The 115,343-nt window shown below is 41.8% G+C and carries 81 protein-coding genes, 16 tRNA genes and 3 rRNA genes (2 of these 100 only partly in view); 82 read left to right on the top strand and 18 right to left on the bottom strand.

The window, feature by feature from the left end:
• Window positions 1-2,806, top strand: partial view of a glycoside hydrolase family 2 TIM barrel-domain containing protein gene (locus I7804_RS02830; protein WP_248404820.1) — the 3' portion only. Its footprint begins 641 nt before the window's first position; the window shows 2,806 of its 3,447 coding nt (coding positions 642-3,447); its start codon lies beyond the left edge, outside the window; it ends in the stop codon at window positions 2,804-2,806.
• Between the two features lie 218 nt (window positions 2,807-3,024).
• On the opposite strand, the gene fba is transcribed toward I7804_RS02830, so the two are convergent.
• Entirely contained in the window at window positions 3,025-3,894 is an 870-nt protein-coding gene (fba, locus tag I7804_RS02825; RefSeq protein ID WP_027218983.1) for a class II fructose-1,6-bisphosphate aldolase, read from the bottom strand.
• A 359-nt stretch (window positions 3,895-4,253) separates the two neighbouring features.
• Here fba and I7804_RS02820 point away from each other — a divergent pair, with 359 nt between their 5' ends.
• The 3 genes from I7804_RS02820 to I7804_RS02810 all read left to right on the top strand — a co-directional run bounded on the left by I7804_RS02820 (window position 4,254) and on the right by I7804_RS02810 (window position 6,786).
• Complete coding sequence (locus I7804_RS02820) at window positions 4,254-4,949, top strand: hypothetical protein (protein ID WP_022754676.1); 696 nt, start codon at window positions 4,254-4,256, stop codon at window positions 4,947-4,949.
• 302 nt (window positions 4,950-5,251) lie between these two features.
• Entirely contained in the window at window positions 5,252-5,500 is a 249-nt protein-coding gene (locus I7804_RS02815) for a TIGR03905 family TSCPD domain-containing protein (RefSeq protein ID WP_022754675.1), read from the top strand.
• A gap of 218 nt (window positions 5,501-5,718) precedes the next feature.
• On the top strand, window positions 5,719-6,786 hold the full coding sequence (locus I7804_RS02810; protein WP_242994387.1) for an undecaprenyldiphospho-muramoylpentapeptide beta-N-acetylglucosaminyltransferase: 1,068 nt from the start codon (window positions 5,719-5,721) through the stop codon (window positions 6,784-6,786).
• A gap of 114 nt (window positions 6,787-6,900) precedes the next feature.
• Here the strand turns inward: I7804_RS02810 and I7804_RS02805 are convergent, their stop codons facing one another.
• The 6 genes from I7804_RS02805 to I7804_RS02780 all read right to left on the bottom strand — a co-directional run bounded on the left by I7804_RS02805 (window position 6,901) and on the right by I7804_RS02780 (window position 16,545).
• A complete protein-coding gene (locus tag I7804_RS02805) occupies window positions 6,901-7,590 on the bottom strand; it encodes a response regulator transcription factor (RefSeq protein WP_027207415.1) in 690 nt (229 codons plus the stop codon).
• Window positions 7,568-9,055 carry a sensor histidine kinase gene (locus I7804_RS02800; protein WP_022754672.1) on the bottom strand — a complete coding sequence of 496 codons (1,488 nt, stop codon included), beginning with the start codon at window positions 9,053-9,055 and terminating at the stop codon, window positions 7,568-7,570. Before I7804_RS02800 ends, I7804_RS02805 begins: the two co-directional genes overlap by 23 nt.
• Window positions 9,056-9,962: 907 nt before the next feature.
• The gene (locus tag I7804_RS02795; RefSeq protein WP_051213013.1) at window positions 9,963-10,457 is read right to left on the bottom strand and encodes a flavodoxin family protein; all 495 of its coding nucleotides are present in this window, start codon (window positions 10,455-10,457) and stop codon (window positions 9,963-9,965) included.
• A gap of 350 nt (window positions 10,458-10,807) precedes the next feature.
• Window positions 10,808-13,051, bottom strand: coding sequence for a helicase-related protein (locus I7804_RS02790; RefSeq protein ID WP_248404818.1), 2,244 nt, complete (start codon window positions 13,049-13,051; stop codon window positions 10,808-10,810).
• Window positions 13,052-13,102: 51 nt separating this feature from the next.
• Window positions 13,103-14,137 carry a CPBP family intramembrane glutamic endopeptidase gene (locus I7804_RS02785; protein WP_248404816.1) on the bottom strand — a complete coding sequence of 345 codons (1,035 nt, stop codon included), beginning with the start codon at window positions 14,135-14,137 and terminating at the stop codon, window positions 13,103-13,105.
• 158 nt (window positions 14,138-14,295) lie between these two features.
• The gene (locus tag I7804_RS02780; protein ID WP_248405930.1) at window positions 14,296-16,545 is read right to left on the bottom strand and encodes a TaqI-like C-terminal specificity domain-containing protein; all 2,250 of its coding nucleotides are present in this window, start codon (window positions 16,543-16,545) and stop codon (window positions 14,296-14,298) included.
• Window positions 16,546-16,997: 452 nt separating this feature from the next.
• On the opposite strand from I7804_RS02780, the gene I7804_RS02775 reads away from it, so the two are divergent.
• Both I7804_RS02775 and I7804_RS02770 read left to right on the top strand, forming a co-directional pair.
• The gene (locus I7804_RS02775; protein WP_022754667.1) at window positions 16,998-17,477 is read left to right on the top strand and encodes an S-ribosylhomocysteine lyase; all 480 of its coding nucleotides are present in this window, start codon (window positions 16,998-17,000) and stop codon (window positions 17,475-17,477) included.
• A gap of 146 nt (window positions 17,478-17,623) precedes the next feature.
• The gene (locus I7804_RS02770; protein WP_034488135.1) at window positions 17,624-18,325 is read left to right on the top strand and encodes a 5'-methylthioadenosine/adenosylhomocysteine nucleosidase; all 702 of its coding nucleotides are present in this window, start codon (window positions 17,624-17,626) and stop codon (window positions 18,323-18,325) included.
• 63 nt (window positions 18,326-18,388) lie between these two features.
• Here the strand turns inward: I7804_RS02770 and fliB are convergent, their stop codons facing one another.
• Entirely contained in the window at window positions 18,389-19,600 is a 1,212-nt protein-coding gene (fliB, locus tag I7804_RS02765) for a flagellin lysine-N-methylase (protein ID WP_248404815.1), read from the bottom strand.
• Window positions 19,601-19,799: 199 nt separating this feature from the next.
• Between fliB and I7804_RS02760 the strand changes: the two genes are divergently transcribed.
• Window positions 19,800-20,606, top strand: a complete 807-nt coding sequence (locus I7804_RS02760; protein ID WP_248404814.1) for an RluA family pseudouridine synthase — start codon at window positions 19,800-19,802, stop codon at window positions 20,604-20,606.
• A 303-nt stretch (window positions 20,607-20,909) separates the two neighbouring features.
• On the opposite strand, the gene I7804_RS02755 is transcribed toward I7804_RS02760, so the two are convergent.
• Entirely contained in the window at window positions 20,910-22,160 is a 1,251-nt protein-coding gene (locus I7804_RS02755) for a serine hydrolase domain-containing protein (protein ID WP_248404813.1), read from the bottom strand.
• 235 nt (window positions 22,161-22,395) lie between these two features.
• Between I7804_RS02755 and I7804_RS02750 the strand changes: the two genes are divergently transcribed.
• From I7804_RS02750 to I7804_RS02730, 5 genes are all read left to right on the top strand, one after another.
• Window positions 22,396-23,076, top strand: a complete 681-nt coding sequence (locus I7804_RS02750; RefSeq protein WP_022755497.1) for a response regulator transcription factor — start codon at window positions 22,396-22,398, stop codon at window positions 23,074-23,076.
• Between the two features lie 109 nt (window positions 23,077-23,185).
• Window positions 23,186-24,544, top strand: a complete 1,359-nt coding sequence (locus I7804_RS02745) for a sensor histidine kinase (protein WP_248404812.1) — start codon at window positions 23,186-23,188, stop codon at window positions 24,542-24,544.
• Window positions 24,545-24,735: 191 nt separating this feature from the next.
• Window positions 24,736-25,740: an energy-coupling factor ABC transporter permease gene (locus I7804_RS02740; RefSeq protein WP_248404811.1), complete on the top strand. Its 1,005-nt coding sequence runs from the start codon at window positions 24,736-24,738 to the stop codon at window positions 25,738-25,740.
• Window positions 25,741-25,802: 62 nt separating this feature from the next.
• On the top strand, window positions 25,803-26,576 hold the full coding sequence (cbiQ, locus tag I7804_RS02735; RefSeq protein ID WP_331477845.1) for a cobalt ECF transporter T component CbiQ: 774 nt from the start codon (window positions 25,803-25,805) through the stop codon (window positions 26,574-26,576).
• 98 nt (window positions 26,577-26,674) lie between these two features.
• Window positions 26,675-27,421, top strand: a complete 747-nt coding sequence (locus tag I7804_RS02730) for an energy-coupling factor ABC transporter ATP-binding protein (RefSeq protein WP_027205029.1) — start codon at window positions 26,675-26,677, stop codon at window positions 27,419-27,421.
• A gap of 84 nt (window positions 27,422-27,505) precedes the next feature.
• Here the strand turns inward: I7804_RS02730 and I7804_RS02725 are convergent, their stop codons facing one another.
• Window positions 27,506-27,955: a Fur family transcriptional regulator gene (locus I7804_RS02725; RefSeq protein ID WP_022755502.1), complete on the bottom strand. Its 450-nt coding sequence runs from the start codon at window positions 27,953-27,955 to the stop codon at window positions 27,506-27,508.
• A 129-nt stretch (window positions 27,956-28,084) separates the two neighbouring features.
• A complete protein-coding gene (locus I7804_RS02720) occupies window positions 28,085-28,972 on the bottom strand; it encodes a putative manganese transporter (RefSeq protein WP_248404810.1) in 888 nt (295 codons plus the stop codon).
• A 505-nt stretch (window positions 28,973-29,477) separates the two neighbouring features.
• Here I7804_RS02720 and I7804_RS02715 point away from each other — a divergent pair.
• On the top strand, window positions 29,478-29,957 hold the full coding sequence (locus tag I7804_RS02715) for a hypothetical protein (RefSeq protein WP_248404809.1): 480 nt from the start codon (window positions 29,478-29,480) through the stop codon (window positions 29,955-29,957).
• A 100-nt stretch (window positions 29,958-30,057) separates the two neighbouring features.
• Here the strand turns inward: I7804_RS02715 and I7804_RS02710 are convergent.
• A tRNA-Gly gene (locus I7804_RS02710) sits at window positions 30,058-30,128 on the bottom strand.
• Window positions 30,129-30,762: 634 nt separating this feature from the next.
• Here I7804_RS02710 and I7804_RS02705 point away from each other — a divergent pair.
• From I7804_RS02705 to I7804_RS02670, 8 genes are all read left to right on the top strand, one after another.
• The gene (locus I7804_RS02705) at window positions 30,763-32,232 is read left to right on the top strand and encodes a hypothetical protein (RefSeq protein WP_248404808.1); all 1,470 of its coding nucleotides are present in this window, start codon (window positions 30,763-30,765) and stop codon (window positions 32,230-32,232) included.
• A 541-nt stretch (window positions 32,233-32,773) separates the two neighbouring features.
• Window positions 32,774-33,523, top strand: coding sequence for a Fe-S cluster assembly ATPase SufC (gene sufC, locus I7804_RS02700; RefSeq protein WP_022755506.1), 750 nt, complete (start codon window positions 32,774-32,776; stop codon window positions 33,521-33,523).
• A gap of 138 nt (window positions 33,524-33,661) precedes the next feature.
• Window positions 33,662-35,077 carry a Fe-S cluster assembly protein SufB gene (gene sufB, locus I7804_RS02695; RefSeq protein ID WP_248404806.1) on the top strand — a complete coding sequence of 472 codons (1,416 nt, stop codon included), beginning with the start codon at window positions 33,662-33,664 and terminating at the stop codon, window positions 35,075-35,077.
• 41 nt (window positions 35,078-35,118) lie between these two features.
• Window positions 35,119-36,279 carry a SufB/SufD family protein gene (locus tag I7804_RS02690; protein ID WP_248404804.1) on the top strand — a complete coding sequence of 387 codons (1,161 nt, stop codon included), beginning with the start codon at window positions 35,119-35,121 and terminating at the stop codon, window positions 36,277-36,279.
• Window positions 36,280-36,410: 131 nt separating this feature from the next.
• Entirely contained in the window at window positions 36,411-37,628 is a 1,218-nt protein-coding gene (locus I7804_RS02685; RefSeq protein WP_248404802.1) for an aminotransferase class V-fold PLP-dependent enzyme, read from the top strand.
• The gene (sufU, locus tag I7804_RS02680) at window positions 37,618-38,064 is read left to right on the top strand and encodes a Fe-S cluster assembly sulfur transfer protein SufU (RefSeq protein ID WP_248404800.1); all 447 of its coding nucleotides are present in this window, start codon (window positions 37,618-37,620) and stop codon (window positions 38,062-38,064) included. The genes I7804_RS02685 and sufU overlap by 11 nt, the downstream gene beginning before the upstream one ends.
• Window positions 38,065-38,103: 39 nt before the next feature.
• Window positions 38,104-38,649: a TetR/AcrR family transcriptional regulator C-terminal domain-containing protein gene (locus tag I7804_RS02675; protein WP_248404798.1), complete on the top strand. Its 546-nt coding sequence runs from the start codon at window positions 38,104-38,106 to the stop codon at window positions 38,647-38,649.
• Window positions 38,650-38,770: 121 nt separating this feature from the next.
• Window positions 38,771-40,075, top strand: a complete 1,305-nt coding sequence (locus I7804_RS02670) for a GGDEF domain-containing protein (RefSeq protein ID WP_248404796.1) — start codon at window positions 38,771-38,773, stop codon at window positions 40,073-40,075.
• Window positions 40,076-40,176: 101 nt separating this feature from the next.
• On the opposite strand, the gene I7804_RS02665 is transcribed toward I7804_RS02670, so the two are convergent.
• Window positions 40,177-41,283 (bottom strand): hypothetical protein, encoded by a 1,107-nt coding sequence (locus I7804_RS02665; RefSeq protein WP_248404794.1) that lies wholly within the window; start codon window positions 41,281-41,283, stop codon window positions 40,177-40,179.
• Window positions 41,284-41,516: 233 nt separating this feature from the next.
• On the opposite strand from I7804_RS02665, the gene I7804_RS02660 reads away from it, so the two are divergent.
• The 51 genes from I7804_RS02660 (at window position 41,517) to I7804_RS02410 (ending at window position 89,509) form a co-directional block, all read left to right on the top strand.
• A complete protein-coding gene (locus I7804_RS02660) occupies window positions 41,517-42,983 on the top strand; it encodes a radical SAM protein (RefSeq protein WP_248404793.1) in 1,467 nt (488 codons plus the stop codon).
• A 164-nt stretch (window positions 42,984-43,147) separates the two neighbouring features.
• A tRNA-Lys gene (locus I7804_RS02655) sits at window positions 43,148-43,220 on the top strand.
• Window positions 43,221-43,300: 80 nt separating this feature from the next.
• Window positions 43,301-44,074 carry a TatD family hydrolase gene (locus I7804_RS02650; protein WP_248404791.1) on the top strand — a complete coding sequence of 258 codons (774 nt, stop codon included), beginning with the start codon at window positions 43,301-43,303 and terminating at the stop codon, window positions 44,072-44,074.
• 70 nt (window positions 44,075-44,144) lie between these two features.
• Window positions 44,145-45,014: a 16S rRNA (adenine(1518)-N(6)/adenine(1519)-N(6))-dimethyltransferase RsmA gene (gene rsmA / locus I7804_RS02645; protein ID WP_027205017.1), complete on the top strand. Its 870-nt coding sequence runs from the start codon at window positions 44,145-44,147 to the stop codon at window positions 45,012-45,014.
• Between the two features lie 223 nt (window positions 45,015-45,237).
• Window positions 45,238-49,212 (top strand): hypothetical protein, encoded by a 3,975-nt coding sequence (locus I7804_RS02640; protein ID WP_248404789.1) that lies wholly within the window; start codon window positions 45,238-45,240, stop codon window positions 49,210-49,212.
• A 29-nt stretch (window positions 49,213-49,241) separates the two neighbouring features.
• Entirely contained in the window at window positions 49,242-51,326 is a 2,085-nt protein-coding gene (glgB, locus tag I7804_RS02635; RefSeq protein ID WP_110072434.1) for a 1,4-alpha-glucan branching protein GlgB, read from the top strand.
• A gap of 209 nt (window positions 51,327-51,535) precedes the next feature.
• Window positions 51,536-54,580, top strand: a complete 3,045-nt coding sequence (locus I7804_RS02630; RefSeq protein WP_248404787.1) for a DUF6240 domain-containing protein — start codon at window positions 51,536-51,538, stop codon at window positions 54,578-54,580.
• A gap of 29 nt (window positions 54,581-54,609) precedes the next feature.
• The gene (locus tag I7804_RS02625) at window positions 54,610-55,791 is read left to right on the top strand and encodes a flagellin (RefSeq protein WP_248404786.1); all 1,182 of its coding nucleotides are present in this window, start codon (window positions 54,610-54,612) and stop codon (window positions 55,789-55,791) included.
• A gap of 131 nt (window positions 55,792-55,922) precedes the next feature.
• Entirely contained in the window at window positions 55,923-56,399 is a 477-nt protein-coding gene (locus I7804_RS02620; RefSeq protein ID WP_022755560.1) for a flagellar protein FliS, read from the top strand.
• Between the two features lie 333 nt (window positions 56,400-56,732).
• Window positions 56,733-57,776, top strand: a complete 1,044-nt coding sequence (locus I7804_RS02615; protein ID WP_074758371.1) for a hypothetical protein — start codon at window positions 56,733-56,735, stop codon at window positions 57,774-57,776.
• Window positions 57,766-59,013 (top strand): CpaF family protein, encoded by a 1,248-nt coding sequence (locus I7804_RS02610; RefSeq protein WP_027207230.1) that lies wholly within the window; start codon window positions 57,766-57,768, stop codon window positions 59,011-59,013. Before I7804_RS02615 ends, I7804_RS02610 begins: the two co-directional genes overlap by 11 nt.
• Window positions 58,949-59,743, top strand: a complete 795-nt coding sequence (locus I7804_RS02605; RefSeq protein ID WP_143057280.1) for a type II secretion system F family protein — start codon at window positions 58,949-58,951, stop codon at window positions 59,741-59,743. The genes I7804_RS02610 and I7804_RS02605 overlap by 65 nt, the downstream gene beginning before the upstream one ends.
• Before the next feature lie 13 nt (window positions 59,744-59,756).
• A complete protein-coding gene (locus I7804_RS02600; protein ID WP_248404785.1) occupies window positions 59,757-61,229 on the top strand; it encodes a type II secretion system F family protein in 1,473 nt (490 codons plus the stop codon).
• Window positions 61,230-61,341: 112 nt separating this feature from the next.
• Window positions 61,342-61,593: a Flp1 family type IVb pilin gene (locus I7804_RS02595; RefSeq protein WP_034485434.1), complete on the top strand. Its 252-nt coding sequence runs from the start codon at window positions 61,342-61,344 to the stop codon at window positions 61,591-61,593.
• Window positions 61,593-63,137 carry a DUF5702 domain-containing protein gene (locus I7804_RS02590; protein ID WP_248404784.1) on the top strand — a complete coding sequence of 515 codons (1,545 nt, stop codon included), beginning with the start codon at window positions 61,593-61,595 and terminating at the stop codon, window positions 63,135-63,137. The genes I7804_RS02595 and I7804_RS02590 overlap by 1 nt, the downstream gene beginning before the upstream one ends.
• Before the next feature lie 81 nt (window positions 63,138-63,218).
• On the top strand, window positions 63,219-64,181 hold the full coding sequence (locus tag I7804_RS02585; RefSeq protein WP_248404783.1) for a hypothetical protein: 963 nt from the start codon (window positions 63,219-63,221) through the stop codon (window positions 64,179-64,181).
• 15 nt (window positions 64,182-64,196) lie between these two features.
• Window positions 64,197-64,628 carry a hypothetical protein gene (locus I7804_RS02580; RefSeq protein ID WP_027205026.1) on the top strand — a complete coding sequence of 144 codons (432 nt, stop codon included), beginning with the start codon at window positions 64,197-64,199 and terminating at the stop codon, window positions 64,626-64,628.
• Window positions 64,609-65,226, top strand: a complete 618-nt coding sequence (locus I7804_RS02575) for a TadE/TadG family type IV pilus assembly protein (protein WP_248404782.1) — start codon at window positions 64,609-64,611, stop codon at window positions 65,224-65,226. Before I7804_RS02580 ends, I7804_RS02575 begins: the two co-directional genes overlap by 20 nt.
• A gap of 230 nt (window positions 65,227-65,456) precedes the next feature.
• Entirely contained in the window at window positions 65,457-67,034 is a 1,578-nt protein-coding gene (locus I7804_RS02570) for a DUF6382 domain-containing protein (RefSeq protein WP_248404781.1), read from the top strand.
• Window positions 67,035-67,447: 413 nt separating this feature from the next.
• Window positions 67,448-68,452: an SCP2 sterol-binding domain-containing protein gene (locus I7804_RS02565; RefSeq protein WP_248404780.1), complete on the top strand. Its 1,005-nt coding sequence runs from the start codon at window positions 67,448-67,450 to the stop codon at window positions 68,450-68,452.
• 46 nt (window positions 68,453-68,498) lie between these two features.
• Entirely contained in the window at window positions 68,499-69,146 is a 648-nt protein-coding gene (locus tag I7804_RS02560; RefSeq protein WP_248404778.1) for a rhomboid family intramembrane serine protease, read from the top strand.
• Window positions 69,147-69,215: 69 nt separating this feature from the next.
• Window positions 69,216-69,626, top strand: a complete 411-nt coding sequence (locus I7804_RS02555; protein ID WP_022755225.1) for an HIT family protein — start codon at window positions 69,216-69,218, stop codon at window positions 69,624-69,626.
• Between the two features lie 14 nt (window positions 69,627-69,640).
• Window positions 69,641-70,483, top strand: coding sequence for a fumarate hydratase (locus tag I7804_RS02550; protein WP_027205028.1), 843 nt, complete (start codon window positions 69,641-69,643; stop codon window positions 70,481-70,483).
• A 106-nt stretch (window positions 70,484-70,589) separates the two neighbouring features.
• Window positions 70,590-71,120, top strand: coding sequence for a Fe-S-containing hydro-lyase (locus tag I7804_RS02545; protein ID WP_022756250.1), 531 nt, complete (start codon window positions 70,590-70,592; stop codon window positions 71,118-71,120).
• Between the two features lie 256 nt (window positions 71,121-71,376).
• Window positions 71,377-71,464, top strand: a tRNA-Ser gene (locus tag I7804_RS02540).
• Between the two features lie 534 nt (window positions 71,465-71,998).
• Window positions 71,999-73,543: ribosomal RNA gene (locus I7804_RS02535) — 16S ribosomal RNA — on the top strand.
• Window positions 73,544-73,683: 140 nt separating this feature from the next.
• Window positions 73,684-73,801 (top strand): 5S ribosomal RNA (gene rrf, locus I7804_RS02530).
• A 5-nt stretch (window positions 73,802-73,806) separates the two neighbouring features.
• Window positions 73,807-73,879: transfer RNA gene (locus tag I7804_RS02525), tRNA-Ala, on the top strand.
• 245 nt (window positions 73,880-74,124) lie between these two features.
• Window positions 74,125-77,040, top strand: a 23S ribosomal RNA gene (locus I7804_RS02520).
• Together the 16S, 23S and 5S rRNA genes with 13 tRNA genes alongside form the textbook arrangement of a ribosomal RNA operon.
• Window positions 77,041-77,137: 97 nt before the next feature.
• Window positions 77,138-77,211: transfer RNA gene (locus I7804_RS02515), tRNA-Asp, on the top strand.
• A 40-nt stretch (window positions 77,212-77,251) separates the two neighbouring features.
• A tRNA-Val gene (locus I7804_RS02510) sits at window positions 77,252-77,324 on the top strand.
• Window positions 77,325-77,358: 34 nt separating this feature from the next.
• Window positions 77,359-77,431: transfer RNA gene (locus I7804_RS02505), tRNA-Thr, on the top strand.
• 9 nt (window positions 77,432-77,440) lie between these two features.
• Window positions 77,441-77,522: transfer RNA gene (locus I7804_RS02500), tRNA-Tyr, on the top strand.
• A gap of 51 nt (window positions 77,523-77,573) precedes the next feature.
• Window positions 77,574-77,647: transfer RNA gene (locus tag I7804_RS02495), tRNA-Met, on the top strand.
• Window positions 77,648-77,653: 6 nt separating this feature from the next.
• Window positions 77,654-77,726, top strand: a tRNA-Phe gene (locus tag I7804_RS02490).
• Window positions 77,727-77,771: 45 nt separating this feature from the next.
• Window positions 77,772-77,845: transfer RNA gene (locus I7804_RS02485), tRNA-Asp, on the top strand.
• A gap of 41 nt (window positions 77,846-77,886) precedes the next feature.
• A tRNA-Val gene (locus I7804_RS02480) sits at window positions 77,887-77,959 on the top strand.
• Between the two features lie 35 nt (window positions 77,960-77,994).
• A tRNA-Thr gene (locus I7804_RS02475) sits at window positions 77,995-78,067 on the top strand.
• A 10-nt stretch (window positions 78,068-78,077) separates the two neighbouring features.
• Window positions 78,078-78,159 (top strand) — tRNA-Tyr (locus tag I7804_RS02470).
• 51 nt (window positions 78,160-78,210) lie between these two features.
• Window positions 78,211-78,284, top strand: a tRNA-Met gene (locus I7804_RS02465).
• A gap of 6 nt (window positions 78,285-78,290) precedes the next feature.
• Window positions 78,291-78,363 (top strand) — tRNA-Phe (locus tag I7804_RS02460).
• 245 nt (window positions 78,364-78,608) lie between these two features.
• The gene (locus I7804_RS02455) at window positions 78,609-80,012 is read left to right on the top strand and encodes an aminotransferase class I/II-fold pyridoxal phosphate-dependent enzyme (protein WP_248404776.1); all 1,404 of its coding nucleotides are present in this window, start codon (window positions 78,609-78,611) and stop codon (window positions 80,010-80,012) included.
• 27 nt (window positions 80,013-80,039) lie between these two features.
• Window positions 80,040-80,633, top strand: coding sequence for a guanylate kinase (locus tag I7804_RS02450; RefSeq protein WP_027217306.1), 594 nt, complete (start codon window positions 80,040-80,042; stop codon window positions 80,631-80,633).
• A gap of 117 nt (window positions 80,634-80,750) precedes the next feature.
• Entirely contained in the window at window positions 80,751-81,191 is a 441-nt protein-coding gene (locus tag I7804_RS02445; RefSeq protein WP_248404774.1) for a YaaR family protein, read from the top strand.
• Between the two features lie 98 nt (window positions 81,192-81,289).
• A complete protein-coding gene (locus I7804_RS02440) occupies window positions 81,290-82,333 on the top strand; it encodes an ATP-binding protein (RefSeq protein ID WP_092041399.1) in 1,044 nt (347 codons plus the stop codon).
• 114 nt (window positions 82,334-82,447) lie between these two features.
• Window positions 82,448-83,917: a PSP1 domain-containing protein gene (locus I7804_RS18910; RefSeq protein WP_282570458.1), complete on the top strand. Its 1,470-nt coding sequence runs from the start codon at window positions 82,448-82,450 to the stop codon at window positions 83,915-83,917.
• Window positions 83,918-83,934: 17 nt separating this feature from the next.
• Entirely contained in the window at window positions 83,935-84,708 is a 774-nt protein-coding gene (locus tag I7804_RS02430; RefSeq protein ID WP_110072447.1) for a tRNA1(Val) (adenine(37)-N6)-methyltransferase, read from the top strand.
• Window positions 84,709-84,763: 55 nt separating this feature from the next.
• A complete protein-coding gene (rsmI, locus tag I7804_RS02425) occupies window positions 84,764-85,636 on the top strand; it encodes a 16S rRNA (cytidine(1402)-2'-O)-methyltransferase (protein ID WP_022759234.1) in 873 nt (290 codons plus the stop codon).
• A gap of 37 nt (window positions 85,637-85,673) precedes the next feature.
• Window positions 85,674-86,972: a glycoside hydrolase family 27 protein gene (locus tag I7804_RS02420; protein ID WP_022755666.1), complete on the top strand. Its 1,299-nt coding sequence runs from the start codon at window positions 85,674-85,676 to the stop codon at window positions 86,970-86,972.
• A gap of 355 nt (window positions 86,973-87,327) precedes the next feature.
• Complete coding sequence (gene pckA / locus I7804_RS02415) at window positions 87,328-88,941, top strand: phosphoenolpyruvate carboxykinase (ATP) (RefSeq protein WP_248404772.1); 1,614 nt, start codon at window positions 87,328-87,330, stop codon at window positions 88,939-88,941.
• A 97-nt stretch (window positions 88,942-89,038) separates the two neighbouring features.
• Window positions 89,039-89,509 carry a restriction endonuclease gene (locus I7804_RS02410; protein WP_248404771.1) on the top strand — a complete coding sequence of 157 codons (471 nt, stop codon included), beginning with the start codon at window positions 89,039-89,041 and terminating at the stop codon, window positions 89,507-89,509.
• 234 nt (window positions 89,510-89,743) lie between these two features.
• Here the strand turns inward: I7804_RS02410 and I7804_RS02405 are convergent, their stop codons facing one another.
• The 3 genes from I7804_RS02405 to I7804_RS02395 form a co-directional block, all read right to left on the bottom strand.
• The gene (locus tag I7804_RS02405) at window positions 89,744-90,628 is read right to left on the bottom strand and encodes a hypothetical protein (RefSeq protein WP_248404770.1); all 885 of its coding nucleotides are present in this window, start codon (window positions 90,626-90,628) and stop codon (window positions 89,744-89,746) included.
• Between the two features lie 14 nt (window positions 90,629-90,642).
• Complete coding sequence (locus I7804_RS02400) at window positions 90,643-92,043, bottom strand: hypothetical protein (protein WP_248404769.1); 1,401 nt, start codon at window positions 92,041-92,043, stop codon at window positions 90,643-90,645.
• Window positions 92,044-92,168: 125 nt separating this feature from the next.
• A complete protein-coding gene (locus I7804_RS02395) occupies window positions 92,169-93,662 on the bottom strand; it encodes a hypothetical protein (RefSeq protein ID WP_248404768.1) in 1,494 nt (497 codons plus the stop codon).
• Between the two features lie 303 nt (window positions 93,663-93,965).
• Here I7804_RS02395 and I7804_RS02390 point away from each other — a divergent pair, with 303 nt between their 5' ends.
• The gene (locus I7804_RS02390; protein ID WP_248404766.1) at window positions 93,966-95,375 is read left to right on the top strand and encodes a hypothetical protein; all 1,410 of its coding nucleotides are present in this window, start codon (window positions 93,966-93,968) and stop codon (window positions 95,373-95,375) included.
• Window position 95,376: 1 nt separating this feature from the next.
• On the opposite strand, the gene I7804_RS02385 is transcribed toward I7804_RS02390, so the two are convergent.
• The gene (locus I7804_RS02385) at window positions 95,377-96,768 is read right to left on the bottom strand and encodes an MFS transporter (RefSeq protein WP_248404764.1); all 1,392 of its coding nucleotides are present in this window, start codon (window positions 96,766-96,768) and stop codon (window positions 95,377-95,379) included.
• Between the two features lie 209 nt (window positions 96,769-96,977).
• On the opposite strand from I7804_RS02385, the gene I7804_RS02380 reads away from it, so the two are divergent.
• From I7804_RS02380 to I7804_RS02345, 8 genes are all read left to right on the top strand, one after another.
• The gene (locus I7804_RS02380; protein WP_248404762.1) at window positions 96,978-99,836 is read left to right on the top strand and encodes a GH36-type glycosyl hydrolase domain-containing protein; all 2,859 of its coding nucleotides are present in this window, start codon (window positions 96,978-96,980) and stop codon (window positions 99,834-99,836) included.
• Window positions 99,837-100,244: 408 nt separating this feature from the next.
• On the top strand, window positions 100,245-103,478 hold the full coding sequence (locus I7804_RS02375; RefSeq protein WP_248404760.1) for a hypothetical protein: 3,234 nt from the start codon (window positions 100,245-100,247) through the stop codon (window positions 103,476-103,478).
• Between the two features lie 195 nt (window positions 103,479-103,673).
• Complete coding sequence (locus I7804_RS02370) at window positions 103,674-105,071, top strand: extracellular solute-binding protein (RefSeq protein WP_073388890.1); 1,398 nt, start codon at window positions 103,674-103,676, stop codon at window positions 105,069-105,071.
• A 115-nt stretch (window positions 105,072-105,186) separates the two neighbouring features.
• Window positions 105,187-106,116 (top strand): carbohydrate ABC transporter permease, encoded by a 930-nt coding sequence (locus I7804_RS02365; protein WP_027217291.1) that lies wholly within the window; start codon window positions 105,187-105,189, stop codon window positions 106,114-106,116.
• A 1-nt stretch (window position 106,117) separates the two neighbouring features.
• Complete coding sequence (locus I7804_RS02360) at window positions 106,118-106,945, top strand: carbohydrate ABC transporter permease (RefSeq protein ID WP_248404758.1); 828 nt, start codon at window positions 106,118-106,120, stop codon at window positions 106,943-106,945.
• Window positions 106,946-107,378: 433 nt separating this feature from the next.
• The gene (locus I7804_RS02355; protein WP_248404756.1) at window positions 107,379-108,971 is read left to right on the top strand and encodes an extracellular solute-binding protein; all 1,593 of its coding nucleotides are present in this window, start codon (window positions 107,379-107,381) and stop codon (window positions 108,969-108,971) included.
• Window positions 108,972-108,996: 25 nt separating this feature from the next.
• Window positions 108,997-110,718, top strand: coding sequence for a sensor histidine kinase (locus I7804_RS02350; protein WP_248404755.1), 1,722 nt, complete (start codon window positions 108,997-108,999; stop codon window positions 110,716-110,718).
• 96 nt (window positions 110,719-110,814) lie between these two features.
• Entirely contained in the window at window positions 110,815-112,350 is a 1,536-nt protein-coding gene (locus tag I7804_RS02345; protein WP_248404754.1) for a response regulator, read from the top strand.
• Between the two features lie 66 nt (window positions 112,351-112,416).
• On the opposite strand, the gene I7804_RS02340 is transcribed toward I7804_RS02345, so the two are convergent.
• Window positions 112,417-114,216, bottom strand: coding sequence for a substrate-binding domain-containing protein (locus tag I7804_RS02340; RefSeq protein WP_248404753.1), 1,800 nt, complete (start codon window positions 114,214-114,216; stop codon window positions 112,417-112,419).
• A gap of 243 nt (window positions 114,217-114,459) precedes the next feature.
• On the opposite strand from I7804_RS02340, the gene I7804_RS02335 reads away from it, so the two are divergent.
• A protein-coding gene (locus tag I7804_RS02335) for a glycoside hydrolase family 3 protein (RefSeq protein ID WP_248404752.1) crosses the window boundary here: on the top strand, window positions 114,460-115,343 show its start. 1,531 nt of this gene lie beyond the right edge of the window; 884 of the gene's 2,415 nt are visible here — the first part of the coding sequence; its start codon is at window positions 114,460-114,462; its stop codon lies off the right edge, out of view.

The raw sequence follows: 115,343 nt of genomic DNA, 5'->3' as shown, positions 1-115,343 counted from the left end.
GGATGTGACCCTTTTTACCAGAACGTCAAGTGCATCAGATAAGGGCTGCGGCGTAGTAGGATCAGAGGGAGCAATAACAGCTGCGTCCGCTGGTAAAAACGGCGATTGTGACATTAGCGGCATGGACGTATATGATATTAAGGTCGTAACTGAACTTACAGATGATTATACAAAAGGTAAACTCCATGTAACCCTCAAGGGCTGTGGAAGTGGTCAGATGAGCCTTAGCCTTTTTAAGGAAAAATGGGACAGAGATCTTAATATTCAGGCAGCAGACGGAGATGAGATATGCTCTATAGATACCGAATGGACAGAAGATATCAAAGAAGATTCAAGAAATCTATGCTCCAAAAAGACAGAGGTCACACTTACAGCCGATAATCCAAGTCTTTGGAGTGCAGAGGATCCAAGTCTCTATGCCCTTATCATAACCTTATATGATGAAAACGGTGCAGAATGCGGTACTATCCTTCAGGAAGTGGGCTTTAGAGAATTTGTGATGGGTGATGACCACATCATGTATCTTAATGGTAAGCGCATAGTCTTCAATGGAACTGACCGTCATGAGTTCTCTGCAAGGACAGGACGAGCTCTTAGCCAAAAGGATATGGAGACAGATGTTATCAACATGAAGAGGAATAACATCAACGCCCTTCGTATGAGCCACTATCCTAATAACAGCTATATGTACAAGCTTTGTGACAGATATGGTCTCTATGTTATAGATGAGACCAATCTTGAGACACATGGAACCTGGGATGCGGCAGGTCAGGGCAAAAAGCCCCAAAGCTACATGGTTCCATATGACAACGAGGACTGGCTTGATATGCTCATAGACAGAGGAACATCGATGCTGGAGCGTGACAAGAATCACCCTTCAGTTATCATCTGGTCCTGCGGCAATGAAGCTTTTGGCGGCAAAGTCATATACGAGCTGTCCGAATATTTCAGGCATACAGATCCTACAAGACTTGTCCACTATGAAGGCATATGCCATGACAGAAGATACAATGATACTTCCGACATGGAATCCCGCATGTATCCTCCTGTCGCTGAGATAAAAGATTATCTCAAAGAGCACAGGGACAAGCCCTTCATATGCTGCGAGTACACCCATGCAATGGGCAATTCCTGCGGCGCTATGTACAAGTATACCGATCTTACGGAAGAGGAGCCTTTGTATCAGGGAGGTTTTATCTGGGATTATATAGACCAGTCCATTATAAGGAAGGACCGCTATGGAGTAGAGTTCCAGGGTTATGGCGGAGACTTTGGCGAAAGGCCCAATGACAACGACTTCTGCGGTAATGGTATAGCCTTTGGCGGCGATGAAAGAAAGCCTTCTCCCAAGATGCAGAGCGTCAAGTACAACTACCAGCCCTTTGCAGTGATAGTAGATGAGGACGCAGATACAGTCACAGTCCGCAACAGGACTCTTTTTACCAACACAGACCAGTACATAATGAGGCTGTGCGTAGAAAGGTATGGTAAGACTGAATATCAGAAGGACTACATCGTATCTGTTGAGCCCGGGCAGCAGGAAGTATTCGGATTATCTCTTGAAGAGAAAATAGGTTACGGCGAGATCTGCAACAAAGAAGGCGAATATGTAATAAGAGTATCCTTCCTTCTAAAAGAAGACACAAGATACGCAAAGGCCGGCTATGAAGTAGCCTTCGGCGAAGATGTATTCATGGTTGAGAATGGCCCTGAATACATTGTAGGAAGCGAAGAAGAACTGGATTTGGCTATGAATGATCAGCTTCCGGAATCAGAATCAGAAGCTGTGGATGCTGGATCTGATGATAGTGAAGCTAATGATGAAGCACTGCTTAATAAGATCATCATCCCTGAAGACGAGTTTGGAAACAGCATAGATATAACCTTTGGAGAGAATAAGCCATATACAGTAACTTACGGTCTTTGCAACGTAGGCATCAAGGGTGAGAACTTCGAAGCTCTGTTTACAGAAGGCTCAGCACTTACAAGTTATAAATATATGGGCAAAGAGTTGCTTGAGTCCAAGGTTCTTCCTAACTTCTGGAGAGCACCTACTCAGAACGATTATGGTAACGGAGCACCTGCCCGCTATGCCCAGTGGAAGATTGCCAGCATGTATCTCATGCCAAAATATGATATCTATACCCAGTATGAGCACTTCCTTGGAGGAACTCCATTCGAAGTCAAGGAACATGAAGATCACGTCAGCATCAGCTACAATTATAAGCTCCAGACAAGTCCTGAAGCTGAGTGCTTCGTAACCTATGATGTATACGGAGATGGAAGTATCAGGATCACTCTTTCCTACGATCCTGTCGAGGGTCTTATAGAGATGCCTGAGTTTGGTATGATCTTCAAGATGAATGCCGACTACGACAATCTTAAGTGGTATGGATACGGACCTGAAGAGACATATTCTGACAAGATGGCAGGAGCTAAGCTCTCTATGTATGAAGGAAAGGCTGCTACGCAGCTTGCACCATACCTTCTGCCTCAGGAATCAGGCAACCATGCTGGCGTAAGATTTGCATCTGTAACCGACGAAAGGGGACGAGGACTGCTCCTTGCTACTGAACTTCCTGAAGGAATGAGCTTTTCTGCGCTCCCATGGACGCCTCATGAGATAGAGAATGCAGCCCACCACTTCGAGCTTCCTCCTATCCACCATACGGTTGTAAGAGCATCGATAGGACAGCTTGGAATAGCAGGTGACAATACCTGGGGATCACTTACACATCCCGAATTCAGACTCCCTGTAGAAAAGGGCAAGACCTTTAAGTTCTCATTCATGTTAAGAGGAATCTGATGCAGTAATATATGAAAAAGACGATGGAAGAAAAAGATTTGATTCAATAAGATATGAAAAAGACGATGCAAGAAAAAGATCTGATGCAGTAAGTCATAAAAATAATCTGATACTGCACGTACAGAAAGATATTTAATCTTATAAGAAAAACTGAATAGATTAATCAAAAAACCGGCCGCCAACAAGCGACCGGTTTTAATATAGTCAAATTAAAAGGATTATTCGTCAGCCTTACCAACAGAACCGAACATTTCCATCTTCTCTTTAACTGTAGCCTTGATAGCTTCGAAGCCAGGAGCAAGAAGCTTTCTAGGATCGAATCCCTTACCTTCAAGATCCTTACCTGCCTCAATATACTTTCTTGTAGCTTCAGCAAAAGCAAGCTGGCACTCTGTGTTAACGTTAACCTTAGAAACACCAAGTGTGATAGCCTTCTTAACCATCTCTGCAGGGATACCTGTACCACCGTGAAGAACAAGTGGAAGCTCACCTGTGAGCTGCTGGATAGAATCAAGAGTCTCGAATGAAAGACCTTCCCAGTTATCAGGATACTTGCCGTGGATGTTACCGATACCAGCTGCAAGGAAGTCAACGCCAAGATCAGCGATCTGCTTGCACTCGTTAGGATCAGCGCACTCACCCTTACCGATTACGCCATCTTCTTCTCCGCCGATAGCACCAACTTCAGCCTCGATAGAAAGTCCTCTGTCGTGAGCTGCCTTAACAAGTTCCTTAGTCTTCTCGATGTTCTCAGCGATCGGATAGTGTGATCCGTCGAACATGATTGAAGAGAAACCAGCCTCGATGCACTTGTAGCATCCTTCGTATGAACCGTGGTCAAGGTGAAGAGCTACAGGAACGTCGATGTCGAGATCCTTTAAGAGTCCGTTAACCATGTTTACAACAACATGATAACCACCCATGTACTTGCCTGCGCCTTCAGATACACCAAGGATAACAGGGCTTCTGAGTTCTTTTGCTGTAAGCAGAATAGCCTTAGTCCACTCAAGGTTGTTGATGTTGAAGTGACCTACTGCATAATGTCCGGCTTTAGCTTTTTTAAGCATGTCAGCTGCATTTACTAACATAATGAAATCCTCCTTTTAAAAAACGGTTTCAAAAAAGTGTTTGTGAAAATAATATCACAGTGAAAATTATAGCATACAGTAAGGCAAATGGAAACCATAACATTTATCCACATTTCTTATGAAATAAAGGGATTTTTTATCTGATAAGGGATATGGCATCGGATGCGTACATGTCATTCGTCACGACAAAATGCATTTCGTCGGGTGAAAATGACGTTCTATCTAAAAAGGGTTTACAAACAGTTTTTTTAACTTATAATGAGATCACGGTTTGCGAAATACCGCAATCCAAAAACGCAAAGTCAAAATAGTTTTGACTTAAAAAATAAGAGGGGCGACAGACGCCGGAGGGAATATTTATGTTAAAGAACAAGCTTTTAAAGACATTCACAGCACTTAGTGCAGCAGCAATGATCGTAACAGGAGCAGGAGCAGCTACAACTATCACAACATTTGCAGCAGAATTCGATCCTACTTACTATGCTACAACATATCCTGATGTAGCAGCAGCATGCGGAACAGATGCTCAGGCACTTCTCAACCACTACCTTACATATGGTCAGAAGGAAGGTCGTAAGCCTTCAGCTACAGCAGCAGCTGGTGAAGCAGTTACATCTGTAAAGACAACATCCACAACACCTGCACCTGCAGCAACAACAACATATCATGACTATGCAGCAGGTCAGCTCAGCACACTTCGTGCAGCATCAGGTCTTGGCGCAGTAACACATGACAAGAACCTTGATTCTATGGCTACTAACATCATGAACACATACATGGCTGGTGGAGACGTTAATGCTGTCACAAACACAATGAACGCTCTCTTCGCACAGTATGGTCTTAACTATACAATTGGCGGATTCACATGCTTAAAGCTTCCTGCAGCATATGCTAAGGGACTTACATATGAAGAACTTGCACCTGTTATGATTCAGGTTGCATATCCAAGATCAACAGATGTACTTGGCCACAATAGAGTTACAGCTCTTGGATGCCACATTGCTTCTGATGCAGCTGGTAACGTATACTTCGTATTCGTAGTAGCTGGTAACTAATTTTGGCTTCTTATAGGTGTTGATCGCTTGCGATACCAATAATAAATGATGTAATGAAAACCCCTGCCATCTCCCCGTTTGGCAGGGGTTTTTATTTGGATGATCCATCGGTGATGCAGCACTGCTCAAGTTGAAAGCCAGAATCTGTAAGTACTATTTACGTGATCAACTTACTAATCTTGTTTGTAAATTATGATGGTCGCATCTTAACAGCTAATGTGATACAATTAAAAATTGCAAAATGTAGGATAATTCAAGAACCGGTAATATAAAGTTCTAAATGGCTTAGGAGATAATATACTATGGAAACAGTTTATAAGACCAAGGGCACATGCTCAACACAGATCAAGCTTGATATGGACGGCGATATCATAAAGTCTGTATCATTTACAGGCGGATGCAACGGTAACCTTCAGGGCATATCCAAGCTCGTAGAAGGAATGAAGGCAAGCGATGCCATCGCAAGACTTGAAGGCATTAAGTGCGGCTTCAAGCCAACATCATGCCCTGATCAGCTGGCACAGGCTTTAAAAGCAGCAGTTAACGCATAAATATATCTTTGATATTTAAGAATATTATTTCGGGAATACATATTTATCTGAGTGTCAAAAGAGTCTTTTGACCTGTACATCATAAGAAAACAAAGTTCCTGCAAGGCGGATGAAAAAAGGTGTTATAGCTTATTTATATCTGATCAAATATGGATGAGACAATACACCGGATCATGTTTATAGCGCCACTTTAAATGCGGGATTTTAGAGGTGTTGATTTGGCAAAAAAAATAGTACTCACAGGCGGCGGAACAGCAGGACATGTTACGCCCAACATAGCTCTTATACCATATCTCAAAGAGAAGGGATATGAGATCATCTACATAGGATCTTATGACGGTATTGAGAAAAAACTCATCGCCGATTTTGACATTAAATATTATGGAATATCTACAGGTAAGTTCCGTAGATATTTTGATGCCAAGAATTTTACGGATCCTTTTAGAGTTATTAAGGGATTTGCCCAGGCAAGGAAAATCCTCAAAAAAGAAAAGCCTGATGTTCTTTTTTCCAAAGGAGGATTTGTAAGCGTGCCGGTTGTTAATGCGGCAGCAGGACTTAAGATCCCGTGCATCCTTCATGAATCAGATCTTACTCCCGGACTTGCCAACAAGCTCTGCGTCCGCTCTGCAAGGAAGATATGCTGTAACTTCCCGGAGACCATGAAGTACCTTCCTGCTGACAAGGCAGTTCTTACAGGTACACCTATCCGCGATGAACTTATGACAGGTAAAGCCATGGCCGGCAAGATGCTCTGCGGATTCACAGATTCCAAGCCTGTTCTCATGGTAATAGGAGGAAGCCTTGGTGCGCAGTCTGTCAATGAAGTTGTACGTGAAGCCCTTCCCAGGATCCTTCCTTATTTCAACGTGATACACATCTGCGGCAAGGACAAAATGGACAATATGCGTCTGGATGTACCTGGCTACAAGCAGTTTGAATATGTTAAGGCTGAGCTCAAAGACCTCTTCGCTCTTGCAGATATTGTAGTGTCAAGAGCAGGCGCTAACTCAATCTGCGAGCTATTGGCACTTCATAAGCCCAACCTTCTCATACCTCTTTCCAGCAAGAACTCAAGAGGCGATCAGGAACTTAATGCCAAGTCATTTGAGCAGCAGGGATTCTCTGAAGTTATATTAAGTGAAGACCTTGATGAAGACATACTTATAGAGAAGATACACGAGATCTATGAAAATAGAGACCAGTACATGGCCCGTATGACAGGTTCCGGTCAGCGCAATGCCACCAAGACCATCATACGTATGATAGAGGAAGAGGCTAACTAAAACTGATACGCGCTTATAACATCGGCGGTGCAATATCCTCGAAGGCTTTGTAAGGGACGTTGTCTTGCAAAACCATCGAGGATATTATGTTTTCTATTAACTCAAATATATGGTTTATGCCTTAAATCTGTAGCCTACTCCCCAGATGGTTTCTATATACTGAGGGTTAGAGGTATCAAGTTCGACTTTTTCACGGATTTTCTTGATATGAACGGTTACAGTTGCGATATCACCTACGGAGTCCATATTCCAGATCTTTCTAAAGAGCTCTTCCTTGGTATATACGTGGTTAGGGTTTTCTGCAAGGAAAGTCAGAAGATCGAATTCCTTGGTAGTAAAGCTCTTTTCCTCGCCGTCTATGTATACTCTTCTTGCTGTCTTGTCGATCTTAAGACCTCTTATCTCAATGACATCATTCTTGGTAGTGCCGGAGCCTACAAGGCGGTCATATCTTGAAAGGTGAGCCTTAACACGGGCTACAAGTTCTGATGGAGAGAAAGGCTTTGTAATATAGTCATCAGCTCCAAGTCCAAGACCTCTTATTTTGTCTATATCATCCTTCTTGGCAGAGACCATGAGGACCGGCATATCCTTTTTTTCACGGATGTGTTTGCACACTTCAAAACCATCCATTCCCGGAAGCATCAGATCCAGGATCACAAGATCGAAGTCCTCTGACAGGGCTCTCTGAAGACCTGTGTCTCCTCTGTTCTCAATCTCAACTTCAAAGTCTGAAAGTTCAAGGTAATCTTTTTCAAGGTCAGCAATAGCTTCTTCATCTTCAACTATTAGTATTCTGCTCATCGTATCCTCCTGTAACTGGTTCTGTGTATTTGCGCAGTACGAAATGCATCGTCGTACCTTCACCTTCATGGCTGGTTGCCCATATATAACCGCCATGATCTTCTATTATCTTCTTGACTATAGATAGACCGATACCGCTTCCCTGATGCTTGGAATTGCGGGATGAATCGGTTCTGTAGAAACGCTCGAATATATTGGCAAGGTCCTTCTGGGCTATGCCGCGGCCATTGTCCTCTATCTCGATCCTTATAGAATCCACCTCATCCAGGATCCTTATATCGATCTGTCCATGATCGTCATTCCTGTCCATGTATTTGACGGAATTAGAAACTATATTATTGATAACACGCTTGAGCTGCTCGGGATCAGCTATAACTATTGTATCAGGTGCAGTGAGATTAGAATAGTTGAGCTTGATGCCCCGGCCTTCCATATCCATTCCAACCTCTTCAACGCAGTCACCAAAATAGTCCGCAACATTGAGCTTCCTGAAGTTATAAGGGATCCTGTTATTATCAATTGACGAATACAAAGTCAGCTCATTGATAAGATTGTTCATATCATTGGCTTTGTTATAGATCGTCTTTAAGTATTTCTGCTGTTTCTCAGGAGTTGTTGCAACTCCCTCCATAAGCCCCTCTGCATAACCCCTTATAGTAGTAATAGGAGTCTTAAGGTCATGTGAGATATTGCGGATCAGCTCCTTGTTCTGCTGCTCGTGCTCGAGTTTTTCCTGGGCGGATTCCTTAAGGCGCAGTCTCATGTCTTCGTAGTTACGATACATCTCGCCGATCTCGCCCTTTTCCATAGAATCGTTGAGCCTGTAATCGAAGTTGCCGTCCTTGATTTTCTGCATAGCTACATTGAGTTCACCCAAAGGCTTGAAGATACCGCTTCTGGTCCATGCAGTCAGTATTAGCGACGTAAGGAGCAGTATAGCGCACATAGCCACGAACATATATCCGAAGAACTCAGGAGCTATCAGAGTTTGCAATGAGAACACAATAAAAAGGGATCCGTTAGTTCCGTCAGACAAAGTGAAATCGAACTGCCGTATGAGTTTTTTTTCATCATTATAGAAAAAACCACTCAGATGATCCGGACCACTCCCGTATTCAGGTAAAATTAAGGTTAGATCGTTATCATCATTACTAGAACCATTGTAACTGATGATATCACCTGACTGCCTTACGATCACATAGCCACCTTCCATAAGAACTTCTTCATTGATCTTATCAAGGTATGCGCTATCAGTCAGAATATCCGGGTTAGAAGCTATATCCTGACCTATCTTCTCGAAGATATCATCGGCAATCCTCATGTACCTGGTGTTGTCATATATGAGATTTTTGGTATTGCCTTCATTCATGATACCGCCAATCAGTATGAATGCCATAGTGATAAGAAAAAGAGGCAGGAGTACCATAGTCACTGCGGTTATTGTAAGTTTTGTTTTTAGACGCATAATAAGCCATCCTTTCGCTTCTTACATTAATATAAGTATACCATTTTAATGCAGCTGTTGGTAACATGCGACTCTGAACAATCTGTGAAGGCTTGATAAAATAGTTATAAATTTACAGATTCTATTACCGTTATCGGGATGTAAAACCAAATTGGAGTTAGATGTTAAGTAATAGTAAACCGGTAGTTGCTCATTTTATATACGATATAAGATCAAAATGATCATTTATAATCAATAAGATACTCATAGAATCATTTTGATATATTAAGAAAAAGATCCTTATTTGATTGTTTTTATATTTTTGATAAAAAAGGCTTAAAACAAGCTGATTTTCGAAAATCATAAAGTGCAGTAATACAGCGCGTTTGAGCGACGCGGAAAAATAAATGTAACAATTTTGAAATATTTACTAGACAAACTGTTTCAAATAATGTAATATAGTTTTCGAAGGAAATAAGCGAAGACACAAAATATTGTAAAATACTACATTTTGTAAAATCTAATTTTTGATTTTATAATTCTTGATTTTTTAAAAAAGTTGTAATAGTATACTATTAGTATACAAGAACCCATTAAGGGTATATATTCGGATTTTACCCGATCCGGATTTTACCATATATCATCCCTATGTAACTTATGACAAGACATCAAGTTAAGACAGCTTGGGAGAAGACGTGACTTCTTATGCATCGCATACTTTGGTCTTCTTACGACATCTATAGGACTTACATTTTGTAGTGTCATAGTTACAACACCAATCACTTAACCCCTAACGAAGAACGGCATCGATGTTACCCCATCGATGCCGTTCGCTATGTGTCTTAATATTAGTGTACTGACTCATTCATATTTGATCAGATCACTTGTCTATGAATTTATCTACTGCGTCATAAAATCTTGCCAATTATCAGTTGCTGATCCTGTGACAGAAGTTCTGGATCTGTGAATCGGTATCAGCTGTATTCTTTAAAGGATTCTGAAGTGATAGAGTCTCAACAACATTGTTGCCAATAAGAGCATCTTCAAGCTTTAGAAGCATCTTCTCAGCATTGCCGCTGGCAGATGAAGCGATGAGATATATACGCTTGCCCTGTATCTTGTTGTCACGAAGAAAGGCTCCTATAGAAGGTGCATAAGTGCCTGCCCATACAGGCGAAGCTATAATGAGCTGATCGTAGTCACTTACATTATATTTGAGACTTTCAAGATTTGGAAGTTTATTAAAAAGAGCAGAATGCCCCCCTGCAAGGAACTTGCCAAGGCCCTTTCTGGGCGGCTCGGTATCAGGAATAAGGCGTTCTATATCAGCGCCTAGATACTCCTTAACCTTAGTAGCAACATATTCGATATTCCCCTCAAACGAATAATAGACCATTAAAGTCCTAACAGAATTTTCTCCCATAAAAACCTCACTTGCTACATGTTAGCCATCAGGAATTTAATAATGAAATCCCTGATACTACATACTTGTGCAATGTTTACATACCCTCAATAATTCATACAGCGTTAAATACGAAACTGCGCGATTCTAAATAATATAGTCAAAAACCTTAGGAATAAGTAATATCAAACACAAACTCCCAGTGCTTCGCAAGATTCAGTATCAGTAATTAATTTAAGATAATAACAGAAATAATAACGCGTAAAAATATAATAAACGATAACGAAAATATATACAACGCCAGTTTATGTAACAATATTTAATCATTTATAAATATTTTTATGATATAAAAGAATACAATCATATGCCCCTCAATATCCCCCGTAGAAGGGTGAGCGCATATGCTTTTCGTAGCATTCGGAGCAGATGTTATAGGGGGAGTTCCACTTGATCTGCTTGCCGCAGCTTCGGCACTTCCTCTTTACAAGCTCCTGCTTGGACAGAACCTCCATGATCTTCACCGCAATATCAGACCGTGCCTCGCTCACCTCTTCATACTCTTCAGGCAGACCGAAACGCGTCAGATAGTAGCACAGAAGATCGCATACCTGATAGTTCTCTTCAAGGAAAGATAAGTCTTCTGCATTGTAGGAAGTATTCAAAACCTCCGGAATGAACCTCCTGTAATCGAAGATATCATGCTCTATCTCGCAGTCAGCCATCTCTTCCCATATCATAAAAAGGTTGACGTTGTCTTCATCAAAAGGCATAGTGATGAACTTATATATAAGCTCCTTGTCATCAGTTTTCTGCTCAAGGAAGCGGCAAAGCTTGATCTCCACAGACAAGTCTGTCTGATTGAAAGCATCGTTTTTTTGCTGTATAGCTCCCCATCTTGTGAAGATATCCGACAGACTTCCATCAAGGCCAAGGAGTGATTCAGGGAAGGGGAGAGCCACCTTCTCTATAGGCTCAGGAGCTGATTTGAAAGCGTTTCTTATGAGATTTTTACGAAACTCTGCATTGACGTAGCCTATATCATATAGACCTCGTCTTCCGGCTCTACCGCCTATCTGCAGGATCTCCTCGGTTCTAAGCGGGCGTTTGGTCATACCATCGAATTTCTCGGATTCAAGGAATACAACTCTTCTTATAGGCAGGTTCATGCCCATTCCGATAGCATCTGTAGCTACAACCACGCTTGTCTCACCATCTGTGAACTTCCTGACTTCTTCTTTTCTTACATCATATGGAAGAGCGCCATAGATGATACTGCATGATATCCCTATACCCTGAAGTTCAGCAGCGCATGCAAGCACATTCCTTTTGGAAAAAACGATAAGAGCATCCTTGTTCTGAACATCATCCGGGAAGGAGAAGTGATCCTTTTCAACAACCAGCTGAGTAGCCCTTTCGTGGGTTATGACTTCATAGGAATCTCCGCAGTCTTCAATAAGCTTGATGGCGATATCTCTGCCTTCAGGGGCGCCGCACAGGTGTACCTCATCTGCACATACACCTAGTATTGCAGCTGTCCACATGCGGCCGCGCTGCCTGTCAGCTATCATCTGTATCTCGTCTATGACAGCTACGTTGTAGTGTTTGGCGGTGTCCAGCATCTCGATGGTAGATGCCTGATGATCCCGTATATCAGGACATATATCCTCTTCACCTGTCTTCATACGGCATGGTACCCCATCTGCTGTGAGCTTTTCGTATACTTCATGAGCCAGAAGGCGCAAAGGCCCCAGGTATATGCCGACAGCAGCTCTTTCAAGAGCCTGTATGGAATCATAGGTCTTACCGGAGTTTGTAGGACCTATATGCAGGATGAAGTGCCTTTTCATCCTCCTTGCAGCAGGATATAGATCCGGATAGTGGTCAGGTATTTCTTTTAGTATATTTGCAGTCAGAAGCTCTGCAGCAGATTCCTCTTGCCTTTTGGCTTCTTCAAAGTCGTGATATCTTGGATTGTACCACAGCATATCCCTTATATCTTTGATACTGTAAGGAGCACTTATCATGTTATAGCAAGGATCCATGACCCTGTTGTAAACGCGGGATTTTATAAGCTTTCTGATACGCAGAGACTGCTTTGGCGTAGTGCAGGAATCTATATAATCGCTGACCTCTTTGGAGGATGCTATGATCTTATCCTCCATTTTGCCGTAGAGAGCATTTCTAAGTTGTCTGCTTAGAAGGATGCTCATGCTCTTTTTCTCAAGCTGATCTAGAAATACTGAGTAGTTGTCTGCTGTAATTGGAGCTTCAGACTTGAAATACGTAACCTTCTGAGTTTTAAAGAAATTAACAAGTTCTTTTGACAGATCATCTATAAGCTCTTCATCCTGCATTATTATCTGCGAAGGATCCATTCTCTCTATATAAGCGACAGCCTTGCCAAAACGCTCCTTCTCCAGCTTTTGCTCAGGAGTGCCGGCTTTGTTCTTTTTCTTATGACGTTTTTTCTTAGAAGTAGTGCCCTTGGTATCCGGCGAAGGACCGTTTTGCGATTGTGTATCCACTGGTGCACTGCTATTACTATTATTATCAGAAGCATCCACCAATAGTCTATCAATGGCAGAGCTGTCTGCATTACCACGTATATTTTTCATAGGTAAACCTCTTAATACTTTATCACTACCCTAGCTGGAGGCTTGAATTATTTACGCCAAAAAGGTTGTGATCGTTCCGTACAGACATAGTGCCAGGAAGAATCCAAATCCGATAGTAACAAAGGCTGTCTTGAACCTTCTTCCTTTTGGAAGCTCCATGGAAGCTTGTTCTATGCGGAATTCTTTTTTGGCAAAAGATTTGATCCATAGAATGATGCCGGCGATAAATAAGATAAGCTCAGCCAGTATATACATTCCATATATAGTGATCCCTGATATCTGCTCAGGTGATAATGTCTGTATAACAGTAGCAGCGTCACTTGACTGCAAACTACTTAGCACCTCGTCAGAGACAAGGGATCCTATCGTAAGAGGTATCACAGATCCCCAGAAATTAAAAGCCATATGAAGTCCGATAGTATATCTGATGTTGCCGGAGCGGATGTAGATGTATGCCAGCAGAAGTCCAAGTGCAAATGCATAGAAGATCTGGAAGATATTCATATGAAAGAGGCTAAAGCATAGTGCTGAAAAGATAAGAGAGAGCATCTCCCCGTATTGCCTTGTCCTGTCTATCACGAATTTTCTGAATATCATCTCTTCAACGATTGGAGCCAGTACGACTACAGTTCCTATCTGCCAGATATTGACTTCTGTAACCAGGTCATTAAGAGGGTTGGTGGCAGATCCGTCAGAAAGGGCAGAAGCAAGCAGTATACTAAAAATATTCAGAAGTAAAGTTAGAGGTACCATCATCACAAAGTATGATATCAGCTTTGATACAGGTATCTTCTTTTTGTCAAAAGGAGCTTTGGGAGCAATCCTGAAAAAGAGCATAGTAAGCGGAAAAGCGATAACATACATAGGGATCAGAATGAGGACATAATTAGCCCAGTCAGAAGATGCGATCGACGGATCGCCTTTTGAGAGGATTATAAGTGCGATCTGCATTATTATTTGGAAAAAGGTTGAGATTATACCAAATAAAAACAGGCCAAAGGCTGATATATTGTATGCAAAGCGCCCCTTTTTGACCTTGATATCATCGGATATAACACTAGCTTCTAAATTAAAATTATTGTCCATATACACCTCAAATAATCTGGTTAACAAAACTTCCACTTGAACTGACCGACGTCCACAAAATCATTACAGGAGCAGACAGTATATAAATCATTATATGACGTAAGGGTCAAAGGAACTTATGACACCTGCCTCATTATATGAAAGTCTGAATAAAAGAATTATGACTCATACATGATTTTACCATGAATACAGCTATACTGAGAACTGCTAAGGCCATATGCAGATGCGATCAGGCGGTCGAGTTCTTCATATTCAGACATATTAGTAATATCAAAGTGAGCATCAGTACACGATATCGGAGGATCATGCATTTGTAAATCCATGATTCTATCCACAAGCTCTATGATCTTGGTCTGCTCATCTTTGCTTACAACAGGGATCGGTATCTGTTCAAGGTGAGATCTTAGAACTTTGACAGAATTAAAACTCTTCTTATAATAAAAGCCTGCAGGAGATGAGTTGAGAACAGCCAGTATATATTTGATATCAAGCCCCGGCAACTTTGGTATTAGTATATTGCAGCTATTAAGAGATAACATGCCGTCCTTGTCATAGGCAAATATCAGATCCTTGTTGATGAAGCGGTACACAAGCTTCTCTGGCTGCCTGTAGACATCTTCATCTGCAACCTGCTGGAAGCTTTGCGGATCAAACTTTATGAATCTGTCAGGAACTGATATGTGATATCTTGAGATATCGCTTCCTTTAAGGACTACCTCGTAGCCATCCGGTATATTTGCGTATTTATGATCTATATTATTTGAATCATTTATATCGTAAGAAGATAACGGCGTTCTTCTTCCAATACTGTTCCCACGTGCACCGTCAATCCTGTCTATTATGAATCTTTCGTTACTGCCTGTAACTATCCCCAGAGCGAATATCGCATTATCTTTAAGATATACACGATCTGGAGATCGCATGGTTTCTAGAATAGAGTATTCCTCATCATTGCAGTAGAAGCTTAGACTATCAGCAGATACTTTTCTATTAGAATTTATGACAAAAGAAGATGACCCTTTCCAGGAAGCTTTTGTCCCTGAGAGATCTTCCACTATCATACCTTTTGTATTAATAGAATCGCCTGTCTTTAATAGCTGCAGTATTACACAAGGACAAGCTACATTACTAAATACATTACCAAGATATGCAAGGTAAGTAATATTACAGCAGGATATTATAAGTTTTCTAAGAGCCTTATGGATCTTTACTGTAAGAGCTGCTTCAGGGAGTACAAATGAAAGCTTGCCACCTTTTTCCAAAGTCAGAAGCGCCTTCTCTGTAAATATAGCAAATGACTCAACAGATCTGCCGCAGGCGGTTTTGTATGTTTTCTTATAAAGCTTACATTCTGATTCGCCAAAATCATATCCCCATGGCGGATTGCCTATAATATAATCCGGGGCAAAAGACTCATCTTCGAACAGATCACAGGTCTTATCAGAAAGGAAGCTGCCACATCTTATGTTCTTCTTGATAACAGGGATGTACGCAGCACCGTATCTAAGTGCAAGACCTATCCTTGCTATGCAGACACAGATAGGATCTATATCGCAGCCGTATATATTCTGACACTCTATATCATCAGGAAGCTGTATCAGAAAGTTCCCGCTACCACAGCAGGGATCGAGGATCGTAAGATCTTTTGACGCATCTTTAAAGGGCGCATCATTATTAGGATCATTGTCTTCATAGCAGGATCCTATATGCAAGTTGTCAATGGACTTTCTGACAATATCAGTCGGAGTATAGTAGGAGCCTGCATTCTTCCTGCTACCTATATCTCTCAAAGACATGTATAGAAGACCGAGAGTATCAACTCCCGGCTCGTATTTGAAACTTAGTGATACAAGGTATGGATGGCGATCCTTAAGATTTTTTAATATACCTTTGTAAGATGAAGGTTCAGAGGTATCATTTATTGCCTTATCTGTATCGAAAGTAGAATCAGATTTTTTATAAGGTAACGTATCAGAAATCTTATAAGAAAATGCCAGTTCATCTATAAGTTCTTCTACGTATTCATCGAAGACTTCTTCGCCAAAGGCATCATGAAAAAGCTGCACCGCATAATATGCAAGAATGCAGCATATATTAGCCCCTGATAATATGATTTCATTACTTGTCAGATAATCTGAAAGATCCTTGATTTTAGGAAGACAATCGCAGTTTTTTGGAACATAAGAACTATAGAAAAAAGATCCGGATATGAACTTCTTGTTGCGGCGACTATTTAGCGCCTGTATCCTGCCGGAGGCTATATCATTTTTGATTGATGCAACATATTCTTTTGAAAAAGATGGCTCTATAGAGTCAGAAAGATCGGCTTTGACCTTGCCAAGTCTAAGCCAGTTCTTACCCGTTGCTTCTGAAATTGAAAGCTCATTGCACAGCTCTTTTAACGTCATTTTCAAAATTATCCCCTAAAATGTGAAAGAGACAGATCGCGGGTGCTTTAGCCATAAAGCCACTGCGCTGTCTCTTCCCTGCGCCTATCCACGACAAGGCCTTTTAATCCTGCCGCTGCGCTGCGCCAAAAGCGCTACTCCTACCGCAATTAATGTTATTGGAATTCATATGGCGTGTCAACTGAAAAAGTATGAAGTTATTGCTGTAATGCTTCTTAGAATTAAATATGAACGAGTCAGCACACTAGATTATTATAGTGATCAAAAGAAAAGCGCAATCTAAAAAACAGGCTTATTGCAGTTTGCAGTAAGCCTGTTTTGACTCTTCAAAATATATTTAAAATCTGTTAAACTGTATGCTGAAAAGTGGCAAAAAGTTTTTTAATGACCATTAGAGCGGAAAGATAAACCAAACGATCAAATGCGTTTTATATGGAAAATGGAGAGATATAATGGAGAAGATAGCAAGCTTTACAGTTAATCATCTGGACCTTATGCCCGGAGTTTATGTTTCAAGGAAAGATAAAGTCGGAGCAGAGACGATCACAACTTTTGACCTTAGGATGACAGCTCCTAACAGAGAGCCTGTCATGAATACAGCAGAGATACATACCATAGAACATCTTGGAGCTACATTTTTAAGAAATGATCCTGAGTACAAGGACAGAGTTATCTATTTTGGACCTATGGGATGCAGGACAGGCTTTTATCTTGTAATGGCAGGTGATCTTACAAGTAAGGATATCGTATCCCTTGTGACCAGAATGTTTGAATTTGTAAGAGATTTTGAGGGAGACATCCCTGGAGCAGCTGCAAGAGACTGCGGCAACTACCTTGATCAGAATCTTCCTATGGCCAACTTCCTTGCACGCAGATATCTTGAGAATACACTCTACGATATCAAGGATGACAGACTCGTATATCCTGAGTGAGTTAATTCCCACCACCTAAAGGTAATGAGCTTTTTTGCTGAGATATTATAAAGGCTGATCAAGTACCGATATAAAGAAGATATATTGGATGATGTACTGATTCACTGGAGTATTTGACTTTTTTGACATAGTAAAAGGAGAAATTGATGGCTTATAAAATTGGTATTATAGGTGCAATGGATGTTGAAGTTGCAACATTAAAAAAGGACATGACTATAGCAAGGACTCTGTCTCGCGCGTCAATGGACTTTTTTGAAGGTAAGATCGGAGATACTGACGTAGTTGTAGTAAGAAGCGGTATTGCCAAGGTCAATGCCGGTATCTGTGTTCAGATCCTTGTAGATGAGTTCAAGGTTACCCATATCATCAATACAGGTGTTGCAGGATCCATGGATGCAAGGATCAATATAGGAGACATAGTTCTTTCTACAGATGCCTGCTATCACGACGTAGATGCAACGATCTTTGGATACAAGAAGGGTGAAGTTCCGCAGATGGGAAGACTTGAGTTCCCTGCTGATGAGTGGTTAAGGAATAAGGCCAAAGAAGCTATCAAGGCAGCAGATCCTGACCTTGGCATCTTCGAAGGACGCGTTATAAGCGGAGATCAGTTCATAGGTGGAGGCGTTTCCAAAGAGCCTTTGAAGGAGTTTGGAGCTCTGTGTACAGAGATGGAGGGAGCAGCTATCGCTCAGGCATCTTACCTTAATAAAGTTCCATTTGTTATCATCAGAGCCATATCAGACAAGGCTGACGGATCTGCAGAGGTTGAGTATCCTGAGTTTGAGGCCAAGGCTGCCAAGGACTGTGCAAAGCTTGTTGAGTACATGATGCAGCATCTGGACTGATAAGTTATTTAGATGAATCTTCTAAAAAGACTTCCCACGATCATATAGCGAATGGGAAGTCTTTTAACTTTGCTGTGAACCAGATTCTAATGTCTGTGGTGCCGATATCGGCACTGCCATTTTTTGCACTGGAAGATAGTCGCAGACAATTGCATACATATCTTTTTGAAGTCCAAGGTTATGGCAGGCTGCCCGTTCGTAGGCTGATAGAAGAGCTGCCATCTTCTGGGGCGTTAATTTTTTTCTCCTGTTATAATTGACCATCAGGAACAGGAACATATTCACATGCATGATAGCAGATACAGCAAAATGAACAAAACTATAGTTTTCGTATATCTCGCCGTAGCACTGCTGGACATCATATTGAAGATACCGTAAGAGTGCTTCCATCCTTGTAGGATCTTCTCTTATAAAATCTGTGACCATGGATTTCCAGACCTTCTGACCCTCGATCTCTGTTTTTAGGTCAAACTTGTGATGATACCACTCTATAGTTCTGTTGATCATAGAGAATGGCCTGGAATCCTGCATATCAAACTGGGTATTGATAAGTCTGTTAAGAGCCATTATAGGAAGGGGAAAATATGACCTTCCGGCATCAGGCATATCGTCTGTCTTGCATAGTTCATAGAAATATAAAGGCCGCCCATCATCTTTGGTAAGCTTCATATCTTTATGCTCCAGAACAGTATCCTGTGCATACTGGCAATAAGCCAAAAGGCTGTGGAGAATCCTGTCCATAGTAACAGGATCATAGATAAGCTGAGGCTTTACGTTGAGCATCTGTATGAGCTCTTTTTGCGAAGTAAGAACTATCTCTTCAAACTGAGGATCGTCATTGCTGCCGTGCCGTTCGCGTTCTATCTCTTCATCGCATTCTATAAGAGAAGGCCTCTTATCTCTAGACAGGAGCATATCACTAACATGAATGCATGAAAGATCCAGATTCATGGTGGCAAATGTTCCGTAATTTCTGATCTCGCGAGGGTATTTGCGGCAGATTTCGGGCATGTATTCTGCGCCAAGCTTTTTCTGGATGTTGCATAGACCACTCATTCCATGGAATATACAACTGCCGCTGTCATAGTTGAAGTAGTTCTTGTCAGGACCTGACAGACTTAATCTAAGACATTTTCCCCAGATACCGTCCTTTTCAAGAATCCTTTCCTTAGTCTTATCATCAACTATTATGCGCCAGCCATAGCAGCAGGTCTCGGGGCACTCCCCTGCAAGGCATTTGAATTCATCAAAAAGCTCATTCTTTAAGACTTTCACAATGCTGATCCTATTTTAATTAAGAGTTGTTGGATTAGATGAAAAGTGTTACGTATTTATTATATCATGTAAACAAAAAGGGCTCGAACAGGCTTGATAAATTCTGGTGATTCTTTTATAACAAATTTACCGATGTTCATTTGAGTAAAAGCTTTTTGAGTAAAAACATTTCACGAAAAACGTATGAAAGAAGGGTGCTATGGAAGATATATCTAGAGGGAAAAATACAGAGCTAAATATTCCGGATAAAAAAGACCATATAATATACGAAGATGACAATATAATAGTCTGTGTTAAGAGCGCAGGAACCGCGACGCAATCAGCGGATCTTCGCAGTAAAGATTTGGTATCTCTTATAAAGATCCATCTTGTAAGACAGGCAAGAAAGAATAAAGTCAGATTAACCACCGAGCCCTATGTAGGCCTTATTCACAGATTGGATCAGCCTGTTGAAGGCATCCTTGTTATTGCCAAAGACAAGGAATCTGCTGCAAACCTCTCAAAGCAGGTTACAGATAACCGGATAGATAAGCGCTACCTTGCTGTAGTAGAGGGAATTCCTAACGATGACAAGATTCATTTAAAAAAAGAAGTATCTAAAGACGGAACAATCTATATAGAAGATGAGATCATAAAAAAATCCGATGGAAATGCAAGAATCGTAACAGGACTACCCGCAGATGAACTAAAGACATTAGGAAATCCTGAAGATAAAAAAATCTCAAAACTAGAATATAAAATAATAAGCTCGAATAATAATAGATCCCTTATCGAAGTGCACCTCTTAACCGGCCGCTTCCACCAGATAAGGGCCACCATGGCATACCTAGGCTGCCCCATAGCAGGCGATACAAGATACGGCGCTCATCCTCTCCCCTTAGAAAACGCCCCACTATCCCCCAAAGCCATAGCCCTATGCAGCCACAAATTATCATTCAAACACCCGATAACAGGCAAAACTATGTCATTTGAGCTAGAGCCCTCAGAAGCGATATTCACAGAATAACTCGGATCTCACACTATCAAGGTGCAGTATCCTCGGAGGATTTGAAAGGGCTGACAGACTATATATATAATTGCCTAGCTTTTTAATTGTTTTTGTAAATTCATGAGCGTGATAGATGGAGCTTTTTATTCTGTCCGGGGTCCACCTGTCTGAGCGAAGCGAGTTTGGACCCCAGAATAAAAAGTTCCAGATATCATGCCATGAATTAAAAAACAATTAACAGCTAGGCAATTATATATATAGTCTGTCAGCCCTTTCAGATCCTTCGAGGATACTGCACCGACAGCAGCGAGAAATCCACGTTTACAGCATTCCGTATGCGATCTGTCTTAGGAGTCTTGTGGGGCCCATGGAGCCTGCATCCGCAAGCTGGATGTAGTACTGGAACATGAAGTCATTGGACGGATCCAGAGTCATATACGTTCCAAGCCATCCATCCCATCCAAACTCACCCACAGGAGCATTCGTCTGGTAGGCAGCAGGATCAAGAAGAACACGATTGAAGTTACCGTATCCGTAGCCCTGAAGACTATCCCACTGAGTAGTCTTAATCTGCTCAGGAGTCAGCTGATTTGTGCGCATGAAGCGAACAGTTTCTTTTCCAAGGATTCTGGTTCCATCTTGAGAAGTGCCACCATTTAGAAGCATCTGTCCGAAGTTTCTAAAGTCGCCTATAGTTGATACAATACCTGCTCCTCCTGATTCGAAGGCCGGAGCTTTAGTTATAGTATCTTCCATAGCAAGATGGGGCCCTTTTTCTATTACAAGCTTACCTGTCACATCTTTGATCTTAACCTTGCCACTTACAGAATCTACAACAGAAACCGGCTGAGCATTATCACCATCTGCATAAAATCTGTATTTCTGGGCAAGACGATGTACCTTATCCTCAGGTACATAGAAGCCCGTGTCATGCATATGAAGCGGACGGGTTATCTCATCTTCAATGAACTGTCCAAAACGCTTGCCGCTGGCAACCTCTACAACAGCACCCATAACATCAGCACTTGTTCCATATCTCCAGCGTGCTCCCGGCTGGAACTCAAGAGGGAGTCTGCCTATCTTGTTTGCGAATTCGACAGTGCTTATGAGCTTTCCAGCTGCATGAGAAGCGTCCATCTCATTAAACAGAGCTGTAGAACATGCAGTAGGATAGTTGTTTTCTTCAGGATATGTAAGACCGCTTGTCATATTGAGAAGATCCTTAAGGATCATGGGTCTATTTACATCTTCCAGTTCCTGGCCTTTTCCTGTCCAGACTTTCTGGTTTTCAAATCCCGGAAGGTATTTACTGACAGGATCGAAAAGGTCTATCATGCCCCTTTCCATGAGGATCATGGCGCATACTGATGTGATCATCTTGGACATTGAGAACATACGGAAGATAGTATCTTCTTTCATAGGTATGTTATTCTCGATATCTGCAAGACCATAGCTGTTTTGGTACAGTATATTGCCTTTATGAGTGATCATTACATTTGCACCGGATATGTGACCTAGAGAGATTTCTTTGCCGATAATATTATCGATAGCCTTAGTAGATGATGTGTTCATGATAGACTGATGCCTTTCCTTCGCGTGGTAGTTAAGTTGTGACATGAGGTTAAGTTTGAAAGTGTTCAGCTTTCAAATCCAAATTGATGTTAAAAAGAAGATTTTGACACCTACTTCATTATATATTGTTTAAAGTATAATTCAAGAAAACATATACTTGTCCTGCTTGCACAGCTATGCAATGCTCTAATTTTCAAATTTTGTTATAATAGGTAAAAACGAAGGGAGTACCACTATGCGTCTGTTACTTGCAGAAGATGAAGAAGAGCTTTCTAATGCTCTTGTTGCAATACTTAAGCACTCAAGCTATACGGTCGATGCTGTATATGACGGTGAAGAAGCCCTTGACTATGGGCTTTCCGGCGAATATGACGGGATAATACTTGATATCATGATGCCTGGCATGGAAGGAACCCAGGTACTTAAAAGATTAAGAGAAGAAGGTATCACTACCCCTGTCCTTTTTCTTACAGCCAAGAGTGATGTGGATGATAAGATCAAAGGACTTGATCTTGGAGCAGATGATTATCTTACTAAGCCCTTTGATATGGGAGAGCTTCTTGCAAGAATCCGTGCAATGACAAGGCGAAGATCAGACTTCTCACAGCCATCATTATCTTGTGGGAATCTTACACTTGACCGTAATACATACGAACTGTCTACCCCGGAGCATGACAGCATACGCCTTGCAGGACGAGAGTTCCAGATGATGGAGATGCTCATGACATCTCCCGGAAGAGTTGTATCTGTTGACAATTTCATGGACAGGATCTGGTCTGATGGAGAAGCTGATATCAACGTAGTCTGGGTCTATATCTCTAATCTTAGGAAGAAACTGACAGCACTTGGATCTAGCGCTGAGATTAAGGCATCAAGGGGCGTTGGCTATTCAATCCACGAGAAGAAGGATGAGTAAATAGTCTTCGAATCACTTATTAAAAGCCGGCAAGGCTGGACTTATATATTCTGATTTTTGAAAAAAGCGGCATGTAGTGTAGTTTGATCAGTTAAGCGGAAAGGGCTATATGGTTAGTAAACTTCGTAGAAAGTTCGTAATAACAGCGATGAGTGCACTTCTTGTAATACTTCTTGTGCTTATAAGTGTCATCAACGTGGCCAATTTCGTAGAGTTTACAAAAAGTGCTGACGATATTCTTAAGATCCTGGCAGATAACGATGGAACATTTCCTGAGATGGGTCCTGGCCAGGCTATGAACGAGATGAAAGTCGCGGGCATAGAAGCGTCAATCATGGAAAGTGATCCTTCTAATGGTTCATCCCAGACTATGAATTCTACTCAGGAATCGTCTACTCCTCCGGCTCCTAAGAGTGAGGAGCGTAGCAGGGATATCTTTTCCTATAATAGAAATGTTGAAACTCCCTTCTCTACAAGATATTTCTGGGTCAAGATCGACGATAGTGGAAAGGTTAAAGAGATTGATACAGGCCACATAGCATCTATTCTGGAAGAGACAGCCGGAGAGATGGCAGAGAGCATTTATGCTTCATCTAAGACCAAGGGCTACGAATCCACCTACAGATATTATGTGAGAAGACTTGATACCGGAGATACGCTACTGCTGTTCAAAGACTGCAGCTCGGATATGTACAATGCCATCAAACTTCTTCGAAACACATTCCTTCTAATGCTGGCATGTCTTCTTGCCATGTTCATCCTGGTATGGATTATGTCAGGACATGCGGTATCCCCTGTAGTAGAATCTCTTGAAAAGCAGAAAAGATTCATAACCGATGCAGGTCATGAACTAAAGACTCCACTTGCAGTCATATCAGCGAGTGTGGATGTTATAGAGCTTGATAATGGTAAGAGCGAGTGGACCATTAGTATCAAGAATCAGATAAAGAGAATGACAGACCTTATCCAGAAGATGTTGACGCTATCCCGCATGGAAGAGGAGAATGTCAGGCTTGTTTTTACAGATATAGATCTTAGCAGTATATGTCTTGAGACAGCCGGAAGCTTTGAAGCAGTTGCAGAAAGTGCCGGGAAGAAATATACAACTGATATAGAAGATGGCGTTCATATTAAAGGTGATAAAAACTCCATGACCCAGCTATTATCACTTCTTATAGATAATGCCATAAAGTATTCTTCGGAAAAAGGGAGTATTGAAGTTAGGCTTCAAAGAGGCAAGCATATAGAATTAGAAGTTCGTAACACCTGTGACAATATTCCTGAAGGGGATCTGGACAAGCTTTTTGACAGGTTCTACAGAGCAGACACATCAAGGAACAGGAAAAGCGGCGGATATGGCATAGGCCTGTCTGTTGCAAGAGCGATAGTGACATCTCATGGCGGAAGCATAGAAGCTCTTAGAGATGGCGATAATATCATAAGATTTGTTGCCAGGTTTTCCAAATAAGAAGTATATGAGATAGATGATGATATTATGACTAAAAAATGGCGTCTTAGAAAAAGGTGATCAAAATATAACCCCCAGGGGGGCTTGTGGGTATCTTTGGCTACCCCTTATACTTATATGAGATTAAATATTGCACAAGTCATTTGGGCTTGTGCGATTTTAATGTAATAAGAGAATAAGGGGTATAGACTATGCACATGGCAGACGCGCTTGTAGTTCCGGCGGTTGCAGGAACTATGTATGTATTATCAACGACAGTGGCAGGACTTTCTGTCAAGAAAGTAAGAGAAGAAAATGATCCTAAGAAGATCCCGGTGATGGGCGTTATGGGAGCTTTTGTATTTGCTACTCAGATGCTCAACTTCACCATACCAGGGACCGGTTCATCAGGACATCTGTGCGGAGGAATGATGCTTTCAGCTCTCCTTGGGCCGTATGCGGGATTTTTGACTATGATAGGGGTGTTGCTCGTCCAATGCCTGCTATTTGCAGACGGAGGGCTTCTGGCACTTGGCTGCAACATTTGGAATATGGCATTCTACGGATGCTTTGTAGGCGCCCTTCTTATCTGGCGTCCTATTATGAAAAAAGGCGCAACAAGAGGCAGGATAATAGCAGCTTCTATAATAGGCTGTGTTCTTACACTTCAGATGGGAGCCTTCTCTGTTACGATAGAGACCCTTTTATCAGGTGTTACAAAGCTTCCGTTTACAGTATTTCTTGCAACAATGCAGCCTATACATCTTGCGATAGGCTTTGTAGAAGGACTTATCACAGCAGCTGTCCTTGTTTTTGTACATGAAGCAAGACCTGAGCTTTTATGGGGTGCTTCTAATGACGAGACAGTTAAGGGTAGACTTTCTTTTGTTCCTACAATCGCTGTACTTGCAGTAGCTGCAGCTATTTGCGGCGGTGTTGTTTCACTATTTGCTTCATCCTTCCCTGATGGGTTAGAATGGTCCATGGAGAAGGTTGCAGGAACTGCTGAGCTTGAAGCTGTAGGCGGAGCATATGATGCAGCAGCCAAAGTTCAGGAAGCTACATCCCTTCTTCCTGATTATGCCTTTAAAGGCAGTGAATCTGCAATTGGTACAAGCTTTTCGGGTATTGCAGGAGCGCTTGTAGTTGTACTTATTACAGTCGGTGCCTGCTACGCTTTTAAGTTTTTCAAGAAAAAAACAGGCACAAGTAATTAACCTAAGGTGCCTAGGGATTAAATATTCAAAAGTACATGGATGTGCTTAGATTCATATAATAAATGAGCTCAATTGAAAAAAAAATTAAGGAACTAAATAGTATTCAGGATCTGCAGCAGCGTACCCATTGGATGAATGAACTTCATCCTCTGGGGAAGCTGCTAGTTTGCGTTATATACATATTTTTAGTAACCTCTTTTGACAAATACGATATTACGCCTTTGATACTTATGGCTGTATATCTTATTTTTGCCTTCCTTATAGGAGAGTTGTCTGTTTTGAAAGCCCTGTATAGAATGAGGATCATCCTGCCGCTTGTGTTATTTGTAGGTATCTTTAATCCTTTTTTTGACAGGGAGATAGTATTAACTATAGGTAGCATCAATGTATCAGGCGGCTTTTTATCTATGATCACGCTTATAATCAAGGGCTTTTACACTGTTCTTGCGGCGTATATACTAATAGCCACAACATCCATAGATGATATCTGCTATGCCCTTAGATGCATAAAGATTCCCAGGATCATAGTGATTGTCATAATGCTCATATACAGGTACTTCGATGTTATGGCACAGGAAGCGGACAGGATTACAACAGCTTACAAACTGAGAGCTCCCTCGCAGAAAGGGATTCATTATAAAGCTTGGGGGACTCTTGTGGGCCAATGGCTTCTTCGCAGTATAGATAAGGCAGAACTTGTTTATGAGAGCATGCTTCTTAGAGGCTTTAAGGGCGATTTTTCTTTTAAGCATAAAGCTGTAAGACCCTTGGATATCCTATATCCTCTTGTATGGATATTTATTTGGGTGATTATCAAACTTCGGATTTTTGTATAAAAAGAAGTGAAGAGCGTATTGAAGAGAGTATATAACTAAGGGTCTTCATCATAGAATGTTTTTTGTGCATGATCAAAGCCCATTATTTGGAGATTTTAATGAAAACAGGTATACACGGACAGATACTAAAAATAGAAAATCTATCCTTTAGCTATGACAACGAAACTCCCGTCCTTCAAGGCATAAACCTTACAGCTACAGATGGTGAAAGTATAGGAATCATAGGTGCTAACGGTATAGGTAAGTCAACTCTTATGAAGCTCCTTGTAGGACTAAATACCGGATATACAGGTAAGCTTATAGTAGCTGGGCATGAAGTCGTTCCTGCCAATCTTAATCACATAAGAGAGCATGTTGGCTATGTGTTTCAGGATTCTGACAGCCAGCTCTTTTTGTCAACAGTAGAAGATGACATAGCCTTTGGCCCTAGAAACTATGGCCTTTCTGAAGATGAAGTTCAAAAGAGAGTAGATGATGCAATCTCCTTCCTTAACATAGAACACCTAAGGCACAAGCAGACCTATAAGATGTCAGGCGGTGAGAAGAAGCTTGCATCAATAGCCACGATCCTTGCCATGGAGCCCGACATCATAATCATGGACGAACCCTCAATAGCCCTTGATCCCCGCAACAGAAGGAATTTAATCAATATACTAAATGAAATAAAAGCACTAAAGATAATAACATCACATGATCTTGACTTCGTAATGGATACCTGCAAACGTACCATCTTACTTGATGATGGCAGGATTATCGCAGATGGTGATACTGATGTGATATTACGAGACAAAGACCTCCTGACATCACACTCGTTAGAGCTACCACTTAGCCTTTCAAGAATCTGATATACTACGCAACCTTCTCACTTGGACGGGCCGGCATCCCCAAAGTCTTTGCTGGGGCAGGCCCGTCCAAGTGGGAAGTTTTAGTTACTTACATTTTGCGCAGTAGCCGTATATTTCAAGCTGGTGGCCTGTGATCTCGAAATCGTCCATGTTGGCAGGGAGCATTTTGTTTAGATCTCCAAGGAAGCATGTCCTTAGAGGGAAGCGCTCCTTGCACTTAAGACAGATGGCATAATGCCTGTGCTGGGCAAGGCGCAGCTCGTACATGGCATTTTCACTGGTAACGGCAGTTGACTTAGTAAGGATACCTGCATCTTCAAAAGTCTGAAGGCACCTGTATACAGTGGAAAATGCGTAGCTGTTCCCGCCTTCTTTTTTGCTAAGCTCCTCATATATCTCAGTTGCAGTCAGTGGTTTAACAGCATCTGCAAGAATATGATATATATCAAGTCTTTGCTTTGTCTTTTTGATTCCCTCTGGCCAGTTGCGTTCCATCTGACGTTCAACGGTTTCAGCATGTATTTTGCAAGACATATTCAACCTCATTAAAATAAAAAACGCGAAGATTTATAGATCTCTTACGATTAATAACGCCACGAAGATTTATAGACCTCATATGATTAAAATATCAAGAAGACTTGTGAATCCTCTGCGATACAATTATTACAAAATAAGATCAATAAGTATTCCGAAGAATACACCTGTAACATAGAGAATTCCAGTGATATGGAGATTTCTCTTGAATTCAGGATTGACTCTGAACAGGATAAGTAGTCCAATTCCGGCACCTACTAATAATCCTGACATCATGGTTCCCATTGTTATCATTCCGCCAAGGTACAGCTCAGTTATGATTATAGAAGCAGCGCAGTTAGGGATAAGACCTATTATGCCTGCTACGATGTGTCCCAGCAGAGGATTAGCGGTAATTACTGACATAATAGCCTCTTCACCTATAAGCTCAACTATGAAATTGAGTATAAAAGTAAGAACCAGAAGATATAAGAAGATATGAACAGTATGTACAAACGCGGATTTTAAGATGCTACCTTCTTCCTCGTCTTCGCAGTGACAGTGTTCACGCTCGCAGAGCTCTTCTATTCTGAAATCTTCTCTTCCTTGGTGGCGGATCTTCCTAGTCTTATTGGCTGCAAAGTCCACAATGAATCCGGCTATGATTCCAACCAGAGCCTTAAGACCCAGAATGGGAAGGATTGTAGTAACAGGAACCCTTTCAGATATCATAAGAGGTAGCATCTCATCGGATGTAGAAAGGTATATGGCGATCAGGGTTCCAACTGTTATAACACGGCCTGCATATAGGTTAGAGGCAGCAGCTGAGAATCCACACTGAGGCAGTACTCCAAGGACAGCTCCCCATAAGGGACCGGACTTTCCGGCTTTTCTTACAATATCACCAGCCTTGTCCATAGTATGCCTTTCCAGAAGCTCCATGAGAAGATATGTTATAAATAGAAACGGAAGTATCTTAACTCCGTCTATCACTGTATCTAAGATTACATCTACTAATAATTCCATTGTTAACCTCATGTCGCGAGCTAATAAAGTGACTAATGTTACAAATCGGTGGAGCTCGCGGCACCAATTTGAGGAGGTAACTTCTAATTAACTCCCTTGAAAATAAAACATTTTCAAACGTTTCCTTTTAGTCATGATAAAAAAATACTGCTATATTTGCATTTGGTTTTGCGAAATATATTTTGAGCAAAGAGAATATATCACACTTTTGATTTAAATGCAAATGATTTGCAATTAGATTTGCATAATGATTTTTTGATGATTTGTATGATGATTGAATGGTGATTGTATGATGGTTTGTATGATCAGACCGGTGAATTGTTGTAAGTAGATTTTGTAATGTTTATATGATCGATCGGTTATGACATTTGTCTTTTACTATTATGATAGCTGCATTTTGTCCGAGGAAAGTGTCGTTTTATCGGAAAATGGTTGATGAAAATAGAATACGGTTTATAATTACATACGTTGATTAAGTTTATAAAAAATTAATATATTAAGAAAAGAGGAATATGCTATGGGTTTAAAAATCAATGATGAGATCAAGAATATTGCCCTTGGAGCAGCGCTTCGCCCGGGTGACAGTTACAAAGCGGCTGCATTCGGGACACTTAGCAGCAGTTCAGGACTTTGGGCTTTAATATTATTTGGAGGTGCACTCGGAGGTGCAATTGCAGGTTCAGCTAATAAAAATGTTTTTGTGATACCTACTGATAACACCATTAAACTTGTACAGCTGGGAACCTGGAATACAAGTAAAGTCGAGCAGGTATTCGATATACCATATGGTGAACTTACTAAAGTTAAGCATACAAAAGGTTCACTGGGTGCTCATTTCATAAAATTCAGAGTTGGTAAGGTAAGGTATAGGCTTACAATGACTGAAAGAGGTGGTAAAAATCTTCCGGGGCAGAAAGAAAATGTTCAGATCATATCTCAGATATTTGCCGATATCCAAAATGCTCAGAGAGCTCAGAAAGTAAAAAAAGCATCATAAGTAAAGTGACTATCAGATAAGAACAGGTGGGATCGGGCTCAAAGGCCTGATCCCACCTGTTTAACAAAAAAGCCCTCAGGTAAGACCTGAGGGCTTTAGAAGCAGGTGATGGGAATCGAACCCACCTATCCAGCTTGGAAGGCTGGTGTTCTACCAATGAACTACACCTGCGCGGCACAATGATTATTTTAGTAAAGTGTCAGGGTTATGTCAAGCACTAACTTAAATCTTTCTACAATATTATTTTCGAAATTTTTAGATAATGTAAACTTCCCACTTAATTTTCTCGGGCATGCCCCCGACCAAGTGGGAAGTTTGCAAACTAATTCATAAAATAATCTCCAAAAAATCTCCCAGCAAAAACTGTCATTTTATAAACGCATTAACAATAAAATGCCGATGTATTTACGATAATGATTGCTTTTTTGAAAAACGGAAACCAAGTAAAGCATAGCATTCATAAAAACCAGAATAGAAGTTAAATTAAACGGGAACTAAAAAATCAAAAAGAACAAATATACTTCGATTTTGCTCTTTAAAAATGACGTTTCGTCGGAAATTAACACAAACATTTTTTTATATTTTATAATGCTTTTTGTGCTTGCAAGAAACGCACAAAAATATGTTCTTCTAGGTCTGCCTATTCCTAAAAAGATTATTGGGGGAAGCATAGACCTATCTGCACCGCGCCTTTAAAAGGAGGATTTAGAGGCGATAGGGTCTTGGTACCTTCGTTATTGCAAAACTCATATATAAAGGCAATAACGAAGGCGCTGTCATTAATTATTACAAAGAGGTACGAAACATGAATTCTAAAATTGTAACCACACTAACTGCGGCTATTACCTGCCTTTCTATTGTCAGTGGAGGCGCCGCTATCTACTATGATAAGACACATGATAAGGGCAATATAACTATTGATAGTAGAGAAGAGTTCCTGTCAGTCAATCAGGACCTTATGCCGCAGACTGCTGCTAGTATCGTGCAAGGAAGCGGAGATGTTTTTTTAGAAGCTATGTTTACAGGCAGGGAGATTCCTGATACAGATACCGACATCTTAATATGGGCCAAGTCTGATGATCCGGAATTTCAGACCGTGTTAGAGGATACCAGCCTTGATCTTAAGATCCATTACGATAAAAATAATAGCGAAGCGCTAGTCAATGCATTTATTACGGAAAATGGGTCACAGACCCTGAGTCTATATGCTGATATTGAAGGTGATACAGCAGGACTATACAGCCCTTCCATAAGCGAGTATTACTATGATCTTACCAAAGAACAGTTTATAAACGGTTTTGAGACTACCACCGGTATCTCGCTGGCAGCAACTAGTAATGCAGAAGATGCATCCCAAGATTCTGCCAAGGACAATTCTGATTCCCATACGGACAACACAAGTATAGAAGATTCCGAATTCATGAATATCTTAGATGTCATATTAACAGCCGTTACCAAGGACAATGTCACCGCTACATATAGTGATAACCTCCATCTTGAACACGTTGACGAGACAATATCAGGTACCACCTATACCTGCCAGCCATCAGCAGATGATTTTGAGAATATGCTATATGACCTATGTGACTATATGGATACCCACGAAAGTGCCAGAAGCTACATCCATAACATATTAGGAAATATATCTGATAAAAGCGATACTGTACTAGATATAGAGACTCTCCTTGTAAACGAAGACGGATGCCTAAAAAATAAAGCCAAGGAGATTGCTACAAACCTTTCCTGCAGTGCATTTACCTGGTCCGTAATAAGCGACAATACCGGCACAGGAAGAGCCCTTAACCTTTCCTTTATATGTAACGGCACCAACATAGTATTGACCTGTGAAAAAGCATCTAAGGGAGCCATGTACATGTCAGCAACTCTGGACGATTCATATATAAGCATACTAAAAACTCCCTCAGAAACCCCTGAATCCGCCACATCACTCCTAGGTCTATCCTACGGCACAATAGAAATAACCGCCTGCGATAAATCAAACACCACAAAAGCCCTGATAACAACCACAAGATCAGAAGATAATACCAAAGATGAGACAGTCATATCCTTCAATGCAGGAAGCCGCATAGGCAACATAGAGCTCCACATAGAATCAAAAAACTCTTCAACAGCCTCTATGCCACTCACTCCAGCAGAAATGCACATAGACATGACCTCCTCCAGCGATGAAGAAGTCATGACCGTTTTCAAAACCTACCACAACAAGATCACCTCAATCCTCCTAAGCAGCAAAATATTAGGAATGATTCTATGATCTCACATTAAAAAGTTTTCAGTTACCAGGCTCATCATCCTGAGTTTATTTTAAGAATTTACGGTTGAAAGAAGCAGCATCCCCAAAGACTTTACAGGGGCGGCCAGGGAGTATATGAATCATCACAACGCTTTTTAATCGTTTTATAAATTCATGAGCGTGATAGCCTGAGATTTTTATTCTGCCAGGGGTCCACATGTCTGAGCGAAGCGAGTTTGGACCCCAGAATAAAAAGCTCAGGATATCATGCCATGAATTATGAAACGATTAACAGCGTTGTGATGATTCATATACTCCCTGGCCGCCCCTGTAAAGTCTTTGGGGATGCTGCTCCCTTCACTGTAACCTGAAACACCCTAAATTAAGCTTGTTTGCCGTGTATAACAAGTTGCTTTTTTGGTGAAAATTTTATAAAATGTTTCTCTGTGTATTGTCAGGATATTATAGTAGTGTTATAGTTAATTCCTAGTAAGTACCTAGGAAAACACATAAAGGATATTTTGTAATTATTATTTGTTAAATATAGAAAGGACGTGAAACAATGTCTGAACAGAATCTTTTGCAGGTTAGTGATCTTTCAGTCTCTGTTGATGAGATGCAGATCCTGCATAAATTAAACTTAAGTGTTAATCCCGGAGAGACACATGTACTCATGGGACCTAACGGTGCCGGTAAGTCTACACTTGGTAACACCCTTATGGGCAACCCAAGCTATGTAGTAGATGAAGGCAAGATCTTTTTTGACGGACAGGATATTACTAATCTTTCTACAGATAAGAGAGCAGCTGCAGGAATGTTCATGTCATTCCAGAATCCTCTTGAGGTTCCGGGTATCTCACTTTCAGCTTTTATAAGGAATGCCATCCACGCCCAGACAGGCAAGCCTATCAAGCTCCTTGCATACAAGAAGCTTCTCGAGTCAACTATGGAGCTTCTCAATATGGATCCTTCATATGCTGACCGTGATCTTAACGTAGGATTTTCAGGCGGTGAGAAGAAGAAGGCAGAGATCCTTCAGCTCCTTATGCTCAGCCCCCGCCTTGCAATCCTTGATGAGACTGACTCAGGACTTGATGTAGATGCTGTTCGTACAGTATCCAAGGGAATTGAAGAGTATCAGAAGAGAGAGAACGGTGCTCTTATCATCATCACTCACTCAACCAAGATCCTTGAATCACTTCATGTTGATCACACTCACGTCCTTGTAAAGGGTCAGATTGTTGCATCTGGAGACGGATCACTTGTTGATGAGATCAACGCTAACGGATTTGAGCGTTTTATTAAAGAGTGATAGTTGATTAAAAGGTGACAGTTAATATCCAAGGGCCTGGGATCATGGACCTTTTAGATATATGGTTACTATTATCTTTTGATATTAAGATAACACAGAGTCGGCAGATATAAGATCTGCCGTAGAATGAGGACTGATATGTTCGATGATATAAAGAAGTCTGTTGCTGATATCAATCAGTCAATGTACGACTTTAAAGATGTAGAAACAGATAAAGACTTTTACCGCGAAGAGGCCGGATTTACTAAAGAGATAGTTGAGAAGGTCTCTAAGGAAAAAAATGATCCGGAATGGATGAGAGAGTTTCGCTTAAAATGTCTTGATATATACAACAATATGCAGATGCCTAATTGGGGTCCTGATACCAGCGAACTCAATATGGATCTTATCTCTTCATATGTAAAATCGAAGACAGGAATGCAGGGCAACTGGGAAGATGTTCCTGATGATATCAAGAATACATTTGAAAAGCTTGGTATCCCCCAGGCAGAGAGAGAATCTCTTGCAGGTGTTGGAGCCCAGTACGACTCAGAGCTTGTATATCATAATGTCAAGGAAGAGGTTGCTGCTTCAGGCGTTGTATATACAGATTTTGAGAGCGCTCTTCACGGCGAATATGCTGATATGGTAAGAGAGCACTTCATGAAGCTCGTACCTCCTACAGATCACAAGTATGCTGCACTTCATGGCGCAGTATGGTCCGGCGGATCATTTGTATATGTACCCAAGGGAGTCAAAGTCGAGATACCGCTTCAGTCATACTTCCGTCTTAATGCGGCTGGTGCAGGACAGTTTGAGCATACACTTATCATTGTTGATGAAGGTGCTGATCTTCATTTCATAGAGGGATGCTCTGCTCCTAAATATAACGTTGCCAATCTTCATGCAGGATGCGTTGAGCTTTTTGTAGGCAAGAATGCAAGACTTCGCTATTCTACAATTGAGAACTGGTCCAAGAACATGTACAACCTCAACACCAAGCGTGCCCTTGTAGAAGAAGGCGGCGTAATGGAATGGGTATCAGGTTCTTTTGGATCACATACTTCATACCTTTATCCTATGACAATCCTTCAGGGTGATCATTCCAGAATGGAATATACAGGTATCACCTTTGCTGGTAAAGGTCAGAATCTGGATACAGGTGCCAAGGTAGTTCATAACGGTAAGTATACCTCTTCTGTTATAAGCACCAAGTCCATCAGTAAAGACGGCGGTATCGGTACTTACAGAAGTTCAGTAACTATCAATAAAAATGCCAAGCATTCCAAGGCTGTTATCTCCTGTGATTCACTGATGCTTGATTCCAAGTCAAGATCAGATACGATCCCCGGAATGGATATTCGTACCAATGATGCAGATGTAGGACACGAAGCCAAGATTGGTCGTATAAGCGATGATGCGGTATTCTACCTCATGAGCCGCGGTATCAAGGAAGAGGATGCAAGAGCTATGATAGTATCAGGTTTTGCAGATCCTGTATCCAAGGAACTTCCGCTTGAATATGCAGTAGAGATGAACAACCTGATCAAACTTGAGATGTCCGGCAATATGTAACGCTGGTTGCATATATTAGGCATATAGATGTGAGGTAACACATGAATATAGATATGAGAGTTAATGAGCTTCCGGCCAGAACTTACCGGTGGCTTCAGTTAAATGGTGAAGATATAAATGAACAGGATATCTCCTTTTCCTCTTTTGCCATGGATATAGTCAAGACTCCGGAAGGCGTAAGCATAGCCGAAGATGTCGATGGTAAGGAAGCTGAGAAAGTTTTTGCACCTTCATATGAGCAAAGAGTTAAGGCTGATGAGAACCTTGTAGGACCTAACGGCGATACTTCAATCAATCATGCAGGTCAGATAGTAAGAACAGGTATGGGATCAGGAGTTGATGCCTTGCTAGAAAGTGCAGGCGTTAGTGCTACTGTCATTAAGGCTGCCGACAAGACTTCAGTTTCAGAGCCTGTAATGCTCCATGATCATCTTTGCAGCAGTGGAAGCGCTATAAGTCGCCAGGTTATAGTTGTTCCTGATGGTTCATCACTTACAGTTATAATGGACTATGATTCAGATGAGGATGCAAGCGGCATAGAGGCAGTCAGCACTAAATTCTATGTAGGTAAAGGTGCTACGCTTCGCCTTGTCAAGATTCAGATGCTTGGCAAAAAGGTAAGGCATTTTGACGATCTTGGCGGCGTGGTTATGGACAATGGCCGATTTGAACTTGTTCAGATGGAGATCGGTGCTATGAAGGCATACACCGGAGCATATGTAAGTCTTCTTGGAAGAGAAGCTGTATCTGATAACAATACAGGATTCCTTGGAACAGACGATCAGTTCTACGATTTCAACTATGTTGCTGAGCAGCGCGGCGTTAAGACAAGCTCTATGGCTACTTACAGAGGCGTGCTTGATGGAAGAGCTGTCAAGAACTGGAGAGGTTCACTTGATTTCCGTGAAGGTTCTGTAGGCGGTGAAGGTGATGAGCAGGAAGATACACTTCTTCTTTCGCCTGACGTAGTTAACAGATCCATGCCTCTTATCCTTTGCAAGGAAGAGAATGTTGACGGAAGACATGGCGCTACTATAGGTCAGCTGTCTGATGATATGCTCTTCTACATGGAAGCAAGAGGAATAGACAAAGAGAGCGCCAAGAAGATAATGGTTCGTGCAAGGCTTGATTCGATAGCCCGCATGATACCTGATGAGAAGTTAAAAGATAAAGTTTCCTCATATCTTGATGAGATTCTCTAAAAACGAGATATTATTGCTGCCCACTGCCATTTGGTGGTGGGCATAATTATAAAAAACTATAGAAGATCATAGTTATAAATTGGTTAAGGCAGCATCGAATTAAAGTGTAGAGTTCATAGGTTGGAGGCAATATGAAGGCAGAAGATTTCAGACAGGATTTCCCTATTTTTAAGGGAAATGACTATATATATTTTGATAACGCGGCTACATCTCAGAGACCGCAGGCAGTTATAGATGCAGTTACAGACTTTTATCAAAAGTCCAATGCCAATCCTCTTAGAGGACTCTATGACTGGAGCGTAGATGCTACAGAGCGCTATGAACATGCAAGAAGTACAGTAGCAAAGTTTATAGGTGCCAAGGAAAGCTGCGAGATAGTATTTACCAGAAACACAACTGAATCCATGAACCTTATCGCCTACAGCTACGGGCTTAAGAATGTAGGCAAGGACGATGAGATCGTTATCTCAGTAATGGAGCACCATTCTAATATACTTCCATGGCAGATGGTATGCAGACAGACTGGTGCAAGGCTTGTATGGCTTGAGCCTGATGAAGAGGGCGTTATCACAGAAGATGAATATAAGTCCAAGATAACAGACAAGGCCAGGATCGTATCCATAGGCCATGTATCCAACGTACTTGGTATTACCAATCCTGTCAAAGAGATAGCTGCATATGCTCATGAGAAGGGCGCTATTGTCGTAGTAGACGGAGCGCAGTCTGTACCTCATATGAAGGTTGATGTTAATGAGATAGGTGCAGATTTCCTTGCATTTTCAGGCCACAAGCTTATGGCTCCTATGGGAATCGGCGTATTATATGGCAAAAAAGACCTTCTTGAAGCAATGGATCCTTTCCTTACAGGAGGAGAGATGATCGAATATGTTACAAGAGACTCTGCAACCTGGGCGGAGCTTCCTCACAAGTTTGAGGCAGGAACAGTCAATGCTGCTGATGCAGTGGGTCTTGAAGCTGCTATTAACTATATTGAGAGCGTTGGATTTGACTTTATCAAGGAACAGGAGCATAAAATTACTCGTCTTCTTATGGACGGAATGAGCGAATTGTCGTATATTAAAGTATATGGATCCAAAGATCCAAAGAAGCATTGCGGCATAGTGACATTTACAATAGATGGCGTACATCCTCATGATATCTCATCTGTGTTAAATGAAGACCATGTATGCGTAAGAGCAGGTCATCACTGCGCTCAGCCGCTCATGCAGTTCTTGAAAGTAGGCTCAACGGCAAGAGCCAGCCTCTATTTCTACAATACAGAAGAAGAGGTCAAGAGATTTTTGGAAGTACTAAAAGGCGTTAGAAAGGTTATGGGTTATGGAGATTAAGCAGCTTTATCGCGAGATCGTTAATGAGCACAATTTGAATCCTGTGCACAAAGGAGTTATGGAGGCTCCGACTCTTAAACTTCGAGGAGTTAATCCTTCATGCGGAGATGATATAACACTTCAGCTTAAGATAAGTGATGATGGCATCATAGAAGATGCTATGTTTGATGGATCAGGATGCGCTATTTCACAGGCATCTGTTGATATGATGGCTGATCAGATAATTGGCACCAATAAGGATGAAGCTCTAAAGCTTGCATCTACTTTCATGGGCATGATCCGCGGAGATGTAACTGATGAAAAAGAAATCGAGCAGCTTGACGAGGCAGCAGCACTTCAGGACGTATCCCACATGCCGGCACGTGTAAAATGTGCTGTTCTTGGATGGAAGACAATGCAGGAGATACTCGATCACCCTGAAAAGAACGAAATCTGATCTTGACTGTTTTGAATAAGTACAAAAGACAATAGAGAAATGGCTGATTCTAATATTACCAAAAATGCTCTGGCAACATCACTAAAAAATTTGATGAAAGAAAAACCTTTCGAGAAGATCAGTGTATCGGATATATGCGATGCCTGTGGAATGAACAGGAAGAGTTTTTATTATCATTTCAAAGACAAGTATGATCTTGTGAATTGGATCTTTCTTGTAGGTTTTCTTTCTAAGATGAATATCGATGACTATGAGACGGGATGGGATGCAGTTAAGGCTATATGCCATCATTTCTACGCCGATAGAGATTTTTATCGGGCGGCTCTGAGTATTCATGGACAGAACTCTTTTCATGACTATGTTATCGAATCCATAAGATCTATCATGTACTTGTATATCAATGATATAATCGAGGATACAGATCTTAAGGACTTTTTTGTTACATTCTACTGCGATGCTTTTCTTACAGCCATCACAAGGTGGCTTTCGGAAGGCATGAAGATGAATGATGAAGAGTTTGTAGGTAAGCTTAAGATTATAAGTGTAGGACTTGCCAAAATAGTTATACGTGATGAAGATAAATAAAATCAGCGGGAAATTCCTGCTGATTTTTTGCGTTCGAAGTTTTATGGGGTTATAATTTGAAATATGCAACATACAGGATTGCCGGGTTAGGATGGAAGAGATGCTGGGAGGCGTATTGGGTATGGATATTAATAACATTGATGAGTATACATCTGAGTCTGTCACGAGTCTTATGTCAGAAATGGTAGACCAGGTTATTATAGTAGATTCTAATACTAATAGGTACAGAAGGATCATAAGCCGCGGATTTATGGATGAATTTCTTCCGCCTAATGGTTATTATGACAAGCTTTTAGAGACACTTTATTTCCATATGAAGGACAGTGGCGATACTGTTGTAGACGGCTACAAGGTATTCTTGTCATCCTATGGTACCTATGATGATAAGTATACAAGGCGCTGCAAGATGGTTCATAATGATGAGCCTCATATCGTGCAGATGACGATATATCCAGTCAAGGGGACAGGCATGTATATTTTTGTATTAAATGAACTGGATTATGAAGACTCCAGAAGTGATATGCTTGCATCTACCAAAGTCAATACCATTCAAAATACATATCTTTTTTCTATGTATATCGATCTTATAAAAAATACTACAAGTAGTATAAATGTATCAGAAGTATCCGATGAAAACATGCATTCTCATATACTCTATACAGACTGGAGGCTGATGATAGTCAATATGATCTGGCCACAGGATAAGGAGAAGTTCCTTAGAAGGACAGATCCTGAGTATCTCAAAGAACACTTTGCACCCGGACAGTACTCGTCTTTTGATGTCAAGATGCAGAATCTTGAAGGTGTATATATCTGGGTCAAGCTTATATTCAGCCGTTCTCAGACTCTTAATGCGGATGACTACAGATTTGTCTTCATGGTTCAGGATATCAATGAATCCATGACCAACATGAACACATACCTTAAGGAATTTGAAGAGAAAGCTTCTATCGATGCCCTTACAGGAGTATTTAACCATGGACGTATAGAGACTGAGATAACCAATGCTATCGAGAATGTCAAGAAGACAGGCGAAGCTTCATCTATCATGATCCTTGATATAGATTTCTTTAAAGAAGTGAATGACAATTTCGGACATTCTGTTGGAGATAAGACTCTTAAAGTCTTCAGCAAGGTAGTAGGTGATTATTTTAAAGAAAGAGGAAGCGTTCTTGGAAGATGGGGCGGTGAAGAGTTTGTGGCAGTATGCTATAACAGCTCTATTGATAAGACAAGAGAGCTTTCAGAGAGCCTGCTTGACAGGATCAGGTCACAGCACTTTGAGAAGGTTGGCAATATTACAGCCAGTATTGGAACTACAGCTCTTAAGATTGGCGATGATCTTACAAGTGCGTTCGAAAGGATGGACAAGGCCTTATATCAGGCCAAATCAGACGGACGTAACTGCGTAAGAGTTATTGATTAAAAACTTCTACTTGGACGGATCGGCACTCCCAGAGCCTTTACAGGATCGGCATCCTCAAAACTTTTACAGCGGAGGCAGTCCGTCCCATAGGAAAGTCTTGGTTATTGACAGGTAGACGCTGTTTTACACATTGGCATGACAGCTTTTATTATATTTATAAGACTTGTATCTTTATCTTGGCAGCCGCTTTTAAGACAAGGTTTTATAACACTGCCGTCTTTTTCAAATTCCAAGAATCCATTCTCTTCATCGAGCAGCCTCTTACTTATAAGATGGGCATCGTAGTACATATCCCATATAAAGCAAGGGAACTTTCCTTTAAGACGGATGTTCTTGACTGTTTCTCCGTGATTTTTGCATCCTTTACCAGGCATGAGGAATATCATACTTGATTGATAGTCATAATATTTCTTGAGGCTTTCGGAATTGGCATCAAGAGAATCTACATTATCAAAATCATTATCATCATAGTAATGATATATACTGTATACGATTTTATCATCGTGCATTTTCCTGGACATGTTACTGCTTTGAGGATCATCTGCGTTTATGGATATCATAACGTTTTTGCATTCTTTTATGGCAGATATCTGGCTTTCTGTAAGCATGGCATCATCAAGAAAGTAGAAAAAGGCACTTTCTTCATTTTCTCTAAATATATCAATGATCTTATCTGCATCCGTATTTCCACCTTTTTGAATTATGGAAAAAGAGTTGATGCCAAGGTCTCTTGCTTCGCTTATCCTTCTTTTTATAAACTCTATATTTATATTGTCTTTTGTATTTATATCGTTAGCACTGCTATTGTTATTATTAGTATCGTTAGTATTACTATCTTTTATATGATTATCTTCCAATCTGAATATCAATAGCCATGGAATTATATGTCCAAGCTCTGCAGAACATTTTCTAAGAATTCTAGCGTCATAGGTCCAGCTGTTATAGCCTATGTTGATGCCGAGCTTTCTGATGCAGGCATGGTCTGTGTTATCGAGTAAGTTTTGCATCATCGTATAGTAGGGACTGTTATCATCAGCCAGAATTGTCTGTATGATATCTATTATGTCATCCTGGAATCGTCCGGTGGAGAACTGCCTTCCAAGATCTGCCAGTCTTCTTATGCTCCTCCTGGGATCATCTGCCATATTTTCGATACCACGCTTTACGACAGTATCTATCATGAGTCTTGTTAGTTTCTTTTTGTCCATAGTAAATATATGCCTCAATAAGTGCTGTTATATGACGAGCCTTTGCTTATGGTACGCCGATTTCAATGTTCCACTATATATAATACACGAATTGCTTCTGGTTAAGAATAATTAATAATAGGACAGATACAAGGATGTGTCCCAAAATTGCTCAGACCAGAATTATTGTCCGATGACTGATCAAGGCGCCGACCATACAATTAATATATAAAAAGGAAAAAGGAGGATAAACTATGGCTGACGCATTGCAGAATATTTCACATGCTGCTCAAAGGCAGGCATTTAGCATTCTTATCGATCAGTTTCTAAAAAAACTAGGTAAAACTACAGACAGGCAGGCAACATATTTAAAGCTTGTGGATGAAGCAGAGAAGTTCTTTGCAGATGGATTTGACAAGAAGAATATGGATGCTGTCAGGAAAGCTATTAAGGATCCTGACAATAGATGGATTAAGTTTATAAATAAGGTTGTAGATGAGACAGATCCGCATGTTGCCAAGATGACTATGCTAAACCTTGGCTATGAAGCATTCTTCAGAGGGACCAAGACTATAAGAGCTAATCGTAAGAAATATGGCTGTAACATCCCATGGCTTATTCTGTTTGATCCTACAAGTGCCTGCAATATGCATTGTCAGGGCTGCTGGTCAGGAACATATGGAGCCAAGCACAATCTGTCATTTGAGGATATGGACAAGATAGTAACTCAGGGCAAAGAGCTCGGAGTATATCTGTATATGCTTACAGGAGGCGAGCCCCTTGTTCGCAAGAAAGATATTTTAAAGCTTGCAAGAAAACATAACGATGTAGAATTTTCAATATTTGACAACTCTACTCTTATAGATGATGAGTTCTGTAAAGAGGTTGTAAGCCTTGGCAATATAACCTTCCAGCTATCTATAGAGGGAACCCCTGATACCAACGATGCAAGACGCGGTCAAGGTCACTATGAAGCTGTTATGAAGGCAATGGATCTTTTGAAAAAATACGGCATCATATTCGGAACATCTATCTGCTATACACGCGCTAATATAGAAGCTGTTACAGATGAGAAGTTCCTTCGTATGATCGCAGATAAGGGTGCAAGGTTTGGATTTTTCTTCCATTATATGCCGGTTGGCAACAATGCAGTTCCTGAGCTTATGCCCACAGTAGAGCAGCGCAGGATGATTATAGACAAGATAAGATATATACGTTCAGATAAGTGCGACATAGGATTCTTCCCTATGGATTTCCAAAATGACGGAGAAGCTGTCGGAGGATGTATCGCAGGAGGCCGTAACTATTTCCATATCAATGCAAGCGGAGATGCAGAGCCTTGCGTATTCATTCACTTCTCCAATACCAATATTCATGACAACAGCATTCTGGAGATGCTTCAGTCTCCACTGTTCATGGCTTATCACGAGGGACAGCCTTTTAACAGAAACCACCTTCGTCCATGTCCTATGCTTGAGAATCCTCAGCTGCTGCGTCAGATGGTTGCAGAAACAGGAGCACATCAGACCAATGAAGAGTCAGAAGAGTCTGTGGAACATCTGTGTGCCAAGTGTGATGATTATGCAAGAGAGTGGGGCGAGGTAGCAGATAAGATCTGGGATTCTCAGACACATCATAGACCAAGCTATGAGAACTACACCTCCGAGAAGTGTCTGCATCCAGAGCTTGCAGCTTTCGAGCACAGTACAAAAGGGGCTTAAGCCCCTTTTTATTGTGTTCGTGCACAATTTAAAGACAAGAAACCGGATTTTTGTGTGCAGTTTTTACATATCTGAATTTTTTTGAAAAAAGTACTTGCAAAGGTCCCTGGGTTGTAGTAAAGTATCTTTTGTCGCAAGGAACTGCGGCAAACAAAATAAAAGATGCGCTGCTAGCTCAGTTGGTAGAGCACCTGACTCTTAATCAGGTTGTCCAGGGTTCGAGACCCTGGCAGCGCACGCCGAGTACTGTTTCATGAGTATATCTCGTGGGGCGGTACTTTTTTCGTATAGGTATTTTTAGATAAGAGGGACACGTTTTGATATTTGATACACACGCGCATTATGATGATTGTCAGTTTGAGAATGACAGATATAGCCTTCTTGATAGTATGAAGGAAGCCGGGATCGGAACCATAGTCAATAATGCAGCAGATCTTGAGTCTGTAGAGACATCTTTAGAACTTGCTCACAGGTATGACTTTGTATATGCCGCTGTAGGCGTTCATCCTGAGAATGCCTACGAACTTGATGACTCCAAACTTTTGTGGCTTAGAGACAAGTCCCATGATCCCAAGGCGGTTGCTATAGGAGAGATAGGCCTTGACTACCATTATCCTGACAATCCTGACAGAGATACCCAGATCAAGTGGTTTAGAGCACAGCTCCGTCTTGCTCTTGAGGAAAAGCTCCCTGTCGTGATCCATTCAAGAGATGCAGCTGCAGATACCATGGAGATCATGAAGGAAGCTGCAAGTAAAGGAATAGTCGCCGATATTCACTGCTATTCTTATAGTCCTGAGCAGGCACTTGAATATGTGAAGATGGGATTTTATATAGGCGTAGGCGGAGTTGTCACTTTCAAAAATGGCAAGAAGTTAAAGCAGACCGTTGATAAGATTCCGCTTGATATGATCCTTCTTGAGACAGACTGCCCTTATATGGCTCCGGAACCTTTTAGAGGAAGTCGCAACTCTTCTGTCTATCTTCCTTATGTTGTGAAGGCAATAGCCGATATAAAAGGTGTCACGCCGCAGGAAGTTATAGATGTTACTGAGCAAAATGCCAGAAAATTTTATGGTATACGCAGCTGATATCTGTTATGAAAACCCTTTTCCCGGAAGCTGTCAGGCTTTTGGGGTATTATGAAAGTTGAGGAATAAGATGGCATATCTTGGAAATCCCGCAAGAACCAAGGAAATAATAAATAAATATCACTTAAGTGCACAGAAGAAGTTCGGACAAAACTTCCTTATAGACACTTCAGTTCTTGAAGATATCGTATCAGCAGCAGGCATAACCAAGGATGATACTGTACTTGAGATAGGCCCCGGAATAGGAACTCTGACTCAGTATCTTGCAGAGGCAGCAGGCCATGTCATAGCAGTAGAGATAGATGACAAGCTCCTTCCTGTTCTTGAGGATACTCTTTCTGAATATGATAATACTAAGGTTTTGAATTCAGATATCCTTGAAGTTGACATCAAGGCTCTTTCCGAGGCTGAGAATAACGGTAAGCCTTTTAAAGTTGTAGCTAACCTTCCCTACTATATTACAACTCCTATCATCATGAAACTTCTTGAAGCTGGAAGCCCTGTAGAATCAATAACCGTAATGGTCCAGAAGGAAGTTGCAGACAGAATGCAGGAGAAGGAAGGCTCCAAAGAATACGGAGCACTCTCTATAGCTGTTCAGTACTATTCAGATCCAAGAGTTGTATGCGTAGTACCGCCATCTTCTTTTATACCGCAGCCTGGCGTAGATTCAGCTGTTATCAAGATGACACGTTATGAACAGATGCCTGTTGAAGTAGAGGACGAAGCCTTCTTTTTCCAGGTGGTCAAGGCTGCTTTTTCACAGCGTCGTAAGACTCTTGTTAATGGCCTTTCTAATAACAAGGAACTGGGCGTATCCAAGGATATGGCAGGAGATGCTCTTGAGAAAATAGGAAGATCAAGGACTGAAAGAGGAGAGAAGCTTTCACTTGAAGAATTTGGAAGGCTCTCAGATGTTCTTATAGAACTAAAAAAATAAAAAATCTGATAATTAGCCCGTTTTTTTCAAGTATTCATTAAACTCTTAAATGAAGCTTAAAGTAAAATATGACCTTTTCGTAATAAAATATTCGCAAAAGCGCTTGTGCGTAAGCACCAAAAGCCCGAAAATACTGTTATTTTCGGGCTTTTGTCTTTTGACAGACAGATAGAGCTATGTTAAAATTTTAAAAGGGAAAATCCTTAAAAAGAGGGCTATGACTTTGGATAAGTATGAATATAAAGTTCGGGCAGAGGAGATAAAAGTCCTGATTTCTTCGGGCAAATACGGGGAAGCAGTCAAGATCGCAGATACGATCGACTGGAGACGTGTCAAGAGTACTACTATGCTCTGCACTATAAGCGACCTTTATAAGGTCAATCGCCGTTTTGAAGAAAGTAAAGAGATCCTTCTGCTCGCATATGAGCGTTATCCCAGCAGTAGAGCAATTGTATATTCGCTTTGTGAACTCTCCATTAAAATGGGAGAGTTTGTTCAGGCTGTAGAATATTATAAAGAATTCGTCCGCATCGCACCTCGCGATACAGGACGTTATATTCTCCAGTACAGACTATATGAAGCACAGGATGTAAGTCTTGAAGAGCGTATAGCAGTACTTGAGGAGTTCAAGAAGCATGATTACAGAGAGAAGTGGGCTTATGAGCTTGCATATCTGTATCATCGCGTAGGTCTGACAACAGAGTGTATTGAGGAAGTCGATGAGATGTTCCTCTGGTTCGGCGTGGGCAAATTTGTTATGAAGGCCTTGGAACTCAAGGCACTTCACGAGCCGCTGTCTCAGGAGCAGCAGGCCAGATATCAGGCATATAAGAGCGGTCTTGACGGTAGTATAGACCGTGAAGCTATTTTAAAAAAGGATGAAGATCCTATAGGCACAGATGTATCGGATACAAGTCCTAATATGATGGGTAGGCAGTCTTTGTCTGGAAATCAGGAAGGTGCGTATACTCAGTCTGGGCAAAGCGTATATACACAGCCTCAGCCTGGCATATATACACCGCCTCAGCAGCCTTTGAGGCAGCCATCTATGGGGCAGACGAAGGCATCTGCATATGGGCAGCCTCAGACTGGAATGTATACCCAGCAGCAGTACAGTTCATATGAGCAGCCGCAGATGGGAGCATACAGTCAGAGTCCAAGCTATATGTATGGCTCAGATATGCCGGCAGAATATGCACAGATGCAAGAGAAGCAGCCTACCAAGCCTTTCTATAACACACCTGAAGAAAGGGATGCTGTAGAGAAGGCTGCACTTGAAGCCGGAATGCCGACCAAGGAGCAGCTTCAGGCATATTATAACGAACAGGCCGGTGTAACCGGGCAGTATCAGAATCAGGGATACTATCCTTCTAATGCAGATACAGGCAGTTATGCAGCTCAGGATGAATATCAGAGTACATATCAGAGCGGATATCAGAATACATATGCAGGCTATGACGATCAGCTGCAGCTTCAGAATACAGGACGCGTTAATGCATACCAGAGAGCTCCTCATGTATCTGAACCTATACCTGTTAATACTGCAAGAAGGGTAGATGACTCTATTCCATCAGCGCCTCCAAAACCTGTAGGTTATGATACAGTCAATCTTCAAAAGGCCATTGCAGAGAGCATGGAACAGATAATGGCCGAAGAGGAGCAGAGCAAAGCCAAGGCAACTGTACAGGAAGTATTCTATGAAGATGCTACCAAAGAGTTTGCAACTTCGGATACAGCAAGCTGGACAAGGACAGATGCTCCCCTGAACCAGAAGGAAGAGCCGGGAGTTACCATAAGACCTACAAGGAAAGTAGCAACCAGCCATTATGATGACATCCTGAAACAGGATTATGATGGCCAGATAAGCATGGTAGTTCCTGAAAATGATAAGGTCGAAGATCAGATCACAGGTCAGATCAGCATTGATGACATCATGAACCGCATCAAGCAGCAGCAAAGGGAACGTCAGGAGAAGGAAGTTGCCAAGATAGTACAGGACAAGATAAGCACAGTTATCAGCCAGTACGATGAGGACGTCAAATACGATCTCCAGAAAGAGATGGAGAAAGAAGTAAAACGTGAACTCATGGGAGGCAATCGTCCAAAGCCTGAGAAGAATGCAGGAAGAGCACTTTTAAGCCATGCAGGCAATGTCGTAAGACCTTCTACAGCTCCTTTTGTAAAGGCAGGTGAAGAAGGTATCAGAAGAGCTAATGAAGAAAAGCTCATGGACGATGACGACATCATGGATCTTGATAATCTTCCGGATGATATTCCGGACATAGAGTCTGATGCTGATACTAATTCTGAAACTGATCCTAATGCTGAATCGGATGCTGATCTTGAAAATGAAAAGACAGATAGTGACTCAGTATCAGCTGCTGATGATACTAAGCCGGATGAACAATCAGATACAGAATCAGGCATAGATTCAGATACAGAATCAGGCATAGATTCAGATACGGAATCAGACACAGATTCAAGAAAAGAATCAGAATCAGATTCTGATAAAGACACAGATTCAGATAAAGATTTAGATAAAGATTCAGATACAGAATCAGATTCAGATAAAGATATTGAAGAAGTTGATCATGCTAAAGACCAAGATGCTTCAATAAAGTCAGAAGAGTCTGCAGACTCAGAAGATACGGATGAATCTAAAGATTCAGATATATCCGCAGATTTAGAAGAGTCCAAAGAAGGGGCTGATATCACAGAAGAGGCAGATCTTACAGATGAGATCAAAGAGATCGTCTCTGATATAGATGCAGATAATGATTCTGAAGAAAGTGCTGATAAGGATACATATACTGATTCTTCTAAAAATAATGATTCTGATATAGAATCAAGTCTTGAATTGGCAAAGGAATCAGATACAGACGAAGATATCGAAGAAGATAATGATCAGCATATTGAATCAGATTCGGATTTTGACAATGATTCAGATGATGAAAGCACGAACCTACAGGATGATTCTAAAGATAAGGTAGGTACAAGGCGCGGCAGGATCACAGTAGTTGAAAAGGATGAATCTTCTGCTCTTGAAGTTCCTGAATATACTGAAGAAGTTGTTGAGATGAGTCTTGGCGATACATTTGGCTATGAAGATTCAGACAACATAGATGAAGCGGAAGATGCAAAAGAATCCGGTAACGAGACTCCTTCTGAAGAATCTTTTGATGAAAAAAGTTCTGATGATGAAGAGCCAGATGATGGCGATACATCTGATGCAGTAGCCGCAGAATCCGGCGACAACGAAGAAGATAAGGAAGCTATCCAAGAAGAAAAAGAAGAAAAAGAAGAAAAAGAAGATAAAGAGGACGAAGATAAACTAAAGTCACACGATGTAGAAGAATCAGATAACAATTCACACAGAGCCGGCTTTTCCGAAGGGGAAGCGGAGACAGAGTCGGAGGCGAAGGAATTGGATACAAGGGTACGCGTTATGACGCCTGAGGAGAAAGAGCTTTTCGGACCCTATATTCACCATCGTAAGTCCAGAAAGCAGATCATTCGGGCAATTGATTCACTCAATATGTCACCTGCAACCAACAATGCCATTGTTACAGGTGAAGAGGGAACAGGAACCATCAACCTTGCCAAGGGTCTTATTAAGTCCGTTCAGGCAGGCAATTCAGGTTTCTCAGGCAAGGTTGCCAAGATCACTGCACAAGCTCTTAACAGAAAGAGCGTAAGCCAGGTGATAGAGAAGCTCGACTCAGGAGCTCTTATCATACAGCGCGCAGCTGATATGAAGACAGATACAGTAGATTCTCTCTACAAGGAGCTTACAGCTGACAAGCATGGCATCATAATCGTTATGGAAGACAATCACAAGGATATGGATCGCCTTCTAAAGCGTCATCCTGAGCTTTCCAAGTGCTTCAATGTAAGAGTTGATGTAGAAGCTCTTGATAACGAATCACTGGTAGCCTATGCCAAGCAGTACGCCCTTGAGCGTGAATACAAGATAGACAACTTCGGAATGCTCTCCCTTCACTCACGAATCGAAGAGATGCAGACCATCGACCATGACGTTACTATCTCTGAAGTGCGCGATATTGTGGATGAAGCTATTCGAAGTGCCGAGAAAAAGACCATCAGTCATTTCTTTGACGTAGTACTGAATAAGCGATATGATGAAGAGGATATGATCATTCTGACAGAGAAAGATTTCGAAAGAGCAGATCATAAATAGACTAATTAAATAAAGGCGGAAAGTTTTGTATGGTTAAAAAGGTATTTATCTCTGAAGCTGATGAGTATCTGTTCGGTAACGGTACTCATTATGAAATCTACGAAAAACTTGGCGCTCATCCTTCTGTGGAAAATGGCAAAAACGGTATGTTTTTTGCTGTATGGGCCCCAAACGCAGCAAGTGTTCATGTAATAGGTTCCTTTAACGGCTGGAATGAAGAAGTCCACAAAATGGAAAGACTCAAATCCGGCATCTGGCAGTTATTTATTCCCGGAGTAGGAGTAGGTGAGTTATACAAATACCTGATTACTACGCCGAGTGGTGAGAAGCTTTACAAAGCTGATCCCTATGCTAATTTTGCAGAACTAAGACCGGGTACAGCATCCCGCACAACAGACCTTTCCGCTTTTACATGGTCTGATGATAAATGGACAAGTGAGATATCCAAAAAAGATCTCAACAAACAGCCAATAGCTATCTATGAATGCCATATCGGTTCCTGGATGAAGCATCCTGACGGAACCGAAGATGGCTTCTATACTTATCGTCAGTTCGCTGACCGCATAGTAGAGTACCTTAAAGAGATGAACTATAACTATATCGAGCTTATGGGTATAGCTGAGCATCCCTTTGACGGCTCATGGGGCTATCAGGTAACAGGCTATTATGCACCGACATCCAGATATGGCGAGCCTGTAGACTTCATGTATCTTGTAAACCTTCTCCATGAGAACAATATAGGAGTTATCCTTGACTGGGTACCGGCGCATTTCTGCCCTGATGCACATGGTCTTGCCCGCTTTGACGGTCAGTGTATCTATGAAGATCCGGACCCTCGCAAGGGAGAGCATCCTGACTGGGGTACCAAGATCTTTAATCTTGAAAAAAATGAAGTCAAGAACTTCCTCATAGCTAACGCACTTTACTGGATCCGTAAATTCCACATCGACGGAATAAGAGTAGATGCAGTAGCATCAATGCTCTATCTTGATTATGGCAAAAAAGACGGCCAGTGGGTTCCTAATAAATACGGCGGCAATGAAAACCTTGCAGCTATAGAATTCTTCAAGCACTTAAACAGCGTTATACACGGTACATACCCGGGATTTATGACTGTAGCAGAAGAGTCAACAGCATGGCCCAAGATCACAGGCAAGCTAGATGATGGCGGCCTTGGATTTTCATTTAAGTGGAACATGGGATGGATGCACGACTTCTGCGAATACATGAAGCTTGATCCATATTTCCGTAAGGGTGCTCATAACATGATGACCTTTGCCATGAGCTATAACGAGGCTGAGAACTATATCCTTCCCCTGTCCCATGACGAGGTTGTACATCTTAAGTGTTCTATGCTTGAGAAGATGCCGGGCTATGAGACAGATAAGTTTGCAAACCTTAGGGCCGGATATACATTTATGTTCGGACATGCCGGCAAAAAGCTCCTCTTCATGGGTCAGGAATTTGGCCAAAAGCGTGAGTGGAGTGAGAAGAGAGAACTTGACTGGGGACTTCTTGCAGAGCCTCTTCACAGAGGGATGAAGGACTATGTTGCAGAGCTATTAAAACTCTATAACAAGTATCCTGCCCTTCACGAGATTGATAATAACTGGGGCGGCTTTGAATGGATCAATGCAGATGATTCTGACAGAAGCACCTTCAGCTTTGTCCGCAAGGCATCAGATGGCAAGGACAACCTTTTATTCGTAATAAATTTTACCCCTATGGAGTGGAAGGGATTCAAGGTAGGCGTTCCATTTGCAGGAACCTATACTCACCTTCTTGATAGTGCCGATCCAAGATTTGGCGGCATGGGAACAGGAGTTCCTGATAAGATCAAAGCGCAGCAGGGGCTTTGCGATTACAAGGATTATTCGATCACTTTCGATCTTCCACCATATGCCGCAGAAGTGTTCCTGTTCCAGGATCCTTCCAACAAAGATACTATAGTAAGATCTCAGCGCAAGGAACGTACCCTTCGTACATCCAAGTCTGAAAAGGCAGAGGAAAGTGCTGATAGTGACCCAAAAGCTTCAACTTCCAAAGCAGTTAAAAAAACGGCTAAAAAAAAGACTGCTACAAAAAAGACTTCTACCTCAAAGAGTAAAGACTAAAGAGCCGGTAACAGGAAAAAAATTTTCCGCAAAAAGCTCCAAAACACGAAAGTATATCATTAAATAAAAGCCAAAAATCAAATACGGTTAAGAATCTGATATAATGTGCCGAAATAAAGTGTGACTGCAAAGGATATGCAGCCGCACTTTATTTTTTTCTCCAAGCCATAACAGGATGTGCCGGCAGAGAAAGCATTTTGAGGTTTTATATGACAAATGTATCGGCACTGGGGCAGTTTATGGCATCCCCTGAAGATAACAAAACAGAAAAGAACGCGCACCTTCCTGGAAACGATTTCTATAGACCATTTGGAGCAGGCAGTATCAAAGGCGCAGGGTATAGTAAAACCATGAGCATAGACCCTTGCCTTGATGTGGAGCTTGGATCTATAAGGCATGATACAGAAGGCTATAGCGCTAAGACAAGTACACTTGTTAATGGCCTTGGAAGAGAAGCTGCGGATTTTGAAAGCTTCCATAATTTTGATGTAGTAATGTCTCATACAATGTCAGAAAGTGACTACCGTAAGGCAAGAGAAGACGGCTTTGATCCCAAAGACCTTGAGCCTTCAGAAGCTGTGACTATACTTGATAAGGTCAAGACAGCCCTTCTTGAGTCGGGACAGGTTATAGATGGATTCAATGATGATCTTGATGTTGAGACTCTATCCAAGATCACAGGCAGCAGCTCTCTTGCAAGAGATATAGAAGCTTCTTTTGAGCACCATGACATCCCTCTTACCAAAGATAATATCGAAGATGTTCTTGGCGCGCTTGAAAAGGGTGCGCTTCTAAGTAGTGCGCCCAAAGATGAATCCAAAAACTTCCTTATTGATAACAATTTAGAACCTTCCATCGACAATCTTTACCTTGCTGAGCATGCAGTTGGAGGACCAAAGACAGGGCACAGCTCTTACTACATGGAAGGCGGATATCTTAATAAGATTGCGCAGGATGATACATATGAAGATCTTGATGCTTCTATCCTTGAAGTCATAGAAGAGGCAGGCTTTGACACGCAAGACGAAGACATTAAAGATATGGCAAGGCAGCTTCTAAAAGACGGCCTTAGACTTACAACAGATACTCTTCAAAAGAAAAAAGACCTTGAAGATCTATCATTCCCTCTTTCTAAGGAAAAGATAATAGAAGCTGCAGCAGCGTCAATAGCAGATGGAAAGAAAGCGTCTGAAGGAAATCTCATAGATCCAAGAAGCCTTGTACAAAAGGCAGTAAGCCTTAAAAAGAGTCTTTATCTTGAAGAGATAAGATTCGAGATGAGCACAGAGGTTAACCTTAGACTTCTTCGAAGCGGTATAGAGATAGACACTTCCTATGTAGAGAAGTCAATGGAAGATATCAGAAATGCTCAGCTTCAGATTGCCAAAGCTCTTTTCCCGGATAGAAGTGATGCTGATAAGTTATACGATCTGTATAGAAATACTAATGAAGATATAGAGGCTGTCAAACAGTCTCCTGCAGCTGTAGTCGGTGCGCTTACCAAGGAATTTAAGTCAGCGACTCTGGAAGACATATTCAATAGATCATCGATTATAAAGGCTGATTATGACAAAGCCCAGAAGACCTACGAAGCTGTTGGCACCGCGGTAAGAGCAGATCTTGGTGACAGTATCAAGAAGGCTTTTAGGAATGTTGATGAGCTGTTAAAAGATATGGATCTTGAGACAAACGATGACAACAGGCGCGCAGTCCGCATTCTTTCATACAATCACACAGAAGTTACAAGGATAAGCGTAGAGACAGTAAGAAGCTGGGATTCTAAGCTTGTTGATACCATAGATAAGTTAAAGCCAGGGGCTGTCCTTGACATGATAAGAGAAGGCCGCAATCCTCTTAAGATGACTCTTGATGAGCTGTCATCATATCTTTCAGATAAGGACAAGAATCCGGATGAAAGAAACGAGAAGTTTTCGAGATTTTTGTACAAATTAGAGCATTCAGGTCAGATTAATGATAAGGAGAAAGAGTCCTATATAGGCATCTACAGACTTTTTGAAAACCTCAAAGCAACGGATCATGCAGCTATAGGAACAGTCCTTATGTCAGGATCTGAAATGACTATAGGCAACCTCCTTGGCGCAAGCAGAACTCTTCAAAGGTCAAAACGCGGCATGGACTATAAGATTGATGATGAGTTTGGAGGTCTTGAAAGCGGTGGATTTAAGAGTGTTTCAATAGATGTGCAGATAGAGACCGCTTTTAGATATTATGCAGGCAAGGCTGACAGAGCCTATGAGCATATAAGCCCTGAGAAGATGATGTCCTTTGAAGATAAGGGCAATGACATCTTGGAAGCTACACTTCCCGAATTTGCAGATGCTATGGAAGAAAGTGAAGGTGAAGATAGCAAGGCTTTAGAAAGAGAATATAACCAAAGACAGCTTCAGGACATAAGGGATGTTCTTGCGGATGAGCTTTGCTCACAAAGCGAAGAAGAGCTCAAAGATTCCAAGATTCCTGTAACAGTTCGAAATCTTGAAGCAATGAATGAGCTAATAGCATCAAGGATCAAATATAATACAAAAAATATCTGGAATCAGCTAAGAAGCAGGATCAAAGATAAAGATGACAGTACTTTTGAAAAGTCAGATGAAGATTCAGGTGATGCCATAGATAAAGCTTTGGATAATCTTAAGAACCTGTCTGAATATAAAAATACTATAGATAATCTGTCTAAAACAGTTGAAACAGCCATGAATACTGCCGATACATATATTGACATAAGAGCTTATAAACTCCTTTACACCCAGCTGTCTATAGCAGGCGCAATGTCTGATGCCGGAAGTTATGAGGTACCGGTTGATATGGGCAGTTCTAAAGTTTCACTACATCTTTCTTTTAGGCAGGGAGACGGACAATCTTCAAGGATAGAAGCAAGTATAGAAACTGAAAACTTCGGAACAGTTAAGGCGGATTTATCTCTTTCTTCTTCCGAAGATGAAAGTGGCAATAACCAAGATACTATAGCGCCCAAAGTCACCGGAATGTTGACGACATCTGCTCAGGGACGATCGCAGACAAGGCGCTTTATGGACAATATAAAGTACATAATGACAGGAGATGCATCGTCACAGGATATAAGTATTATGTACGGCGCAGCATCAAAGACAGGAGGAAGTACTAAGGCAGCAGTTAGCAGGGAAGCAGATACTACTGACAAGAGACTTATAAAAACAGCGGAACTATTTATTAAAGCGGTTACAGATTCTCTTACTATGATGGAAGAATCTTAAAGCCCAGAGTTAGAACACGGAGAAGTACCATGAAGATCAATTACAATGTATCTGCTCTAGTAGCAAACAATGCACTCAAAACAACTGACAACAAGCTTACAGAATCCCTGGAAAGACTTTCAAGCGGACTCAAGATAGCCAATGCCAAGGACAACCCTTCAGGACTTGCAATGTCAAGAAGGATGAACTCTCAGATCAAGAGCCTTGACACAGCTGATGACTCTAACGCAGACGGAATCTCCATAGTTGAGACAGCAGACGGAGTTCTTGCAGAGATACAGGATATGCTCCAGCGTATGAATGAGCTTACCATAAAGGCCTGCAATGAGACCAATACTGACGATGACAGAGCCATCATCGATGAAGAGATACAGCAGCTAAAAAGTGAAGTTCAGAGAGTCTGCGATACAACAGAATTCAACGGCCAGAAGCTCCTTGACGGATCCTTTGATCTAAAAGGATATGCAACTATCCGTGAACCCGGCACTGGCAAATATGTCACGGACCCTTATATCACAGTTAGTACATACTCGGATGAGATTCCTGCCGGAATGGCTACTATAACAGATTTTACCTGTGAGTTCGAAGAAGATCCTATAACAGGTACAAGGAATATCGTACCTACTATAGTTGACGGCCAGATGACATCTCCCAAAGGAGTTCTTACGGATTCTAAAGGTAATGTATATGACAATATAGCTGTAGACGGAGATATTATCAAATTCTACAACTCAAGAGGCCAGGAGATTCAGATCAAGGTTGATGAGACTATACCTGCTACAACTCCTATAACAATAGGACTTGAACTTACAGCAACCGGCGCCATGGCAGTTCAGATTGGTGCCAATGAAGGACAGTATCTTGATATCAGGATTCCTACAATGTCTCTTTCCAATATAGGTATATACAATACCAACACCAAGACCATAGAAGATTCAAGAGCTGCCATAGAGCAGATCAAGAACGGACTTGCATATGTTTCAACAGCAAGAAGCCGCCTTGGTGCCTACCAGAACAGACTTGAGCATACCAATAAGTCACTTGATGTCACGATTGAGAATATGACAGCAGCATATTCAAGGATCATGGATGTAGATATGGCAGAAGAGATGACAACCTATTCAACTCAGACAGTTCTCGATCAGGCCGGAATCTCAATGCTGGCTCAGGCCAATGAAAGACCAAGTGAAGTATTACAGCTTCTCCAGTGATGATCTAAGGCTCCAACACCTGTGATATTTCAAAGGATTAAAAAAATACTTAAAGAATTAAATATATCCAATTAGAAATATTTATTATAAATGTCAATGATAAATATATATTTAAAAGAAAGAGTGAGCCCATGACCAAAGAACAGATAAACAGCTATACCAGAAGAATATCAGAAGCTAATGAAACCCAGATGATAACTATCCTATATGAGATGACTCTGGACTACCTTGCTGATGCCAAGAAAGCTCTTTTTGCAAAGGACTATGACAGATATGACGTTGAGCTTACAAGAGCACAGAACTGCATCACAGAGCTTATAAGATCTCTTAACATGAACTATGAGATAGCACATACTTTCATGCAGCTGTATATCTTTGCCAAGAGACACCTTATAACAGCAGCCATAAGACGTGAAGGCGATTATATTGATGACATAATCAGTATATTTGAGAAAATGCGCAATTGTTACAAAGAGCTTGAAAAGCTCAATGAAGCAGCTTCTGTTATAGAAGGAGCACAGCACGTATTTGCAGGTCTTACCTACGGCCCGGGCCATCTTAACGAGACTGTAGCAGATCCTTACACTAATAGAGGATATAGAGCCTGATATCTATACGATGCAGATTCTATTCTCTTTATAATGACTGGCAAAGTGCATATTCTTAACTTGCCTGCTATGGCTATATTTTAATACTATTTATAGATAATTATATTCAAAAAGAATATAACGGATAAAAATAAGCGATATTACGTCAAAAATTAATTACATATTAGAACTTGCGTTTTTAAAAATCTTCTGCTAGTATTCATACATCGAGTTCATTACGAACAAGATCACGAAATTCATTCGTGAGGATGATCGGCATCGCCGGTTATTCATATCCCTTTAATTATAAGATTTTTGGAAACGCATTTTTTGCGCCCTTTTTGAGAGGAAGAAATGAGTAAAAGGAATATTATCGCCCTATGCGACACCACGGCTGATTATTGTTTCAGGTTGGATGAGTACCTAAGAAGGAACTTAAAACTCCCCTTTAAGATTGTAGATTTTACAAGTCAGGATGATCTTATGGCAGCAGATAGTGACCTTAAAAGTAGGACCATAGCTCTTGTCATATCCCAAAGCGTATATGAGAAGGTACATGATGCAGGTTTTGACAGACTCCTTGTACTTGAAGAGCCTGACAAGGATGGAAGCTATAACAGGATAGAATCAGATGATGAAGATATCGAGATAAGATCTACGCCCAAGTACCAGTCCATGGACAAGATAATGCAAAAGCTAATGAGCTTTTGTATGGATCAGCCTGATACATTGAGCCAAAGGCGCGGGAGTGAAGATAAGCTCACAATATACGGAGTATATTCACCAATCAAAAGGTGCGGACAGACAACCTTTGCAAGAGCACTTGGACGCAGCCTTAGCAGAAAAGACAGAAGTCTTTATATGAATCTTGAGCCTTTTGCATCAGATCTTGGAATACCAAAAGGAAAAGGGCAGAATCTTCAGGATCTTCTATACTTTTTTGAAAATGATAACAAAAGGCTTTCACTCTATCTTGAAAATGTCTGTGTCAAGGACGAAAGCCTTGATATAATCCCGCCTGCGACATCATTTCTTACACTCAAAGGAGTCGGCAGGGATGAATGGGGAAGACTATTAAAAGAGATAGAAGAGACGGGACTTTATAAGTATCTTATCATAGATCTTTCGGAGATAACCGATGGCTTTACTCACATACTTGATATGTGCGACAGGATATTCACCATTAGAAGAGATGATCCATGTTCTTTGTCCAAGCTTGAAAACTACGGACGAACATTTCGCCTTACAGGTAACGGCGGCATACTTGATAAGAGCATGGTATTCGACCTTCCGGACAGCCTCCTTACAGCAGGAGATCAGGCCATGGAAGTCTATGCATTAAATGTCCTTGAAGCATCCAAGACTCTTCCTATGAAGGAGGCACAGGATGCGAGCTGAACTTGAAACTTTAAAAACAGATATCAGAAAAAGGCTTGTTGCATCAATGGATATGACAAGGGATATAAGCGATGATGAGATCCTTGAGATGATCGATAAGGAAGTTATATCCAGCTGCAGCGAGATGGTCATGACCCTTTCTGAAAAAAGAATGCTTCGATCAGAGCTTTTCCATGCAATGCGAAAGCTCGACGTACTTCAGGACCTTGTAGATGATCCTACAGTTACAGAGATCATGATCAACGGCAAAGACGATATCTTTATTGAAAAGAGCGGCCGCCTTTCCAAATACGATCTTACTTTTGAATCCAAGGAAAAGCTTGAAGATGTGATCCAGAAGATCGTAGCAGGCTGTAACAGAGTCGTAAATGAAGCATCTCCCATAGTTGATGCAAGACTGGAAAACGGATCCAGAGTTAACATAGTCCTTCCGCCTATAGCGCTTAACGGACCTATTGTTACTATAAGAAGATTCCCGGACGAGCCCATCAATATGAAAAAGCTTATGGGTTTTGGCTCTGTTCCTGACTATATAGTCAAAGATCTTCAGACTCTGGTAAGAGCAGGATATAACATCTTTATAAGCGGAGGAACAGGCTCCGGCAAAACAACCTTTCTAAATGCGTTGTCAGACAGTATCCCATCCACAGATCGCGTCATCACGATCGAAGACAACGCTGAACTGCAGATTCTGCACGTTCCCAACATAGTCAAAATGGAATCTCGAAATGCCAATGTAGAAGGCTGTAGAGAGATTTCTATACGAGACCTTATAAAGTCAAGCCTTCGTATGCGTCCCGACAGGATCATCGTCGGAGAAGTCAGAGGCGGAGAAGCTCTTGATATGGTGCAGGCCATGAATACAGGCCATGACGGAAGTATGAGTACAGGCCATGCCAATAGCGCCAAGGATATGCTATCAAGACTTGAGACCATGATACTGATGGCTATGGATCTTCCACTTAGTGCTATCAGAAGACAGCTTTCATCAGGCATAGATCTTATCATCCACCTTGGAAGACTTAGAGACAGGAGCAGGAAGCTCCTTGAGATATGCGAGGTTCCGGGGGGCCTTGATGAGGAGACTGGTGAAGTGAAGCTCAATGTACTCTGGCAATATGTTGAAACCGGAGAAAGCGATAACGGCAAAGTTATAGGAGAGTGGAGGAAAATTGGAGAACTTAAAAACAAAGAAAAGCTTGCAGCTGCCGGACTGGTACTCCCATCGCAGGCTTAAAGAATTATTTCAAAAGCCTCAAAAAGAAGATATTCCGTCAATTGTTGCAGGTGTTTTAATACTTATGACCATCAGCTATCTTTTTTATCATTCGATTTTAGTAACGGTATTTCTTGCGCCGCTTCTTGTACCTTTTGTAGAGAAGATGAGAAAAGAGAGGATCACAAGACAAAATCACGAGATAGGGCAGCAGTTCAAAGATGTACTTATATCCGTAGCTACAAGCCAGAAGGCAGGATATGCTCTCGAGAATGCATTTGCAGTTTCTTACAAGGATATGAAGAAGCTCTACGGAGAACAGTCACCTATATGCAAAGAGCTAAGGCGTGTATGCAAAGGACTTAGGAACAATATAGTCTTAGAAGATCTTCTGTTTGAAATGGGTGAGAGAACTCAGAATTCCTATATTAGAGAGTTTGCAAACGTATTTGCAGTTGCAAAAAGAAGCGGCGGCAACATAACTCAGATGCTGGAAGAGACCGTATCACAGATATCTACTCAGACAGATGTTGAGAAAGAGATCGACGTAATGATAAGTGCAGGCAAGATGGAAGCAAGGATCATGGAGATAGTTCCCTTTGCCATCATGGCTTATGTAGGCATCATGAACCCTGGCTTTTTTGACAGCCTTTATGGCAACTTTGCAGGCATAGCGATAATGACAGTATGCCTTGCAGTGTATCTTGCGGCGTATACAGTTATCGAGAAGATAATTGATATCAAGGTATGATCGGGGGATGAGTATGGACTTATATATTAAAACAGGTTTTTATGCCCTTATTCTTATAGCGATCATGGTTTTGTGCTTTATAGCAAGATATGAAGAGCTTCCTGAAAGTATTGATGATACCGGTATATCCGGACAGATATACAGAGCAGCCTGCTTTATCTATTCAAGATTTATAAGAAGAAAGAGAACTCTTGAAGTCAGTAAGATCAAAAGCGATCTAAGTACCCTAACACCTACCAATAAAGGTGAAGAGCAGGCGGCAGAGTACTATATCAAAAAAATAGGTCTTTCGATAATCATAATTGCTGCCGGCTGCATCATGGCGATATTCCTTGCCATGAAGAATACGCAAGAGAAGGTGATCGATTCAAAGACCGGCCTTCCCAGATCTTCTTATGGAGGGGCTACATCTTCCCAGAGTCTTGTAGCAGAAAATAAAGACGGTGACACTATAGGAACCTATAACGTCACAGTAGAAGCAAGGAAGTACACAGATAAAGAGCTCACAGATATGCAAAAAGATCTTGCAGCTCGCATGGACAAGATAATCCTTGGAAACAATAAATCTCTTGATGAAGTTCACAATGACTTGAATCTTGTCAGTTCTATAGAAGGTTACCCCTTCAAGATCCAATGGACATCCGATCAGTACAGAGTTTTGGGCTTTACAGGACAGGTCAGGAATGATGAAGTTCCTGATGCAGGGATAGCTGTTAATCTGACAGCTAAGTATACAGCTCAGGATCTTACATTTGAACAGAAGTTCAGCGTCATGGTCTATCCCAGGATCCTTACCGATGAGGAAGCCAGAGATGCTTATATGAAGGATCTTATTAAGACCAATAGTGACGATTCATCTACAGGAGTCTATCAGACTCTTCCCGATAGTTTCAACGATCAGCACATAATCTGGAAGAAGAACATACAGGACAATAGTATGCTTCTTATGATCATGGTTTTGATCATAGGCGTTCTCATATATTTCATCAAAGACGAACAGCTCAAAACAAGTATTAAAGATCGCGAGGAAGAGATGATCAAAGATTATTCACAGATAATCTCAAAGCTTGTTCTGTATCTTGGAGCCGGCATGACGCTTCGCGGCATATTCGAAAAGCTCTGCATAGATTATGAAAAGAGTCTTCAAAGGGGTCTTCCCAAAAGGTATGCCTACGAGGAGATAAGAGTCATGGTCAATGAGCTAAGAGCAGGAGAGTCTGAATCAAGGGCCTATGAGATGTTTGGTCTTAGGTGCAGGAGCCAGCCTTATACGAGGCTTGTGAACCTTCTGTCACAGAACCTTAGAAAAGGAAACAGCTCGCTCCTTCCGCTTCTAAAGCAGGAGGCAGCCAAGGCATCCGAAGAAAGGCTTAATATCGCAAGAAAAGCGGGTGAGAAAGTTACCACCAAGCTCCTTGCACCCATGATGCTGATGCTTGGAATAGTGATGGTCATCATCATGTATCCGGCGTTTACGTCATTTTGATCAAAGGTAGCTCGCAGTATTAAAACTGCTGACTATAAAAAAGATATATAAGATAAAACAACTTGTATATCAAAAACAACAAAATATTTCATACGAAAAAGGAGAAAACAACATGAAAAAAGTAATGGAGAATGTAAAAACAAAGTTTGCTGCTATGAAGGCAGTGGCGCAGAATCGTCTTGCGTGCAGGGATTTTGCAGCAGAGCTTGCAGATGATAATGCCGGAATGGGTACTATTGAGATTGTTCTGATCATCGTAGTTCTTATTGGTCTTGTTCTTGTATTTAAGGAGAACATCAACGGTGTTCTTGAGACAGTATTCGGCACAATTGATAGCGGTGTAAGCCAGGCTGCAACATACTAATGAGTAGAAACAAGGCAGCTTTTAATACAAAAGTAAGTGCATCGCTTACCATCTATATGGCTCTTATGCTGCCTATCCTTCTGTCACTTGTACTGGCGCTTTTTACAGGCGCCAGAATAAGAGCAGAGAAGATGAAAGTTGAGATAGTTACTGATATTGCTGGAAACGCAGTACTTGGTGAATACAATAGACCACTTAGGCAGCAGTATGGACTTTTAATGGTCGATACCGCTTATGACAAGGGCTCCCCCGCTCTTTCAAATATGACAGAGAGACTGGATTATTATCTAAGTGCGAATACCGATGGCAATACCATATCCCAGATTGGAGAATTTCTTCTAAATACCAGTAACTTCTCAGAGCTTTCTCTGGCGGATGTCAGTGTTCCGGAGTATACCTTTGCAGGTGACAACGGAAGCGCTGTGGTTCAGAGGCAGATTTTCTCATATCTTGAAGCTGAGCCTTTAGAAGGCCTGTTGGGCAGTGCCGAGGAAGCTACAAGCGGCAAGGCAGACATTGAAGGGCAAGGAGCCGGCGGCGAAGACATATCATTTTTTGAAAATGTCGTAGGTGTATTTGAAAAGATATCAGCTTTATTTACTGATAATTCTGATCAGGATCTTGGAGGTCATACAGAAGATGAAGTAGATCTTGAGGATGCCAGACAGACTCAGGAGACTATGTCTGATATTGCAGGTCAGGATGCTCAGACCAAGAAGTTCTCGATCCTGGATCTTGTAATACCTGAGTCAGAGACTGTATCTGATGCAAGTTTTGATACAGGCTCAGTTTATACAGGACGCAGCAATTGTCTTCAAGGCACAGGTCTTTCTGATAATTTTGATGCCAACGTTTTTGAAAACTTTGGACTTTTTAATATATATCTTTTTGAAAAGTTCGGTTATTACAAGCATCCCAAAGAAAATTCACATCTTCAGTATCAGGTCGAATATCTTATCGGCAAAAAAAATACAGACAAAGGCAATCTGGCAGCAGTCGTATGGTGGCTGTTTGCTATAAGATGTGTCATTGATTATGTATATGCTTTTAGGCCGGATTCTAAACCCGGACTTGTGGTAACGCCAATAACTGAAGCGCTATGTCTTATTCCGGTTATAGGAGTTACGCTGGCAGAACTTGTAAAGCTCTTTCTTACAGCAGTCTACGCCTTTATAGAAGGCAGAAATGATGTAGCCATGCTTATGTCGGGTGGCAAAGTTCCCATCATAAAAACAGATGATTCCTGGAAGACTGATCTTTTATCAGGTCTTCACGGAGTGACGGGTTCCAATTCTTACGGCCCTGATTATAAAGGATATCTTCTTATCCTGATGCTCCTTCATGAAGCAATAGGATCTGTTGATGAAGAGACAAAGCGCATGATGGATATCATGGAACTTGATATACGTAAAGTCCCCGGGTATTCAAACTTCAGGATAGACGGCTGTATAGACTGTTATAAAGTTACTGTAACCTATGACGGCGAGAGTGGTCACAGCTATGAATTTACAAGGTTCTTCGGTTATGAAGAAGCTCCTAGATGATAATGGTCTGAAGCTGCTTTCTAAGCTTGGATCTTTTAATGTTTCAGGCTACATATTTATTCACGATATGAGGTAGATGTAATGAAGCACCTGGGGGTGTCCTTTTCGGACACGATCACAAAAATATATAAAAACAAAAAGCATAAGCCTCTCCGGGCAGATCATGGCGCTAAGAAAAGGATATCGCCAGGTGCTGCCATTACACTTGAGGCATCGATCCTAATACCTCTTTTTCTGATGTTCTTTGTCACAGTATTTTCACTTTTTGAAATGCTGCGTCTTCAGAATGCGGTAGAGATTGCTCTCCATCAGACGGGCAATGAGATATGTCTTCTTAGATTCGAAGCAGATATGGTCCTTGGCGCTGGAGAGGAGCTGCTTAGTACAGGAGATGAGAGCGGCACCATATTCGATGATCTGGCGGGTATCCCTGACAGTTACAAAACTGCCGGAAGGAATGTATTCGATTCGGCAGTTACGTATCTGATGGTCAAGAATTATCTTGATCCATCGAGTATCTTAGAAACACCAGTCCTTGATGGTGAGATATACATAGCACCTCTTAATCTGACCAATGAAGGTGAAGTAGGGCTTGAAGCTGTATATACGACGCATCCGTATTTTAAGTGTTTTGGCCTTTCTGACATCAGGATGGAAGCAAGGTACTATGGCCATGACTGGTCAGGATTTGCAGTTGCTTCTGACCAGGAAGAGGAGCAGGAAGATGAAGATCCTGACGTATATATAGCTAAGAGAGCAGGAGCTGTATATCACACGGACAAAGGCTGCACCTATCTTACAAGGAATATCCATAACTGTCCTTACATAGAGATAGAAGATAAAAGGAATAAAAGCGGAGCCATATATTATCCCTGTAGTACCTGCGGCGGAGGAACATCCGGAACGGTATATTACACAGATTATGGAAGAAGATACCATTCAAGTCTTGATTGTCATCAGCTTACCCGCGACATAATAACGCTTAAACTATCGGCCGCCAAGGAGCAAGGATATAGACCGTGTTCTGTATGCGCCGGTGGATAATAGGAAAGGAATAATATGATCTTTATAATTCTAATGATGCTGATCCTTGTAATATCAGCTGTCTATGATATCAAAAATAAATCCGTTTCTGTCAAAATCCTTGTTATAGCAGGATGCATATCTTGTATCTGCGGTATATGTCAGCTCTTTTATGATTCTACTATCTATATGGAAATATGCTCACTTTTGCCGGGCGCTTTTATGCTGGCACTTTCATATCTTACCAAGGAGCAGATAGGTTATGGAGACGGACTTATGATCCTTTTCCTGGGACCTGTATTTGGGCTTATCAATGTGCTTATAGGTTTGTGCGCAGGTCTTGTGATATCAGCTTTTGTTTCAGCAGGATTATTGATGTTCAAAAAAGCCGGGAAAAAGGAGTCGTTACCATTTCTTCCCTTCCTTACGGCTGGAATGGGGGCAGTCTGTGTACTTTGCAGCATATGATCTTATAGACAGACATCATAATTATTCTGAGAAGGTAGATTGTGATAAAAAAGAATCTAATACCATAATTTCTTCTAAAGAAGCATATTATAAAAAAGGCTCTAAAGCTGAGATTTTTTCTGAAGATATAGTTCAAAGGCTGCAGGGCGCATACCTTACCATAGAACTGTCACTGATATTTCCTATCATATTACTTGTTATAGTCTTGGTCGTACACTGGAGCTTTATGATGTACGACAGAGTGATAATGTCTCAGGATGCATACCTTCTTGCTTTAAGAGGTGCGGTTATATCTGATGATGAGCCTGAGCAGTATGCGCTTGACAATAGTGACTGGCAGTTTGGATCCTGGTATTTTGGAAGTGATAAACCCTCTGTTCAGACCTCCAGCGACTGGCTGTTTAATAATGTCGAAGTAACTCTGTCTATGGAGACTTACCATGGAGGGACCAGCTATTACGGCATAAATCCTCAGGGTAAATGGGCATCTTCCATATCCTGGAAGGCAAGTTATACAAGACCTGCCAAGAGAGTGCGGCTTTTCACAAGGGCTTACGACCTTTATAAGGTATTTACAGAGGCTTTGACTTCTGATTAAAAAATCACTTTTTGCTTACAATTATATGTTAGGGGTAGTTTGAAAATGTTCCATTTTCAAGGGAGTTAATTAGGAATTAACTCCTCAAATTGATGACGCGAGCTCCATCAATTTGAACCATTAGTCACTCGCGACATGAGGTTAAGTTTGAAAGTGTTCCACTTTCAAACCCAAATTGGTGTCGCGAGCTCCACCAATTTGAACCATTAGTCACTCGTTTCACTCGCGACATGAGGTTAAGAATGAATTACAATATACGTTATGAAAGAGACTTGTCACATAATTACATGGTAGTTGGTCTTGGTGATATAGATACAGGGGATTACAGGTATAAGATGCTTGAAGCCCAGAAAACCAAAGGTCTTATGGCCTGCAGCCTTAGAAACATCAATTCTGATTCCTTTCTATATTATGAAGCTGACGGCCTTAGGAGTATTGCAGACAGATTTGCAAGTAAGAAAATGAACTATTCGCAGCTTATGGATTTTTTCACGGATCTTGAGAAGACCTGCATAGATATGGCGGAATACCTTCTTGAAGAAGACAGTCTTGTTATGACAATGGATACAGTTATGGTGGATCTTGCTCGCGGAAGCTTTCGCTTTATGTGCCTTCCCGGAGATAACAGAGAAGATATCGAAACTTTTGCCATGGAACTAACAGATATAGTTGATCATAACGATGAGAAGGCGGTAAATACAGCATATGAATTCTGCATGCTTGTCGAAGAGAATGGATACAACCTCTCTGTTATTGCAAGGATGATGCGTGACAAGATGGCACAGAGTCTTGAAACAGTAAGCCAAGTAGAAGGGCAGCAGCCTGTAGAACATATCGCAGATAGAAGTGCTGTACAGGCTACTCCCAGCCCGGACTTTTATGAAGATTTTGATGAAAAAGAAGAGGAAGATACATCATCAAAAGGAAAGTCAAAAGATAATGATATGAAGAGTTATTATATCTTTTCAATACTTTCTATAATAATAGGATTACTTGGTATTGCTATAAGATATCGATATCCTCTTACTCCAAGACAGAATATCATCTCTCTTTCTATTATAGGCGTGACATTTACTATGGGTATTGCCGCTCTTATATATGCAAGTCATAAACGCAAAACCTTAGAGATGCAGGAGATCGATGACAACATAAGATCAGAGATCTCTCATGTGAAGAAGAGAAAAGAAGCAGAAAAGAAAAACTCTGCTTTGACCAATAAAAACGAGTATAGAAAAAAGAAAAGAAGATCAAAGTCATATGAAGACGATGATTTTGATATAGATGAAGAAATCGGAAATGGATTCGGAAGAGCTTGCGAAAAAGGAGAATCTAGTGCATTCGGCCCGGGCAACCTTGCTTTTGCAAAATCAGATGAGAAGGCTTTTGGAGCTGCAGCGCCCTCTGTACTTATGCCCAATCTCCAGATGTTCGCATCAAGGAAGGCAGATACATATGCACATGCATCAGCCCCTAAGGATCCCGGAACTACAGTCCTAAGTGACAGTCCTGTCAAGGAACAGGGACGCCTTTACAGTAGAGGTCTTAACAACTGCATCCAGATAAGCACCGACAAGCTCCCTCTTACAATAGGCAAGATGGAAGGCTGTGTTGACTTCGTGATACCCCATAAGACCATAAGCAGGATCCATGCGCGCCTTTTTAGAGAAAACGGCAACATGTTCCTTATAGACCTTGGCTCTACCAATGGAACATACCACAACGGATGCAGACTCCAGGCTCAAAAACCTGTAAGAATAGTTCCCGGAGATGAAGTCAGATTTTCAGATATCGTCTTTGACTATAGATAATGGTGGGATGTATTTCTATGTACCGTTACAGGAAGTAACGTGACATGCTCAGAAATACATGGATGTATTTCTATGTACCGTTACAGGAAGTAACGTGACATGCTCAGAAATACATGGATGTATTTCTATGTACCGTTACAGGAAGTAACGTGACATGTCCAGAAATACATGGATGTATTTCTATGTACCGGATGTGCTATACTTAATTATGATTATGGTCTTTGGGAATAGAAGTACTTTTCTGTACTGTCTGGCGTTCCCTTTCTACAGCCTGTTGTGTTGGGACATGAGGTTAAAGTTTGAAAGTGTTCCACTTTCAAACCCGAATTGGTGTCACGAGTTTCACCAATTCGAACCATTAGTCACTCGCTTTACTCGTGACATGAGGTTAATAATGGAGGAGCACATAAGCCATGAAGATCAACATTTACTACGGAGGCCGCGGCATTGTTGACGATCCGTCTTTGTATGTGATAAACAGAATGACGGATGTATTAAAAGAACTCAATGTCGAGGTACAAAGATTCAATCTGTTCGATCAAAAGAATGCAATAACAGCACTTCCTGGTACACTTAAAGATGCCGATGGTATCATTTTGTCTTCTACAGTTGAATGGTACGGTATCGGCGGATATCTCATGGAATTTTTAGATGCATGCTGGCTTTATGGCGATAAGGACAAGATAGGACGCATGTACATGATGCCTGTTATCATGTCTACTACATACGGAGAGCGCGAAGGCGTGACCAGCCTTGAGACGGCCTGGGAGATACTTGGAGGCCTTCCCTGCGACGGAGTATGCGGCTATATCGCTGATACTTCACTTTTTGACAGCAATCAGGATTATATACGTCTTATAGAAAAAAAGGCCGAGAACTTCTATAGGACTATCTCGCAGAAAATCCCCGCCCTTCCTGCAAGCAATCAGGTAGTAAAGCAGAAAGTCTCTCTCACCAAGAGCGTCGATCTGACTCCGCAGGAATCAGAACAGCTTTCTAAGTATGTCTCTGATGACAGATATGTTCAAACTCAAAAAGCTGATATTCAGGAGCTTTCTTCTCTTTTTCGTGATAAACTTAAAAATGATGAGCGCACGTCTACTTCAGAAGACTATTTAGATACATTCAAAAAGCATTACAGGCCTGATAATAAAGTTCAGGGAACATATGCTATAACTGTAACGGACAGACCTGGCATGAAGACCATGCTCTTAACGATTAGGGATAGTCTTGTCACACAAGTCATAGCTTCTGAAACAAGTGATATAGATGTTGCACTTTCTATGACCAAGGATTCTCTTGAAGAGATAGTTACAGGACGTATGACCTTCCAGAGAGCATTTATGGCAGGTAATATGAAGATGAAAGGCGATTTCAAGCTCTTGCGCGGGCTTGATCAGATTTTTGTTTTTGGATAAGTGACAGCGCGAAATTTAACGGATGTGAGGTTTGCAGTAGTTTTTTATGGCCAAGTATGATCAGCAGTGGTATAGGGATTTTTATGGAAGATATCTTACTTCCTTTGTTATGATAATTTTTTTACTTCTTAATGTATTGTTTTTTGTAAGTCAGATGATCCTTGGCAACAAACTTACAGACAGCGGAGCCTTGATCACAGATAATGTATATTATGGCGGTCAGCTGTACAGACTTATAACTGCAACCTTTCTCCACGCAGATATATCCCATATTGTTTCTAATATGATAGGGCTGTTCTTTATAGGAGGACTTATAGAGATAAGTGTAGGGCATATCGGCTTTGCACTCATATATCTCATGTCCGGTATAGGAGGCAACCTTGTATCTGTATATTATGAGAATTTCAAACACATAGAGCGCTATTCAATAGGAGCAAGTGGAGGAGTATTTGGCCTTATCGGGGCTCTGCTCATTCTCACTGCATATGAAAGAATAAGGTCCGCAAGAGAAGGAAAACCAGCAGGCAGCCTTCTTTACAGGGGCCTTTTTGTGGTAGTATTTATGGTGGCTTCAGGCTTTACTGAAGGCGGTGTTAACAACACTGCTCATATAGGCGGACTTATAATGGGTATGATCGTGTGCACAGCACTGGTCCTTATCCGTGGCAGTAAGATCAAACCTATGCAGCTGTGATGCAAGTCGCAGCTGTATAATACATGATAATGTAGAAAAAATAAAAACAATCTACCAAAAGGAGAGCGTATGAAGAACGATAACTGTATTTTCTGTAAACTTGCAAATGGGGATATCCCAACCAATTCAATCTATGAAGATGATATGTTCAACGTGATACTGGACAATGGTCCTGCAAACCTTGGTCATGCACTTATTCTCCCTAAAGATCACAGCGCCAATGTTTTTGAGACTCCTGATGAAACACTTGGCAAAGCTATGATCCTTGCCAAGAAAGTAGCTCAAAAACTTAAAGATACACTTGAGTGCGATGGTGTCAATCTTGTTCAGAACAACGGAGCTGCTGCAGGACAGACTGTAGAGCATTTTCATCTCCATGTGATACCAAGATTTACTAACGATGGACAGACAATAGCATGGAAACCAACGCAGCCCGAAGATGACAAGCTTCGCGACATCTGCAAAAAGCTTAAGTTTTGATAATAGGTGGTAGTATGCGCGAACTTGATGTTAGTAATATAACAACTGCGGTGAAAGAGATGGTTATCTCTGCCAATTATCATCTTTCACCTGATATGAAAAAAGCACTTGATGATAATGCACTTTCTGAGAAATCTCCCCTTGGGAAAAGCATACTGACTCAGCTTCAAAAGAACCTTGAAATAGCTGACACTGACAAGATCCCGATCTGCCAGGACACAGGAATGGCCGTTGTATTTATAAAAGTCGGACAGGAAGTACACCTTGTAGGAGGAAGTGTCACAGATGCGATCAATGAAGGTGTAAGACAAGGATACACAGAAGGATATCTTAGAAAATCAGTAGTAGGAGATCCTCTTATAAGAGAAAATACCAAAGACAATACTCCTGCCGTGATCCATTTTGAGATAGTACCAGGTGACAAAGTTGAGATCACCTGTGCCCCCAAGGGCTTTGGAAGCGAGAATATGAGCAAGATCTATATGCTCAAACCTGCTGACGGAGAAGAGGGAGTGAAGAATGCCATACTTCAGGCCGTAAAGGATGCCGGCCCTAACGCATGCCCTCCTATGGTTGTCGGAGTAGGAATAGGTGGTACCTTTGAAAAATGCGCTATTATGGCCAAGCAGGCACTGACAAGACCTGCAGGAGAGCATTCGGATATACCATATATTAAAGATATGGAAGAGGAGATGCTAGAGCGTATCAATGCAACAGGTATAGGCCCCGGAGGACTGGGCGGATCTACTACAGCGCTTGCTGTTAATATAAACACCTATGCAACACATATAGCAGGACTTCCTGTTGCTGTTAACATCTGTTGCCATGTCAACAGACATATAAGCAGAACACTGTGAGAGGTTAAGTTTGAAAGTGTTCCACTTTCAAACCCAAATTGGTGTCGCGAGCTCCACCAATTTGAACCATTAGTCACTCGCTTTGCTCGCGACATGAGGTTAAAAAATGGAATACCATATTAATGCTCCTTTGACCAAAGAGGATACATCTAAGTTAAAAGCCGGGGATATGATATACATCACCGGAACTATATATACAGCAAGGGATGCGGCTCATAAGAGAATGTCAGAGGCTCTTTCAAAAAGTGGGAAGCTCCCCTTTGAACTTGATGGCAATATAATATATTACATGGGACCATCTCCTGCAAGACCGGGAAGACCTATAGGATCAGCCGGTCCTACAACAGCAAGCCGTATGGACAAGTATGCACCCTCACTTCTTGATCTTGGCCTTAGAGGCATGATAGGCAAGGGTAAGAGAACCAAGGAAGTACAGGATGCCATAGTCAGGAATAAAGCTGTGTATTTTGCTGCAATAGGCGGAGCTGGTGCCCTGCTATCCAAAGCCATAACTTCATCTGAGGTTATAGCCTATGATGATCTTGGAACAGAAGCCATCAGAAGACTTCACGTAGAGAACTTCCCTTGTATAGTTGTAATAGACTCAGAGGGAACCAATCTGTATGAACAGATTTAACACTTTCATGAATAGCATTTTTACGAATGTGTGATTTTGTAAATACAGTTCAAGAGGATCAGAATAGTTTGTAAATGTCTGAAAAAAATATTTATTATTATTGCGTAAAACGATTGACAAACAGGAAATGTCATCTGTATAATAAATGATGCGTCGCGAAGGAAGTATTTCGATATACGAGGTAGTATGATCGGCTTCTGGAGAGATGCTGAACCAAATATTTATACCATTTGGTAGAGTGGTTATTCAGACATGTGGAGAAATACTCAAGTGGCTGAAGAGGCGCCCCTGCTAAGGGTGTAGACCGGGCGACCGGTGCGCGGGTTCAAATCCCGCTTTCTCCGTTTTTCGATTTAATGCTTTTGCTTAAAGAGAATCTTGAGAGGTTTACAAGGTTCTTTTTTTGTCCCTTAAATATGAGCGATCGAATCGCTTATAAATAAGAAAAAGAAAATCGAAAAAAGATGTTGACAAAAAATCAGCATCAAGATATAATCATCTTCGCTGCGTAAGAAACGAGCTGTTTTGAAGAGCGAGAGCTTCATCAGACAACGAGCTGCAGCAAAAAATGATTCAAAAAGTTCTTGACAAGTTACTGGCAACGAGTTAAAATAAATCACGTTGCGGCGGACAAAGCCAAGACACAAAAGCTTAAAAGCCTTAAGGCAAGAGCTTTTGAAAGCACTTTGACAACTTAACAGTAATGCAACCCTGAAAATTCCAGTTCTTCTTTTGAAGAAGGACAGAATGTTCAGAAGAACAAAAACCAAAAGTAAATTTTTGATGGTTTAGCCACCATCAAACTGTTAGAAATAACAGTGGAGCAGAATTATTCTGATTAAGTCAGCATAAGTCTGAACCGGAAAGAACAATTATTTTAAAGTGAGAGTTCGATCCTGGCTCAGGATGAACGCTGGCGGCGTGCCTAACACATGCAAGTCGAACGGAGTTTAACGCTGATGAAGCTTCGGCAGATTCTTGTTAAACTTAGTGGCGGACGGGTGAGTAACGCGTGGGTAACCTGCCTCATACAGGGGGATAGCAGTTGGAAACGACTGATAACACCGCATAAGCGCACAGGATCGCATGATCTAGTGTGAAAATATTTATAGGTATGAGATGGACCCGCGTCTGATTAGCTAGTTGGTGAGGTAACGGCCCACCAAGGCGACGATCAGTAGCCGGCCTGAGAGGGCGGACGGCCACATTGGGACTGAGACACGGCCCAAACTCCTACGGGAGGCAGCAGTGGGGGATATTGCACAATGGGCGAAAGCCTGATGCAGCGACGCCGCGTGAGTGAAGAAGTATTTCGGTATGTAAAGCTCTATCAGCAGGGAAGAAAGACCTCGTAAGAGGGGATGACGGTACCTGAGTAAGAAGCCCCGGCTAACTACGTGCCAGCAGCCGCGGTAATACGTAGGGGGCAAGCGTTATCCGGATTTACTGGGTGTAAAGGGAGCGTAGACGGTGTATCAAGTCTGAAGTGAAACCCCACGGCTCAACCGTGGGCTTGCTTTGGAAACTGGTAGACTAGAGTACTGGAGAGGTAAGCGGAATTCCTGGTGTAGTAGTGAAATGCGTAGATATCAGGAAGAACATCAGTGGCGAAGGCGGCTTACTGGACAGCAACTGACGTTGAGGCTCGAAGGCGTGGGGAGCAAACAGGATTAGATACCCTGGTAGTCCACGCAGTAAACGATGAATACTAGGTGTTGGGAGACATAGTCTTTCAGTGCCGGCGCTAACGCAATAAGTATTCCACCTGGGGAGTACGTTCGCAAGAATGAAACTCAAAGGAATTGACGGGGACCCGCACAAGCGGTGGAGCATGTGGTTTAATTCGAAGCAACGCGAAGAACCTTACCAGATCTTGAGATCCAGATGAATTATGGGTAATGCCATAAGACCTTCGGGACATCTGAGACAGGTGGTGCATGGTTGTCGTCAGCTCGTGTCGTGAGATGTTGGGTCAAGTCCCGCAACGAGCGCAACCCTTGTCCATAGTAGCCAGCAGTAAGATGGGCACTCTATGGAGACTGCCAGGGATAACCTGGAGGAAGGTGGGGATGACGTCAAATCATCATGCCCCTTATGATCTGGGCCACACACGTGCTACAATGTCGTAACAAAGGGAAGCAACCCTGCGAAGGTGAGCAAATCCCAAAAATAACGACCCAGTTCGGACTGTAGGCTGCAACCCGCCTGCACGAAGCTGGAATCGCTAGTAATCGCAGATCAGAATGCTGCGGTGAATACGTTCCCGGGTCTTGTACACACCGCCCGTCACACCATGGGAGTCGGAAATGCCCAAAGTCAGTGGCCTAACCGTAAGGAGGGAGCTGCCTAAGGCAGGTCGGATAACTGGGGTGAAGTCGTAACAAGGTAGCCGTAGGAGAACCTGCGGCTGGATCACCTCCTTTCTAAGGAAAATAAAGAAGGAAGAAGTAGGGAGTTGCATTACTGTTTAGTTGTTAAAGCTAAAAGCTTTGAAAATACTACTTGACAGCTTAAATGCTTGAGAGTAAGATATCAAAGCGTTGAACATTTACAACATAACATTTCTGGTGTCGATGCGCTTGGGGGAAACACCCGTTCCCATCTCGAACACGACGGTTAAGACCTAAGCGGCCGAAAGTACTATACTGGTGACGGTATGGGAGGATAGGTGGATGCCAGTTTAAATGGGGGTGTAGCTCAGTTGGGAGAGCACCTGCCTTGCAAGCAGGGGGTCAAGAGTTCGAATCTCTCCATCTCCATTCGAGATAGTTCGCTATCTCAGATTGTTCCTTGAAAACCGAATACTGAAATATAGATTATATCAAGATCCAAAAGATCAAAGATATGTTCTATGTCCAAACCAAAAATCAAGACATCAAAAAAGATGAAGAAATTCATCAAGACCATTTCGAAAGAAATGGGCCTTATCTTACTCATATCGCTGTGAGAAAGATAAGAAGAGAATCCAGATGATCGAAAGATCAGGACTGATTCCTGCATAACAGGTTAAGTTATGTAGGGCGCAGGGCGGATGCCTTGGCACTAAGAGCCGATGAAAGACGTGATAAGCTGCGAAAAGCTGCGGGGAGAGGCAAATACTTTGTGATCCGCAGATATCTGAATGGGGCAACCTAACCAGGGAGACCCTGGTTGACCTTAACTGAATCCATAGGTTAAGGCCGGGAACCCGGTGAACTGAAACATCTAAGTAGCCGGAGGAAGAGAAAACAAAAGTGATTCCGTAAGTAGCGGCGAGCGAACGCGGAAGAGCCCAAACCGGAGAGCTTGCTTTCCGGGGTTCGGACTGCATGATCGATTCAAATCTGCTAACAGAAAGGTCCTGGAAAGACCTGCCAGAGAACGTGAAAGCCGTGTATGTGAAAGTGGAAGAGACGAGGCAGAATCCAGAGTAGGACGAGACACGTGAAACCTTGTCTGAATGAGCGGGGACCACCCCGTAAGGCTAAATACTACTTAGTGACCGATAGCGCATAGTACCGTGAGGGAAAGGTGAAAAGGACCCCGGGAGGGGAGTGAAAGAGAACCTGAAACCCTGTGCCTGCAAGCTGCGAAAGCTCTATATACGAGTGATCGCGTACTTTTTGTAGAACGGTCCGGCGAGTTATGTATACCGGCAAGGTTAAGTGTTTAAGACACGTAAGCCGAAGGGAAACCAAGTGTGAATAGTGCGAATAGTCAGTATACATAGACCCGAAACCGGGTGATCTATCCATGGACAGGATGAAGCGGCCGTAAAAGGCTGTGGAGGTCCGAACGCACATCCGTTGAAAAGGGTGGCGATGAGCTGTGGATAGGGGAGAAATTCCAATCGAACTCGGAGATAGCTGGTTCTCCCCGAAATAGCTTTAGGGCTAGCCTTGTAGCGTGCCTGTTGGAGGTAGAGCACTGAATATCCGCGGGGGCTTCACCGCTTACCAAAGATTATCAAACTGCGAATGCCAGTCAGGTTAAGCACAGGAGTCAGACTGCACGAGATAAGTTGGGCAGTCAAAAGGGAAACAGCCCAGATCTACGGCTAAGGTCCCAAAGTACGTGTTAAGTGGAAAAGGATGTGGGATTTCATAGACAGCTAGGATGTTGGCTCAGAAGCAGCCACCCATTCAAAGAGTGCGTAATAGCTCACTAGCCGAGAGGTCCTGCGCCGAAAATTACCGGGGCTAAAACACGACACCGAAGCCTAGGGATTGCTTGTATCTACGGGTATAAGTGATCGGTAGGGGAGCATTCATAAGAGCGTAGAAACTGTACCGATAAGGAGCAGCGGAGCGTTATGAAGAGAGAATGCCGGAATGAGTAGCGAGATGAGGGTGAGAATCCCTCAGGCCGAATATCCAAGGATTCCAGGGTAAAGCTGATCTGCCCTGGGGAAGTCGGGACCTAAGACGAGGCCGAAAGGCGTAGCCGATGGACAGCAGGTTGATATTCCTGCACCAGATATCATCAGAACTGTGGGGACACAGGTAATAAGGACAGCCCGGGAGAGCAGCCCGGGGCAAGCATGGCAAGAGGAAAGGGAGAAAACCCCTTTCGGGATCGAGCTGTGTGATGCGGAGCGAAATAAAGTAGTGAAGTGTCCGGAGGACCTGTCGAGAAAAGCCGCTATAGTGTGATATCTGCCCGTACCGTAAACCGACACAGGTGGATGAGGAGAGAATCCTAAGGCCGACGGAAGAAGCATTGCTAAGGAACTCGGCAAAATGTACCCGTAACTTCGGGATAAGGGTAGCCCTCATGTATGAGTATATGAGGGCCGCAGAGAAGAGGCTCAAGCAACTGTTTAGCAAAAACACAGGTCTATGCGAAACCGAAAGGTGAAGTATATGGGCTGACGCCTGCCCGGTGCTGGAAGGTTAAGAGGAGAGGTTAGAGCAATCGAAGCTTTGAATTTAAGCCCCAGTAAACGGCGGCCGTAACTATAACGGTCCTAAGGTAGCGAAATTCCTTGTCGGGTAAGTTCCGACCCGCACGAAAGGCGTAATGATTTGAGTACTGTCTCGGCAATGCATCCGGTGAAATTGAAGTGCCAGTGAAGATGCTGGCTACCCGCGCCAGGACGGAAAGACCCCATGGAGCTTTACTCCAGCTTGATACTGGGATCCGGTATTGTATGTACAGGATAGGTGGGAGGCTAAGAGATTGTGGCGTCAGCTGCAAAGGAGCCGCTGTTGGGATACCACCCTTACCGTACTGGATTTCTAACCATGGACCGTGAAACCGGTCCGGGGACAATGTCTGGCGGGGAGTTTGACTGGGGCGGTCGCCTCCGAAAGAGTATCGGAGGCGCTCAAAGGTTCCTTCAGGATGGACGGAAACCATCCGAAGAGTGCAAAGGCATAAGGGAGCCTGACTGTGACACCGACGGGTGGAACAGGTACGAAAGTAGGACTTAGTGATCCGGTGGCAGAACGTGGGATTGCCATCGCTCAACGGATAAAAGCTACCCTGGGGATAACAGGCTTATCACTCCCAAGAGTTCACATCGACGGAGTGGTTTGGCACCTCGATGTCGGCTCATCACATCCTGGGGCTGTAGCAGGTCCCAAGGGTTGGGCTGTTCGCCCATTAAAGTGGTACGCGAGCTGGGTTCAGAACGTCGTGAGACAGTTCGGTCCCTATCCGGCGCGGGCGTAGGATATCTGAGAGGAGCTGTCCTTAGTACGAGAGGACCGGGATGGACGGACCGCTGGTGTATCTGCTGCGAAGGCAATCGCATAAGGCAGGGTAGCCAAGTCTGGCAGGGATAAACGCTGAAGGCATCTAAGCGTGAAGCCCCCCTCAAGATGAGATATCCCCACGCAAGTGGTAAGACCCCTTGGAGAGTACGAGGTTGATAGGCACAAGGTGTAAGAGTGGTAACATTCTCAGCTGATGTGTACTAATAGGTCGAGGACTTAACCAAAAAAGTCTTGAAGAACTTTCAAATAAAGTGGTTGACAACATAGAAACAAACTGATATAGTATTCAGTGTTCGGTTTTCAGGGAACAATAAAGAATAAGGCCCGGTGGCTCAGTTGGTTAGAGCGCCGCCCTGTCACGGCGGAGGTCATGGGTTCGAGCCCCATTCGGGTCGCTTTCTACAGAACATCGTAGAAGTCCAGCTAATTAAATATGGGATCTTAGCTCAGCTGGGAGAGCATCTGCCTTACAAGCAGAGGGTCACAGGTTCGAGCCCTGTAGGTCCCACGCTTTAGATTTTATCTAAAGTTTTTTATGAAACGCCGATGTGGCTCAATTGGCAGAGCAGCTGATTTGTAATCAGCAGGTTAACGGTTCGAGTCCGCTCATCGGCTTTTTCATAAGGGTGGCTTCCCGAGTGGCCAAAGGGGACAGACTGTAAATCTGCTGCAAATTGCTTCGGTGGTTCGAATCCACCGCCACCCACTCGTTAACTTCATACTGATAATAGTGGGAGTTCTTGAAGGACTTCAATGACGCGGGGTGGAGCAGTCTGGAAGCTCGTCGGGCTCATAACCCGAAGGTCATAGGTTCAAATCCTGTCCCCGCTACTTTGTGCCTTGATAGCTCAGTTGGTAGAGCAACGGACTGAAAATCCGTGTGTCACCGGTTCGATTCCTGTTCAAGGCACTTTTTTTGTTCAAAGGCACGATACATTTTGTGCTTAATATATAAGGCCCGGTGGCTCAGTTGGTTAGAGCGCCGCCCTGTCACGGCGGAGGTCATGGGTTCGAGCCCCATTCGGGTCGTTCTTCTACAGAACATCGTAGAAGTCCAGCTAATTAAATACGGGATCTTAGCTCAGCTGGGAGAGCATCTGCCTTACAAGCAGAGGGTCACAGGTTCGAGCCCTGTAGGTCCCACGCTTTAGATTTTATCTAAAGTTTTCTATGAAAACGCCGATGTGGCTCAATTGGCAGAGCAGCTGATTTGTAATCAGCAGGTTAACGGTTCGAGTCCGCTCATCGGCTTTTTTCATAAGGGTGGCTTCCCGAGTGGCCAAAGGGGACAGACTGTAAATCTGCTGCAAATTGCTTCGGTGGTTCGAATCCACCGCCACCCACTTGATAACTTAATATTTGCAATAGTGGGAGTTCTTGAAGAACTTCAATGACGCGGGGTGGAGCAGTCTGGAAGCTCGTCGGGCTCATAACCCGAAGGTCATAGGTTCAAATCCTGTCCCCGCTACTCTGTGCCTTGATAGCTCAGTTGGTAGAGCAACGGACTGAAAATCCGTGTGTCACCGGTTCGATTCCTGTTCAAGGCACTTTTTTTATTTTCGACATAAGTATATCTTATGTCTTTTTTTATGTCATATTTTCTGGTATTAAACTCATAAGATCATCAAATATCCTATTGGGGATATATGATGATCTTATTTTCTTTCAAATATACGATGCAATAGTGAAGATTCTTTACAATATTCAAGATAGTCCTGTCATGGTATAATAGATAAGTTATTAATAGTGGTAGTGCAAAGTTTTGCAGATAATAATACATTTGGAGATACTATTGGGACAGTTATGGGATAAGCTTGGTGATCTTAGCAGAAGCAATATGTATCCTTATCATATGCCGGGCCATAAGAGAAATGCAGGCTGCGGCATGGATACAGCTCTTTTCTTTGATCATGATATTACAGAGATAGATGACTTTGATAACCTGCATGATGCAAGAGATATTATAATGGATTGCCAGAACAGGGCTAATGCTCTGTATAAGGCAGGTGAGACATACTTCCTTGTAAATGGCTCGACCTGCGGCGTTCTGTCGGCCATATCGGCTGTTACAGGCGATGGAGATACTATCCTTACTGCAAGGAACTGTCACAAGTCTTTATATCATGCTGCCTATCTTAGAAATCTTAAGCTGGAATATTTATATCCTCAGCGTATAAGCGGCTATGATTTCTGCGGCGCTGTTAAGCCGGAAGATATAGATGCTGCGCTTAAGGCGGGAACTTCTATCAAAGCAGTGTTTATCACATCACCTACTTATGAGGGTGTGTATTCGGATGTCAGGGCTATTGCTGACATAGCCCATTCATATGGCGCAGCTTTGATAGTAGATGAAGCTCACGGGGCACATCTTGGAATAAGTGATCGTATAAGTGAAGGTGCTATTGAAGGGGGAGCTGATATTGTAATACACAGTCTTCATAAGACACTTCCCAGCATCACTCAGACAGCGCTTTTACATGTGAATGGGACGATAGTTGACAGGGACAGGCTTAAGAGGTTTCTAAGGATCTATCAGACTAGTAGTCCGTCGTATCTTATGATGGCGTCTATTGATGACTGCATCACTTATATGACTGCTAATGGGAATCTGTGGGCCGATAGCCTTATGTCTTATCATGACAAGATCATAGATGCTACAAGACAGTTACAGCACCTTGAGATCCCGGATGATAATATAGTCAATGACCCATGCAAGGTAGTTATCTCCTGCAGGAATACATCTATAAGCGGATCACAGCTATATGATCTGCTGAGGACCAGATACGCTCTGCAGCCTGAGATGGCATGTGAAACCTATGTTCTTATGATAATCACTGGCATGGACACCATAGAGGGCATAGATAGACTTATAGAGGCCGTAGAAGATATAGATAGAAGACTGGGCTTTGCTCGCGACACGAGGTTAAAGAATGATACTCTTTCTACGGATACGGCTCCAAAAGCTATAAAGACTTTGCGTGATGCATGGGATAGCGGCTATGAAGAGGTGATCCTGGAATCAGCAGTAGGACGTATAGCAGGAGATTTCGTGAACTTATATCCGCCTGGGATACCTATCATAGTTCCCGGAGAAGAGATCTCTCAAGATATTGTAAGTACTATCCGCGACAGTTTATCCAAAGGACTTAATGTTCAGGGAATTTCAGAGACAGGTAAGATAAGAGTTATTACCTGAAATTAAATATACATTGTGAGGTTTAATATGGGGAAAATAGTTCTGCTCATGGGTAAGAGCACTACAGGAAAAGATACAGTTTATAAAAATCTTCTGGAAAAGCATATTCTGGATCTAAAAAAAGTTGTTTTATATACCACAAGACCCATGCGAGACAAGGAAGAAAATGGCGTTCAGTACTACTTTTGTGATGAAGAGGGTTATCAGAAGTTTTTGAATGACCGAAAGATAATAGAAGGACGTACTTACGACACATGTTATGGACCGTGGCGATATTTTACCGTAGATGACGGGCAGATAGATCTAAGCCTTGGAAGCTTTCTGATGATCGGTACTCTTGAAGCCTATGAGTCCATGAAGGAATATTTTGGGGCCGACAAGGTGGTTCCTGTTTATATCGAGATCTCTGACAGGATCCGCATGGAGAGAGCCATGCACAGGGAGAATAAACAAGAGCACCCCAAGTATGATGAGATGTGCCGTAGATATCTTGCAGACGAGGAAGATTTTTCCGAAGAAAAGATAAAAGAAGCAGGAATCACGCGCAGATTCAATAACGAGGGCTCAATTGATCAGATACTGGGTGAGATAACGTCATACCTAAAAGATATGGGTGTCTGATATTTGTTATCTGTAAGAGGACTTTTAGTATCAAAGATCGGTTGCCTTGCGTAGGATCTGGATGTGATCTTATAAGTTTTATTCCTGCGTGATAATAAAGCGTAAGGAGGCGATTGCATGGATATTAAAGTCGGTCAAGTGCAGCAGACTCAGCAAGTACAGCAGACAGATGCTGCCCAGATAGTTGATGATCAGTTTAAGTTCACTCTGGCATCAAAACTTGAAGACTCAACCCTTGCAGAACGCCTTACGACTATGATGCAGGACATACAGCAGCAAGGCAAGCTTATTGGCAAGAAGCATGATATCAGAGATATGCAAAGGTATAGGAAGCTTATCAAGGAATTCCTCAACGAAGTCATTACAAGATCACATGCTTTTTCCAGAGAGAACTTTCTGGATAGAAAAGGGCGCCACCGCGTATACGGAATAGTGAGACTTGTTAATGAGAATCTTGATGCTCTTACGCAGGAGCTTTTCAAAGATGAGAAGGATCATATCGCTATAATGGGGAGAATAGGCGATATTGAAGGGCTGATACTTGATATTTTTACTTGAGTTATTGAACTTTACGTTCAATAATGTATTTTTGTAAGTCTATGAATGTGTCAGTACATATGTAGCGATAATCATTATTTGTAAAAAGAGGACTGGGAATGGCTGATTTTGCCGATATAATCGGACAAAAGCAGATGATAGATCATCTGCAGAATGCGCTGCGTACAGGTAAAGCATCGCATGCATATATAATCACAGGAGAAAAGGAGTCCGGCAAGGAGTTCATTGCAAGAATATTCGCGCAGACTTTGCAGTGCACAGACAGGCATGAAGAATACGGCCTTTTAGAGCCATGTCACGAGTGTCATTCCTGCATTCAGGCAGAAAGCGGCAGTAATCCTGATATAATAACAGTAACCCACGACAAGCCAAACACTATAAGTGTTGATGAAGTCCGTGCTATCTGTGACGATGTTGTTATCAAGCCATATGCAGGGCCTTACAAGATCTATATTTTCCCTGATGGAGAAAAAATGAATATTCAGGCTCAGAATGCGCTTTTAAAGACGCTGGAAGAGCCGCCGTCTTACGTTGTCATGCTGATACTTACAGACAATCTTGATGTCTTTTTGCCAACGATTCTTTCAAGGTGCGTAGTGCTTCCCATGAAGCCGGCGCCGGATGATGCTATTAAGAATTTTCTCATGAAAGAGTACCATACTCCTGATTATAGGGCGGATCTGTGCGTCTCATTTGCAAGGGGTAATGTGGGCAAAGCGATCATGCTGTCTCAGAATGAAGACTTCGACAGGATGAGAAAGCAGACCTTTGGCCTTCTTCAGAAGATAAGCCGAAAAGAGCTCCATGAGATCCTTGATATGGTCAAAGAAATAGAGACACCTCTGGACGAATCAGGGAATGAAGCGAATGCTGACAAGAAGGAAGTTATATCCGATTTTTTGGATATGCTGCTGTTCTTTTTTAGGGATGTACTGGTATATAAAGCCACGGAAAGTGACGGGGGCTTGATTTTCGCAGGCGACCTATCGTATATTAGAGATACGGCTGAAAAATGCACTTTTGAGGGCTTAAATGCCATAGTCAAACTTATCACTAAGACGCGAAGAAGGATACAAGTTAACGTCAATCCCGACATTGCAGTTGAGATGCTTATGATCGGAATAAAGGATAATATGGCATGAATAGCTTGCCAAGGTTGAAAGTCATATAGTTATAAGTGGACAAAAAGTTTCTTAATAATAAAAAAATTTAATAGATTGAAAATGATCCTAAATCATCATAGAAACGAGGTTAAGATGACCAGAGTAATAGGCGTACGTTTTCGTACTGCCGGAAAGATATATTTTTTTGATCCGGGAGAATTAGAAATTAAAAGAGGCAGCCATGTTATCGTGGAGACTGCCAGAGGCATAGAGTACGGAACTGTTGTGGCTCCTGCATATGACGTTGAGGATGAGAAGGTTGTAAAGCCAATCAAGACAGTCATCCGTATTGCCAATGAAGTTGATGAGAATCAGGAAAAAGAGAACAGAGTCAAAGAGAAGGAAGCTTTCAAGGTATGTCAGGAGAAAATCCGTAAGCACGGCCTTGATATGAAGCTTATTGACGCTGAGTATACTTTTGATAACAATAAGATCCTTTTCTACTTTACTGCAGATGGAAGGATTGACTTCCGTGCGCTTGTTAAGGATCTTGCGGCTGTATTCAGGACCAGGATAGAGCTGCGCCAGATCGGTGTAAGAGATGAGACCAAGATAATAGGCGGATATGGAATCTGCGGAAGACCTCTTTGCTGCCATTCATATCTTTCTGATTTTGCGCCTGTGTCTATCAAGATGGCCAAGGAACAGAACCTCTCTCTTAACCCTACCAAGATATCCGGTGTGTGCGGAAGACTTATGTGCTGTCTTAAGAATGAAGAAGAGGTCTATGAAGAGCTCAACAAGAAGCTTCCTAAGGTTGGAGATATCGTAAGAACAGATGACGGATTTGAAGGTGAGGTTGCTAATGTAGGTGTACTGCGTCAGACTGTCCGTATCCTTGTAGATGTTAATGATGAAAAAGAGGTTCACGATTATACAGCTGATCAGGTACACTTTGTAAGGAAGAAGTCCAAGCATGGTAATGAAGCTAAGGCTGATAGGATCGAAGAAGTAAGCCTTGAAGAATTAAAGGCTCTTGAGGATAGCGGTACAAGCGGAGACCTTGACAGTGAGGAGACTCCTAATCAGGGGCAGCCAAGAAATCAGGGAAGAAATAACAAAAATCAAGGTTCAAGGGGCTCCAGACCTCAAAGAAGCGATAACAATAACAGAAATTCTGATAATAGAAATAATGACAATAGGAATGCTTACAACAAGAGCGCTGATTCCAGAAATAATGACGGCAGAAATTCCGACAATATAGAGAACAGCACAAGGAATGCTGATAACAGAACTTACGACAATAGAGAACATGGCAGCAGTTCAGACAGTAGGAACTACGATAACAGAAATAATGACAACAAAAATGTAAACAACAAAAATAACGACAACAGAAACAGATCTGACAATAATCGCGACAATAATTCACAGGGTAATGGACGCAGGCAGGACAACCAAAACTCACATGATAACGGCCACGGTAATGGTCAAAGAGGCGGTAATCGTCACAACAACCGCCATAATAACAGACGTCAGAATCCTAATGCTAATGCTGCTGATCAGTCAAATGGTAATCAGCAGACAAACTCTCGTCAGAGCTCTGGTCAGGATTCAAATCAGTAATTGGATGGGATTTTCTAATGGAAGTTAAGTTAAAGCCGGGTGAAAGGATAGATGATCTTCAAAGAGACGGACTTAGGATAATACAAGATCCTGAACGTTTCTGCTTTGGGATGGATGCTGTACTTTTGTCCGGCTTTGCTGTATCTGCAGATCCGGTCAAGGGTATAGCAGTAGGCAACAACATGGAAGGAAAGCGTGTACTAGATATGGGCACCGGAACAGGCATCCTTCCTATTCTTTTGTCCTCTAAAACAAAGGCCCGTGAGCTGATAGGTCTGGAGATTCAGGAAGATAGTGCAGAAATGGCGGCAAGGAGTATAGATCTAAATGACCTTGCTCCAAGAGTATCTATAGTACGTGGTGATATAAAGGACGCAAGTAGTATATTCGGAGCCGCCTCTTTTGATGTGATAACCTGCAATCCCCCATATATGATAGGAGGTCACGGACTTCAGAATCCGGATTCTCCCAAGGCTATTGCAAGACATGAAGTCATGTGTACATTTGAAGACGTAGCAGAGCAGGCCAAGAAGCTGTTAAAGCCTTCAGGTAAGTTGTTCCTTGTTCACAGGCCATTCCGCCTGTCTGAGATCATGGTGACACTTACAAAGCACAGCCTTGAACCCAAACGTATGCAATTGGTATACCCTTATATTGATAAGGAACCTAACATGGTACTGATCGAGGCTGTCAGAGGCGGCAAGCCAAGGATAGCTGTAGAAAGACCGCTTGTCATATATAAAGCACCGGGCGAATATACCAAAGAAGTATATGATATATATGGATATTAATGATATAGGTATTAATGAATTATAATAGCAAGTGGCAATAAATATGAGTAATAATATGAATAATAATACAAATAGTAAATGTGGAATGCTCTATCTGTGTGCAACCCCCATAGGCAATCTTAAAGATATAACAGCAAGAGTTTTAGAGACTCTTAATATGGTTGATATCATAGCTGCAGAGGATACCAGAAACAGCATACATCTTCTGACTCATTTTGATATACATACACCTATGACCAGCTACCATGAATACAACAAGGTAGACAAGGCCTATTATCTTATAGATCAGATGAAGGAAGGCAAGAACATCGCCCTTATAACAGATGCAGGAACTCCCGGAATATCTGATCCCGGTGAAGTCCTTGTTAAGATGTGCCATGAATCAGGCATCACAGTAACATCTCTTCCGGGACCGGCTGCATGCATCACAGCCCTGACTCTTTCCGGGCTTCCAACCAGAAGATTCTGTTTCGAAGGATTCCTGCCCGGAAGTGATGACAAGAAAGCCAGGAAAGATATCTTGGAAGATCTCAAGGATGAGAGTCGTACCATGATAATCTACGAAGCACCTCATCATCTAAAAGCGGCTCTTGCAGACCTGTATGAAACACTTGGCGACCGCAATATGGCTATCTGCAGAGAACTTACCAAGAGATTTGAAGAAGTAATGCCGACAACTCTTAAAGCTGCAATAGATTATTATAATGAAAACGACCCAAGAGGCGAATATGTCATGGTCATAGAAGGAAAGAGCCTTAATGACCAGAAAAAGGAAAAGCAAAAAGAGTGGCTTTCCATGTCAATAGAAGAGCACATGGAGTACTACGAAAGCCAGGGAGTATCTCATAAGGATGCTATGAAAAAAGTTGCATTAGATAGAGGCGTTCAGAAACGTGAAATCTATCAGGCATTAATAAAAAAAGACTAACAAGCTTTGAAAAGAGATCAAAGCCAGGAGGAGCAGTATGTCAGACAAGCATGTAGCCAAATATCCCCCCATGGGATGGAATTCATGGGACTGTTATGGAGCAAGTGTAACCGAGGAAGAACTCCTTGGTAATGCAAGATACATGGCAGAGAATCTTAAGGAGTACGGATGGGAGTATATAGTCTGTGACATTCAGTGGTCAGAGCCAACAGCAGATTCATGCTGGTATCACAAGTTCGCAGAGCTCAACATGGATGAGTATTCAAGACTTATCCCTGCAGAGAACAGATTCCCATCATCTAAAGGTGGACAGGGCTTTAAGCCTATAGCCGATCAGATCCATGATATGGGTCTTAAGTTCGGTATCCACATCATGCGCGGAATCCCGCGTCAGGCAGTTCATAGAAATACCAAGATACTTGGAACTGATAAGACAGCAAGAGACATAGCACATCCTGCATCTATCTGTGTATGGAATACAGATATGTACGGAGTTGATGCAAGTCAGGAAGGCGCTCAGGAATATTATGACTCAATATTTGAGCTTTATGCCAGCTGGGGAGTTGACTATGTCAAGGTTGATGACCTTGCAAGAGTTGACGTAGGACCTGACGCACCAGGAGCAGGTTTTTCTGAGATAAGACTTATCAGAAATGCAATCGAGAAGTGCGGAAGACCTATAGTCCTTAGCCTTTCACCGGGACCTGCAAGAGTTGACCAGAAGGACTTCCTGTTAGAGAATGCCAATATGTGGCGTATGACAGATGATTTCTGGGACAAGTGGGAACTTCTCTATGGCATGTTCGAAAGAGCTGATGCATGGGCAGGAATCGGATGCAAGGATCACTGGCCGGACTGTGATATGCTTCCTCTTGGTCACATCGGAGTAAGGACTACACCTGACAGGCATGATGACAGGATGACAAACTTCACTCAGGATGAGCAGAGACTTCTCATGACACTTTGGTGCATATTCAGATCACCTCTTATGTTCGGCGGAGAGCTTCGCGACAACGACCCGTTCACACTGGGTCTTCTTACTAACAAGAAACTCCTTAAGATGCACAGAGACGGACGTAAGGCTCGTCAGATCTCAAGGAAAAAAGACATAGTAACCTGGATGTCCAAGACCAAGGATGGCATAAAATATCTTGCGATCTTCAATCTTAATGATGAAGTCAAAGAAGTAAAGCTTAAGTTTGAAGACTATGGTTTTGATAAAGATGCAAAAGTCAGCTGTACAGAGATATGGTCAGGACGACAGGGAAGTCTTGAAAACGGAGACAAGATAGCTCTTAATCCTCACGGATGCATGTGTTTTGAGATAGAGGCATGATAGCTTCATTCTTGAATAACAGGCTAATGTTTTTGGTCAAAATTGCCGATATAATACTTGGCGAATGTCCATGTGGAACGTTAACAAAAGCTAACGTTCCACATACTTAAAATACAAGGAATTTTACAATTTTTTAACTTTGTATTTTGGATTTTATGATGACATAGACCTTAAAACCATGTATAATGACGGGTGTAGATTGGTAAACTTTTATCATACTAATCTTTATGCTGCAAAACATTTTTGCAGCTAACGATTGAATTTGTGATAGGTTATCAGACACAAGTTTTCGTGTGGAAACTCACTCCACATTTCAACCGCAAATTTTTAATTGTCCATAAAGGAGGCTTAAAAAATGAGCAATGTAGATTTATCACAGTATGGCATCTCTGATGTCAAAGAAGTTGTTTACAATCCTTCATACGAACAGCTTTTCAAGGATGAGACAGATCCTTCTCTTACAGGTTTTGATAAGGGTCAGGAAACAGAGCTTGGCGCTGTTAACGTTATGACAGGTATTTACACAGGACGTTCTCCTAAAGATAAGTTCATCGTAGAAGATGAGAAGTCTAAGGATACAGTATGGTGGACATCTGAAGAATATCCTAACGATAACCACAGAGCATCACAGGCTGCATGGGATGCTTGTAAGAAGCTTGCAGTAGAAGAGCTTTCAGGCAAGAAGCTTTATGTTATAGATGGTTTCTGCGGAGCTAATGAAGGAACACGTCTTGCTGTTCGTTTCATCATGGAAGTAGCTTGGCAGGCACACTTTGTTAAGAACATGTTCATCCGTCCTACAGATGAAGAGCTTGCTAACTTCAAGCCTGACTTCGTTGTTTACAACGCTTCTAAGGCTAAGGTTGAGAACTACAAGGAACTTGGACTTAACTCTGAGACAGCAGTTCTTTTCAACGTAACATCTAAGGAACAGGTTATCCTTAACACATGGTACGGCGGAGAGATGAAGAAGGGTCTGTTCTCAATGCAGAACTATTTCCTTCCTCTTCAGGGCATCGCTTCTATGCACTGCTCAGCTAACACAGATATGGAAGGTAAGCACACAGCTATCTTCTTCGGTCTTTCAGGAACAGGTAAGACAACACTTTCTACAGATCCTAAGAGACTCCTCATCGGTGATGACGAGCACGGCTGGGATGACAACGGCGTATTCAACCTTGAGGGTGGATGCTATGCTAAGGTTATCGGCCTTGACAAAGAGTCTGAGCCTGATATCTACAATGCTATCAAGAGAAACGCTCTCCTTGAGAACGTAACAGTAGCTGCTGACGGCAAGATCGATTTCGATGACAAGTCCGTAACAGAGAATACTCGTGTATCATATCCTATCGAGTTCATCGATAAGATCGCACAGAAGGTTAACAAGATCTCTTCAGGTCCTGATGCTGATAACGTAATCTTCCTTTCAGCTGATGCTTTCGGAGTACTTCCTCCAGTATCAATCCTTACACCTGAGCAGACTAAGTACTACTTCCTGTCTGGTTTCACAGCTAAGCTTGCTGGTACAGAGAGAGGTATCACAGAGCCTACTCCTACATTCTCAGCTTGCTTCGGTCAGGCATTCCTTGAGCTTCATCCTACAAAGTATGCTGAAGAGCTCGTTAAGAAGATGGAGAAGTCCGGTGCTAAGGCTTACCTTGTAAATACAGGTTGGAACGGAACAGGTAAGAGAATCTCTATTAAGGATACTCGTGGTATCATCGATGCAATCCTTAACGGTGATGTTCTTAAGGCTCCTACTAAGAAGATTCCATTCTTCGATTTCGAAGTTCCTACAGAGCTTCCTGGAGTTGATCCTGCAATCCTTGATCCTAGAGATACATATGCTAACGCTTCTGAATGGGAAGAGAAGGCTAAGGATCTTGCATCAAGATTCCAGAAGAACTTCGTTAAGTACACAGGAAATGAAGCTGGTAAGGCACTTGTATCTGCAGGTCCTCAGCTCTAATAAAAAGTTTATCCTATGGCTTAATAGATCTTAAATATTTTCGCCCCTGGTCTTGTGATCAGGGGCGTTTTTAACACGCTAAGGCATGAGGTTAGTTATGGGGAATATTGTATTAACACCGGATCAAAAAGTGTATATTATACTTCTTGTATCATTAATATGCGTAGTAGTATTGGTACTGATACTAAAAAAGTTTAAGGTTCCAAAGCCGCCACTTGTGGATGAGCTTGAAGGCCATGACTTTGAATATTACTGCGCTGATCTTCTGAAGATGAATGGCTTTTCAAAAGTTGAAGTAACCAAAGGTTCAGGAGACTTTGGCGCTGATATCTTATGTGAAAGAAACGGAATCACATATGCCATTCAATGTAAGTGCTATGACAAGGATGTTGGAGTTCATGCGGTTCAGGAAGTATATGCAGCCAAGGACTATTATGACAGGATGGTGGCAGCAGTACTTTGCAACCAGTACTTTACAACTCCTGCAGCTATGATGGCTGACAAATTAAATGTTATGCTCTGGGACAGGGATTATCTGGATATGCTGCATGCAAGCTGTAAAGTTTAGAAAGTAACTTCCCGCCTGTAATAAGACCTTCTTCTAATAAACAGGGGGGTCTTGTAAAACATAGAGAGCTTGTGATATCCCGGGAAGGATGAGAAGAACCTGTTGACAGATCAGGTCATAAATAAGGAGAGTCTGTTTTGATTAACAAACTCTCCTTGTTGCAATAACATATATATTTTAATATGACTCAATATGAATGATCTAGAAAACTAGCTTACAGCATAATACACTCAGTTACTTCAGTGCCATGAAATCACTATAATCATATGATTTCGGTTCTACTTTGCTTTCGCTAATATAGTAAGGATTATTTTCTGCCCATGCAGCTACAACCATTGTCTGAGGATCAAAATCATTGGCAGTATGAGAAGCAAAGTATTCGCTTGTTCTGTCATTTACAAGGTATCCGCCAAGCATCTGGTAAGTTCCGGAGTCAAGAGGCTTTCCGGCATCTTGTACAGTCCAGGATACGGTACCCTCAGCATATCCATTGACAAAAGGATAAACCCATGTGGTAATCCCTTCATTGCCGGTAGAGCTTCCTGCAAATTTAGAAGTAATAGAATTTATTGTTCCTGTAAATCTATCTTTGATATACACTCCAGATACTTCCCTTACTTTTTTATATTGACCTGTAGTTTCCTCAGTATAACTTTCATTGCCTTGACCATTAGGATAATCATCTTCCCAATATCCGTAGAATGATCTGGTAAAAGTATAAGATGCATCTTTGTAGGTCTTAAAGATAGAGCCGTGTCCGTGCCTGTTGAAACCTACGAATTCGCCGTAGTATATAGTATAAACTCCGTATTGTTGATTTTCTGCTATAAGGTTATCCTGTCTGTAGATTCCTACACCGGTACCTGTTCCGCCTTTAGGATCATCCGGAACATATATTTCGATACCGTCGGCATCAGTTGCCATGTAGGCATCAATTGTGCCCTGATAGTAGAGAGATGTTGCATATGACATATCGCCTACAATAAGGGTGTTATACAGCATGTCCATATCAATCGTGGAAACGTTCGCAGCATATGCCGTATGGACGCCTCCAAGTGAGGTAACAAGGATAAATGAGGCAATAACTGTCAGGATTTTTTTGATAGTATTTCTTGTCATAGATAATCCTCCTATTAAATATCAGGAGCTTCGATCTCATCGAACTCATCAAAACCTATATAATCTGTAACAAGAGAGCAGTTACTTATATCTGCATCTTCAAATCCGATCATTTCGAAAAGAATCTGTTCACCAACTCCTGCAAGATCTATCTCTACAGTAGATGGAAGGAAGGTTTCACTGTCAACGTAGATTATCATATGTGATGTGATATCATCATAGTCAATCTCATCTTCAAGGAAGACACCGGAGAGGAAAAATTGTGTTTCAACAGCAAGTTTAAGATCATCTCCTGTAAGATCCATCTGCATAACATAGAACGAGGATTCATCTATTTCTGAAAGCTCTGGATCAACTTCATAATCTATAGAGCCATCTGCCAGCTTTTCGAAGAATTCGAAATCATATACACTTCCTATATATTCTTCTATCTCTTCAAGATCATCGCTGTCTGATTCAAGATCTTCTGTCTCCCAGTCTTCACCATCTTCTTTGTAGTAAGCGGAAGTACTCTTGCCATCAGTAAGGATATAGAATTCGTTTGCAGTTACATAATCGCCTTCTTTTATACCAAGTTCATCGCTGAACATGCTCTCTGTAAGGATCATGTGGCAGGATTTGTTTTTGCCAAGCAGTGCTTCAAGCTCATGATCCATGATGAGAGTAAGGTCAGCGGATTCGCCTGAGTCTGTAATATCTGCTACTAGCTCAAATACAGATCTGGCAGAGTAAGATGATACATCTTCCAATGCTTCATATACAGCGGCTGCAAGGTCTTCAGGAATTTCTGAATCACCGGATTTTTTGAAGCTCTTTTCTATCTTCTCCATGTCTTTGACATAGGACTTTTTGGCACCGGCTTCTTCAAGCAGCATCAGGCAGTATATGTTAACTTCCTCCTTGTCTATAAAGACAGTTATCCTGACATCGTTTTCGCCATAAAGCTCACCTGTGAAGCTGAAAGTGATAGCAGGGTTGCCTGCAATCTTGGTCTTACTGGTCTTAGATACATTAGTGAAGTCTTCACCTTCAAGTACACCCTCTTTGAAGTAACCAAGTATCTCATATTCATCATCTTCGGTCAGAGTTTTAAGTTCGCTGGAAGTAACATAATCCAGAAGCGATTCCTTCAGGATCATGAGAGCTGGGACATCATCATAGTCACCCAGATAATAGTACACAGCTTCATCATCGGGATCACCTTCCTTCTCACAATCATCGAAGGATTCAGGAAGAGTGAAGGTATAGCTTCCGAAGGTTTCAACATTGTCATCTTCTGTCTGGGAAGATTTATTTACCTGAATAGAGCCGGAACCTTTGGCTGATGCCGGAATAGAAGTGATGGGCAGCAACATGATGCCCATGTAAAGAGAAGCTGATACAGTGACACTAATAAGCTTTTTGATAGAAATCATAGATGGCCTCCTTGTCGATAAAACGCTCCTTGACACAACTTGAGCTCGTGGGGACACTCTATTTATATATCGGTATATGGGATAGCTTACCGTATATATTTTAAGAAAAAGATATATACTTCCTATTATTCAAAGGTTGATACTATATAGTCCAGATCTTCAAGATATGATGTATCAGAATCCTCATATTCAATAAGCAACAGTTCATAGAAGTAATCAGAATCCATGAAATGAGCTATTCGTATATCATTGTCACCCAATAATGATACTGTTGCGGTATATATTATTGCAGGGTATCCTGCAATTGTTATTTCTTCTGTTTCTGATATATAGTAAGAATCTTCTTCAAGCGTATCCTTGAAAGATTCCAGTATTTCTATAGCTTCTTCATCTGTAAGTCCGTTTACTTCGCCAGAATCGAAGTAATTTTCGATTGGTTCATAAGTCAGCATAATAAGAGGAAGATCATATTCATCTTCGCCGTAGAAATAAACTGTACCATCATTGTCATATTCAGGCTCGCCCCAATAGGAGGGGACAGTAAAGGTGTAGTAGCTAAACATATAATAGTATGAATCATCATCGGACTTGCTATTTTTAGTGGATGATACAGCATCACCTGATAAGGTAAGACTTACATCATCAAAATATGAATCTATAAGACTTCCGTTATATCTTATGCCGTGAAGCATAACTCTTATAGTGGTTGTTCCATCGGGAACTTCAGCACTTATGGTGAACTTTTCCCATTCAATAGCCCTTTGCTCTTTAGAATATGAGTCAATGACTTTACCTTTGGAATTCAGGAATATAAGCTCAAGGCGGGCAAGATCAGTAGGATCCTGATCATAAGTTGAAAGCATTGCACTAAGTACTGCCGTCTGCCCTTCAGCATCTGAATCTACATAGACATCCTGATATATGTAAGTATCTTCTGATGCACCATCAGATGGCCAGGCAAAATGGTCTCCGTCAGTAGCGTCATGCGCTGTCGTATCAGGATCATTATTCCATATTCCATCAGGATCTTCCCAGCCATCAAGTCCATCTTCAAAGCTGGGATTGGTCAGAAGATTACCGCTTTTAGACGTCTTGGATGAAGAGCTGCCATCAACGACAGTTCCTCTTATCATGCACATTCCTTTATTATCTGTGTCGTAGGCATATGACCAGGTAGAAGCGTTAGAGTCATAAAGATAATAGGTTCCCGGTTCGAGTGTAACATTGGGGAATGCATACCAGTTTACATTTTCTTTGCCTCCCTGGCCTTGTTCAGCCTGGACTGACCATGGACCATATTCGTCTCCTTCTTCTGATTCTATCCAGACGTAAGCATATTCCCACTCATCAACATCATCAGGATACCAGTGATAAGTCCAGATTCCGGTGATCAAAGTTGTTTCTTCTATTTCAAATACGACATCCTCAGAAGGTCCACTTGATACACCGGCAATGCTGCTGTTTTCATATATAACATCGCCATTATCGTAAAATTTTTCGCCCAGGGTATCATAAGAGTCTGCAGCACAGACATTGAAAGAAGAGAGCATCATCCCAGCGACCGGAATGCATAATGATAAAGATGATGCCTGTTTCAAGAAGTGATTTAAACATTTCATAGACGGCCTCCTTGTCATGAAAACTATCCTGTGTGTAACATAGGGAATCAATTTGTATCTCGGTACATAAACCTTAATAATGCACACAAAAAGATGATTTGACACTGACAAAATTCTGGCATTATTCGTGCCAAAATTACGACAATTCTATGGATTCTTAATAGCCGCTATGATAAGGTAGATATGAAGGATTCTTTGTGAGATTACGACAGATTAAGAGTTATAAATTTGTGGTGAAGTTTTGTAATAAATAACCCATAAACTTCCTTAGCTTAAGATGCAAGTAGTTTACAGAGGTATATTATGTTCGCTCAAAAGCTCGATTATATCATGAATCTTACAGGTACAAGAGCCAATATTTTAGGAGCCGCATGTCATGTGGACTCTTCTCATATAAGTCGTCTTAGAAATGGATCCAGGAACCTTCCCAGAAATCCAGGATTTCTTGATGATATGAGCGCTTATTTTGCATCACATATAAGCATTGGATATCAGCAGGATGCCATGTGCAAAGAGCTGAATATTTCAAAGTGGCCCCAGGATGAGCAAAGGGCAGTATATCTTATAAAGAATTGGTTTTTGGGTAATGGAGATAATATAAGATACGGAATACCAGGACTTTTAGACAGTTTTGGAACAGGATCTGCAAGAATCGTTTTAGACAATGATGAAGAACTGGTTTTATCTAAAACCAAAAGATATTATTATGGCCCGTCCGGTAAGAGAGAAGCTGTTTTACAGTTTTTTGACCACATTTTAAAAAGTAATAAAGCGCCTATGACACTTCTTTTATTTTCAGATGAAGATATGGCGTGGCTTTATAATGATCCGTTTTTTGCTGCAAGGTGGGCCAAAGCATTCACCAAGGTATTAAGAGCAGGCAATAAGGTTAAGATCATCCATAACTTAGGGCGTGATATAAACGAGCTTTTAGAAGCCGTAGCCAAATGGATCCCTGTCTATTCTACAGGCATGATAGAACCTTATTATTATCCAAAACTAAGGGACGGACTATTGCAAAGAACATTATTTATTGCGCCTTCATGTGCCGCAGTAGTATCCGGCTCTGTTGGCATGAACACAGAAGGAATGCTTAACGAGTTTATAACCGATCCCAAAGCTGTAAATGCTTTGGTAAAAGAATATGAAGAAATATTTGACAGAAGCAAGAAGCTCATGGAAATATATGGGCCCCAAAGATCTGGTGAATTTTGGAATGTACATCAAGAACTGGCAAGTGTAGATGCTGATATTATGCTTATGGGTAAAGTACCAACCCTTATCACAATGCCGCAGTGGGTTGCAAGAAGTATGCAGGACAGGGCTCCTCAGAGCAGCATCTATGCTTATTGGACAATGTTCAGAGATTTTTTTGAATCGCTATCATCTAAAAAGACTTATACAGAGATACTCCCAAAACCTGATATCAGTAAAGTAAATGTTCCCCTTCCATGTGCCGGCCTTATTGGGGCAGCAGGTATGACATACACGCCTGAAGAATGGAAAGCGCATATTGAAAATAGTGAACTATATGCCAAAACGTATAAGTACTATAAACAAGTGCAAGCAGAGAATATTCCTGACAACATGTATGTTATAGCAAGTGAAGATCACTATGCTTTTATGATCAAAACAACAGCGCCTGAAATAGCCTTTGCTATCACAGAAAGACGGATGGTAAGCGCTTTCTGTGAGTTCATGCAAAGGACGTAGATTATTTATAGGTATCTGCTGTGATATTATCAAGATCTGCATCTTTGGTTTCTTTGACTTTGGTTATCAGTATGATAAGGCTTAGAGCCATAAACGGAAGACATATGATCATGAACAGTACATCCATGGGAAGGAAGTTCTGACATACGATGAAGATTGTCTGCCCCAGGAACATACCGGCACCGATCAGTACAGATATGGTGCCCATTACAGAAGATCTCATACCGGAAGGAGAGGATTCGGCAGGCATGGTCAGTATCAAGGTATCAGACATGGACCAAAGGCCACCTATTGAGCATCCGTATGAGATTCCTGCTGCTATAGGTCCAAGCCCCAGTCTGCAGGAGAGGACGAACATCAAAAGACCTATTATCGTAACAGATCCTAGTATCAGGCATACCTTCTTACGACCAAGCTTATCTGAGAAGAATCCGCTTAATATTGTAACAAGCCCGTTGAAGAAAGGATATATTACAAGAGCAGTTGCTACCATATCTGTAGACATGGCTCCTTCAAGTACAGTTGCATAGTAAGAAGTATAGAATGTTGTAGCAAAAAAGATAAAGCCTGCTATGAAGATCCAGCGTAGCTGCTTGTTAGTAAAAATAAAGCGGATTGCTCTAAAAACGCCGCCTTCTTCAGAAGTGCCTTTTTCCTTATCTTCTCTTAGCTTCTTTTCTCTTTCATCTTTGGTCAGAGATAGGTATCCCATTCGCTGTTCCAGAAATACAGGTGTTTCATGCATGAAAAGATATGATAATAATCCAATCACTATAGCAGAGACTACCGGGATCGCATAGACAAGGCGCCAGCTTGAAGGCTCATTGTCATTAAGGAATATCCTTGAGAATACGCCGATAAGCGATACACTTACAAGAGCGATGCCCTTAGCTATAAAGCTATATGTGGCGCGCTTTTGCTTGGGCGCTGTCTCCATTATATACAGAACCTGCATATCGTTTGGAGTAAAGAACATCATAAAGAGCATTCCCAGAATGTACCAGGCAACATTTTGCGATGTCATTACAATGCACATACCTATGCCCATTCCAACCGTATTGATCATAAGAAAGAGCTTCCGCCCGTATTTATCGGACAGAGCTTTATAAAAAGGCGTTATGATAAGAAGCAGATTAGAGAACACCTGAATAGGAGCAACAACATTAAAAGCTTTGGTATACTCAGGTGTATTAACATTTCTTGATGAGATATTAAACAGATCGAATAGAACATAAGGCTGCATGGCAGCATTCATGTTAGAAGTGATCTCATCTACGATATATATGATCGTAAGCAGGATCATAGCCACTCCAATATAGTGAAGAGGCTTTTTTCTCGAAGCTTCCTTGTTAAGTCTTAAAAGCTGCCTGGATTCTTTTTCCTCAGTATTCATTTTTTATTCCCCCAATATTGTCGAAATTAAGTACCCATCTACTATTATAGCGTTAATGATTTATATAGCCAAGTTTGGCGAACAATAAAAAAATAACACCATTTGAAAAAAAGAAGCCTAAATAATAAGGTTTCTTTTTTTTATTATGATAAGGAACCAATTGGGAAGTTTGCAAATAATCATTTCTTTATGAAAAAGGTAGGAGATGAATGAATAAAGTTAAATTCCTTGATAAAAACGGAACATTTGAGCTTGAGGATGCGGATCTTTGTAACAATCTGTATTATCCGCTTGCAAGCGAGCGCGGCCTTAAGAGCTGCGTGACACCACTTCTGTCCGGTGATTCCAAGATCGATCAGAACCACTTCCTCTTGGAACCCATGAGCATTGAGAACCTTAATAATAACAGACTTACCAGGAATTTCTGGTGCCTTGTTAATGGGGCGCCATGGTCCGCAAACGGCAGCAGTGCATCACAGAATGTAGATAGACTAACTGATGATAGGGAGCCTTGTAAGGTTACTGCCGGATTCATGTGGCACAAAGTAGAAAGAGAAAATAAAAAACTTGGTATTAAGTCAGAGATTACTTCATTCGTTCCATACGATCAAAACGTTGAAGTTCATATAGTAAAGCTGTCAAATACAGGTGATAAGGATATGGACATAACCTTCATACCGGCTATCCCTGTATATGGAAGAAGTGCTGACAACTTAAGAGACCACAGGCACGTAACATCACTTCTCGGAAGGACATATATCACGGATAAGGGCATAATAGATGCGCCAACTCTGTCTTTTGACGAGAGAGGACACAATCTGGCAGACAGCAGATACTTCGTCGAAGGATACGGCATAGGAAGTAAAGAAATTGCAGAGAATCCTGTTAAGGTCGTACCTGTACTTGACGACTTCATCGGAGACGGAACTCCCGACTGGCCGGAGTATGTAATAAGGAAGTCAGCATCTGATGATGACGATCAAAAGTATATAAATGATTTTTCACTTGGTGATCGTGATGGTAATAAGGCTATATCAGATAAGAAGGACGAGGAAGTGGCAGTCCATAACTTCCACGAATGTAAGGATGCAAGCGGCCAGGAGATAATAGGTGCCATAAGTTTTGAAAAGGCGCACCTAAAGCCCGGTGAAGATAAGACTTACCTAGTATATGCAGGTATTTGCAAAGAAGATGATGAGTTTAGAAAAATCAAAGAAGATCTGGCTACGCCTTCCAAAGTATATGAAAGCCTTGAAAGAACAAGGAGCTACTGGATCAGTAAAGTCAATATCAAGATAACAACTGGTGATGCATATTTTGACGGCTTCATGAGATGGGTAGCTTTTCAGCCGGAACTTAGAAGGATATTCGGATGCTCTTTCCTTCCTCACCACGACTATGGCAAAGGTGGCAGAGGCTGGCGAGACCTGTGGCAGGACTGCCTTGCACTCCTTCTTATGGACCCTTCCGGAGTAAGGCAGATGCTGCTTGGTAACTATCAGGGAGTCAGGATCGATGGCACCAATGCAACGATCATAGGAGATGGCCCCGGCGAGTTCAAAGCTGACAGAAACTCCATCACAAGAGTATGGATGGATCACGGCGTATGGCCATTTATAACAACAAGACTCTATATAGACCAGACAGGAGACATAGAATTTTTAAACGAGAAGTGCGGATACTTTTGCGACAAGCAGATCTTTAGAGGACGTAAAGTTAATCCTAAGCTTACAAGAGATGACAATGCGCTAAGACAGGCAAATGGAGACAAGTATACAGGCAGCGTCTTAGAGCACATACTCCTTCAAAATCTCTCCTCTTTCTGGGAAGTTGGCGAGCACAATATCATAAAGATACGAGATGCAGACTGGAATGATGCTCTGGATATGGCAGGCGATAGAGGCGAAAGCGTAGCATTTGCAAATGCCTATGCAGGAAACCTTATACACCTTGCAGATATGCTGGAATCAGGCAGACTTCAAAGTGATAAGATATACGTCTTTGAAGAACTTGGAGACCTTCTTATAGATGATGAAACTATCTATGAAGATATCAAAAGTAAAGAAAATATACTGGAAGGATTCCTGTCAAAAGTATCCGGAGATATCACAGGTAATACTATCGGTATAGATATAAAGAGCCTGTCATCAAACCTTCGTCATAAAGGAATGTGGATCATAAACCACATAAGACAAAATGAGTGGATAGAAGATCATACAGAACCTGATACTGCAAATCCTTATGATAAGAAACAGTGTGATCACAATGAAGAGAAACTTGGCTGGTACAACAGCTATTATGACAACAGCGGCAGAGCACTGGATCTCTCGATCCCCGGACATAAGAACATGATGCTCACAGGCCAGGTCTTCTCCATCATGAACGGCACAGCAACAGATGACCAGATAGAGAAGATATGTAAGAGCGCAGATAAGCTACTTTTTGACAAGGACGCAGGCGGATACAGACTCAATACAGACTTTGGTATTGTCAAGACTGACATGGGACGCATGTTCGGATTTGCCTTCGGAGAAAAAGAAAACGGAGCAGTCTTTAGCCACATGGCAGTCATGTACGCAAGCGCCCTGTATCAAAGAGGCTATGCAAGGCAGGGATATAAATCACTTAAAGCCCTATATGAACTTAGCTCAGACTATGACACCTCAAAGATCTATCCCGGAATCCCCGAATATTTCGGACGACATGGAAAAGGACTCTACGGATACCTCACAGGAGCTGCCAGCTGGTACCTCATGACAGTAACCATGAATATGTTCGGAATAAAAGGAGAGTACGGCAACCTAGTAATAGAACCAGGCCTCTTACAAGAACAGTTCGATCAAAACGGAAAATGCCAGATAGAACTGGAATACGCCTTCCGCCCCCTAAGAATAGAAATCATAAACCCCGCCCACCTAGACCACGGCCAGTACCACATCAAAGAATGCAAAGTCGCAGGCAAAAACGTCAAACTTGAAAATGGCGCAGTTAAAGCGGTTATAGGCAAGAACGTTATAGACGCATTAGATCTAAACGTAAGAAACACAATAGAAGTAATACTGGGATAAAGAACCAAAGCACAAATAGAAGTAGTACTAAGAAAAAAACAAAGCACAAATAGAAGTAGTACTAAGATAAAAAACCAAAGCACAAATAGAAGTAGTACTAAGATAAAAAACCAAAGCACAAATAAAAGTAGTACTCGGATAAAAATCAAAAGCCCAAATCGAAGTAGCGCTTAGATAAAGAACTAAAGCGCTAATAAAAAATAATACAGTAAATGTTTTCAAAACCCAGCAAGTACGGGAGCTTAAGTGGTCCATTTGGGCTGCCTTGAAAAACGTCGGCACTTAGGGGGCGTACTTTGCCCCCTTAGTACCGTTACGTTTTTCACGGAGCGAAAGCGTCAGCCCAAATGGACCACTTAAGCTCCCGTACTTGCGGACTGAAACGACCACACACATTCAGGAGGAATCATGGAGAATTTTGTTATAGATAGTTATGGAAAGAAAACGACTTTTGCGAGCTTCCTTCCCGGAATCGCCGGCATAAAAGGCATCCCAATCTGGTGCTACTACGTTAACAGAGGCCAAGGAGTCGTAAGCTTTGGAGTAGACAATAAAGACCACGCCATCATGGAGTTCTACCCGGCACACACAGCTTACCAGAATGTTAAGAGAACAGGCTTTAGAACATTCATAAAATCAGGCGATAAGTTTGCAGAGAGCTTTGCAGATGAAGACAATGCCCACAAGATGCTAGTTGGAGCCAACACCCTGTCTATAGAAGAAGATAATGCTGATACAGGCCTTAGGACCAAAGTCACCTACTTCGTCCTTCCGGAAGAAAAGATTGGTGGCCTTGTCAGAAAGGTATGTATAGAGAATCTCTCAGATGAAGATAAAGAAATCGAGATCATAGACGGTATGCCCGCCCTTATCCCTTACGGAGTATCACTTGACTCTATGAAGAACATGGCACAGCTCTCCAAAGCCTGGATGCAGGTGGAAGAGCCTTTTGAGAATGTATCCTACTATAGAGTCAGAGCCAGCATGGAAGATACAGCAAGTGTCACAACTGTTGCAGGTGGCAACCTCTCTCTTGCAATAGATGAAAAGGGTGAGTTCTTAAAGCCGGTCATAGATCCTGACGCAGTCTTTGGCTATGACAACAGCCTTTCAAAGCCTGTTAACTTTATAGAAGGAGGCCTTGGCGGCGTACTTGATGCTAAACAGAGCAGATCCAATCTTATTCCTTCAAGCTTTTTTGCCAAGAAAGATAGACTATCAAAAGGCGAAAGTACCTGCATCTATGAACTTATAGGTCAGGTAGAAGATGTGTCTGTACTAAAGAGATTCTTATCAGGGGAAGATGGATCTGGAAAAAAGAGCGTAACTGAAAAAAGTGTATCTGAAAAGAGCACATCTGAAAAAAGTGCACCTTCGGCTAATACTTTTACAAAACTTACGCCCAAGTTTTTTGAGAAAAAGCTTGAACGTGTCATAGAACTTACTGATGATCTTACAGATATAGTTTCAACTAAGACCGGAGACAAGAATTTTGATGAGTATACCAGATACACCTTTATGGACAATGTTCTTAGAGGCGGTCTTCCTATAAAAATCGGTGATAACAAGGTATTCTACGTATATTCAAGAAAGCACGGAGATCTTGAAAGAGAATATAACTATTTTGCCATGTCACCGGAGTTCTATTCTCAGGGCAACGGTAACTTCAGGGATGTCAATCAGAACCGCAGGATGGACAGCTTCTTTGCTCCATATACAGACAGAGCAGGCATCAAGATGTTCTACTCTCTGATACAGACAGATGGTTACAATCCTCTTAGTATAGAGAAGATTACTTATAGTATTGATAGAGTTGTTTTAGAAGATATACTATCTGGATATATTTCCAAGATAGAAGAAGGCCATGTAGACCTTCTGAGCGCACATCTTGAAGACTATTATGATGGTGACAATTTTGACAAAGAGAAGTTTAGAAATACTATATATGACGTAGCTAAGGACAAGCACTTCACACCGGGACATCTTGCTCTTGTATGTGACGGCGATGTTTTTGACAAGATCATGGATAGCAGCACAGCTGATGTTAACGCTTCATTTGGTGAGGGCTACTGGTCAGATCACTGGACTTACAACCTTGACCTTGTAGAAGAGTACCTCTCACTATACCCTGAGAAGAGGCAGGAGCTTCTTTTTGAGAAGGATTATACCTATTTTGCCTCTCAGAAGAAAATAAATAAAAGATCCAAACGCTATGAAGAGACAGAAGGCGGTATCAGACAGTACTATGCACTTGATACAGATACTGTAAGACAGGATACCGGCAAGGAGCTTAGAACCAAAGACGGCCATATCTATAAAGGAACTCTTCTTGAGAAGCTGATCCTTTTGTGTACTACCAAATTCGCAGCTCTTGATCCTGAGCAGATGGGTGTTGAGATGGAAGGCGGTAAGCCTGGCTGGTATGATGCGCTCAATGGTCTTCCGGGACTTTTGGGATCGTCCATGGCAGAAAGCTACGAGCTTGAAAGAACTCTTGCATGGACTATTGATGCACTTTCTTCTTATGAGGGAGATGTTGCTATCTTCAAAGAGCTCTGGGAGTTTATGAGTGATATTTATCACATTACTGAGAATGTAGAAGATTGTAACATATACTGGAATCTTGTTAATGACAGGAAAGAGAAATACTGGGACGATGTCTTTGAAAGAATCGATGGTAGTGTAAGCACAGTCTCTGCTACAGAAGCACTTGCAGTTCTTACAAGATTTAAAAAGATAGTCGATGAGGGAATTAAGAAGGCCATAAAACTTGGAAATGGTATATGTCCTACATATTTCTATTATGATGTGACCTACTATACCAAGGATGATGATGGCATACATCCTGTATCCTTTAAGGTCAACATGGTGCCTCTTTTCTTAGAAGGTCCTGTGAGATATCTTAAGACAGCTATAGATCTTGACAAGAAGAGAGCGCTTTATGACAGGATCAAAGAAAGTGACCTGTATGATGACAAGCTCAAGATGTATAAAATAAATGCACCTCTATCAGATGCTTCATACGAACTTGGCAGATGCAGATGCTTTACTCCGGGATGGCTTGAAAATGAGTCTATATGGCTTCATATGGAGTACAAGTACCTTCTTGAACTTGTAAGATCAGGTCTATACAAAGAGTATATAGACGATCTTCGCACAGCTCTAGTTCCATTTATGGATCCTTCAGTATATGGAAGAAGTATATATGAGAACTCTTCATTTATCGCAAGCAGTGCAGGTCCTGATGACAAGATCCATGGCAAGGGCTTTGTAGCAAGACTTAGCGGATCTACTATAGAATTCATGAGTATGTGGAAGATCATGATGTTTGGAAATGAGCCTTTTATGCTTGAATCAGGTGAACTTGCATTTGCACCAAGTCCTGTTATTCCGGAGTATCTGATCCCTGAGTCAGATGATGAAGGTAGAACAGTTAGCGCCAGATTCATGGGACAGACTGATATTGTATATCATCTTGGAGAAAGAAAAGATTATATCCCGGGTGAATACAAGATCACTAAGATGGTGGCAACAGATGCAGAAGACAAAGAAAAAGAGATCACAGGCCAGGCTATGAAGGCTGATGCAGCTATAGCCCTTAGAAGCGGAGCCTATAAAAAAGTAGACATATATCTTGCCTGATAGAAAAAAACGATATATGAAAATGATATATGGCTATTTTGACCAAAAGATATTGATCAAAAATATTTTTCACCAACATCCTGCCATATAAAAAAACGACACCATTTTAAAATTTGGATAATTTTTTGACACCTATAACCCTCCTATAATCAAAGCATAAACACAAAACGTGCTTTAACAAGGAGGGTTATTTTTATGAAGTTGAAAAAGTTAATGGCAATCTCATTAGTAGGTGCTATGGCTGCTTCTATGGTGGGATGCGCCGGATCATCTGATGGCAAAACAGGTGCAGATAACGGAACAAGTACAGAGAATTCCGGTGAGGCAGTAGCATCAAATGGCGAGAAGCTTGTTGTATGGACTCTTGCATCTGACCTTAAGCAGTTTGCTGAAAGATACACAGAGCAGACAGGTACAGAAGTTGAGACAGTAGTTATCGAGCCAGGTGACTATCCAACCAAGGTTCAGACAGCTCTTATGGGCGGCGAGACAGAGCCTGATATCATCGTAGGTGAGCCTCAGATGCTTGAAGACTTCTATGATAATGGATTCTTTGCTGATCTTGACGAGCTTGGAGCTAAGGATTATGAAGGCCAGATCGTAGATTATGTATGGAAAGTCGGCCAGGATGCAGATGGCGTCCAGAGAGCTATCTCATATCAGATCACACCTGCAGGAATCTACTATAGAAGAGATATTGCAACAGAAGTATTCGGAACAGATGATCCTGAAGAGATCGGCAAGTATTTTGCAGATTATGGAACAATCCTTGATACAGCTAACACACTTAAGGATGCAGGATACAGAATCTTCGCATCAGACTCTGAGATCAACTATTTCTCAGGTGACAGCGCTTGGGTTGTTGACGGAGCACTTAACGTATCACAGGCAAGACTTGATTATATGGACCTTGTAATCTCACTTTACCAGGACGACCTCACAGCATATGCTAACCAGTGGTCAACACCATGGTATCAGGCTATGAGCGGAGAGGTTCCGATCCTTACAGCTGAGATCCAGAACTACGAAGATGATTCAGTTAACGTATGGGATGCAGAGTCTTTCGAAGAGGCTACAGCAGATCTTGAGAAGACAACAGTATTCGCATTCGGTCTTCCTTCATGGGGTGTTCTTACAATGAGAGACAATGTAGGCGAGACATCAGGTAAATGGGGCGTATGCCAGGGACCTGCTTACGGATTTGGCGGCGGTACATACATCGGTATCTCAAGCCTTTCTGAGAGAAAAGAACTTGCTTGGGACTTCATCAAGTTCTGCACACTTAACGAAGAGACAGCTGACTGGTGGATCGAGACATCTGAAGGTGACACAGTATCACTGATCTCTGCTCTTGACAAGCACAAGGATGACGAGAACGCAGTATACGGCGGTGAGAAGCTCTACAGCTTCTGGCTTGAGCAGGCTGAAGGCATCGATTATTCTAAGGTAACTAAGTATGACAAGGTTATCGGCGATGCATGGGGTCAGGCGATCGGAGCTATCAAGACTGGCCAGGCTACTAAGGAAGAAGCTCTTAACACCTTCTATGACACAATTGAATCTACATATCCTGATATCAAAGTAACAAGGTAATTTCTGCTAAAAGACAACACGCCGGAGAGACTAACGGTTCGATATTGGTGGCGTAGAAATGTGCCAATATCGATCCCCTCTCCGGTTTTTTAAAACAGAAAGAATCGAGGTTACTATGAGTAAGATCAATAAAAAGAGAAGCAAACTAACTGCATATAACAACTGGGGATACGCATTTGTAGCCCCATTCGTGATCGTATTTCTTATTTTCAGCGTATATCCTGTTCTTCGTACTCTGTATCTGAGTTTTACAGATCTTAAAGTTATGGGACAGGCTCATTTTATCGGACTTGACAACTATACTCGAGTTGTGACAGACAAGTTTTTCTGGATAGCACTGTGGAACACAGTTCGTATCTGGACTGTTAACATTGTACTTCAGCTGGGACTTGCATTCCTTCTTATGATGGTATTTAGTGATGTCAAATACAAGATGGCAGGTCTTTCAGTATTCAGGGTTGTATATTATCTTCCCAATCTTATCGCGGCAACATCTGTAGCATTTCTTTTCAGTACTCTTTTGGACTGGAGATTTGGTACTTTTAATATTTTGCTTAATCAGGTTTATAAGCTTTTTGGAGCACATTATGCTCCTATTGACTGGATCGGAAACTCAGCAACAGCAGGACCTACTATTGCGGTGATCCAGTCCTGGATGTGGTTTGGTAACTCATTCATCATGCTTATGGCAGGTGTTCAAGGTATATCCAAGGACTACTTCGAGGCAGCAGCTATTGACGGCGCAGGCAGATGGACTATCTTTGGTAAGATCACTCTTCCTCTTATAAAGCCTATCATGATGTATGTAGCTATTACATCTCTTATCGGCGGACTTCAGATGTTCGATCTGCCATACCTTATGGTCAATCCGGCAACAGCATCTTATGGTTCAGTTCAGACAGTAATGATGTACCTGTACAAATTTGGATTTACTTCAGGTACTGTACAGACAGGCTTTGCATCTGCCATAGCATATGCACTGTTCCTTATCATCCTGTCAGTATCACTGTTACAGATCAAATTATTTAACAGAAAGGAGAAGTGATATGGGTTTTACTATTAAAAAAGGCATTTTGTATATACTTCTCATAATCCTTGCTGCAACCTGTCTTCTTCCTTTCACTCTCATGATAGTCAATGCAACAAGAAGCGGAGCTGAAATATCAAGCTCATTCACTTTCATACCCGGAACTCACCTTAAAGAGAACTGGGATATACTATTTGGATACTTCAACCTCTTCAGAGGTATGTTCAATAGTGTATTAGTTGCAGTTCCTGCAACACTTCTTGGAGCATATTTCTCAGCTCTTACAGCATACGGACTTGCTATGTACAAGTTTAAGGGTAACAAGGTTATATTCGGTGCGATCCTCACATTCATGATGATCCCCGGACAGTTGTCACTTATCGGTTTCTATCAGTTGTGTACAAAGCTTCATCTTGTTAACTCATATATACCTCTTATAGTGCCTGCAATTGCAGCTCCGGGAACAGTATTCTTCCTAAGACAGTATATTCTCTCATCCCTCTCCCCGTCTTTGGTAGAAGCTGCAAGAATTGACGGATCACCAGAGATATATACATTCCACAGGATAGCCCTTCCCATAATATCACCTGCTATGGCGACTATGGCTATCATGGGATTCATCGGCAACTGGAACAACTACCTTCTTCCGATGATCATCCTAAACAAGAATGAGAAATTCACTCTCCCTGTAATGATGGCAACCCTTCGTGCATCCATTGATGCTGCCAAGAACCAGGGCGCTACATATCTTGCAGTAGCAATATCCGTAATACCGATCCTGCTCGTATTCTGCTTCTTCTCGCGATATATTATCAGCAGTATATCAGCAGGTGCGGTCAAAGAATAAAAACAAGGCCAATAGAAGCTGTCACTTAGGTGGCAGCTTTTATTGATGAAATGGCGAAAACTTCCTACTAGGATGGTGCAGTATCACCAATGGAATTGCCGGGTCAGGCAGTATATAGATCATTGCCATGCTGTTAATTGTTTTATAATTCATGGCATGATATCTGGCGATTCCCATTCTGGGGTCCAAACTCGCTTCGCTCAGACAGGTGGACCCCGGGCAGAATGGAAATCTCCATCTATCATACTCATGAATTTAATAAAACGATTAAAAGCATGGCAATGATCTATATACTGCCTGACCCGGCAATTCCATTGGTGATACTGCATCGACCAAGTGGAAAGTAATGAAATGATATGAAACTCTTCGTCATGATATAATTATGCCAAATCTATTGGATCTTTTTGGCAATATGAAAGGATAAGTGTAGAAAATGAGTAGAAATTTTATTTTCAGGAAATTTAATATTCTTTTATTAGCACTTATCATGCTCGCAGGATGCGCGGATGCTGCAAGTAATGGCGAAAACGTACCTGCTGCGGACACAGATGTCATAACTTTTGACTGGTATGTGAACTATTCCTGGTTCGTTACGGACTGGGGTGAGAATATGGTGTCTCAGAAGTTCACTAAGGATACAGGAGTAGATATAAATTTCATTACGCCTATGGGCAATGAGACCAATAAGCTTGAGTCACTTATCGATTCAGATTCACTGCCTGATATTGTAACTATAGGATGGTGGGAGCCGCAGATCCAGACGATGCTTGATAGGGGGATGGTATATCCTCTTAACGAGCTTGCTGATATGTACGATGCTTCTTTTTACGATGTGACTGATGATATGGTCAGGGACTGGTATACCATGAGTGATGGCAATATCTACGGATATCCCAACTCTACCTACACGCCCAAAGACTTGGAAGAGCATGACAATATCGCATCCAATCAGACTTTTCTTGTAAGGAAAGATATATATGAAGCTATAGGAAGTCCTGATATGAGTACTCCGGAAGGTTTCTATAATGCCGTAGCCAAAGCTGTTGAGATGTTCCCGGAAGTAGACGGCAAGCCTCTTATACCGATAGGCGCGCATGAATTTGAGCAGGACGGGTGCGTATCTTTTGACCAGTATCTGCAGAACTTCCTGGCGGTTCCTTATGAGAAGGACGGGGTCAAGTATGACAGGAAGACTGACCCTGAGTATCTAAGGTGGCTCAAACTCTTCAGAAAGCTATGTCAGGATGGGTATCTGGCTGATGATATCTTCGTAGACAGGCGGACACAGACAAGTGAGAAGGTAAGCGAGGGGCGGTACTTCTGCATGCTGTATCAAAGGACTGACCTTGCAGATCAGGAGAAAGAGCTCTATGCCAAGGATCCTGATAAGATCTACATAGCAGTAGACGGTCCAAGGAATTCTAATGGCGATGATCCTGTGCTTCCTTCTAATGGTATAGTTGGCTGGACGCTGACTTTTATATCCAAGAATTGTAAAGACCCTGAAAGGGCTATAAAGTTCATGGACTATATGTTAAGTCAGGATGGGCAGAAGCTTTTGTATCTGGGGATAGAAGGCAAGACTTACGATATGGTAGGAGATGTCCCTGTTATGAAAGAGGATGTTAAGAAGATACTCTCTACAGATCGTGAGACGTATGATGCCATATACGGAGCGGATGATACCTACTGGATGCTTCAGAACAATGTAATGCAGCTTGACTGGCATATGGAGACGGAAGAGCCTCTCAAGCAGCTTGAAGAGTGGACATATCCTTATACTACATATCTGGGTCAGTACGATGTTATCATCAATGAGGACTCGGAGATAGGAAGGATATATTCTGCCTGCAGAGAGCTGTGGGGGACTACGCTTCCAAGGCTTCTTCTGGCAGGTTCAGATGAAGAGTTCGATGAGATATTGGAAGAGTATATAAGTCAGCGTACGAGTCTTGGTTACGACAGACTTATGGAAGAAGAGACCAGACAGATGATAGAGAACAAGAAGAGACTTGGAATGGAATAAGTCGCTATATTGTGCGAGGGCTTGGATGAAAGAAGGAAGCTTTTTTGGCAATTTAAAAATAAATAGTAGATTCACCCTTGTGATCCTTGCTTTTACCTTCGTTCCTATTGGCGTTATGGCAGGTGTCCTTTTTAGGAATCTTGAAACAGATGCTATAAAAGAAAGCTATAACTACATGGAAGCCAAGGTTACAAGAGACTATGCGATGATCTCGACCAATATCGAATCGATCAATATGTCTACAAGGTTCTTTTTGTCAGATGAGGGTCTTTCGGATATTCTTACGATGGCTTATGATGGTCAGACTATGGATACGAGGCAGATCATTGATTTTTATAATACTCAGGTGGCTGACCTTGAAAGGCTTGTTAATAATAATCCTGTACTGTATGCAGTAAGAGTATATGGCGTCAATGACAATGTGCAGGAGATGATGCCTGTTTTGTACAATAATACCCGTATGAAAAAATTGTCATGGTACGACGATGTCAAAGAGGGCTGGCATTTTGGATATTACGATACCCTCTTTTCCTCACTTACTACAGATCAGGGGACAGAGCTTGCAGGTCTGTGCAGTCAGGTTACAGATTATGACAGAGGCGTTATCGGATATGTGGAAGCGGCGATGCCGCTTAAGACTATGTTCCCGGGAGTGTATGAAGGTGATGATACTCTGTACAGCTTCTTTGTAAGCAGTAGTGGACAAGTTCTGTTTGGAAGTACTAAAGATAACACAGAAAGCTTGGAGGCAAGCACTGGTTACAGCAAAGAGCCTGATTTTGGCGATGGTCTTGATGATAGTACATATTATAGATCTGATAAAGTGGATGAAAGTCTTATTATAGACGCATTTACTACAGATCTTGGAGATCTTGACAGACAGATAATATACAAGAAGATCTCAGGAAGATACCTGACTATAGCGCGGTATCCTATACGAAGCCTTAATGGTGTTATGTATAGTGTCCAGGATATTACCAGTCAGGTATGGGCGGTATATCATAGGCGCAATATCTTTGTCTTTATAATGACTATAGTCCTGTTCGTCACAGCGGGTCTTATATACAGGATTGTAAGGCGTTTCCAGAAAGAGGTGCTGTCCAAAAGCTCAGAACTTAGATCTCTTCAAAACCAGATCAATGCCCATTTCATCTACAACGTACTTGAGTCTATCAAGATGATGGCCGAGATAGATGAAAAGTATGAGATATCGGATGCCATAACTTCTCTTGGCAAGCTTATGAGATATAGCATAAAGCAGGGCTTTGGCAATGTGCATCTTAGTGATGAGCTTGAATATATCAAGAACTATGTGCTCCTTATAAACTTAAGGTATGATTTTGAAGTTATATTGTCGCTGAATGTACCTGGGGATCTTCTAAGTCAGGAGATACCTAAGATGTCACTGCAGCCTATAGTAGAGAACGCGGTACTTCACGGCATAGAGCCTGTGGCAGCAGATACGACTATCTATATCAAAGCCTGGAAAGATGATGATAGATTCCGTATAGAGATCACGGATTCCGGCAAGGGCATGGATGAAGGTGAGCTTCAAAAACTTTTAAAACGTATACATGGTGAGATAGAAGAAAGCGGCGGAAGAGGAAACGGCATAGGGCTTAAAAATGTGGAGGACCGTATTAAGCTGACGTTTGGATCCGAGTATGGTCTGGGAGTATATTCTAAGCCCCTTAAATATACTAAGGTTTCTATAGTACTTCCAAGAAGAGATCTGGAGAAAAAGTAGTTCGTAAATACTGGTGTACTGACTTGCTCAAATTTCAAATAACAGATATGTGAAATATAAGCAGGTCAGCTGTATATAAAGAAGTGGCAGGTGAACATGCATACATTATTGATCGTAGAAGATGAGAAAATGATACGACAGGGCATAAAAGCTATGGTACAAAGAAGCGGTGTTCCTGTTGACAATATCCTTGAGTGCTCTAACGGGGAGGATGCGCTTAATCTAATGCATACAACCCATGTTGATGTCATGTTCACAGATATCAGAATGCAGAAGATGGACGGGATCGAGCTTGTAAGAAGGGTAGGAGAGCTTGACGATAAGCCTCTAATAGTTGCAATAAGCGGCTATGACGACTTTTCATATGCTGTTGAAATGCTTAGAAACGGCGTTAGAGAGTACCTTTTAAAACCTGTTGAGAGAGATAAGATAGCCGAAATCCTTAGAAAGCTTAATGATGAACTTGAAGAAAGAACTGATGAGCAAAATAAGGATAAAGAGCTTGGGCTTAGGCAGATAAGAGATCTGCTTGATAAGGAGCTTGATGAACAGAAAAAGAAGCTGATAATAGATAAGTATTCTTTATACTTTTTTGATACTTTATATAGGGTATGTATATATAATGCTGAAAAGAGTAAAGCAGGTAACAGCGTAGACGATGCCAGGCATCAAGGTCATGAAGATTCTGGCTCCAAAATGGATGGTAATAACTACTCGGATCAGTATGAAGCCATTTCTTTTGACGATCAGGACGGATCAGTGGTCATACTAAAAGAGGACATGATCAGAGCTTTTATCAATAATGAAATGCCTGATAAGTGCGCGGGGTTAAGTGATGTTCATGAAGGGCTGTCAAGCCTGTTGGATGCATACAAGGAAGCTGTATCTATGCGTAAGCTTTCTTTTATCAAAGGAAAAACATGTGTATATGGATCTGATAGGTTTGAAAGTGTAAATCCTAATTTAAAAGAAAAAGCTAAAGAGCTTCTGACAGAAACTGAGCGCACCAAGAGGATTCAGATCATAGGAACTGATAAGACAGAAGATGTCATATACAGATGGAAGCAGCTCTTTAAGGTACTGGAAAATGGTCAGATAGATATTGAAGAGTTCTGCGATGAAATGGACGCGAGCCTTTCTTCGATACCGCAGGTTTACAGAGACAATGTTACAGATGACGATCTTAAAATGGTAGAGTCTTTGAAAAAGCTTAGTGAATACGACAACCTGTCCGAATATCAGAACCTTTTTATGGACTGGCTCCTTAATTTAAACCAAAGGCTTGGCAATAGACCGGATGACAGTAACATAAGACAGAAGATAGAACTGGCCAGGAAGTATATAAATGATAATTATAATAAAGATCTGAACATGGCCGTTGTATCTAACTATGTGTCAATGAACTATTCGCTCTTTTCCTATTCATTTAAGGGATATACCGGCAAGAACTTTGTGAATTATTTGAAGGAGATAAGGATAGAGAAGGCCAAGGAACTATTGACAAGTACCGACCTTAAGGTGATAGAGATAAGCCAACAGGTAGGTTATGATAACGAGAAGCACTTCATGAAGACCTTCAAAGCCATGTGCGGAGTATCTCCCGGAGAGTATAGGAAGAATATGACAACCTGATGGCAAAATGGTGGCAGATGATCTCATGACTTAGAGCCAAGGGATCACTTGCCACCGGAAAGAAAACTATATCCGCGCGCGTATCTTATATTCCTTCGGATTAAGTCTGTTATAGTTATCAAGATATGTCATTATCTTCTTCTTAACTTCATCAGTAGATGCAGCATTCTTATTAAGCAGTATATGGAATGTTCCCTTATTTATACGCCCTGCGATCGCACCTTCCGGTACAGAATTCCTGATAGCCTGGCCGATCACAGATATTGCAAAGTTTCCGGCTTCTTGACCGTGATCTTTGTTTATGCTATCAAGATCTTCTGTATCCACGATCATTAGGATCTTGTCTGCATCGCTATCATCTATACTATCTGAACTGTTTTTATTCTTATAATATTCAAATCCTGCGCTGCTATACAGCCCTGTAAGCGCGTCTTTCATATACAGCTCTTCAAGATGAGTTGCCATGGCATCGGATTTCTTTCTGTTCCTTATGTTATTAAGCAGCTGTGATAAGTTCACAAGATATTGTATCAGCTTAAATGGATATTTTATCCTGTTGTTCTCAAAGGTCATAACTATATATCCTATAGAGCCTGCATGGTTATATATAGGAGATACGATTATGGCATTTTCCTTATCTGACATTAGGAAGTCAGGCAGCAGCGTATTATTCTTGAAAGTGCAGGAAGGGAGCCTTTTGCCGTTTTGCAAAGCAAGATACATAGTAAGGGTATCGGAGCTTTTTTCATAGTTTACAGAATCTGTGGATGCGGTCAGGGTCAGTATCTTGTCAGACAGATTGTTCCAGCTGTCGCTAAGAGCCAGGTAGAATCCGTTACAGTTTTCAATCTCCCTTGCATACTCTTCAATGAGATCCAGCATATCTTCAAGATCACTTGCAGGACCGAAGGCAGAAGCTATCTTGGAAGACATCATGATGGACTTTTCAAGGTCAGCTATCTGATGCAAAAGCGTGTGAGTATACATATGAACTCTTCTGTCAGAAGGGTAGCTGCAGCCGCAGGATCCTCCATATATCACTTTGGCAAAAACGCTTGTATTAGACCTCTCGCGTCCTCGGATAAGGCTGTGAAGGTTACTTACTGCGATACGTCCAAGATCATATACAGGATAAGATATAGTTGTAAGTGCCGGTATCATGTTCTGTCCTGCAGGCAGGTTATCACATCCTGATACGCCGAAATCCTCGGGGATCTTATATCCTTTATTTTCGGCAGTGATTATCAGCTCATAGGCAAGCCTGTCGTTATAACAGATGATGGCATCCGGGATATTAGTCCCTTTTTGGGTAAGATGATCAAGAGCCTTATCGAAATCATCAGGTGTTTCATCACATACATAGTAGTCGTTATCATCTAATGACAGACCGTGATGGGACAGGGTCTCTTTGATGATGCCAAGCCTTAATTCAGAAATATCTGATTCACTCTTACACCCAAGGTAGCATACGCGCTTTGCACCGTGCATGCTTACAAAGTGCTCTGTAATGACCGAGAACATCGTACTATTATCCATAGTTACATTTGGAAAAGAAGGATCCGTATCATTGACTTCAATAACCGGAAGCCCGGACTTTTTTATAGCACCAGAGATCTTATCTCTGAGATCTCTGGATGCATATGTTCCGGATGCGAATATGACGCCGCTTAGATTCTCATAAACTGGGAGCCTTAGTATGCACTCTTCTATATTAGAAAGATCTCCAAGTGATTCGCCGTCATTGGTTGTGAATACCTGCGTCTGATAGCCGTGTTCAAGCGCCTTATCGATTATTCCCTGTGTGAGATTCTTTTGATATTCGCCATAAATGTGTGAGATAAAAAGAGCTATTTTTTTACTAAACATAATCCCCCAATTCATCATATACCCAAGCTTTGATCCGCTTCATAAGATCAAAGTGTTATTAAACCCAAAATTTATAAAATAAGATATTCAAACTTCTAAAATTTGCACACTAAAAATAAAAAAATGTAGCGTATACATTTTATCATAGAATGGTATGATGATGACATAGCTGCTTTGATTGTACAAAACAGCCATGTCACATGGGGTGCGCAGGTTACATGCGCCGGAAAGGTATTTGAACATATGAAAAAATGGACAAGAGCTAATTTTCAACCAAATCTTCCTCTTGAAGGAGATAAGAAAGTTACAGCAAGCGCTGAGCATATAGAGCTTTCAATGCGGGCAGCAGCAGAAGGAATGGTACTTCTCAAAAACGAGAAGGATATACTTCCGCTTGCAAAAGGGACCAGGGTTGCTCTTTTTGGCAAAGGAACTTTTGACTACGTAAAAGGAGGCGGCGGATCAGGAGACGTATATACCAAGTACGTAAGGAATATCTATGAAGGCTTTAAAGCTCTTGGAGTAGATGTATTCGAGCCTTTATGCGAGTATTACAAAAAAGATGTAGATAGCCAGTATCAAAAAGGTGCAGCGCCGGGCATGACAGTAGAGCCGGAGCTTCCTGACGATCTACTAACATCAGCAGGATTTTATACAGATACAGCCATCATCAGTATCAGCAGATTCTCCGGCGAGGGATGGGACCGTTCAGATGTAGAGTATAACGGCGAGTACAATCCCTGGGAGACAGAAGTCAGCATGCCCAAAACTGCAGGCAGGATCTTCCCAAAGGGAGATTTCTATCTTACAGATGCTGAACAGGAGATGATCAGCAAAGTAAGCGGCAGATTTGCAAAGACTATAGTAGTCCTTAATGTGGGCGGCATCGTAGATACCAAGTGGATCAAGTGCGGTGATAAGATAGGTGCGGCTCTTCTTGCATGGCAGGGCGGAATGGAAGGAGGCCTTGCAGCTGCAAGGATACTCATGGGTATAGATAACCCGTCTGGTAAGCTTCCTGACTCTTTTGCCATAGATATAGATGACTACCCGTCTACAGAAGGCTTCCATGAATCGGTAGATTATGTAGACTATACAGAAGATATATATGTTGGCTACAGATATTT

Origin of the sequence: Butyrivibrio fibrisolvens (genome assembly GCF_023206215.1) — a bacterium.
GTDB classification, from domain to species: Bacteria; Bacillota; Clostridia; order Lachnospirales; family Lachnospiraceae; genus Butyrivibrio; species Butyrivibrio fibrisolvens_C.
Note: the sequence above shows the minus strand (reverse complement) of the source record. Positions and strands in the feature narration are given on the sequence as shown.

Excerpts from the sequence above, each read along its gene's own strand:
- fba (WP_027218983.1), bottom strand. The coding sequence starts at position 3,894 with ATGTTAGTAAATGCAGCTGACATGCTTAAAAAAGCTAAAGCCGGACAT.
- I7804_RS02820 (WP_022754676.1), top strand. The coding sequence starts at position 4,254 with ATGTTAAAGAACAAGCTTTTAAAGACATTCACAGCACTTAGTGCAGCA.
- I7804_RS02815 (WP_022754675.1), top strand. The coding sequence starts at position 5,252 with ATGGAAACAGTTTATAAGACCAAGGGCACATGCTCAACACAGATCAAG.
- I7804_RS02805 (WP_027207415.1), bottom strand. The coding sequence starts at position 7,590 with ATGAGCAGAATACTAATAGTTGAAGATGAAGAAGCTATTGCTGACCTT.
- I7804_RS02800 (WP_022754672.1), bottom strand. The coding sequence starts at position 9,055 with ATGCGTCTAAAAACAAAACTTACAATAACCGCAGTGACTATGGTACTC.
- I7804_RS02795 (WP_051213013.1), bottom strand. The coding sequence starts at position 10,457 with ATGGGAGAAAATTCTGTTAGGACTTTAATGGTCTATTATTCGTTTGAG.
- I7804_RS02790 (WP_248404818.1), bottom strand. The coding sequence starts at position 13,051 with ATGAAAAATATACGTGGTAATGCAGACAGCTCTGCCATTGATAGACTA.
- I7804_RS02785 (WP_248404816.1), bottom strand. The coding sequence starts at position 14,137 with ATGGACAATAATTTTAATTTAGAAGCTAGTGTTATATCCGATGATATC.
- I7804_RS02780 (WP_248405930.1), bottom strand. The coding sequence starts at position 16,545 with ATGACGTTAAAAGAGCTGTGCAATGAGCTTTCAATTTCAGAAGCAACG.
- I7804_RS02775 (WP_022754667.1), top strand. The coding sequence starts at position 16,998 with ATGGAGAAGATAGCAAGCTTTACAGTTAATCATCTGGACCTTATGCCC.
- I7804_RS02770 (WP_034488135.1), top strand. The coding sequence starts at position 17,624 with ATGGCTTATAAAATTGGTATTATAGGTGCAATGGATGTTGAAGTTGCA.
- I7804_RS02760 (WP_248404814.1), top strand. The coding sequence starts at position 19,800 with ATGGAAGATATATCTAGAGGGAAAAATACAGAGCTAAATATTCCGGAT.
- I7804_RS02755 (WP_248404813.1), bottom strand. The coding sequence starts at position 22,160 with ATGAACACATCATCTACTAAGGCTATCGATAATATTATCGGCAAAGAA.
- I7804_RS02750 (WP_022755497.1), top strand. The coding sequence starts at position 22,396 with ATGCGTCTGTTACTTGCAGAAGATGAAGAAGAGCTTTCTAATGCTCTT.
- I7804_RS02745 (WP_248404812.1), top strand. The coding sequence starts at position 23,186 with ATGGTTAGTAAACTTCGTAGAAAGTTCGTAATAACAGCGATGAGTGCA.
- I7804_RS02740 (WP_248404811.1), top strand. The coding sequence starts at position 24,736 with ATGCACATGGCAGACGCGCTTGTAGTTCCGGCGGTTGCAGGAACTATG.
- cbiQ (WP_331477845.1), top strand. The coding sequence starts at position 25,803 with ATGAGCTCAATTGAAAAAAAAATTAAGGAACTAAATAGTATTCAGGAT.
- I7804_RS02730 (WP_027205029.1), top strand. The coding sequence starts at position 26,675 with ATGAAAACAGGTATACACGGACAGATACTAAAAATAGAAAATCTATCC.
- I7804_RS02725 (WP_022755502.1), bottom strand. The coding sequence starts at position 27,955 with ATGTCTTGCAAAATACATGCTGAAACCGTTGAACGTCAGATGGAACGC.
- I7804_RS02720 (WP_248404810.1), bottom strand. The coding sequence starts at position 28,972 with ATGAGGTTAACAATGGAATTATTAGTAGATGTAATCTTAGATACAGTG.
- I7804_RS02715 (WP_248404809.1), top strand. The coding sequence starts at position 29,478 with ATGGGTTTAAAAATCAATGATGAGATCAAGAATATTGCCCTTGGAGCA.
- I7804_RS02705 (WP_248404808.1), top strand. The coding sequence starts at position 30,763 with ATGAATTCTAAAATTGTAACCACACTAACTGCGGCTATTACCTGCCTT.
- sufC (WP_022755506.1), top strand. The coding sequence starts at position 32,774 with ATGTCTGAACAGAATCTTTTGCAGGTTAGTGATCTTTCAGTCTCTGTT.
- sufB (WP_248404806.1), top strand. The coding sequence starts at position 33,662 with ATGTTCGATGATATAAAGAAGTCTGTTGCTGATATCAATCAGTCAATG.
- I7804_RS02690 (WP_248404804.1), top strand. The coding sequence starts at position 35,119 with ATGAATATAGATATGAGAGTTAATGAGCTTCCGGCCAGAACTTACCGG.
- I7804_RS02685 (WP_248404802.1), top strand. The coding sequence starts at position 36,411 with ATGAAGGCAGAAGATTTCAGACAGGATTTCCCTATTTTTAAGGGAAAT.
- sufU (WP_248404800.1), top strand. The coding sequence starts at position 37,618 with ATGGAGATTAAGCAGCTTTATCGCGAGATCGTTAATGAGCACAATTTG.
- I7804_RS02675 (WP_248404798.1), top strand. The coding sequence starts at position 38,104 with ATGGCTGATTCTAATATTACCAAAAATGCTCTGGCAACATCACTAAAA.
- I7804_RS02670 (WP_248404796.1), top strand. The coding sequence starts at position 38,771 with ATGGATATTAATAACATTGATGAGTATACATCTGAGTCTGTCACGAGT.
- I7804_RS02665 (WP_248404794.1), bottom strand. The coding sequence starts at position 41,283 with ATGGACAAAAAGAAACTAACAAGACTCATGATAGATACTGTCGTAAAG.
- I7804_RS02660 (WP_248404793.1), top strand. The coding sequence starts at position 41,517 with ATGGCTGACGCATTGCAGAATATTTCACATGCTGCTCAAAGGCAGGCA.
- rsmA (WP_027205017.1), top strand. The coding sequence starts at position 44,145 with ATGGCATATCTTGGAAATCCCGCAAGAACCAAGGAAATAATAAATAAA.
- glgB (WP_110072434.1), top strand. The coding sequence starts at position 49,242 with ATGGTTAAAAAGGTATTTATCTCTGAAGCTGATGAGTATCTGTTCGGT.
- I7804_RS02630 (WP_248404787.1), top strand. The coding sequence starts at position 51,536 with ATGACAAATGTATCGGCACTGGGGCAGTTTATGGCATCCCCTGAAGAT.
- I7804_RS02625 (WP_248404786.1), top strand. The coding sequence starts at position 54,610 with ATGAAGATCAATTACAATGTATCTGCTCTAGTAGCAAACAATGCACTC.
- I7804_RS02620 (WP_022755560.1), top strand. The coding sequence starts at position 55,923 with ATGACCAAAGAACAGATAAACAGCTATACCAGAAGAATATCAGAAGCT.
- I7804_RS02615 (WP_074758371.1), top strand. The coding sequence starts at position 56,733 with ATGAGTAAAAGGAATATTATCGCCCTATGCGACACCACGGCTGATTAT.
- I7804_RS02610 (WP_027207230.1), top strand. The coding sequence starts at position 57,766 with ATGCGAGCTGAACTTGAAACTTTAAAAACAGATATCAGAAAAAGGCTT.
- I7804_RS02600 (WP_248404785.1), top strand. The coding sequence starts at position 59,757 with ATGGACTTATATATTAAAACAGGTTTTTATGCCCTTATTCTTATAGCG.
- I7804_RS02595 (WP_034485434.1), top strand. The coding sequence starts at position 61,342 with ATGAAAAAAGTAATGGAGAATGTAAAAACAAAGTTTGCTGCTATGAAG.
- I7804_RS02590 (WP_248404784.1), top strand. The coding sequence starts at position 61,593 with ATGAGTAGAAACAAGGCAGCTTTTAATACAAAAGTAAGTGCATCGCTT.
- I7804_RS02585 (WP_248404783.1), top strand. The coding sequence starts at position 63,219 with ATGAAGCACCTGGGGGTGTCCTTTTCGGACACGATCACAAAAATATAT.
- I7804_RS02580 (WP_027205026.1), top strand. The coding sequence starts at position 64,197 with ATGATCTTTATAATTCTAATGATGCTGATCCTTGTAATATCAGCTGTC.
- I7804_RS02570 (WP_248404781.1), top strand. The coding sequence starts at position 65,457 with ATGAGGTTAAGAATGAATTACAATATACGTTATGAAAGAGACTTGTCA.
- I7804_RS02565 (WP_248404780.1), top strand. The coding sequence starts at position 67,448 with ATGAAGATCAACATTTACTACGGAGGCCGCGGCATTGTTGACGATCCG.
- I7804_RS02560 (WP_248404778.1), top strand. The coding sequence starts at position 68,499 with ATGGCCAAGTATGATCAGCAGTGGTATAGGGATTTTTATGGAAGATAT.
- I7804_RS02555 (WP_022755225.1), top strand. The coding sequence starts at position 69,216 with ATGAAGAACGATAACTGTATTTTCTGTAAACTTGCAAATGGGGATATC.
- I7804_RS02550 (WP_027205028.1), top strand. The coding sequence starts at position 69,641 with ATGCGCGAACTTGATGTTAGTAATATAACAACTGCGGTGAAAGAGATG.
- I7804_RS02545 (WP_022756250.1), top strand. The coding sequence starts at position 70,590 with ATGGAATACCATATTAATGCTCCTTTGACCAAAGAGGATACATCTAAG.
- I7804_RS02450 (WP_027217306.1), top strand. The coding sequence starts at position 80,040 with ATGGGGAAAATAGTTCTGCTCATGGGTAAGAGCACTACAGGAAAAGAT.
- I7804_RS02445 (WP_248404774.1), top strand. The coding sequence starts at position 80,751 with ATGGATATTAAAGTCGGTCAAGTGCAGCAGACTCAGCAAGTACAGCAG.
- I7804_RS02440 (WP_092041399.1), top strand. The coding sequence starts at position 81,290 with ATGGCTGATTTTGCCGATATAATCGGACAAAAGCAGATGATAGATCAT.
- I7804_RS18910 (WP_282570458.1), top strand. The coding sequence starts at position 82,448 with ATGACCAGAGTAATAGGCGTACGTTTTCGTACTGCCGGAAAGATATAT.
- I7804_RS02430 (WP_110072447.1), top strand. The coding sequence starts at position 83,935 with ATGGAAGTTAAGTTAAAGCCGGGTGAAAGGATAGATGATCTTCAAAGA.
- rsmI (WP_022759234.1), top strand. The coding sequence starts at position 84,764 with ATGAATAATAATACAAATAGTAAATGTGGAATGCTCTATCTGTGTGCA.
- I7804_RS02420 (WP_022755666.1), top strand. The coding sequence starts at position 85,674 with ATGTCAGACAAGCATGTAGCCAAATATCCCCCCATGGGATGGAATTCA.
- pckA (WP_248404772.1), top strand. The coding sequence starts at position 87,328 with ATGAGCAATGTAGATTTATCACAGTATGGCATCTCTGATGTCAAAGAA.
- I7804_RS02410 (WP_248404771.1), top strand. The coding sequence starts at position 89,039 with ATGGGGAATATTGTATTAACACCGGATCAAAAAGTGTATATTATACTT.
- I7804_RS02405 (WP_248404770.1), bottom strand. The coding sequence starts at position 90,628 with ATGACAAGAAATACTATCAAAAAAATCCTGACAGTTATTGCCTCATTT.
- I7804_RS02400 (WP_248404769.1), bottom strand. The coding sequence starts at position 92,043 with ATGATTTCTATCAAAAAGCTTATTAGTGTCACTGTATCAGCTTCTCTT.
- I7804_RS02395 (WP_248404768.1), bottom strand. The coding sequence starts at position 93,662 with ATGAAATGTTTAAATCACTTCTTGAAACAGGCATCATCTTTATCATTA.
- I7804_RS02390 (WP_248404766.1), top strand. The coding sequence starts at position 93,966 with ATGTTCGCTCAAAAGCTCGATTATATCATGAATCTTACAGGTACAAGA.
- I7804_RS02385 (WP_248404764.1), bottom strand. The coding sequence starts at position 96,768 with ATGAATACTGAGGAAAAAGAATCCAGGCAGCTTTTAAGACTTAACAAG.
- I7804_RS02380 (WP_248404762.1), top strand. The coding sequence starts at position 96,978 with ATGAATAAAGTTAAATTCCTTGATAAAAACGGAACATTTGAGCTTGAG.
- I7804_RS02375 (WP_248404760.1), top strand. The coding sequence starts at position 100,245 with ATGGAGAATTTTGTTATAGATAGTTATGGAAAGAAAACGACTTTTGCG.
- I7804_RS02370 (WP_073388890.1), top strand. The coding sequence starts at position 103,674 with ATGAAGTTGAAAAAGTTAATGGCAATCTCATTAGTAGGTGCTATGGCT.
- I7804_RS02365 (WP_027217291.1), top strand. The coding sequence starts at position 105,187 with ATGAGTAAGATCAATAAAAAGAGAAGCAAACTAACTGCATATAACAAC.
- I7804_RS02360 (WP_248404758.1), top strand. The coding sequence starts at position 106,118 with ATGGGTTTTACTATTAAAAAAGGCATTTTGTATATACTTCTCATAATC.
- I7804_RS02355 (WP_248404756.1), top strand. The coding sequence starts at position 107,379 with ATGAGTAGAAATTTTATTTTCAGGAAATTTAATATTCTTTTATTAGCA.
- I7804_RS02350 (WP_248404755.1), top strand. The coding sequence starts at position 108,997 with ATGAAAGAAGGAAGCTTTTTTGGCAATTTAAAAATAAATAGTAGATTC.
- I7804_RS02345 (WP_248404754.1), top strand. The coding sequence starts at position 110,815 with ATGCATACATTATTGATCGTAGAAGATGAGAAAATGATACGACAGGGC.
- I7804_RS02340 (WP_248404753.1), bottom strand. The coding sequence starts at position 114,216 with ATGTTTAGTAAAAAAATAGCTCTTTTTATCTCACACATTTATGGCGAA.